At 67.1% G+C, this 114,124-nt stretch carries 95 protein-coding genes and 1 tRNA gene (1 of these 96 cut by a window edge); 60 read left to right on the top strand and 36 right to left on the bottom strand.

Annotated features, from left to right (window positions below; translation table 11 throughout):
• Positions 1-871, top strand: partial view of an ABC transporter permease gene (locus ACN0RJ_RS12130; protein ID WP_417720135.1) — the 3' portion only. It extends 68 nt beyond the left edge of the window; the window shows 871 of its 939 coding nt (coding positions 69-939); its start codon lies beyond the left edge, outside the window; its stop codon occupies positions 869-871.
• Positions 868-1,806 (top strand): SMP-30/gluconolactonase/LRE family protein, encoded by a 939-nt coding sequence (locus ACN0RJ_RS12125; RefSeq protein WP_417724425.1) that lies wholly within the window; start codon positions 868-870, stop codon positions 1,804-1,806. The genes ACN0RJ_RS12130 and ACN0RJ_RS12125 overlap by 4 nt, the downstream gene beginning before the upstream one ends.
• 9 nt (positions 1,807-1,815) lie before the next feature.
• Here ACN0RJ_RS12125 and ACN0RJ_RS12120 read toward each other — a convergent pair whose 3' ends face one another.
• Positions 1,816-5,145: an EAL domain-containing protein gene (locus ACN0RJ_RS12120; protein WP_417724424.1), complete on the bottom strand. Its 3,330-nt coding sequence runs from the start codon at positions 5,143-5,145 to the stop codon at positions 1,816-1,818.
• A 218-nt stretch (positions 5,146-5,363) separates the two neighbouring features.
• Between ACN0RJ_RS12120 and nagA the strand changes: the two genes are divergently transcribed.
• Positions 5,364-6,524 carry an N-acetylglucosamine-6-phosphate deacetylase gene (gene nagA / locus ACN0RJ_RS12115; protein WP_417720132.1) on the top strand — a complete coding sequence of 387 codons (1,161 nt, stop codon included), beginning with the start codon at positions 5,364-5,366 and terminating at the stop codon, positions 6,522-6,524.
• A gap of 3 nt (positions 6,525-6,527) precedes the next feature.
• Here nagA and ACN0RJ_RS12110 read toward each other — a convergent pair whose 3' ends face one another.
• Positions 6,528-7,136, bottom strand: a complete 609-nt coding sequence (locus ACN0RJ_RS12110; RefSeq protein WP_417720131.1) for a TetR/AcrR family transcriptional regulator — start codon at positions 7,134-7,136, stop codon at positions 6,528-6,530.
• 203 nt (positions 7,137-7,339) lie between these two features.
• On the opposite strand from ACN0RJ_RS12110, the gene ACN0RJ_RS12105 reads away from it, so the two are divergent.
• The 6 genes from ACN0RJ_RS12105 (at position 7,340) to ACN0RJ_RS12080 (ending at position 17,353) form a co-directional block, all read left to right on the top strand.
• Positions 7,340-8,500 carry an efflux RND transporter periplasmic adaptor subunit gene (locus tag ACN0RJ_RS12105; RefSeq protein ID WP_417724423.1) on the top strand — a complete coding sequence of 387 codons (1,161 nt, stop codon included), beginning with the start codon at positions 7,340-7,342 and terminating at the stop codon, positions 8,498-8,500.
• Between the two features lie 20 nt (positions 8,501-8,520).
• Entirely contained in the window at positions 8,521-11,667 is a 3,147-nt protein-coding gene (locus ACN0RJ_RS12100) for an efflux RND transporter permease subunit (protein ID WP_417724422.1), read from the top strand.
• Between the two features lie 158 nt (positions 11,668-11,825).
• A complete protein-coding gene (locus ACN0RJ_RS12095) occupies positions 11,826-12,695 on the top strand; it encodes an MBL fold metallo-hydrolase (RefSeq protein WP_417724421.1) in 870 nt (289 codons plus the stop codon).
• Between the two features lie 113 nt (positions 12,696-12,808).
• Positions 12,809-13,414: a malonic semialdehyde reductase gene (locus ACN0RJ_RS12090; RefSeq protein WP_417724420.1), complete on the top strand. Its 606-nt coding sequence runs from the start codon at positions 12,809-12,811 to the stop codon at positions 13,412-13,414.
• A gap of 106 nt (positions 13,415-13,520) precedes the next feature.
• Positions 13,521-15,917, top strand: a complete 2,397-nt coding sequence (pheT, locus tag ACN0RJ_RS12085) for a phenylalanine--tRNA ligase subunit beta (protein WP_417724419.1) — start codon at positions 13,521-13,523, stop codon at positions 15,915-15,917.
• Positions 15,917-17,353, top strand: coding sequence for a hypothetical protein (locus ACN0RJ_RS12080; RefSeq protein ID WP_417724418.1), 1,437 nt, complete (start codon positions 15,917-15,919; stop codon positions 17,351-17,353). The genes pheT and ACN0RJ_RS12080 overlap by 1 nt, the downstream gene beginning before the upstream one ends.
• Before the next feature lie 114 nt (positions 17,354-17,467).
• Here the strand turns inward: ACN0RJ_RS12080 and ACN0RJ_RS12075 are convergent, their stop codons facing one another.
• Positions 17,468-19,156, bottom strand: a complete 1,689-nt coding sequence (locus ACN0RJ_RS12075) for an acyl-CoA dehydrogenase family protein (RefSeq protein WP_417720124.1) — start codon at positions 19,154-19,156, stop codon at positions 17,468-17,470.
• A gap of 145 nt (positions 19,157-19,301) precedes the next feature.
• Between ACN0RJ_RS12075 and ACN0RJ_RS12070 the strand changes: the two genes are divergently transcribed.
• The 7 genes from ACN0RJ_RS12070 to ACN0RJ_RS12040 all read left to right on the top strand — a co-directional run bounded on the left by ACN0RJ_RS12070 (position 19,302) and on the right by ACN0RJ_RS12040 (position 27,391).
• Positions 19,302-20,072, top strand: a complete 771-nt coding sequence (locus ACN0RJ_RS12070) for a sulfite exporter TauE/SafE family protein (protein ID WP_417724417.1) — start codon at positions 19,302-19,304, stop codon at positions 20,070-20,072.
• Between the two features lie 67 nt (positions 20,073-20,139).
• Positions 20,140-22,176, top strand: a complete 2,037-nt coding sequence (locus ACN0RJ_RS12065; protein ID WP_417724416.1) for an FAD-dependent oxidoreductase — start codon at positions 20,140-20,142, stop codon at positions 22,174-22,176.
• Between the two features lie 254 nt (positions 22,177-22,430).
• Positions 22,431-23,216 carry a glycosyltransferase family 2 protein gene (locus tag ACN0RJ_RS12060; protein WP_417724415.1) on the top strand — a complete coding sequence of 262 codons (786 nt, stop codon included), beginning with the start codon at positions 22,431-22,433 and terminating at the stop codon, positions 23,214-23,216.
• Positions 23,213-24,382, top strand: coding sequence for a glycosyltransferase family 4 protein (locus tag ACN0RJ_RS12055; protein WP_417724414.1), 1,170 nt, complete (start codon positions 23,213-23,215; stop codon positions 24,380-24,382). Before ACN0RJ_RS12060 ends, ACN0RJ_RS12055 begins: the two co-directional genes overlap by 4 nt.
• Positions 24,379-25,368 (top strand): NAD-dependent epimerase/dehydratase family protein, encoded by a 990-nt coding sequence (locus tag ACN0RJ_RS12050; protein ID WP_417724413.1) that lies wholly within the window; start codon positions 24,379-24,381, stop codon positions 25,366-25,368. The genes ACN0RJ_RS12055 and ACN0RJ_RS12050 overlap by 4 nt, the downstream gene beginning before the upstream one ends.
• A gap of 4 nt (positions 25,369-25,372) precedes the next feature.
• Entirely contained in the window at positions 25,373-26,617 is a 1,245-nt protein-coding gene (locus ACN0RJ_RS12045; RefSeq protein WP_417720119.1) for a glycosyltransferase family 4 protein, read from the top strand.
• 3 nt (positions 26,618-26,620) lie between these two features.
• The gene (locus ACN0RJ_RS12040; protein WP_417724412.1) at positions 26,621-27,391 is read left to right on the top strand and encodes a hypothetical protein; all 771 of its coding nucleotides are present in this window, start codon (positions 26,621-26,623) and stop codon (positions 27,389-27,391) included.
• Here the strand turns inward: ACN0RJ_RS12040 and ACN0RJ_RS12035 are convergent.
• The 4 genes from ACN0RJ_RS12035 to ACN0RJ_RS12020 all read right to left on the bottom strand — a co-directional run bounded on the left by ACN0RJ_RS12035 (position 27,373) and on the right by ACN0RJ_RS12020 (position 33,462).
• Positions 27,373-29,160 carry a DUF2194 domain-containing protein gene (locus tag ACN0RJ_RS12035; protein WP_417724411.1) on the bottom strand — a complete coding sequence of 596 codons (1,788 nt, stop codon included), beginning with the start codon at positions 29,158-29,160 and terminating at the stop codon, positions 27,373-27,375. The genes ACN0RJ_RS12040 and ACN0RJ_RS12035 overlap by 19 nt on opposite strands.
• A gap of 104 nt (positions 29,161-29,264) precedes the next feature.
• Positions 29,265-31,535 (bottom strand): hypothetical protein, encoded by a 2,271-nt coding sequence (locus ACN0RJ_RS12030; protein WP_417724410.1) that lies wholly within the window; start codon positions 31,533-31,535, stop codon positions 29,265-29,267.
• An 80-nt stretch (positions 31,536-31,615) separates the two neighbouring features.
• Complete coding sequence (locus ACN0RJ_RS12025; protein WP_417720115.1) at positions 31,616-32,875, bottom strand: D-amino acid dehydrogenase; 1,260 nt, start codon at positions 32,873-32,875, stop codon at positions 31,616-31,618.
• 110 nt (positions 32,876-32,985) lie between these two features.
• A complete protein-coding gene (locus ACN0RJ_RS12020; protein WP_417724409.1) occupies positions 32,986-33,462 on the bottom strand; it encodes an Lrp/AsnC family transcriptional regulator in 477 nt (158 codons plus the stop codon).
• Positions 33,463-33,585: 123 nt separating this feature from the next.
• On the opposite strand from ACN0RJ_RS12020, the gene rocF reads away from it, so the two are divergent.
• Positions 33,586-34,515 (top strand): arginase, encoded by a 930-nt coding sequence (rocF, locus tag ACN0RJ_RS12015; protein ID WP_417724408.1) that lies wholly within the window; start codon positions 33,586-33,588, stop codon positions 34,513-34,515.
• 11 nt (positions 34,516-34,526) lie between these two features.
• Positions 34,527-35,597 (top strand): ornithine cyclodeaminase, encoded by a 1,071-nt coding sequence (locus tag ACN0RJ_RS12010; RefSeq protein ID WP_417724407.1) that lies wholly within the window; start codon positions 34,527-34,529, stop codon positions 35,595-35,597.
• Positions 35,598-35,615: 18 nt separating this feature from the next.
• Here ACN0RJ_RS12010 and ACN0RJ_RS12005 read toward each other — a convergent pair whose 3' ends face one another.
• From ACN0RJ_RS12005 to ACN0RJ_RS11980, 6 genes are all read right to left on the bottom strand, one after another.
• Positions 35,616-36,302, bottom strand: a complete 687-nt coding sequence (locus tag ACN0RJ_RS12005; RefSeq protein WP_417724406.1) for an ABC transporter ATP-binding protein — start codon at positions 36,300-36,302, stop codon at positions 35,616-35,618.
• Positions 36,299-37,048, bottom strand: coding sequence for an ABC transporter ATP-binding protein (locus ACN0RJ_RS12000; RefSeq protein ID WP_417724405.1), 750 nt, complete (start codon positions 37,046-37,048; stop codon positions 36,299-36,301). Before ACN0RJ_RS12000 ends, ACN0RJ_RS12005 begins: the two co-directional genes overlap by 4 nt.
• Positions 37,041-38,024, bottom strand: a complete 984-nt coding sequence (locus ACN0RJ_RS11995; RefSeq protein WP_417724404.1) for a branched-chain amino acid ABC transporter permease — start codon at positions 38,022-38,024, stop codon at positions 37,041-37,043. Before ACN0RJ_RS11995 ends, ACN0RJ_RS12000 begins: the two co-directional genes overlap by 8 nt.
• Positions 38,021-38,941 (bottom strand): branched-chain amino acid ABC transporter permease, encoded by a 921-nt coding sequence (locus tag ACN0RJ_RS11990; RefSeq protein ID WP_417720108.1) that lies wholly within the window; start codon positions 38,939-38,941, stop codon positions 38,021-38,023. The genes ACN0RJ_RS11995 and ACN0RJ_RS11990 overlap by 4 nt, the downstream gene beginning before the upstream one ends.
• 52 nt (positions 38,942-38,993) lie before the next feature.
• Complete coding sequence (locus tag ACN0RJ_RS11985; RefSeq protein WP_417724403.1) at positions 38,994-40,127, bottom strand: ABC transporter substrate-binding protein; 1,134 nt, start codon at positions 40,125-40,127, stop codon at positions 38,994-38,996.
• A gap of 238 nt (positions 40,128-40,365) precedes the next feature.
• Positions 40,366-40,572: a cold-shock protein gene (locus ACN0RJ_RS11980; RefSeq protein WP_417720270.1), complete on the bottom strand. Its 207-nt coding sequence runs from the start codon at positions 40,570-40,572 to the stop codon at positions 40,366-40,368.
• Positions 40,573-40,987: 415 nt separating this feature from the next.
• On the opposite strand from ACN0RJ_RS11980, the gene ACN0RJ_RS11975 reads away from it, so the two are divergent.
• On the top strand, positions 40,988-41,794 hold the full coding sequence (locus tag ACN0RJ_RS11975) for a transglutaminase-like domain-containing protein (RefSeq protein WP_417724402.1): 807 nt from the start codon (positions 40,988-40,990) through the stop codon (positions 41,792-41,794).
• Positions 41,795-41,856: 62 nt separating this feature from the next.
• A complete protein-coding gene (locus tag ACN0RJ_RS11970) occupies positions 41,857-42,054 on the top strand; it encodes a hypothetical protein (protein WP_417720105.1) in 198 nt (65 codons plus the stop codon).
• A gap of 82 nt (positions 42,055-42,136) precedes the next feature.
• On the opposite strand, the gene ACN0RJ_RS11965 is transcribed toward ACN0RJ_RS11970, so the two are convergent.
• Entirely contained in the window at positions 42,137-44,599 is a 2,463-nt protein-coding gene (locus tag ACN0RJ_RS11965; protein ID WP_417724401.1) for a calcium-binding protein, read from the bottom strand.
• Between the two features lie 371 nt (positions 44,600-44,970).
• Between ACN0RJ_RS11965 and ACN0RJ_RS11960 the strand changes: the two genes are divergently transcribed.
• Positions 44,971-46,449 (top strand): alpha/beta fold hydrolase, encoded by a 1,479-nt coding sequence (locus tag ACN0RJ_RS11960; RefSeq protein WP_417724400.1) that lies wholly within the window; start codon positions 44,971-44,973, stop codon positions 46,447-46,449.
• A 13-nt stretch (positions 46,450-46,462) separates the two neighbouring features.
• On the opposite strand, the gene ACN0RJ_RS11955 is transcribed toward ACN0RJ_RS11960, so the two are convergent.
• Positions 46,463-47,074 (bottom strand): TetR/AcrR family transcriptional regulator, encoded by a 612-nt coding sequence (locus tag ACN0RJ_RS11955; RefSeq protein ID WP_417720102.1) that lies wholly within the window; start codon positions 47,072-47,074, stop codon positions 46,463-46,465.
• A gap of 106 nt (positions 47,075-47,180) precedes the next feature.
• Between ACN0RJ_RS11955 and ACN0RJ_RS11950 the strand changes: the two genes are divergently transcribed.
• The 3 genes from ACN0RJ_RS11950 (at position 47,181) to ACN0RJ_RS11940 (ending at position 49,212) form a co-directional block, all read left to right on the top strand.
• Positions 47,181-47,858 carry a PspA/IM30 family protein gene (locus tag ACN0RJ_RS11950; protein WP_417724399.1) on the top strand — a complete coding sequence of 226 codons (678 nt, stop codon included), beginning with the start codon at positions 47,181-47,183 and terminating at the stop codon, positions 47,856-47,858.
• A 43-nt stretch (positions 47,859-47,901) separates the two neighbouring features.
• Positions 47,902-48,174: a YiaA/YiaB family inner membrane protein gene (locus ACN0RJ_RS11945; protein ID WP_417720100.1), complete on the top strand. Its 273-nt coding sequence runs from the start codon at positions 47,902-47,904 to the stop codon at positions 48,172-48,174.
• Between the two features lie 63 nt (positions 48,175-48,237).
• A complete protein-coding gene (locus ACN0RJ_RS11940; RefSeq protein ID WP_417724398.1) occupies positions 48,238-49,212 on the top strand; it encodes a DUF4105 domain-containing protein in 975 nt (324 codons plus the stop codon).
• 3 nt (positions 49,213-49,215) lie between these two features.
• Here ACN0RJ_RS11940 and ACN0RJ_RS11935 read toward each other — a convergent pair whose 3' ends face one another.
• Both ACN0RJ_RS11935 and ACN0RJ_RS11930 read right to left on the bottom strand, forming a co-directional pair.
• Entirely contained in the window at positions 49,216-50,052 is an 837-nt protein-coding gene (locus ACN0RJ_RS11935) for a GNAT family N-acetyltransferase (protein ID WP_417724397.1), read from the bottom strand.
• Positions 50,049-50,735 carry a GntR family transcriptional regulator gene (locus ACN0RJ_RS11930; protein ID WP_417720097.1) on the bottom strand — a complete coding sequence of 229 codons (687 nt, stop codon included), beginning with the start codon at positions 50,733-50,735 and terminating at the stop codon, positions 50,049-50,051. Before ACN0RJ_RS11930 ends, ACN0RJ_RS11935 begins: the two co-directional genes overlap by 4 nt.
• A gap of 239 nt (positions 50,736-50,974) precedes the next feature.
• On the opposite strand from ACN0RJ_RS11930, the gene ACN0RJ_RS11925 reads away from it, so the two are divergent.
• From ACN0RJ_RS11925 to ACN0RJ_RS11900, 6 genes are all read left to right on the top strand, one after another.
• Positions 50,975-51,949: an ABC transporter ATP-binding protein gene (locus tag ACN0RJ_RS11925; RefSeq protein WP_417720096.1), complete on the top strand. Its 975-nt coding sequence runs from the start codon at positions 50,975-50,977 to the stop codon at positions 51,947-51,949.
• A gap of 53 nt (positions 51,950-52,002) precedes the next feature.
• Positions 52,003-53,268, top strand: a complete 1,266-nt coding sequence (locus ACN0RJ_RS11920; protein ID WP_417720095.1) for an ABC transporter substrate-binding protein — start codon at positions 52,003-52,005, stop codon at positions 53,266-53,268.
• 121 nt (positions 53,269-53,389) lie between these two features.
• Complete coding sequence (locus tag ACN0RJ_RS11915) at positions 53,390-54,244, top strand: ABC transporter permease (RefSeq protein WP_417720094.1); 855 nt, start codon at positions 53,390-53,392, stop codon at positions 54,242-54,244.
• Between the two features lie 72 nt (positions 54,245-54,316).
• Positions 54,317-55,153, top strand: a complete 837-nt coding sequence (locus tag ACN0RJ_RS11910) for an ABC transporter permease (protein WP_417724396.1) — start codon at positions 54,317-54,319, stop codon at positions 55,151-55,153.
• Positions 55,150-55,812 (top strand): aspartate/glutamate racemase family protein, encoded by a 663-nt coding sequence (locus tag ACN0RJ_RS11905; RefSeq protein WP_417724395.1) that lies wholly within the window; start codon positions 55,150-55,152, stop codon positions 55,810-55,812. Before ACN0RJ_RS11910 ends, ACN0RJ_RS11905 begins: the two co-directional genes overlap by 4 nt.
• The gene (locus ACN0RJ_RS11900; RefSeq protein WP_417724394.1) at positions 55,809-56,696 is read left to right on the top strand and encodes a polysaccharide deacetylase family protein; all 888 of its coding nucleotides are present in this window, start codon (positions 55,809-55,811) and stop codon (positions 56,694-56,696) included. The genes ACN0RJ_RS11905 and ACN0RJ_RS11900 overlap by 4 nt, the downstream gene beginning before the upstream one ends.
• 67 nt (positions 56,697-56,763) lie before the next feature.
• Here ACN0RJ_RS11900 and ACN0RJ_RS11895 read toward each other — a convergent pair whose 3' ends face one another.
• The 5 genes from ACN0RJ_RS11895 to ACN0RJ_RS11875 form a co-directional block, all read right to left on the bottom strand.
• Complete coding sequence (locus ACN0RJ_RS11895) at positions 56,764-58,143, bottom strand: aspartate aminotransferase family protein (protein WP_417724393.1); 1,380 nt, start codon at positions 58,141-58,143, stop codon at positions 56,764-56,766.
• A gap of 213 nt (positions 58,144-58,356) precedes the next feature.
• The gene (locus ACN0RJ_RS11890) at positions 58,357-59,439 is read right to left on the bottom strand and encodes a 2Fe-2S iron-sulfur cluster-binding protein (protein ID WP_417720089.1); all 1,083 of its coding nucleotides are present in this window, start codon (positions 59,437-59,439) and stop codon (positions 58,357-58,359) included.
• The gene (locus ACN0RJ_RS11885) at positions 59,436-60,671 is read right to left on the bottom strand and encodes an aromatic ring-hydroxylating oxygenase subunit alpha (protein ID WP_417724392.1); all 1,236 of its coding nucleotides are present in this window, start codon (positions 60,669-60,671) and stop codon (positions 59,436-59,438) included. The genes ACN0RJ_RS11890 and ACN0RJ_RS11885 overlap by 4 nt, the downstream gene beginning before the upstream one ends.
• Positions 60,672-60,822: 151 nt before the next feature.
• Positions 60,823-61,707 (bottom strand): LysR family transcriptional regulator, encoded by an 885-nt coding sequence (locus ACN0RJ_RS11880; protein ID WP_417720087.1) that lies wholly within the window; start codon positions 61,705-61,707, stop codon positions 60,823-60,825.
• Positions 61,708-61,940: 233 nt separating this feature from the next.
• Positions 61,941-62,318: an AtzH-like domain-containing protein gene (locus ACN0RJ_RS11875; protein WP_417720086.1), complete on the bottom strand. Its 378-nt coding sequence runs from the start codon at positions 62,316-62,318 to the stop codon at positions 61,941-61,943.
• A gap of 62 nt (positions 62,319-62,380) precedes the next feature.
• Here ACN0RJ_RS11875 and ACN0RJ_RS11870 point away from each other — a divergent pair, with 62 nt between their 5' ends.
• The 9 genes from ACN0RJ_RS11870 to ACN0RJ_RS11830 all read left to right on the top strand — a co-directional run bounded on the left by ACN0RJ_RS11870 (position 62,381) and on the right by ACN0RJ_RS11830 (position 72,092).
• Positions 62,381-63,067, top strand: a complete 687-nt coding sequence (locus ACN0RJ_RS11870; protein WP_417724391.1) for a cysteine hydrolase family protein — start codon at positions 62,381-62,383, stop codon at positions 63,065-63,067.
• 38 nt (positions 63,068-63,105) lie between these two features.
• The gene (locus ACN0RJ_RS11865) at positions 63,106-64,680 is read left to right on the top strand and encodes a hypothetical protein (RefSeq protein ID WP_417724390.1); all 1,575 of its coding nucleotides are present in this window, start codon (positions 63,106-63,108) and stop codon (positions 64,678-64,680) included.
• Positions 64,681-64,683: 3 nt separating this feature from the next.
• Positions 64,684-64,881, top strand: coding sequence for a DUF4089 domain-containing protein (locus ACN0RJ_RS11860; RefSeq protein ID WP_417724389.1), 198 nt, complete (start codon positions 64,684-64,686; stop codon positions 64,879-64,881).
• Positions 64,871-66,328: an AtzE family amidohydrolase gene (locus ACN0RJ_RS11855; protein WP_417724388.1), complete on the top strand. Its 1,458-nt coding sequence runs from the start codon at positions 64,871-64,873 to the stop codon at positions 66,326-66,328. Before ACN0RJ_RS11860 ends, ACN0RJ_RS11855 begins: the two co-directional genes overlap by 11 nt.
• A gap of 90 nt (positions 66,329-66,418) precedes the next feature.
• A complete protein-coding gene (locus ACN0RJ_RS11850) occupies positions 66,419-67,372 on the top strand; it encodes a helix-turn-helix domain-containing protein (RefSeq protein ID WP_417724387.1) in 954 nt (317 codons plus the stop codon).
• Between the two features lie 133 nt (positions 67,373-67,505).
• The gene (gene adh, locus ACN0RJ_RS11845; protein ID WP_417720080.1) at positions 67,506-69,026 is read left to right on the top strand and encodes an aldehyde dehydrogenase; all 1,521 of its coding nucleotides are present in this window, start codon (positions 67,506-67,508) and stop codon (positions 69,024-69,026) included.
• Between the two features lie 270 nt (positions 69,027-69,296).
• Positions 69,297-70,250: a glycosyltransferase family 2 protein gene (locus tag ACN0RJ_RS11840; RefSeq protein ID WP_417720079.1), complete on the top strand. Its 954-nt coding sequence runs from the start codon at positions 69,297-69,299 to the stop codon at positions 70,248-70,250.
• Positions 70,251-70,252: 2 nt separating this feature from the next.
• On the top strand, positions 70,253-70,660 hold the full coding sequence (locus ACN0RJ_RS11835) for a GtrA family protein (protein WP_417724386.1): 408 nt from the start codon (positions 70,253-70,255) through the stop codon (positions 70,658-70,660).
• Between the two features lie 4 nt (positions 70,661-70,664).
• A complete protein-coding gene (locus ACN0RJ_RS11830; RefSeq protein ID WP_417724385.1) occupies positions 70,665-72,092 on the top strand; it encodes a hypothetical protein in 1,428 nt (475 codons plus the stop codon).
• Between the two features lie 24 nt (positions 72,093-72,116).
• Here ACN0RJ_RS11830 and ACN0RJ_RS11825 read toward each other — a convergent pair whose 3' ends face one another.
• Positions 72,117-72,884: a DeoR/GlpR family DNA-binding transcription regulator gene (locus tag ACN0RJ_RS11825; protein ID WP_417720076.1), complete on the bottom strand. Its 768-nt coding sequence runs from the start codon at positions 72,882-72,884 to the stop codon at positions 72,117-72,119.
• Between the two features lie 304 nt (positions 72,885-73,188).
• Here ACN0RJ_RS11825 and glpD point away from each other — a divergent pair, with 304 nt between their 5' ends.
• The 9 genes from glpD (at position 73,189) to glpK (ending at position 82,838) form a co-directional block, all read left to right on the top strand.
• Positions 73,189-74,805, top strand: coding sequence for a glycerol-3-phosphate dehydrogenase (gene glpD, locus ACN0RJ_RS11820; RefSeq protein ID WP_417724384.1), 1,617 nt, complete (start codon positions 73,189-73,191; stop codon positions 74,803-74,805).
• Complete coding sequence (locus ACN0RJ_RS11815; protein WP_417720074.1) at positions 74,802-75,890, top strand: ABC transporter ATP-binding protein; 1,089 nt, start codon at positions 74,802-74,804, stop codon at positions 75,888-75,890. The genes glpD and ACN0RJ_RS11815 overlap by 4 nt, the downstream gene beginning before the upstream one ends.
• Positions 75,891-75,901: 11 nt before the next feature.
• Entirely contained in the window at positions 75,902-76,978 is a 1,077-nt protein-coding gene (locus ACN0RJ_RS11810) for an ABC transporter ATP-binding protein (protein WP_417720073.1), read from the top strand.
• A gap of 100 nt (positions 76,979-77,078) precedes the next feature.
• Positions 77,079-77,948: a carbohydrate ABC transporter permease gene (locus tag ACN0RJ_RS11805; RefSeq protein WP_417720072.1), complete on the top strand. Its 870-nt coding sequence runs from the start codon at positions 77,079-77,081 to the stop codon at positions 77,946-77,948.
• 3 nt (positions 77,949-77,951) lie between these two features.
• Positions 77,952-78,812: a carbohydrate ABC transporter permease gene (locus ACN0RJ_RS11800; protein ID WP_417724383.1), complete on the top strand. Its 861-nt coding sequence runs from the start codon at positions 77,952-77,954 to the stop codon at positions 78,810-78,812.
• 3 nt (positions 78,813-78,815) lie between these two features.
• A complete protein-coding gene (locus ACN0RJ_RS11795; protein WP_417720070.1) occupies positions 78,816-79,166 on the top strand; it encodes a hypothetical protein in 351 nt (116 codons plus the stop codon).
• A gap of 12 nt (positions 79,167-79,178) precedes the next feature.
• Positions 79,179-79,451, top strand: a complete 273-nt coding sequence (locus ACN0RJ_RS11790; protein WP_417720069.1) for a DUF2160 domain-containing protein — start codon at positions 79,179-79,181, stop codon at positions 79,449-79,451.
• 73 nt (positions 79,452-79,524) lie between these two features.
• A complete protein-coding gene (locus tag ACN0RJ_RS11785; RefSeq protein ID WP_417724382.1) occupies positions 79,525-81,243 on the top strand; it encodes an ABC transporter substrate-binding protein in 1,719 nt (572 codons plus the stop codon).
• A 110-nt stretch (positions 81,244-81,353) separates the two neighbouring features.
• On the top strand, positions 81,354-82,838 hold the full coding sequence (gene glpK / locus ACN0RJ_RS11780; protein ID WP_417724381.1) for a glycerol kinase GlpK: 1,485 nt from the start codon (positions 81,354-81,356) through the stop codon (positions 82,836-82,838).
• Between the two features lie 70 nt (positions 82,839-82,908).
• Here glpK and ACN0RJ_RS11775 read toward each other — a convergent pair whose 3' ends face one another.
• From ACN0RJ_RS11775 to ACN0RJ_RS11765, 3 genes are read right to left on the bottom strand one after another with little or no spacing between them, the layout of a single operon-like run.
• Positions 82,909-85,170: a xanthine dehydrogenase family protein molybdopterin-binding subunit gene (locus tag ACN0RJ_RS11775; protein WP_417724380.1), complete on the bottom strand. Its 2,262-nt coding sequence runs from the start codon at positions 85,168-85,170 to the stop codon at positions 82,909-82,911.
• A complete protein-coding gene (locus tag ACN0RJ_RS11770) occupies positions 85,163-86,218 on the bottom strand; it encodes an FAD binding domain-containing protein (protein WP_417724379.1) in 1,056 nt (351 codons plus the stop codon). Before ACN0RJ_RS11770 ends, ACN0RJ_RS11775 begins: the two co-directional genes overlap by 8 nt.
• Positions 86,215-86,712, bottom strand: a complete 498-nt coding sequence (locus tag ACN0RJ_RS11765; protein WP_417724378.1) for a (2Fe-2S)-binding protein — start codon at positions 86,710-86,712, stop codon at positions 86,215-86,217. The genes ACN0RJ_RS11770 and ACN0RJ_RS11765 overlap by 4 nt, the downstream gene beginning before the upstream one ends.
• A gap of 197 nt (positions 86,713-86,909) precedes the next feature.
• Here ACN0RJ_RS11765 and ACN0RJ_RS11760 point away from each other — a divergent pair, with 197 nt between their 5' ends.
• The 3 genes from ACN0RJ_RS11760 (at position 86,910) to ACN0RJ_RS11750 (ending at position 89,083) form a co-directional block, all read left to right on the top strand.
• Positions 86,910-87,485, top strand: coding sequence for a TetR/AcrR family transcriptional regulator (locus ACN0RJ_RS11760; protein ID WP_417724377.1), 576 nt, complete (start codon positions 86,910-86,912; stop codon positions 87,483-87,485).
• A 274-nt stretch (positions 87,486-87,759) separates the two neighbouring features.
• Complete coding sequence (locus tag ACN0RJ_RS11755; RefSeq protein ID WP_417720062.1) at positions 87,760-88,218, top strand: hypothetical protein; 459 nt, start codon at positions 87,760-87,762, stop codon at positions 88,216-88,218.
• 55 nt (positions 88,219-88,273) lie between these two features.
• Complete coding sequence (locus ACN0RJ_RS11750) at positions 88,274-89,083, top strand: helix-turn-helix transcriptional regulator (RefSeq protein WP_417720061.1); 810 nt, start codon at positions 88,274-88,276, stop codon at positions 89,081-89,083.
• A 441-nt stretch (positions 89,084-89,524) separates the two neighbouring features.
• On the opposite strand, the gene rimO is transcribed toward ACN0RJ_RS11750, so the two are convergent.
• Positions 89,525-90,883: a 30S ribosomal protein S12 methylthiotransferase RimO gene (gene rimO, locus ACN0RJ_RS11745; RefSeq protein ID WP_417720060.1), complete on the bottom strand. Its 1,359-nt coding sequence runs from the start codon at positions 90,881-90,883 to the stop codon at positions 89,525-89,527.
• Positions 90,884-91,234: 351 nt separating this feature from the next.
• Between rimO and ACN0RJ_RS11740 the strand changes: the two genes are divergently transcribed.
• Together ACN0RJ_RS11740 and ACN0RJ_RS11735 are read left to right on the top strand one after the other, a co-directional pair.
• Entirely contained in the window at positions 91,235-91,552 is a 318-nt protein-coding gene (locus ACN0RJ_RS11740) for a hypothetical protein (protein ID WP_417724376.1), read from the top strand.
• A 69-nt stretch (positions 91,553-91,621) separates the two neighbouring features.
• Positions 91,622-92,191, top strand: a complete 570-nt coding sequence (locus ACN0RJ_RS11735) for a hypothetical protein (protein WP_417720058.1) — start codon at positions 91,622-91,624, stop codon at positions 92,189-92,191.
• Positions 92,192-92,271: 80 nt separating this feature from the next.
• Here the strand turns inward: ACN0RJ_RS11735 and ACN0RJ_RS11730 are convergent, their stop codons facing one another.
• The 5 genes from ACN0RJ_RS11730 to dapF form a co-directional block, all read right to left on the bottom strand.
• A complete protein-coding gene (locus tag ACN0RJ_RS11730) occupies positions 92,272-92,874 on the bottom strand; it encodes a GcrA family cell cycle regulator (protein WP_417724375.1) in 603 nt (200 codons plus the stop codon).
• A gap of 207 nt (positions 92,875-93,081) precedes the next feature.
• Entirely contained in the window at positions 93,082-94,029 is a 948-nt protein-coding gene (locus ACN0RJ_RS11725; RefSeq protein WP_417724374.1) for a DMT family transporter, read from the bottom strand.
• 163 nt (positions 94,030-94,192) lie between these two features.
• Positions 94,193-94,888, bottom strand: coding sequence for a CDP-alcohol phosphatidyltransferase family protein (locus ACN0RJ_RS11720; RefSeq protein WP_417720055.1), 696 nt, complete (start codon positions 94,886-94,888; stop codon positions 94,193-94,195).
• 38 nt (positions 94,889-94,926) lie between these two features.
• Complete coding sequence (gene mtaB / locus ACN0RJ_RS11715) at positions 94,927-96,180, bottom strand: tRNA (N(6)-L-threonylcarbamoyladenosine(37)-C(2))-methylthiotransferase MtaB (protein ID WP_417724373.1); 1,254 nt, start codon at positions 96,178-96,180, stop codon at positions 94,927-94,929.
• A complete protein-coding gene (gene dapF / locus ACN0RJ_RS11710; RefSeq protein WP_417724372.1) occupies positions 96,177-96,980 on the bottom strand; it encodes a diaminopimelate epimerase in 804 nt (267 codons plus the stop codon). Before dapF ends, mtaB begins: the two co-directional genes overlap by 4 nt.
• A 161-nt stretch (positions 96,981-97,141) precedes the next feature.
• Between dapF and ACN0RJ_RS11705 the strand changes: the two genes are divergently transcribed.
• From ACN0RJ_RS11705 to ACN0RJ_RS11690, 4 genes are all read left to right on the top strand, one after another.
• A tRNA-Lys gene (locus ACN0RJ_RS11705) sits at positions 97,142-97,217 on the top strand.
• Positions 97,218-97,517: 300 nt separating this feature from the next.
• On the top strand, positions 97,518-98,441 hold the full coding sequence (locus ACN0RJ_RS11700; protein ID WP_417724371.1) for a hypothetical protein: 924 nt from the start codon (positions 97,518-97,520) through the stop codon (positions 98,439-98,441).
• Between the two features lie 96 nt (positions 98,442-98,537).
• Positions 98,538-98,918: a hypothetical protein gene (locus ACN0RJ_RS11695; protein WP_417724370.1), complete on the top strand. Its 381-nt coding sequence runs from the start codon at positions 98,538-98,540 to the stop codon at positions 98,916-98,918.
• Between the two features lie 53 nt (positions 98,919-98,971).
• Positions 98,972-100,969 (top strand): hypothetical protein, encoded by a 1,998-nt coding sequence (locus ACN0RJ_RS11690; protein WP_417724369.1) that lies wholly within the window; start codon positions 98,972-98,974, stop codon positions 100,967-100,969.
• On the opposite strand, the gene ACN0RJ_RS11685 is transcribed toward ACN0RJ_RS11690, so the two are convergent.
• The 4 genes from ACN0RJ_RS11685 to ACN0RJ_RS11670 all read right to left on the bottom strand — a co-directional run bounded on the left by ACN0RJ_RS11685 (position 100,966) and on the right by ACN0RJ_RS11670 (position 106,554).
• Positions 100,966-102,276 (bottom strand): hypothetical protein, encoded by a 1,311-nt coding sequence (locus ACN0RJ_RS11685; RefSeq protein WP_417724368.1) that lies wholly within the window; start codon positions 102,274-102,276, stop codon positions 100,966-100,968. The two genes, ACN0RJ_RS11690 and ACN0RJ_RS11685, sit on opposite strands and share 4 nt — an antisense overlap.
• Positions 102,277-102,323: 47 nt before the next feature.
• A complete protein-coding gene (locus ACN0RJ_RS11680; RefSeq protein ID WP_417724367.1) occupies positions 102,324-103,049 on the bottom strand; it encodes a recombinase family protein in 726 nt (241 codons plus the stop codon).
• A 704-nt stretch (positions 103,050-103,753) separates the two neighbouring features.
• A complete protein-coding gene (locus tag ACN0RJ_RS11675; protein WP_417724366.1) occupies positions 103,754-104,971 on the bottom strand; it encodes a tyrosine-type recombinase/integrase in 1,218 nt (405 codons plus the stop codon).
• 347 nt (positions 104,972-105,318) lie between these two features.
• The gene (locus tag ACN0RJ_RS11670; RefSeq protein WP_417724365.1) at positions 105,319-106,554 is read right to left on the bottom strand and encodes a diaminopropionate ammonia-lyase; all 1,236 of its coding nucleotides are present in this window, start codon (positions 106,552-106,554) and stop codon (positions 105,319-105,321) included.
• Between the two features lie 439 nt (positions 106,555-106,993).
• Between ACN0RJ_RS11670 and ACN0RJ_RS11665 the strand changes: the two genes are divergently transcribed.
• From ACN0RJ_RS11665 to ACN0RJ_RS11655, 3 genes are all read left to right on the top strand, one after another.
• On the top strand, positions 106,994-108,538 hold the full coding sequence (locus ACN0RJ_RS11665; protein WP_417724364.1) for a calcium-binding protein: 1,545 nt from the start codon (positions 106,994-106,996) through the stop codon (positions 108,536-108,538).
• 163 nt (positions 108,539-108,701) lie between these two features.
• The gene (locus ACN0RJ_RS11660; RefSeq protein WP_417724363.1) at positions 108,702-110,885 is read left to right on the top strand and encodes a calcium-binding protein; all 2,184 of its coding nucleotides are present in this window, start codon (positions 108,702-108,704) and stop codon (positions 110,883-110,885) included.
• Positions 110,886-110,987: 102 nt separating this feature from the next.
• Positions 110,988-113,546 carry an ELWxxDGT repeat protein gene (locus ACN0RJ_RS11655; RefSeq protein WP_417724362.1) on the top strand — a complete coding sequence of 853 codons (2,559 nt, stop codon included), beginning with the start codon at positions 110,988-110,990 and terminating at the stop codon, positions 113,544-113,546.
• Positions 113,547-114,124 lie beyond the last annotated feature (578 nt).

Raw genomic sequence — 114,124 nt, 5'->3', positions numbered from 1 at the left:
AATCGCCCTGACCGAGGGGCGCGGCGCGGGAGAGCTGGCCTATGCCGCGCTCAGCTTCGGGGCCTTCGCGGCCATCGTGGGGCTGGGGCAGATGCTGGTCATCACGCTCGGTCCCGGCAATGTCGACCTGTCGATCCCCGCGACCATGACGCTGTCCGGGACGCTGGCGCTCAAGGCGATGTCCTCGGACCCCGGCACGGCCTTCCTCGGCCTCGGGATCGCGGTGCTGGTGGGGCTCGGCACCGGGCTCGCGAATTTCGCGCTGATCTTCCTGCTGCGCCTGCCGCCGATCATCGCCACGCTGGCCGCGTCGCTGCTCTACCAGTCGCTGGCGATCTGGTCGAACCGGGGCCTGCGCATCAAGCCGCCCGAGGGTCTGGCCGATTTCGCCACCGGGCGCAGCCTCGGCATTCCCAACGTGGCGCTGGTCGGGCTGGTCCTGTCGGTCGTGGTCTGGGTGCTGCTCGAACGCTCGGTCTGGGGGCGGTGGCTGCTCGCCTCGGGGCAGAACCTGCGCGCCGCGCGGCTTGCCGGCGTTCCGGTCGAGCGGGTGCGCGCCACCACCTACGTCGCCGTCACGGTCTTCGCGGCCATCGCGGGCTACCTGCTGTCCAGCTTTTCCGGCGGCGCGGCGCTGAACATGGGGGCGGAATACCTGCTCATGTCCATCGCGGTCGTGGTCATCGGCGGCACCTCCATCGCCGGGGGCATGTCGAACGTGCCGGGCGTCTGGGGCGCCTCGCTGTTCATGTTCCTCGTCGTCTCCATGCTCAACTCGTACGGCGCCGGCGCCGGCGTGCGCATGGTTCTGACCGGACTCATCATCATCGGCATCGTCATTGCCGCCAGCACGAGAAGGGCACAGAGATGATCAAGACCCCGCCCCATATCGAAATCCGCGACCCCCGGTTCGCCGACCTGGTCCACCCGATGAGCCAGCTCGAAACCCTCGCCTCCGGCTTCACCTGGACCGAGGGGCCGGTCTGGTTCGGGGACCAGGGCTGCCTGCTGTTTTCCGACATTCCGTCCGAACGCATCCTGCGCTGGTCCGAGGCCGAGGGCCTTTCGGTCTATCGCGCCGGAAGCGGATTCAACAACGGCAACACCCGCGACCGCCAGGGGCGGCTGGTGGGCTGCCGCCACGGCTTCCGCGACGTGGTGCGCACGGAATACGACGGGACGCTCAGCGTTCTGGCCGCCGACTATCAGGGCAAGCGGCTGAATTCCCCGAACGACGTGGTGGTCGCTGCCGATGGCGCCGTGTGGTTCACCGATCCGACCTACGGCATCCTGTCGAGCTTCGAGGGCAATCAGGCCGAGCCGGAACAGACCGCGCACCACGTCTTCCGCATTCCCCCCGAAGGCGGCGATCCGGTGCCGGTCGTGTCGGACTTCGTGCAGCCGAACGGGTTGTGCTTTTCGCCCGACGAATCGCTGCTTTACGTGGCCGAGAGCGGGTCGTCCCATGACACCTCCGTTGCGCCCGTGATCCGTGTTTTCGAGGTGTCCGGCGCCACCCTGACCGATGCCGGGGTCTTTGCGACGATCGACACCGGCCTGCCCGACGGCATCCGCTGCGACGAGACCGGCAACCTCTGGTCCTCGGCGGCGGACGGCGTGCACTGCTTCGATCCCGCCGGAACGCTGCTGGGCAAGATTCTCGTCCCCGAGACGGTCTCCAACATCGCCTTCGGAGGCGCGGACGGGCTGCGGCTGTTCATCACCGCCACCACCTCCGTCCACCGGATCTTCGTGAACGTGAAGGGTGCCGAGCCCTGGACGCGCGCCCGGCGGCGCCCGATGTGAGCGCGACCGTCACGCGGAATCCCTGAGCCGGGCGGTGGCATGGTCGAACAGCGCCTCGCTGCCGAGCGCACGGGCAAAGAGATAGCCCTGAAGCACGTCGCACCCGAGATCGCGCAGGATGTCGGCCTGTTCGCGCGTCTCGACCCCCTCGGCCACGGTGCCGATGCCCAGCGTCTCGGCGATCTCGACGATGGCGCGCACCAGCTTGTGCGCCCGGGCGTCCCGCGCCACCGGGGCGACGATGCGCCGGTCGATCTTGAGCGCGGTCGGGTTGATCTCCATCAGCGAGATGATCGAGGCGTGGCCCGAGCCGAAATCGTCGATCTCGATCTCGATCCCGGCCTCGCGGATCATGTCGAGATGGAAGCGGAAGGCATCGCTCTCCTCCTCGACCAGGATGGATTCGAGCAGTTCGAAGGTCACCTTGGTCTCTCCGACCGCCATCGACCGCGCCAGCGAGACGACGTCGGGATCGTGCATCCGTCCGGAGCTGACGTTGAAGCTGATCTTGGGGATGATCAGCCCGGCCTCGCGCCACCGCGCCATGGCGCCGCGCGCCTTCTCCATCATGATGCGGTCGATCTCGGGCACGATGCGCATCTGCTCGGCCACCTGCATGAAGCTGTCGGGCGAGAGCACGCCGCGCTCCGGGTGGTGCCAGCGCAGCAGCGTTTCGATCCCGGTCAGGGCGCCGGTTCGGGACGACACCTGCGGCTGGAAATAGGGCTCGAACTCGTCGCGCTCCAGCGCATCGTGCAATTCCTGGCCGATGCGGCGGTCGCTCAGGATGCTCTGGTGCAGGTCGGTGGTGAAGAACTCCAGCCGGTTGCGGCCGCTTTCCTTGGCCCGGTAGAGCGCGGCATCGGCAAAGACCTGAAGCTCCGCGCCGACCTCGGTGATGTCCTCGGTATGGGCGATGCCGAAGCTGGCACCGAAGCGGCAGGGCCGCCCCTCGTGGAGCACGGGCTCTTCGAGGCGGCGCTGGATGCGCTCGACGATCTCGCGGGCGTTTTCCGCGGTCATGGTCGGGCCGAGCAGGATCGAGAATTCGTCGCCCCCGATCCGCGCCGCGAAATCTCCCGACCGGATGGAGCCGCGCAGCACCCGCGCGACCTGTTTCAGCACCTCGTCCCCGGCGCCGTGACCGAGCGTATCGTTCACGTATTTGAAATGATCGAGGTCCATGCGGATCAGCCCGCAGGGCAGCGAGGCCTTGCCCAGCCGCGCGTCCTCCAGCCGCTGCGCCATCATCTCGTCGTAGTAGCGGCGGTTCGGCAGCCCGGTGAGCCCGTCGTGCTGGGCCTGCCGCGCCTTCTCGATCCGCATCGTTTCCGCGACGTGATGGGCCCTGCGCAGCTCTTCCTCGCGGATCTCGTCGACGGTGACGTCGTGGATGACACCGGTCAGCACCACGGCGCCCTCGCGTTCGCGATGGGCGATGGCGACGCAGGACAGCCAGAGCATTCCCCGCTCCGGGTGCAGGTAACGATACCGCAGCGACAGGTTCCCCGGCCGGGCAAAGGCCTGCCGCAACCCCTGTTCGACCTGCGGCATGTCGTCGGGCACCACGCGCGCGAACAGGCAGTTGCGCTCGCTGTCGAGCCCCGCCCGCGTGCAGCCCAGCAGCTCGACAAGCTGATCGCTCGCGTAGTGGAAGGTCATCGAGCCATCGTCCCGCACTTCGACCTCGTAGAGGCCGACCGGGGCGATGTTGGCGATGGAGCTCAGCCGCTCGTGCGCGATCCTGACTTCGCGCGCGGCGCTGCCGGCGCGCTGTTCGGCGCGTTCCTGCACGGTGATATCCACGAGATTTGCGAACCAGACGATCGAGCCGTCCTCGCGCGCGTAGGGCAGGGCGTTGCACAGCAGGGTGCGCACCCCCCTTGCGGCAGAGCGGATGCGGACCTTGGCCGAAAACCGGCTGTTCAGGGCGCGCGCCATCTCCTCCTTCCGGCGGAGCGAGACGACATCCTCCGGGTGCATCGCGCGGAACACCGCCCGACCGTCGGCGGCGATCTCCTCTCCGGGGACGCCCAGCATCTTCGGCAGCTTGGCGCTGAAGAACGAGATGTGAAGCCGGCCACCCTCGTCCACGACGTATTCGAACATGGCACCCGGCGCGTTGTTGGCCAGGGTGTTCAACCGCTCGCCGGCGCGGCGGGCCATCTCCGCGGCCTCGGACAGGCGGCTTTCGTTTTCCTTCAGCGAATCGATGCAGGTAAAGGTCCCGGCCAGCAGAAACGGCAGCCCTCGTGCGGAGCGGTCGATCTTGCGCGCGATGGTGCGATACCAGTGGTGGCTGCCCTCCGCGTGGCGCAGCCGCAGGTCGATGTCATAGACCTCCGACGCGCCGGAGAGCATCCGGTCGAGCGCGCGGGTGAACCGCGGGATGTCGTCGCGATGCACCAGCGCCCGCCACCCGGCCCGGTCCGGCAGGAAGCTGCCCGGTTCGTGACCGAGCAGGCGATACCCCTCGTCATGCATCCAGTACTCGCCCCGATCCGGGCAGACCGACCAGGCGCCCATCTGCCCGCAGACCACGGCGGTCGCCAGAAGCTCCTCCCCCGCGATGGCATCGTTGCGCGCGGTTTCGGCGCGGCGCAGCGCCTCGGCCAGATGCGCTTCGGCGGCCTTGCGGGCGGTGATGTCGGTGCAGGTGCCGCAGACCATGAAGGGCAGACCCCGGTCGTCCCGCTCCACCCGCCGGGCCCGTGCGTTCATCCAGAGCCAGCTTCCGTCCGCCTTGCGAACCCGGAAATCGAGGTCGGCGTCTGCGATCTCGTCGTCGAACAGCGCCCGCAGCAGGTCGCGCGCGGTCTCCCGGTCCTCCGGGTGGACCAGCTTCGCCAGCACCGCCTCGGGCAGGACCGCCCGGCGGGGTTCGTGGCCCAGCATCCCGAGGCACTGGCCGGACAGGTGAAGCCGCCGCCTGCGCCGGTCGAGATACCATTGCCCCGTCGACGCGGTGGAGCTGGCGATTTCGAACATCGCCCGGTCGAGCGCGGCCGGATCCGGCGTCGCGGCCTCCAGCATGATACGTTCGCCGCCGTCGGGGCCGATCCCCGAGGTGAGCGTGCAGGCCAGGGGAACCACGGAGCCGTCGGCGTGGCGGAACTGTCCCGCGACCCGGAGCGGCCCGCCGGCCTGCCGCACCGAACGCCAGAGCCCGCGGGTCCGGCGCGCGCCGCCGTTCAGAAGATCCTTCACATGCGCCCCGCGGGGCCATCCCTCCGGCCGGCCCATCGCCTGCCGCGCGGCGGCGTTCGCGGCCAGGATGCGCCCGGTCGGGTCGGTCAGCCAGACCGGGCCCGGCAGCCCCTCCGCATGGTCTTCGCTCAACACCGGACTGGCATTCATGACGTCACCGCTCGCTCCGCCCCCTCGTTGCGCAGTCATCGCGGGCAAAGGCTAATCTTTCCCTGACATATGCCGGTTGGATCGAATGCGAGACGTTTTGCGCACCGCGCGGGGGCGAGTTGTCCCCGGCGGCGCGGCATGGGACAACGGATCGACACGGGCGCGGATGCCGGAGCAGGGCGACAAGGCGGGAGAGCACCATGAGCAATGCGTGGATCGTCGAGACGGACCTGCTGTTCGACGGCAGCGGACGGGCGCCCGAGCGCGACCGCGCGGTGCTGGTGCGTGACGGGCGCATCGCCGGGGTCGGCGCCACCGATGCCGGGGCCGCGATCCCCCGGCTGCGCTGTCCGGTGCTGGCCCCGGGGTTCCTCGACATCCAGATCAACGGCGCGGCAGATGCGCAGTTCAACGACGATCCCTCGGTCGAGACCCTGCGCCGGATGGCGCGGGGCGCGGCGCAGGGCGGCAGCGCGTGGATCCTGCCGACCTTCATCACCGCGCCGGGCCGCGCCTACGCAGAGGCGCTGGACGCGGTCGCCGCGGCGCTCGGGGCGGGGGTTCCGGGGATCGCGGGGCTGCATCTCGAGGGGCCGTTCCTCAGCCCGCGCCGCGCCGGCATCCACCCGCCCGAGGCGATCCGCCGTCCCGATGCCACGGATCTCGCCCGGCTCGAAGCGCCCGGCGGCGGTGCCCGGCTTGTCACCCTCGCGCCCGAGGAGGTCGGCCCGGACGCGGTGGCGCGCCTTTCGGCGGCGGGCTGGACGGTCTTTGCCGGGCATTCCGAGGCCACGGCCGAGGATCTGGTCCCGGCGGTCGCCGCGGGGCTGAGCGGGGCGACGCACCTGTTCAACGCCATGTCCCAGATGACCCCGCGCGCGCCGGGGCTGGTGGGCGCGGTGCTCGGCGGGCTGGTGCCCCATGCCGGGCTGATCGCGGACGGCCACCACGTGCATCCGCTGTCCCTCGCGGCGGCGCTGAAAGCTGTCGGGGCGGACCGTCTCTGCCTCGTCACCGATGCCATGCTGACGCTGGCGGGCACCCGGACGGGGTTTCGCATCGGCGCGCGCGAGGTGCGGCTCGACGGCGGGCGGCTGGTCGGTGAGGACGGCACCCTGGGCGGCGCGCACCTGGCCATGGACGAGGCGGTGCGCAACATGATCGCGCTTGCCGGGGCGACGCCGCAGGAAGCGATCCGCATGGCCTCGGCCACACCGGCGGCGGCGGTCGGCCTCGGGGACGAGATCGGGACGATCCGGCCCGGGCAAAGGGCCGGGCTGACCCTGATGGATGCCGGTCTGCGGGTGCTGGGGACGATGTCCGACGGCGCCTTCCCGTGGCGCGACGCCGCCCTCGGCTGAAATTCAGTCCCCGCGGGGACGCACACCGTTCAGAAAGATCGCGATCGCCCGGTCGCGCCGGGCCGCGCGTTCGGCGGGCAGGCGCAGCATCCGGTCCGGGTCGAGCAGGCAGGCGATGGTGTTGCCCATCACCATGTCGAGCAGCAGTTCCGCCGCTCCGGGGATGTCCTCGGGAGAAAGCGCGATGTCGCCCGCGGCCGCCGCCGCCGTCAGTTCCCGGCACAGCAGGTCGACCACCTGCCCGGGGCCGTTCTTGCCCAGGCTGCAGGCCAGTTGCGGATAGCTGCGCGCCTCTGCGATCACCGCGCGCAGCATTTCCAGCGGCGCCTGCGGGTTCTCCATCGAGGGGTTCAGCGTCAGCAGGATGCGCAGCCGGTCCTCGAGCGAGGCGTCGCGTTCGTCGGGGCGCAGCGGGCGGAACAGCGACTTGCCCATCTGCTGGAGGCAGGCGCCGAGCAATTCCTCGCGGCTGCCGTAGAGCGCGTAGAGCGTGCGCTTGGACATGGAGGCGCGCTGGGCGATGGCGGCCATGGTCACTTCGTCCGGGCGGGTGTCGGACATCAGGCCGATGGCGGCCTCCAGCACCAGCGACTCGCGTTCGGCCGGGTCCATCTGGACCGGGCGCCCGCGCCGCCTTGCCCGACTCTCCTCCGTGTTTGCCGGGTCTTTCGGCATTCCGTCCCCCTCGCGATGGTCACGATCAAAAAGATTCTGCACGTGCAGCATATCCGAACTTTACAAAACCCGCCAGTTTCCTTATCGCGGTTTCTGATCGATCCGCCGCCCGGCGGGCGCGCTTATGCCGGAGCCTTCTGATGCCGTCCATTTTCAAAGCCCTTCCCTCCATTGCCGTTCTGCTGACCGTTTTCGGCGCGGTCCTGCCCGCGACCGCGCAGCAACCGGGCGGCGAACGCCCGCCGATGCCCGTCACCGTGGTGACGGTCGAGGCCTCGGACGTGACGCTGACCTCGGCGCTGCCCGGGCGCGTGACCGCATCCGGGATCGCAGAGGTGCGCCCGCAGGTCAGCGGCATCGTCACCGAGCGGCTGTTCGAGGAAGGCAAGCCCGTGGCGCAGGGCGATCCGCTCTACCACATCGACCCGGCCACCTACGAGGCCGCCAAGGCCGCCGCAGAAGCCGGGCTGGCGCAGGCGCAGGCGCAGCTTCGCGCCACCCAGCGCGAGGAAGAGCGGCAGGCGGAACTGCGCCAGCGCAACGTGACCAGCCAGCAGAACCTCGACGATGCGATCTCGGCCCGCGACGTGGCCGAAGCCTCGGTCAAGGTGGCCGAAGCGCAGGTGCTCGCCGCCGAGATCGACCTCGACCGCGCGACGGTCCGGGCGCCGATCTCGGGCACCGTGGGTCTCAGCCAGACCACGCAGGGGGCGCTGGTGACGGCGGGACAGGCCGGGGCGCTGACGGTGATCCGCAAGCTCGACCCGGTCTATGTCGACGTGACGCAATCCGCCGCCGAGATCCTGCAATGGCGCCGCTCCGGCCAGGAACTGGCGGAAGAGGCCGGCGCCACCGTGTCGCTGCGCCTTGCCGACGGCGGCGGCTACGATCACACCGGCCGGCTGGCCGCCGCGGAACCGCATGTGAACGAGCAGACCGGCGTCATCGTGCTGCGCCTGGAATTCCCGAACCCCGACAAGTTCCTGCTGCCCGGCATGTACGTGCAGGTCGAGATGCCGCAGGGCGTCGTCAAGGGCGCGATCCTCGTCCCGCAGGAAGGCGTCACCCGCGACCGCCGCGGCCGTCCCGTCGCCATGGTCGTGACCGCCGGGAACACCGTCGAATCCCGCGATCTGACGGTACAGCGCGACCAGGGCTCCGACTGGGTGGTGACCGAAGGTCTCGCCGCCGGGGACAAGGTCATCGTCGAGGGGCTGCAGAAGGTGTCGCCCGGCATGGTGGTGGCGCCCGAAGAGCGCGCCGACCCGACGGCGGCGACCGCTTCCGCCTCCGGCAACTGAACGCATTCCAGGAGTCCGTCATGGCCCGCTTTTTCATCGACCGGCCCGTCTTTGCCTGGGTGATCTCGATCCTCATCATGGGGGTCGGCCTGTTGTCGATCTTCACCCTGCCCATCGCGCAGTATCCCCAGATCGCGCCGCCCTCGGTGCGGATCAGCGCGCAATATCCCGGCGCCTCGGCGGAAACCGTCGCCAATACCGTGACCCAGATCATCGAACAGCAGATGACCGGGCTCGACGGGATGCGCTACCTGTCGTCCTCCTCGACCTCGGCGGGGACGGCCACCATCACGCTGACCTTCGAGGCCGGGACCGACCCCGACGTCGCGCAGGTGCAGGCGCAGAACAAGCTGGCGCAGGCCACGCCGCTGCTGCCCGAAGTGGTGCAGCGCCTCGGCGTGCGGGTGCAGAAGGCGTCGTCGTCGTTCTTCATGGTGATCGCGATGATCTCCGAGGACGGGCGGCTCGACCAGGCGGACCTGTCCGACTACCTGAACTCCAACCTCGTCGACGAATTCAGCCGGATCGAGGGCGTGGGCGGCGCGCAGGTCTTCGGCGCGCAATACGCCATGCGCATCTGGCTCGACCCGTCCAAGCTGGCGGCCTTCGAAATGACGCCCTCGGACGTGGTGAACGCCGTGTCCGCGCAGAACGCGCAGATCTCGGCCGGGGCCTTCGGGACGCTGCCCGCGCCGGAGGGCCAGCAGCTCAACGCGACGATCACGGCGCAGTCGCTGCTCTCCACCCCCGAGGATTTCCGCAACATCGTGCTGCGCTCGGAGACCGACGGCGGCCTGGTGCTGCTGAAGGATGTCGCGCGGGTCGAGATCGGGGCCGAGAACTATTCCACCATCGCGAGCTACAACGGCCAGCCCGCGTCGGGCATGGCGCTGAACCTCGCCACCGGGGCGAACGCGCTGGACACCGCCGAGCGGGTCAAGCAGCGGCTCGAGGAATATTCGGCCTTCTTCCCGGACGGGGTGAGCTACGTCATCCCCTACGACACCACGCCTTTCATCGCCATCTCCATCGAGGAGGTACAGAAGACCCTGTTCGAGGCGATCGGGCTGGTCTTCCTCGTGATGCTGCTGTTCCTGCAGAACATCCGCGCCACGCTGATCCCGACGCTGGCCGTGCCGGTCGTGCTTCTGGGCACCTTCGGCATCCTCGCGCTGGCCGGGTTCACCATCAACACGCTGACCATGCTGGCAATGGTGCTGGCGATCGGTCTGCTGGTGGACGATGCCATCGTGGTCGTCGAAAACGTCGAACGCATCATGGAGGAAGAGGGCCTGTCCCCGCGCGAGGCAACGCGCAAATCCATGGACCAGATCACCGGCGCCCTCATCGGCATCGCGCTGGTGCTGTCGGCGGTGTTCGTGCCGATGGCCTTCTTCGGCGGCTCCACCGGGGTGATCTACCGGCAGTTTTCCATCACCATCGTGTCGGCCATGGGCCTGTCGGTGCTGGTGGCGCTGACGCTGACGCCCGCGCTCTGCGCGACGATCCTCAAGTCGAAGGACGCCCACCACACCAAGCGCGGCCCGGCGGGCTGGTTCAACACCGGCTTCGACAAGCTCACCGGCGGCTACGCCGGGACCGTGGGCTACCTGATCCGCCGCCCGTTCCGGGTGATGATCTTCTACGTCGCGCTCGGCTACGGCATGATCTGGCTGTTCGACAACACGCCCACCGGCTTCCTGCCGGCCGAGGATCAGGGAATCATGATCACCCTCATCCAGGGCCCGACCGGCGCCACCGCCGAGCGGACCGAGAATGTCGTGCGCCAGGTCGAGACCTATTTCGACGGCGCGGAATCCGAGAACGTCGAGGCCCTGTTCGGCGTGGTCGGCTTTTCCTTCGCGGGGCAGGGGCAGAACATGGGTCTCGCCTTCGTCCGCATGAAGGACTGGGAGGAACGTCCGAGCCCGGCGCAATCCGTGCAGGCCGTGGCGGGCCGCGCCTTCCCGGCGTTCATGGGCATCCGCGACGCGATGGTCTTTCCCATCGTGCCGCCGTCGGTGATCGAACTGGGCAACGTCTCGGGCTTCGACTTCTACCTGCAATCGCAGGGCGGGCAGACGCACGAGCAACTGCTCGAAGCGCGCAACCAGCTTCTTGGCATGGCGGCGCAAAGCCCGCTGATCGCCTCGGCCCGGCCTTCGGGGCTGGAGGACGCGGCGCAGTTCAACCTCGACATCGACTGGCGCGCCGCTGGCGCCGTGGGCGTGACCCCGGCCAATGTGGGCACCACGCTCAACATCGCCTGGGCCGGCAGCTACGTGAACGATTTCAACGACAACGGCCGGATCAAGCGGGTCTACGTGCAGGGCGAGCCGGACAGCCGGGCGACCCCGTCCGATCTGCAGAAATGGCGGGTGCGGAATGCGAACGGCGATCTCGTTCCCTTCGCCAACTTCACCTCGGAAAGCTGGGTCTACGGGCCGCAGGGCCTGAACCGCTACAACGGCGTGCCCTCGATGCAGATCCAGGGCTCTCCCGCGCCGGGCGTCACCACGGGCGAGGCGATGGCCGAGATCGAGCGCCTCGTGCAGCAGCTTCCCCCCGGTTACAGCGCCGCCTGGACCGGCCTGTCGCTGGAGGAGCGCGAATCCGGCGGCTCCGCCCCGTTGCTCTACGCGCTGTCGCTGGCGGCGATCTTCCTCTGCCTCGCGGCGCTCTACGAAAGCTGGGCGATCCCGTTCTCGGTCATGCTGGCCATGCCGATCGGGGTGTTGGGGACGATGGGGGCCGCGTGGTATTTCGGCTTCGAGAACGGCGTCTTCTTCCAGGTCGGCCTGCTGACGGTGATCGGCCTGACCGGCAAGAACGCAATCCTCATCGTGGAATTCGCCCGCGAGCGGTTCGAGGCGGGGGAGGATCTGTATTCCGCCGTCAAGGAGGCCGCCAAGCAGCGTTTTCGTCCGATCATCATGACGTCGCTGGCGTTCTCGCTCGGTGTGGTGCCGCTGGTGCTGTCCTCGGGCGCGGGGGCAGGCGGGCGGACGGCGGTCGGCTCGGCGGTGCTGGGCGGAACCATCACCGGCACCGTGCTGGGCGTGGTCTTCGTGCCGCTGTTCTTCGTGATCGTGCAGCTTCTGTTCAGCCGCAAGCGGGTGAAGGCACAGCGCGGCGCCAGGGCGCCCGAGGCGGTTCCGGCGGAATAATCGGCAAACCTTCGCAGGATGCACAGGGCCGCGCCCCCGATCCGGGGCGCGGCCTTTTGCTGTTCGGGGCGAGTCATATATCGTATCTTGAATGCCTCGCGCCGTGCCACACATCTGCGCAGAGCACAGAGGACAACCCGAAGGGGGGAGAGCGCACCATGCAGACGCCGGTCGTCACACCGTTCCGCGACGAGGCCACGGGCAGCTGGCAATACGTCTTCCACGATCCCGGCACGATGATCGGCGCCATCGTCGACCCGGTGCTGGATTTCGACCCCGGGGCCGCCGCGACCGGCACGCGCAATGCCAAGGCGATCCTGCACCACGTCAGGGAGACCGGGATCGAGATCGCCTGGATTCTCGACACCCATCCCCATGCCGATCACTTCTCGGCCGCGGTCTGGTTGCAGGACAGGCTCGGCGGCAAGCGCGCCATCGGCGAGCGGGTGACCGGGGTGCAGGCGCTGTGGAAGACGCTCTACCACCTGCCCGACCTGCCCGGCGACGGGTCGCAATGGGACCGCCTGTTCGCCGACGGCGATACTTTCGAGGTGGGCGGCATCCCGGTCCGGGTGATCTTTTCCCCCGGTCACACGCTGGCCTCGGTCACCTATGTCGCCGGGGATGCGGCCTTTGTTCACGACACGCTGATGATGCCCGACAGCGGCACCGCGCGGGCGGATTTTCCCGGCGGTTCGTCCTTCGATCTCTACGACACCCTGCAACGGCTGCTGTCGCTGCCCGAGGACACCCGCCTGTTCGTCGGCCACGACTATGCCCCGAACGGGCGCGAACCGGCCTGCTGCGCCACCGTGGCCGAGCATCGCGCCGGCAACATTCACCTGCGCGACGCCCCCGACAGGGAGGCGTTCTGCCGCCTGCGCGACGCGCGCGATGCCACGCTGGCGCTGCCGGACCGGATGCTTGCCGCCCTGCAGGTCAACATCCGGGGCGGCCGGCTTCCCGATCCGGAAGCGGACGGACAGCGCTACCTGAAGATCCCGCTCGACCGCTTCGCGCCGCGATAGGTCTTCGCGCGGTCCCGCACAGCGCCTGTGCAACCCCTGCAATTGAGCCGCGCCGCCAAGTGGTTAGGTGGAGTGCAGGGGAGGCCGCAGCGCAATCAGAAAAGGGATCTGCCATGAAGGACCATACCGACCACGCCGCGCTGGACGCGCAGGCACTCGACACGCTGTTCCAGGAAGCGCGCACCCACAACGCCTGGGCCGACCGCCCGGTGCCGGATGCGCTGCTCGGCGAACTCTACGACCTGACCAAGATGGCGCCGACCGCCGTCAACGCCAGCCCCGCGCGCTTCATCTTCGTCCGCTCGACCGAGGGCAAGGAAAAGCTCAAGCCCGCGCTGTCGGAAAACAACGTGGAAAAGACCATGACCGCGCCGGTGACGGTGATCGTGGCCCATGACATGGAGTTTCACGAAAAGCTGCCCGATCTGTTCCCGCACGTGGACGCCCGGTCCTGGTTCGCGGGCAACGACGCGATGATCGCCGACACCGCGTTCCGCAACAGCTCGCTGCAGGGGGCCTACCTGATCCTCGCCGCGCGGGCGCTCGGGCTCGACGCCGGGCCGATGTCGGGCTTCGATCCGGCCGCGGTCAAGGCCGCGTTCTTTGCCGACAAGCCGTGGCAAGCCAACTTCCTCATCAATCTGGGCTACGGCGACGAGAAGGGTCTCTTCCCGCGTCTGCCGCGCCTGTCCTTCGAGGACGCAACCGTTCTGGCCTGACCGGAGCCGCGCGCGGCAGAGAAGGGGGCGCAGGCCCCTTTCCCCGCCGCGCGCATTCCGTTAAGGGGTTCGGCGCACAAGCTACACAGATTGCGGGCGCCGACCGATGAAATTCACGCTTTCCTGGCTGAAGGATCACCTTGAAACCACGGCTTCGGTCGACGAGATCGCCGAGGCCCTGACCGATCTGGGGCTGGAGGTCGAAGGGGTCGAGAATCCCGCCGACCGGCTGGGCGCCTTTACCATCGGCAAGGTTCTCAAGGCCGAAAAGCATCCCGACGCGGACAAGCTGCGCGTCTGCTCGGTTCAGACCGACGAGGGGACGCTGCAGATCATCTGCGGGGCGCCCAATGCCCGCGAAGGCATCACCGTCGTCGTCGCCAAGCCCGGCACCTACGTGCCTGGTATCGATACCACCATCCAGGTCGGCAAGATCCGCGGCATCGAAAGCCACGGCATGATGTGCTCCGAACGCGAGATGGAGATGTCGGACGAGCACGACGGCATCATCGAACTGCCCTCGGGCGAGGTCGGCGAAAGGTTCACCGACTGGCTGGCGGCGAACCGCCCCGCCGTGGTCGACCCGGTGATCGAGATCGCCATCACCCCCAACCGTCCCGACGCGCTGGGCGTTCACGGCATCGCCCGCGACCTTGCCGCGCGCGGTCTGGGCACGCTGAAGCCGCTGGCGGAGGTCACGGTGCCGGGCAGCTTCCCGTCGCCGGTGTCGGTCAGCATCGACGAGGACACGCTGGACGTCTGCCCGGTGTTCTACGGCCGCTACATCCGCGGCGTGAAGAACGGCCCGTCGCCGGCATGGCTTCAGACGCGCCTGAAGGCGGTCGGCCTGCGCCCGATCTCGTTCCTCGTGGACGTGACCAACTTCTTCACCTTCGACCGCAATCGCCCGCTGCACGTCTTCGACGCCGACAAGGTGACGGGCAACCTGCGCGTGCACCGCGCCATCGGCGGCGAGACGCTGGAGGCGCTGGACGAACGCACCTACACGCTGGAACCGGGCATGGTCGCCATTTCCGATGACGCGGCGGTCGAGAGCCTCGGCGGCATCATGGGCGGCGAGCCCTCCGGCGTGTCCGGGGAGACGGTGAACGTCTTTCTCGAAGCGGCGTATTTCGACACGGTGCGCACCGCCTACACGGGCCGCGCTCTCAAGATCAATTCCGATGCCCGCTACCGTTTCGAACGCGGCATCGACCCGGCCTCGGTCGCGCCGGGGATCGAGGCGGCGACGCGGATGATCCTCGACATCGCGGGGGGCGAGGCCTCGGACCTGGTGATCGCGGGGGCCATCCCCGACGTGTCTCGGGCCTATCGGCTCGACACCGACCGCGTGGTGTCGCTGGTCGGGATGGAGATTCCCGCCGAAACGCAGCGCGCGACGCTGACCGCGCTGGGCTTCACGCTGGACGGCGACATGGCCAATGTGCCGTCCTGGCGCCCGGATGTGCTGGGCGAGGCGGATCTGGTCGAAGAGGTCGCGCGCGTCGCCTCGCTCACCAAGCTGCAGGGGCAGCCGATGAAGCGCCCGCAGGCGGGCGTGCCGACGGTGATCCTGTCGCCGATGCAGAAGCGCGAGCAGGTGGCCCGGCGCACGACGGCGGCGCTCGGCTACAACGAATGCGTGACCTACAGCTTTGTCGACAAGCTCGCGGCGGAGCTGTTCGGCGACGGCGACGATGCCACGATGCTGGCCAACCCGATCAGTGCCGATCTCAGCCACATGCGCCCCTCGCTTCTGCCGGGGCTGCTGCGGGCGGCGGCGCGCAACCAGGCGCGCGGCTTCGGCGATCTGGCCCTGTTCGAGGTCGGCGCGGCCTTCCACGGCGGCGAGCCGGAGGAACAGAGCTTGCAGGTCTCGGGCCTGCTGGTCGGGCGTACCGGACCCAAGGACGTGCACGGCGCGTCGCGCCCGGTCGATCTCTACGACGTCAAGGCCGATGCCGAAGCGGTGCTGGCGGCGATGGGCGCCCCGGCGCGGATGCAGGTGATGCGCGGCGCCGAAGGCTGGTGGCACCCCGGGCGTCACGGCAAGCTCTGCCTCGGTCCCAAGAAGGTCATGGGCGTCTTCGGCGAATTGCACCCCAAGGTGCTGAAGGCGCTCGACGTCAAGGGACCGGCGGTCGCCTTCACGCTCTATCCGGCGGAAATCCCGCTGCCGCGCAGGACCGGCGCGTCGCGCGGGGCGGTCAGGCTGGCCGATCTTCAGGCGGTCGAACGGGATTTCGCCTTTGTGGTCGATGCCGACGTACAGGCGCTGGACCTGGTCAACGCGGCGGCCGGTGCCGACAAGGCGCTGATCGAAGAGGTCCGGGTCTTTGACGAGTTCATCGGCGGCTCGCTTGGCGAGGGCAAGAAATCCCTCGCCATCACGGTCAGGCTGCAGCCGACCGAGGCAACGCTCAAGGAAAAGGACATCGAGGCCGTGGCGGCGAAGATCGTCGAGAAGGTCTCCAAAGCCACCGGCGGCACGTTGCGCGGCTGATGCGGGGTGCGGCCCCCCTCCTTGCGGCGCTTCTGCTCGCCGAAGCGGCGACGGGTGCCGTCGCGCGCGCCGAGGAGGGCTGTTCCTACCCGATCGCCGTCGACGGGGCGCTGACCCTGCCGTTCGGCACGCTGCGCACCGTGGCCCCGGCCAAGGGGCCGGAGGTGTTCTTTTTCGAGACCTACGGACGCCCTCTGGTGATCCGGGGGCACCGCCTCGAACGCTGGAGCGGCGACGCCTGGCCGAGCCTGCCGCAATGGCGGCCGGTGGTGAACACGCCGTCGGGGCGGCATTTCCTGGTCACCGGCACCGGCGGCAGGACCACGGTGCTGACGCGGGATGCCGAGACGGGGCGCTACGCGACGCTGCTGACGACTCCGCTGAGCGATGTCTGGGTCGACGAGGCGACGGGCCGCATCTTTGCCCGCGACGGTGCCGACCTGCTGGAGTGGACCGACGGCAGTTGGGGGCCCTCGGCGCTGATGAACCCGGGCGGCGACGGCGTCGCCTCCTTCGATCCGGCCTTCGGGCGGGTGCGTTTCCTGCCCGCGCTCAAGGCCTGGATGACGATGGAGGGCGACCGCCTCTGGCTGCGCCACGAACAGGCCGCCGACTGGGAAAAGGTCGGCACCGTCCAGACCTGGCGCAGCCGCGTGCGCACGACCGCGCCGAAGCTGTTCGAGGACAAGTCGAGCAACCTCGCAGTTCTGGTGATCGACGTGGGGATGCTGGTGTTCGACGTCTCCGGCCCCCGGCCCGAATTCCTGTACCAGCACATGATCCGGCAGGGCGCGGTGGCGCAGGCGGGCAAGGGGCGCGTGGTGGTCGAACTGCTGTCGCCGCGCCAGGATGCCGGCTGGTTCGAGACCGCCTCGCCGCTGCGCATGGTGACGCGCGACGGCGCCTGGCCGGTTCCCGGCGCGGTTCTGCCCGACCCGCCCTCGAAACCCGGCAGCGAGGTGCCGCGCGCGGCGACCTACCGGCTGCAAACGCTGGGCGACAGCGTGCTGATCGGCGGCAACGGCATTCTCCACCTGTTCGACGGCGCGACCCTGCTCGACATGCCGGGGCTGCATGCGCTGTTTCCCGACAAGCCGCCGGCGGTGACCGCGACGGCGCAGGGCACCTTCCTGACCGGCGGCGCAGGAGTCTGGCTCTGGACCGGGGGCGATGCCGCCGAGGCGGTCGCCGCCGAGGACGGCACCCGCCCGGACAGCCTGATCGAAGGCGATTCCAGCCTGGCCTTTTCCCGCGCCTCCGAGACCGGCACCCGGCTCTGGATCTCGCGCGACGGGCGCCGGCTGGACGAGGTGCCGCTGCCGCCGGAGACCGGGGCGCTGTCCCTGGTGGCCCTGCCGGGAACGGGCGATTTCTATGCCGATTCCGACACCGGGCGCCGGATCGTCGGGCTTTGCGACAGCCCGCGGCAACCCTGACACGGGCCAAGGGGCCCGGATTTCTTCCGTGCAAAATGCAGAACGCGGCCCCCGGTGACCGGGCGCCGCGTCCGGGCCGCGAGGCCCGATGTTCCGACGAAATCGCGCCTCGGGTCAGCCGAGGAGACGGCGGGCGATGACCTGCGCCTGGATTTCGGCCGCGCCTTCGAAAATGTTCAGGATCCGCGCGTCGCAGAGGATGCGGCTGACGCTGTATTCCAGCGCAAAGCCGTTGCCGCCGTGGATCTGCAGGGCGTTGTCCGCATTCGCCCAGGCCACCCGGGCGCCCAGCAGCTTGGCCATCCCGGCCTCGAGATCGCAGCGGATGCCCTCGTCCTTCTCGCGGGCCGAGAAGTAGGTGAGCTGGCGCGCGATCATCAGTTCGACGGCCATCATCGCCAGCTTGCCCGAGACGCGCGGGAAGGCGATCAGCGCCTTGCCGAACTGCTTGCGGTCCAGCGCGTAGCGCATGCCCACGTCCAGCGCCGCCTGAGCCACGCCGATGGCGCGGGCGGCGGTCTGGATCCGGGCGCTCTCGAAGGTCTCCATGAGCTGCTTGAAGCCCTTGCCCTCCTCGCCGCCCAGCAGGTTTTCGCCCTTCACCTTGAAGCCGTCGAAGCCGAGCTCGTATTCCTTCATGCCGCGATAGCCGAGCACCTCGATCTCGCCGCCGGTCATGCCCTCGGTGGGGAAGGGGTCGGCATCGGTGCCCGGCGTCTTCTCGGCCAGGAACATCGACAGGCCCTTGTAGTTGTCCGTCGACGGATCGGTCCGCGCCAGCAGGGTCATCACATGGGTCCGCGCGGCGTGGGTGATCCAGGTCTTGTTGCCGGTCACGGTGTAATCGCCGTCCTCGCCCTTGACCGCGCGGGTGCGCAGCGAGCCGAGGTCGGAGCCGGTGTTGGGCTCGGTGAACACCGCCGTCGGAAGCACTTCGCCGGAAGCGATCAGGGGCAGCCACTTTTCCTTCTGCTCGTCGGTGCCGCCGGCGAGGATCAGTTCCGCCGCGATCTCGGAGCGGGTGCCGAGGCTGCCGACCCCGATGTAGCCGCGCGAGAGTTCCTCGGAGACGACGCACATCGAGGCTTTCGACAGGCCGAATCCGCCGAGGTTTTCCGGAATGGTCAGCCCGAAGACGCCCATCTCGGCCAGTTCCTCGATGATCTCCATCGGGATCAGCTCGTCCTTGAGGTGCCATTCGTGGGCGAAGGGTTCGACCTTGTCGACGGCAAAGCGGCGGAACTGCTCGCGGATCATCTCTAGCTCTTCATCGAGCCCGGTCTTGCCGACGGTGATCTCGGCCGACCGCTCGACCATCAGCTCGACCAGCCGGGTCCGCGCGCCCTGGGAATTGCCGCGCGCCATCAGGGTCGTCACCGCATCGGTGCAGAGCGCCATCACCGCGTCGGCGCCGAGACCCATGTCCTTGAGCCGGACGATCTCGCCCTGGTTCATCTGGATGCCGCCGATGATCTGGCTGAGGTATTCCCCGAAGGCGATCTGGTGCAACAGCGACTCGACCTCGCCGAAGCTGCCTTCTTCGGTCAGCTTCTCGGCCCAGCCCTGCATCTGCCGCAGCGATTCGACATAGGTCGCCAGCCAGGCGAGGCCGTGGCAGGCGAACTGGTTCGCCTCGATCAGGCGGCCCGAGATCCGGCCCTCTTCGCTGACCGTCGCGCGCACGGACTCGCGCGCCTGCTCGAAGACGCCTTCGACCGGGGCCAGCGCCGCGCGGCTCAGCGCCAGCAGATCGTCCAGCAGAATTCCCTGATCCAACGTCACATCCTGTCCGTCATGGGCCATGAATCACTTCCTTTCCTGAGTAGGGCGGGGATAGCTACTTTGCAGGTGCAGCGCAACAAAAATACCTGTGACGTCATCCTTAGGTACGATTGTTGCGCGAAAATTTTGCCGATGCGCCCGTTGGCACGCATGGTAAGAGGCAGGCATGGACACCCTTCTTTCCCTCATGTCACCGGGCACGCTGGCCCTTGCCATCAGCATCGCAGCCCTCGCGGGGCTGATAAAGGGCATGGTGGGTTTTGCCATGCCGATGATCATGATTTCCGGGCTGGGGTCGTTTCTTTCACCGGAACTGGCGCTGGCCGGGCTGATTCTGCCCACTCTGGTGAGCAATGCCATGCAGGCGCTGCGGCAGGGCCCGAAGGCGGCGGCCGAGTCGGTGCGGCGATTCCGCGTCTTTCTCGGGGTCGGGCTGGTGTTCCTGCTGATCTCGTCGCAACTGGTGTCGGTGCTGCCGGTGCCGGTGCTGCTGGCGCTGATCGGCGGGCCGGTGGCGCTGTTCTGCCTGATGCAGCTCGCGGGGTGGCGGGCGCATCTGCCGAACGGTCCGGCCACCTGGATCGAAGCGCTGGTCGGTACGGTCTGCGGCTTCATCGGCGGGCTGTCGGGGGTCTGGGGGCCGCCCTTCGTCGCCTACCTCACCGCCATCGACACCGAAAAGCGCGACCAGATGCGGGTGCAGGGCGTGGCCTACGGGCTCGGCGCGCTGGCGCTGGTCGGCGCGCATGTCGTGTCGGGCGTGCTGAACGCGCGGACGGTGTGGTTTTCGCTGGCCATGCTGGTGCCCGCCGTGGCGGCGATGTGGGTCGGCACCAGGATCCAGGACCGAATCGATCAGGCGCTGTTCCGCAAGATGACCCTCGCGGTGCTTCTGGTCGCCGCGCTCAACCTCCTGCGGCGCGCCTTCTTCACCTGATCGCCCCTCTGGACAGCGGCGCCGCGACACGCGAACGTGGCCCGCACACCGCATGTCCCGAGGCCCCATGTCCAGCGACCCGATCCTCCAGCCCTACCGGCTCAAGCACCTCACGCTGCGCAACCGGGTGTTCATCTCGTCCCACGAACCGGCCTACACCGAAGACGGGATGCCCAAGGACCGATACCGCGCCTATCACGTCGAACGGGCGCGGGCGGGCGTGGCGCTGACCATGACGGCCGGTTCGGCCTCGGTGTCGCGCGACAGCCCGCCGGCCTTCGGCAACATCCTCGCCTGGAAGGACGAGGTGGTGCCGTGGATGAAGGCGCTGGCGGATGAATGCCACGACCACGGCGCGGCGGTGATGATCCAGCTCACCCACCTGGGGCGGCGCACGCGCTGGGATCAGGGCGACTGGCTGCCCTCGCTGTCCTCGACCGGCGACCGCGAACCCGCCCACCGCGCCTTTCCCAAGCTGATCGAGGATTGGGACATCGCCCGCATCGTCTCCGACTATGCCGACGCGGCGGAGCGGATGAAGGCGGCGGGTCTCGACGGGATCGAGCTGGAGGCCTACGGCCACCTCATGGACCAGTTCTGGTCGCCGCTCACCAACACGCTGGACGGGCCCTACAACGGTCCGCTCGACAACCGCCTGCGCTTTGCCTTCGAGGTGTTGAAGGCGATCCGCGACCGGGTCGGGCCCGGGTTCATCGTCGGCATCCGCATGGTGGCCGACGAATGCGCCGAGGGCGGCATCACCCGCGACGAGGGGGTGGAGATCGCGCGGCGCATGAAGGCAAGCGGGCTGGTCGATTTCCTCAACATCATCCGCGGGCGGATCGACACCGACGCGGCGCTGACCGATGTCATTCCGGTGCAGGGGATGCGGTCGGCGCCGCATCTGGATTTCGCGGGAGAGCTGCGCGCGGCCACCGATTTCCCGGTGCTGCACGCGTCGCGGATTCCCGACGTGGCGACGGCGCGCCATGCCATCGCGGCGGGCAAGCTGGATCTGGTGGGGATGACGCGCGCCCATATCGCCGATCCGCACCTGATGGCCAAGGTGCTGCGCGGAGAGGAGGACCGCATCCGCCCCTGCGTCGGCGCCAACTACTGTCTCGACCGGATCTATCAGGGCGGCGCGGCGCTGTGCCTGCACAACCCCTCGACCGGGCGGGAACTGGACCTGCCGCACGCGGTCGACAGGGCGGATGCGCCGCTGTCGGTCAGCGTCGTGGGCGCGGGCCCCGGCGGGCTCGAGGCGGCGCGGGTCTGCGCGGAACGCGGCCACCGCGTGACCCTGCACGAGGCGGCGGGCCACGCGGGCGGGCAGATCCGCCTGCTGGCGCAGCTTCCCCGCCGACGCGAGATGCTGTCGGTCGTGGAATGGCGGGTCGCGGAATGCGAACGGCTGGGCGTGACCTTCCGTTACAACAGCTTTGCCGACGAGGAGACCGTGGCCGCGGAGTCCCCGGACGTGGTCATCGTCGCCACCGGCGGGCTGCCCCGGACCGAGGGGCTGTTCGAGGGCGACGACCTGGTCGTCTCGGCCTGGGACATCCTGTCCGGCGATGCGCAGCCGGGACGGAACGTGCTGGTGCAGGACGGCGCGGGCGACCATGCCGGGCTGATGGCCGCCGAACGGATCGCCGCCACCGGCGCCTCGGTCGAGATCGTCACCGCCGAACGCACGCTCGCCCCCGAGGTCATGGGCATGACCCTGACCCCCTACATGCGCGAATTGCAGAAGGGCGACGTGACCTTCACCCCGACCTGGAAGTTGATCGGCGCGACACGCGCGGGCAACGGGCTCGACGCGGTGCTGGGCAGCGACTACGGCGCGATGACCCGGCACCGGAAGGTGGATCAGATCGTCGTCAATCACGGCACGCTGCCGCTGGACGATCTGTACTTCGGACTGAAACCGCTGTCCTCGAACCTGGGCGAGGTCGATTACGAGGCGCTGATCGCGGGCGCCCCGCAGCGCGTGGAGGCCAATCCCGAAGGCCGGTTCCGGCTGTTCCGCATCGGGGATGCCGTCGCCTCGCGCAATATCCATGCGGCGATTCACGATGCCTTCCGCCTCTGCCGGGTGATCTAGGCCGGGCGGCGCGCCGGGCGAATCGCGCGGCGGGCGCGCGGCGGCGCGCGGGCGAATCGGCCGCGGAGGGTGGCGTCGGAGGGGTGCAAACACGGCAATCCCCGCCGCCCCGGCCCGTGAAAGGGTTACCGCAGCGTTAATGTCTTGGCGATGGCGCCGGGGATGCGGCATAGTCCGGGGAAGTTCATCCCCGGGACCGGGGAGCCCATGCATTTCACGACGTGATTACGGCCGCGACAGGGGACGTCCGACCTTTGACCAACGGATCTGAAATCTGCACCATCATTCCGTGCCACGGCAACCCGGAGGGCTTGCGCCGCGCGGTGGCGTCCGTCCGGTTCCAGGAGATCCCTTCCGACCTCGTCATCGTCGACGACGCGTCAGATCCCCGCGACGGCGCGGCCATCGCGGCCATCGGGCGCGAGCATGGCGCGACGGTGCTGCGGCTGCCGGAGCGGCGCGGTCCCGCGGGTGCCCGCAACACGGGGCTGATCCGGGGCCGGGGGCGCTATGTCGCCTTTCTCGATGCGGACGACCTCTGGCTTCCGGGCAAGCTCGGGCTGCAACTGGCGGAAATGAAGCGCCGCGATCTCGACTTTTCCTACATGCGCTATGCCAATGTCCGGCAGGAGCGCATCCGGCCGATGCCCGCTCCGCCCAGCCTGACCCGCGAGGGGCTGCTGCGCAACACCGCCATCGGGTGTTCGACCGTCATGCTGCGCCGGGACCTGCTGGCCGGTCGCCGGTTCCTCGACGCCCCCTGCGAGGATTTCGCCTTCTGGGTGCGGTTGCTCGACGGGCGCGGCGCGGCGGAACTGATCGGCGAGGAGGTCATGGTCCTGCGCACCAGCGGCGGCCGCTCGCGCAACCGGCTGGGTGCGGCGTGGCGCTACTGGCGCACGGTGCGGGACACGCTGGAGATCCCGCTGCTCCCCGCCACGGGATATTTCGCCAGCTACGCGCTGGGGGCCGCGCGCAAGCACTGGCTGACCGCCGCCGCGGACCCGGTGCCGCTCCGGGAACGGGTGCCCGAGCTATGACCGAACGGCTGCGCATCGCGATGCTCTACGACGTGCCCGACTGGACGTTTCACAGCGTGGCGCGCAACGTGGCGCGGGTCTGCGAGGGCTGCGACGTCGCGCTGTTCGGGCGCTCCGACTGGTTTGCCCGGCGCGAGGTGGTGCGGCGGATCACCGAGACGGCGGATGTCATCGTGTTCCTCTGGCGGTTCGACCTGCTGGCCTTTTTCGACTGCCTCGATGCGCGGGGATGGGCGCGGATGAGCGCGCCGGAGCGGCCCGCGCTGGTCACGGTGGTCTACGATCACCTCTACGGCGACCGGGCGGCGCTGGAGGCGGTGGGCGATCCCTTCGTCCTGTCCGACCTCGTCTGCACCTGCTCGCCCCGTCTTTCGCGCGCCTACGACGGCTCGCCCGACCTTCCCGCCATCCACGCCACCCTGCCCGACGGGGTGGACCTGTCGCTGTTCACGCCGGGCCCGGCGCGGGTTCCGGGCGGGGCCCTGCAGGTCGGCTGGGTCGGGAACAGCCGCTGGGGCAGCACCATGGCCGAGGATCTCAAGGGCCGGAACACGGTCTTCGAGCCGGCGATGCGGATGCTGCAGGCGGCGGGCCATGCGGTCGGGGCGCGGGTGGCGGATGCGGCGGAGACGCGCGTGCCCTTCGCGGAGATGCCGGAGTTCTACCGGTCGCTCGACGTGCTGGTCTGCACCTCGGCCATCGAGGGCACGCCCAACCCGGTGCTCGAGGCGATGGCCTGCGGCATTCCGGTGATCTCGACCGATGTCGGCATCGTGCCCGAGGTCTTCGGCCCGCTGCAATCCGGTTTCATCCTGGAACAGCGCAGCCCCGCCGCGCTGGCCGGGGCGCTGCGGCGGTTGCTGCGGACGCCGGAGATTCTCGAGGATCTGCGGCAGGAGAACCTCGCCCGGCGCGCGGCGCTGGACTGGTCGGCGCGCGCGCCGCTCTGGGACGGGGTCTTTCATGCGGCCCTCGCGGCGCGCCGGACGGGCAGCGCGGGCGCGGCCATCGCCGCCCACCGATCAAGGGCGCGGTCGCGCATCGAACGGGTGCGGCGGCTGGTTGCCACCAACGGCTGGGCCTATGCGGCCTACGAAACGATGCTCCGGCGCTGTCCGGGGGCGGTACGACGGATGAAGCGGCTGCTGGCGGGGGGGATGCCATGACCGGACACTGGGTTGTGACGGGAGGCGCCGGGTTCATCGGCAGCCACCTCGTGGAGCACCTGTTGGCGCGCGGCGACCGGGTCACCGTGTTCGACAATTTCGCCACCGGCGCGGTCGGCAACCTTGCCGCCTGCGCCGGTGATCCGCGGCTGGCCATCCGCACCGGGGACGTGGCGACGGGGGAGGGGCTGGCCGACACCGTGGCCGGGGCCTCGGGCGTCTTTCACTGTGCCGCCGTCGCCGGGGTGCAGGAGTGCATCGCGGACTGGTTCGGCGCCCATGCCACCAATGTCACCGGCGCCATCCGGACCTTTGACGCCGCCGTGCGGGCGGGGCGGGTGCCGGTGGTCTATGCCTCTTCCGCCGCCGTCTACGGCGACCGCAGCGGCGAGCCCTGCCGCGAGGACATGCCGGTGCGCCCGATGTCGCCCTACGGCGCCGACAAGCTGGCCTGCGAACACCAGGCGCGCGCCTTTCGCGAGATCCACGGCCTGCCCACCGCCGGGCTGCGGCTGTTCAACGTCTACGGGCCGCGCCAGGCCGCGACCTCGTCCTACTCGGGGGTGCTGTCGCAATTCGTGCGCAACTGGCGCAGCGGGCAGGCGAACGTGATCTTCGGCGACGGTGGACAGACCCGCGATTTCGTTCAGGTCGGCGACGTGGTGGGCGCCATGGTCGCGGCGATGGAGCGGCTGCTGGTGCAGTCCGACTGCCTTGTTTCCAACGTCTGCACGGGGCGCCCGGTCTCCGTTCTCGACCTCGTCGCGACGATCGGGCGGATCACCGGCGGCCGTCCCCGCGCGCCCGAGTTCCGCCCCGCCCGCAGCGGCGAGATCCGCCATTCGCTCGGCGACACCCGGCAGATGGTGGCGCTGCTCGGACGGCGGCGGATCACGCCGCTGGAGGAGGGGCTGCGGACCTACCTCTGTTCGCTCGATCCCGACCGGCCGGGCGTCGACGGTCCGATGGTCCGCGCGGCGGAATGACCACATGAGCCGTCCCCGCGTCCTGCTTTGCCCCGACACGCCGAACTGGGCCTTCGACAACATCGCCGACCAGATCATCCGGCACCACGGCGACCGCTACGAATTCGAGCGCTACTACATGGCGGGGTCCTCGGGGTATCCGCATGTCTTTCTGAACCAGGTGTTCAACATCATGGCGCCGTTCGACATCGTGCATTTCTTCTGGCGCGAGGATGTTCAGCATCTGCTGAACCCCGAAACGCTGTACCGCGCCGCGACCGAATTCCGCATTGCGCCCGACACCCTGTTCGACCGGCTGAGCCGCCCGGTCATCACCTCGTCGGTCTATGACCACCTGTTTCTGGAACCCGAACACTACCCCTGGCGGGAGCGGGCCTTCTGGTATCTCGACGGCTACTCGGTCTCGTCCGGGGTGCTCGACGACATCTATCGGGGGATCGAGATGTTCCCCGATCCCGTCGCGGTGATCCCCGACGGAGTCGACCTCGACCGCTTCCGGCCTGCCCGGCTCGAACGGCTGGCCGAAACCGGGCGTCCGCTGCGCGTCGGCTGGGTGGGCAACTCGGCCTGGGGCAACGATCCGCGGCGCGATGCCAAGGGGCTGCACAGCATCCTCGATCCGGCGATCGAGCGTCTGCAGAACCACGGCCATGCCATCGAACGGCACTACGCGGATTCCACCGTCCGGCGCCGCAGCCGCGACGAGATGGTGACCTATTACGGCGAGATCGACGTGCTGGTCTGTTCCTCGGAGATCGAGGGCACGCCCAACCCGGTGCTCGAGGCGATGGCCTCGGGCGTGCCGGTGGTCTCGACCCGCGTCGGGATCGTGCCGGATGTGCTGGGGCCGCTGCAATCGGCCTTCATCCTGCCCCGGCGCGGGGTTGCAGAGATGACCGAGGCGCTGCGCCGCCTGCTCGACGAGCGCACGCTGCTGCCGCGCCTGTCGGACGAGAACCTGGAGCGCATCCGGGACTGGAGCTGGGCCGAGACCACCCGCGGCTGGCCGGCCTTCTGGGAGGCCGCGACCGCCCGCCACGACGCCGGCCAGCGCGCCCCGCTGAAACGCCACCTGCTGCGCGAACGCTATGCCGCCTGGTATGCCGACAACGTACGCTACAAGGATGCCTGGACCCATGCCTCCGGCCCCGCCAAGCAGGTGCGCGGGCTGCATCAGATGGCGGTCGACTGGATCTACCGGACGCCGCGCCGCGCCGCGATCGTCAACCGGTTGCGGGGCAGGGGCTGACCCGTGGCGGCGCCGGTCTTCTTCGTTCTGCTGATGCCCTGGGGGCGGGTCGGAAGCAGCCTCGTCACCTCGGCGCTGTGGTCCGCGCCCGGCGTCAGGATCGAGAACGAGCCGACCACCGCGATCCGCACCCGCGGCGCTGCCGAGGGCGCGACCCCGGCCGAGATCGGCGCCCGCCAGCGCGCCCATCTCGACGCCTTTCTCGGCGGGCAGGAGGAGGGCTGCGTCGCGGCGGGTCTGAAGCTTTCGCACCGGTCCCTGGTCGCGCCGCGCGACTACCTCGCGCAGCTTTCCGGTGCCGGGTTCCGGGGGGTGCTGATGCTGCGCCGCAACGTGCTGAAATGCGCCGTGTCGCAGATGCGGGCGCTGACCCGGACGGCCGCGGCGGGCGGGGAGGGCCCCTGGCAAAGCCCCTGGGCCGTCCGCACGGTGGAGCCGAAGCCCGGCCCGACCGTGATCGACCCTGACGAAGCGATCCGCCTGGCCGGGGTGTTCCGGCGCAGCCACGACCGGATGCTGCGCGACGTCGCCGCCCTGCCGGGAGGCGGTGCGGGCTGGAGCCGGGTCGAATACGAGGATCTGTGCGCCGACCCCGAGGGCACGACGCGCGCGATCTTCGACCGGCTCGAAATTCCCGCCCCAAAGGACATCGCGCTGAAGCACCGCAAGGCCACCTCGGACCGGCTGGAGGAGGATATCCTGAACTACGATGCCTTTGCCGGGGCGGTGCGCGCGGCGGGACTGGAGCGTTACCTTCAGGACGCCCGTCGCTGACCCGAGACGGCCGCGCGCAGCCGCTGTCCGGCGCGCGCCAGCCGGGTCGTGTCGCTCAGCCTGAGGATCGCGGTCGGCGCGGTCATGCGCAGCAGGTAGGTGCTCTGCCCCGGGGCATGCGCTTCGTGCAGGCAGTCGCACCCGTCGCGCCCGTCGACGCGCCGCCAGGGCGCATGGTTGAGCCGCAGGCGGAACTGGCCGCCCTCCGGCCCCGAGACGTGCAGGCCGTCGCCCCGCAGGGTGATCTCCCAGTCGGCTTGCAGATGCGCGGCGATGCGCGCCGCCGCTTCGGAGGTGGTGCACCAGGACAGCCAGGGAAAGCGCTGGCGCACCCCGGCGCAGAGATCGCGGAACCCGTCGAACAGGCCGCGCCGCCCGCCCTCGCTGCGCCAGGGCCGACCCTCGGGGTTGCGGTGCGGATCGGGGCGGGTGTTCGGCGGCGGGATGTCGACCACGTCGTCGGGATGCACGAAATGAGTCCAGGCCCCCATCATCGCAAGCTGGGCGAGGGCGTCGAACAGCTTGTCCGCCGCATAGCCGGCGGTCACGCGGGGCAGGCAGTACAGCTCCGGACACCAGGGCTCCGGACCGAATTCGCGATGCCCGCCGGTGCGCTCCTCTCCGAAATGGCTGCCGCTGAGCGTGGTGATCTCCGGGAAGACGTCGCGCAGGACGGCAAGTCCGGTGGCATCGTAGCAATTGTCCGGCGGCACGTAGGAGCGCGGCATCGCCCCGCAGCCGAACCGGTCCCAGCCCGCGCGCGCCAGCCGCAGCGAGGCGCGCATGGTCGCGGCATCCGGCCACTTGGCCAGTTGCAGCGAGAAATGGGTGAACCCGTGCAGGCCGAGTTCGGCCGGAGGCCGCTCGCGGATCGCGTCGAACAGTTCCGGATGCAGGCCGTAACGCTCCGGATCGGCGGCGGCGGCGTCCATCTCGGACGGTTTCACATAGGCGAACCCGACATAGGCGCTGTATTTCAGACCGAAGGCGCGGGCGAGCTCCTGCATGTCGGGATACCAGACCCCGGCGTAGAACCGGGCGGCGCTCAGCCCCGGATGCGCGGCCCGCACGGAGTCGGGGAGGCGGTCGTCCACCGGCGCGGGGAAATCGTCGATCTGCACCACCCCGGCATTGGCGCAGGGCACCACGCTGACGGGCTGGAGGCATTCGAGCGTCTGGACGATCAGGCCGCGCGCGATGCGCTCACCGAGGAAGATGCTGTTCCAGCAGGCCGTCCGGCCCCGCCCGACCCGGCGCGTCCAGGCAACCGGCCGCCCGGCAAAGGTCGAGGCCAGGATGTCCGCGTCGGCGGCGGGTGTCACGTCATGGCCGGAATGGCCGATCATCGCCTCCGGCGGGACGGTGACGCCCTCGAACGCGGGCAGGGCATTGCCGGGAAACCGCAGGCCGCCGCTCGGGTGCGGCGGGACCGCGCCGGGGCCGCCGCCGGGCACCATCCCGAGCAAGGGGTCGAGGTCGCCGGACCAGCAACGATAGAGCGTGCCGAACCCGCCCCCCGCCATGACGTGATCCGTCAGGGCGCGCACCGGGTCGGGCGCGAGCCTGTCCAGCCGCTCTGTCGCGCCGAGCACGGCGGAATAGGGCGCAAGCGCCGGAAAGGGGGCGGGGCCCGCGAGGTCGAACAGGTCGTGGGCGATGCGGGCATGGCGAAACGCCGTGCGGGCGTTGCCGGCCACCAGCGGGGCCGGATCTTCGGTGCTGTCGATCAGCAGCAGCACGCGCTGGGTCTGTCCTTCGGGCCGGTCCATGCGTTGCTCTCCGCGCGGACGGGGCGGCGCCCCGGTTCAGCGCGAGGGTAGGGAGCCGGGGCGCGCGAGTCCACCATGGAGCCGTCCCGCGCCGGTTCGGGGGCCTAGCGGGGCCGCACGGCGGGGGTGCCGTCGAACAGGTGCCAGGGATCGCGCGGCGCGCCGCCGCTTGCCACAAGCACACGCGCGTTGGTGCTGTCGAAGACCGCGCGCCCGGCGGCCTTGCCGCGGGTGTTCACGGCGTGACGCGCATCGCCGAGCGCATCGGCCGCGACCGGGGCAAAGCCGATGCCGCCCGCCGCCTGCACCGGGCCGTCAACCTCGACCCCGCCGCCGATGCGCAGGGCGGGCCCCTCGGGCCCGGTGACGCTGCGCAACACGTCCCAGAGCGCGCCGTCGCGTTCCTCGCGCAGGACGAGGCCGTTCTCGCGCGCGGCGTCGAGGAACAGTCGGAGGCTGCGCTCCGCTTCGCTGAGCCTCAGCGCGGCCTCGGTGCCCTTCGCGCCGTGGATGTGGACGGGATCCTCGGCATGGGCGCCGCGCGCGCCCTGGGTGCCCGGACCGGCGGCCAGCGCGGGCAGGGGCATGTAATCGACATCCTGCCCGTTGGCGCGGGTATAGTACCGGATATGCGGCGCGCGCAGGGCCCAGTTGCCCTCGAACCAGCCGCGCCCGATCCCGGCGAACAGCGCCGGTCGGGGCAGGAAGCCCATGAAGGGCGCATGGTCGACCACGCCCGCCGTGGCTTCGGAGACGATGCCGTACCGCCATTCCAGCCAGCGCAGCCCGCCCGCCGGGTGTGCTGCGTGGCGGTTCTGGTCGACCTGGGGCGACATGATCCAGGTCATCGCCTTGTCCTGCCCGCGGGTCGGATTGGGTTCGCAGAGCAGGTCCAGCACCACCTCGCGGCAATCGTGGATGAACCCGGCCACGGTGCCGGGGCTTTGCACGCGGCCCTGTATGTCGGCCTCGGCACAGCGCCAGCCGCTGATCTCGAAGCCGCCGATGGCGCCGTTGCGGATCGGATCGTCCAGCGCGCGGGTGTCGTTGACGGCATGGCCGCTGGGGATCAGCAGCCCGCCGATCTGGCAATCGCGCAGCACGATGTGGCTGTTCGCCCCGCCCGAGATCGCGGGCACCACCGCGTCATGCTCTCCCGGATCGAAACCAGACAGACCGCCGAGCCGCAGCCGCACCCCGCCCGCGACGCTCACCCGGCGCACCCGGTCGTAGCCGAAGCTCTTTCCCGCCGTCGTGCCGGTCCCGCGCGAGGTCAGGCGGAACAGCGCGTGTCCGGGGTCGGTGGTGAAGGGGTGATCGTCGGCCCATGGCAGATCGACACTGTCCGCCGTCCAGTCGAGGATCACGAACTTGTCCGGCCCCCGCAGCCCGAAGCTGCGCAGCCCCTGGAAATTGCACCGCTCCAGCGTCGTCTCGTAGGGGGCGGTATAGTCGGCATAGTCGTTGTCCGCGTCGACCGCGGCGTTGAGATAGCCGTAGCGCCGGAAATGCCCCAGCGTCTGCATGTCGATCAGCGTGGTGTTGCGCGCGCCGATCTGCAGGATGCCGATATCGAAACGCCCGAAGAGCCGCGCATTGCGCTTGTCGTTGTACCCGTCGAGCCCCTGCGGGCCGCCGCTGTCGGCCACCACGCGGAACCTTTCGAGGCAGGTGCCGCTCAGCCCTTCGATGAGGATGCCGACGGTCAGCGCGGCGGGCGTCGCCTCGCCCTCGGTGGCATCGGCGTTCATCAGCGACACGAGTTCCCACGAGGCTTCGGCCAGCCCGTCGCGCGGCTTTATCGTGCGGGCGGCGCCGCAGGCCTTCATGGACGAGATGCCATGCAGGCGGATCGGCGTGAAGACTTCCCCCGTGAGGACGATCTGGCTGGCGGCGGGGGTCTGGATCTTGTTGTCGTAATAGGCGGGCATGTGACGCAGCGCGCTGACTCCCTGGCCGCGGACGCACAACCCGCTGAAATTCACCCGGTCGGCGATGAACACGGATCCGGCGGGCAGGTGCAGGGCCTGCCCCCGGTCGCGGCAGTAATCGGCCGCCCGGTTCAGCGCGGCGGCGTTGCGGGCGGCGGCGGCGCGGGTGTCGACCTCGACCCCCCAGTGCTCGGCGCTGACCTCGCCGAAGGGCAGGAGGCCGGGCAGGTCGGGAATGGCGGTGGCTCCGGGCCTGCCGAGGTAGGAGACGCGTCCATCGGTGAGGATCTCACCGTCCCTGGGTGCGGCGGCCCCCAGCCCCTCGCGCAGGGCGCTGCGGGTGGCAAAGGATGCGGCGGCCGGGGCCCCGGCGGTATCGGCCCGCACCGCGATCGCGGGGGCCGCCAGCGACAGCCCCAGAAACAACCGCCTGCTCGTGCTCATGGTCTTCTCCCTGCCTGACGCGGAAATCCTGACCGAAGCTCCGGCGGCGGGCAAGGCGTGTCGCGCGGCGGCGGCGGCCGTCAGCTTGCGTAGCGCGCCGCCGTCAGCCCGTCGAACGAGATTTCCGGCGTCCTGCCGAGCACGAGATCGGCCACCGCGCGCCCCGATCCGCAGGCCATGGTCCAGCCGAGCGTGCCGTGCCCGGTGTTGAGGAACAGGTTGCCGTAACGCGACGGCCCCAGAACGGGCGTGCCGTCCGGGGTCATCGGGCGCAGGCCGGTCCAGCCCTCGGCCTTGCCGATGTCGCCGCCCTTGGGGAACAGGTCGCCGATCACGTGTCGCACGGTGTCGGTGGCATGGGGGCCGAGGCGGTTGGAATAGCCCGCGATCTCGGCCGTCCCGGCGACGCGGATGCGATCCCCGAGCCGGGTGATCGCGACCTTGTGGGTTTCGTCCATGATGGTGGATTGCGGCGCGAAGGCATCGTCGGTGACGGGCAGGGTGACCGAATAGCCCTTGACCGGGTAGACCGGCAGCCGCACCCCGATGGGGTTCAGCACGGCGGGCCCGTAGCTTCCCAGCGCGCAGACATAGACATCGCCGGTGATGCGCCCGGCGATTTCGGTATCGACCCCGGCCACCCTGTCATTCTCGACGGCGATCCCCCGGATGGTCTGGCCATACTGGAAATCGACGCCCATCTCGGCGCATTTCGCGGCCAGCGCGATGGTGAACATCCGGCAATCGCCGGTGCGGTCGGCGGTCAGCCTCAGGCCGCCGACGAACTTGTTGCGCACCTCGGCCAGGGCGGGTTCGACGGCGATGCAGGCGTCGCGGCCCAGCACCTCGTAGGGGGAATCGTATTCGGCAAGGATCTCCTGATCGGCCTGCGATCCCTTCATCTGCTTGGCGGTGCGGAACAACTGCAAGGTGCCCTGTTCCCGCCCGTCGTATTCGATCCCGGTCTCGGCAATCAGTTCCGGCATCACGTCGCGCGAGTAGTTCGAGATCCGTACCATCCGACCCTTGTTGGTCCGGTAGCTGTCCTCGTTGCAATTGCGGATCATCTGGAGACCCCAGGACCACATCGTCGGGCTGATGAGCGGCCAGATGAACAGCGGACGGCGTTTCATGAAGAGCCATTTCAGCGCCTTCATCGGCACCCCCGGCGCCGCCCAGGGCGAGGTCATGCCGTAGCTGAGTTCCCCGGCATTGGCATAGCTGGTCTCGAGTCCCGGCCCGGCCTGCCGGTCGAGCACGGTGACCTCGGCCCCGCCACGCGCCAGGTAATAGGCGGTTGTGACACCGATCACGCCGGCCCCCATCACGACGGCTTTCATGGGCTGGCACCCCCTGGCTGTTGCTCCCGCCTCCAGCCTGCGTCGGGCATGGGCGCAAAGCAAGCCCGCCGCCGCCCCGGCCGTCGGGCGGGGAGTGCGGTGCCCGGCGTTTACGCGCCGCCGCGCTGCGCGCAGTCGCCGGTCGCGGGGGAGCGCGCCACCTCGGTCGCACGGCGCGAGGTCAGCATGAGGTTGGTTTCAGAATTCACCACGTGGTCGAAGCGCCGGATCTGTCCCAGCACCTGGTCCAGCGCCTCGAGCGTGCCGGTGCCCAGTTCGAGGATCAGATCCCAGGCGCCGTTGGTGGTGTGGATCTCGCGCACCGCGGGAAGGCCGCTCAGCCGCCGGATCACGCGCTCGGTCCAGGGGCCGTCGACCCGCAGGAACATCAGCCCGCGCACCGGGCTGGTGGCGGTGTCGTCGCGAAGCACCGCACTGTAGCCGAGGATGATCCCGTCGCGCTGCAGCCGTTCCATCCGGGTGCGCACCGTCGTGCGCGACAGGCCGAGCGCGGCGGACAGTTCGGAGAGGCTGGCGCGGGCGTTGTGGCGCAGCGCCGCGATGAGTTTCTGATCCGTGTCGTCCATTTTGCCACCAAATGCGTCCATTTCGGAAGTCTATCGCCCAATTCGGGCAAAATATACCCTTCTGGCAGTCCGGAACAGATGTCACTTTCAGGGCAGGCTCACACTTTGCTTCAAGGACCCTCCATGACCGACAAACCCATTCTCCTGCTCGGGGCCCCCGTCGATTGCGGCAAGCGCAGCCGCGGCTGCCTCATGGGGCCGGATGCCTATCGCGTCGCGGGGCTGGTCAGGCAGCTCGAGGATCTCGGGCGCGAGGTGCGCGATCGGGGAAATCTCGTGCCCGCGCCGCTGCGCGCCTGCGACGACCGGGACGGGCGGCTCTACGCCATGGCAGAAACCGTCGCCTGGACCGAGACGCTGATCGCCGCCGGTCAGGAAGCCGCGCGCGACGGCTTTCCGATCTTCCTCGGCGGGGATCACGCGATGGCGATGGGCTCGGTCGCCTCGATGGCCGCCCATGCCGGGGCGGAGGGGCGGCCGCTCTTCGTGCTCTGGCTCGACGCGCATTCCGATTTCCACACGCTCGACACCACGGATTCGGGCAATCTGCACGGCACGCCCATGGCCTATGTCACCGGGCGCGAGGGCTTCGAGGGGTTTCCCGCACTTGCCGCCACCGTCGATCCCGCGCATGTCTGCATGATCGGGCTGCGCTCGGTCGATCCGGCGGAGAAGCGGGCACTGCAGGAGAGCCCGGTGCGGGCCATCGACATGCGCCAGATCGACGAGTCGGGCATCGCGCGCCCCCTGCGCGAGTTCCTGGAGGCGGTCGAGGCGGCGGACGGGATGCTGCACGTGAGCCTCGACGTGGATTTCCTCGACCCCGCCATCGCGCCCGCCGTGGGCACCACCGTGCCCGGCGGCGCGACCTTCCGCGAGGCGCATCTGGTGATGGAGATGCTGCACGACAGCGGGCTCGTCACCTCGCTCGACCTGGTCGAGCTGAACCCCTTCCTTGACGAGCGGGGCCGCACCGCCTCGCTCATGGTCGATCTGACCGCCTCGATGTTCGGACGGCGCGTCTTCGACCGTCCCACCACCCGCAACCACTAAGGAGCGCCCGAATGCTGGCCCCCGCCCCGTCCCGCCTGGCCTATGTGCCCTTCGTCAGCGTCGAGAACATGATGAAGCTCGTTCACCGCATCGGCATTGCCGAGATGCTGACCGGACTTGCCGAATACATCGAACAGGATTTCCGCCGTTGGGAATTGTTCGACAAGACCCCGCGCGTCGCGTCGCATTCCCGCGAGGGCGTGATCGAGCTCATGCCGACTTCGGACGGCGAGGATTACGGGTTCAAATACGTCAACGGCCATCCCAAGAACACCCGCGAGGGGCTGCAGACCGTGACCGCCTTCGGCCTGCTCGCCAGCGTGAACACCGGCTACCCGGTGCTGTTGACCGAGATGACGCTGCTCACCGCGCTGCGCACGGCGGCGACCTCGGCGATGGTCGCGCGGCACCTTGCGCCCGAGGGGGCGCGGACCATGGCGATGATCGGCAACGGCGCGCAGTCGGAATTCCAGGCGCTGGCGTTCCGGGCGATCTGCGGGATCACCGCGGTGCGGCTCTACGACACCGACCCGGCGGCGACGGCCAAGGCGATGCGCAACCTAGCCGGCAGCGGGCTGACCCTGACCGCCTGCAGGACCGCGGAGGAGGCCATCCTCGGGGCGGAGATCATCACCACCTGCACGGCGGACAAGCAGAATGCCACGATCCTGACCGACAACATGCTGGGTGCGGGCGTGCACATCAACGCCATCGGCGGCGACTGTCCCGGCAAGACGGAACTGCATCCCGACATCCTGAGCCGGGCGGATGTCTTCGTGGAATATCCCGAACAGACCCGCATCGAAGGCGAAATCCAGCAGATGCCCGCCGATTTCCCGGTGACCGAGATGTGGCAGGTCATCACCGGCGCCGCGCCGGGGCGGCGGGATGCGGCGCAGGTCACGCTGTTCGACGGCGTCGGCTTTGCGGTCGAGGATTTCTCGGCCCTGCGCTACCTGCGCGACCACCTGCACGCCACGGGGCTGTTCCAGGATCTCGACATGATCGCCGACCCGGACGATCCGCGCGATCTTTTCGGGATGCTGATGCGCGCGGGACCGGAGGGCGCGCACGCCGCCTGACGCGGAGTGGGAGGGGGTTCAGACGCCGATGAACCGCTCGCTGACGGCATCGGTGAGGGCGTCCGTCGCGCCGCTCCACACCGCGCGCCCGCGTTCGAGGATCACCACCCGATCCGCGAAACGGCGCAGTTCCTTCAGGGATTTGTCGATCACGAGGATCGACAGGCCGCCGTCCGCGCGCAGGCGTTGCAGGGCGTCCCAGATCTCCTGCCGGATGATCGGGGCAAGCCCCTCGGTCGCTTCGTCGAGGATCAGCAGACGGGGATTGGTCATCAGCGCCCGGCCGATCGCCAGCATCTGCTGTTCCCCGCCCGACAGCGAGGCGGCCCGTTGCCCGTGGCGCTCGCCGAGCCGGGGAAACAGCGCCGCGATACCGGGCAGGGTCCAGGTGCCGGGACGCGCGGCGGCGAGCAGGTTCTCGGTCACGGTGAGGTCGGCAAAGCAGCGTCTCCCCTCCGGCACCAGGCCGATCCCCAGACGGGCGACGCGGTGGCTCGGCAGGCGCGACAGGTCGTGGCCGTCGAAGGTCAGGCCGCCCCGTGCGGGCATCATGCGGCAGATGGTCTTGACCGTGGTGCTCTTGCCCATGCCGTTGCGGCCCATCAGCGCCACGACCTCGCCTTCGGCGACGGTCAGGTCGACGCCGAACAGGGCCTGGCTGGCGCCGTAATGCGCCGTGACGCCGGTGAGGGACAGCAGGCTCATGCGTCGTCACCGAGATAGGCCGCGCGCACTTCGGGGTTGGCGCGGATGTCGGCGACGCTGCCGGTGGCGGCGATGCGGCCCTCGACCAGCACGCTGATCCGGTCGGCAAGGGCAAAGACCGCGTCCATGTCGTGTTCGACCAAAAGGATCGGCGCCTCGGCGCGCAGCCCGTCCAGCAGCCGGGTCATGCGCAGAGAGCCTTCGGCGCCGAGCCCGGCCATCGGTTCGTCCATGACGAAGGCCCGGGGGGCGAGGGTCAGGGCGACGGCCACTTCCAGCTCGCGCCGCTGGCCATGGCTCAGCTCCGAGGTCCGGGCGGTAGCGAGGTCGCCGAGGCCCACACGCTCCAGCGCGGCTTCGGCGCGGGCGCGCAGCGCCACGTCGCCGAGCGCGGAGGCCAGGAAGCGCCAGGGCGAGCCCGCCGCGCCGAGGGCGCCGAGCAGGGCGTTCTGCAGCACGCTGTCCTCCATGGCCAGCGCCGAGATCTGGAAGGTGCGCGCCAGCCCCGCCCGTGCCCGCGCGGCGGTGCCGAGGCGGGTCACGTCGCGCCCGTTCAGGCGGATGCTGCCGGCGTCGGGCGGGATGGTGCCGCAGATCTGGCCGATCAGCGTGGACTTTCCGGCCCCGTTCGGCCCGATCAGGGCGTGGATCTCGCCCGGCCGCAGGTCGAGCGTGATGCCGTCGCTCACGGTGAGCGCGCCGAAGCGCTTGGTCAGCGCGCGGGTTTCCAGCACCGGGTCAGTCATGCACCGCTCCGCGCCCGCAGAGCAGCCCGATCAGCCCGCCCCGCGCGAACAGCACGACGAGCAGCAGCAGCACCCCGAGGAAGACGTGCCAGTAGTCGCTGATCCCGCCCAGCAGGTGTTCGAGCATGACGAAGACCACCGCCCCCAGCACCGGGCCGAACAGCCGTCCCGCACCGCCGATGATGATGAAGACCATGATCTCGCCCGAGGTCTGCCAGGACAGCATGGTCGGGCTGACGAAGCGGTTGAGATCTGCGAACAGCGCCCCCGCCAGCCCGGTCAGCGCACCGGAGAGCACGAAGGCCGCGAGCTTCAGACGGGTCGGGTCAAGCCCCACCGCCGCGACCCGTCCCGGCACCTGACGCGCCGCCCCCAGCGCCAGCCCGAAGGGCGCGCGGGCGATGCGCGCGACCAGCAGCAGGGCAAGGCAGAGCACGCCGAGGCAGAGGCCGTAGAACTGGATCGGCACCAGCGTGTTCAGCCCCGGAAACCCGTTGCGCACATAGATCGACAGCCCGTCCTCTCCGCCGTAGGCGGGCCAGGAGATGGCGAAGAAATAGAACATCTGCCCGAAGGCGAGGGTGATCATGATGAAATAGACGCCGCTGGTGCGCAGCGACAGCAGGCCGATCACCAGCGCCGCAAGGCCCGAGGCGACCAGCGCGACCAGCCAGATCACCGGCATGGACCTGGTTCCCTCGATCACCAGCGGCCAGTCCATCAGGGTCTCGTAGGCCTGCGCATGGCTGGCGAGGATGCCCATGGCATAGCCGCCGATGCCGAAAAAGGCCGCGTGACCGAGGCTTACCATCCCGCCCAGACCCAGCGCGACGTTCAGCCCCACGGCGGCCAGCGCGAGCACCACGGCGCGGGTCGCCAGCGTGACGGTATAGGGTTCGCCCGAGAGATGCGCCCAGAGCGGCACCGCCACCAGCAGTACGAGAAGTACGGCGTTCAGGTAGGGTTCGCGGATCATGCGGCGCGGCCGAACAGCCCGGTGGGCCGCCAGATCAGGATCGCCCCCATCAGGATGTAGATCGCCATAGAGGCCAGCGACGACCCGACCGAGGTCGCCGTCGCAGGGTCCGTCACCAGCTTGAACAGTTCGGGCAGGAACACTCCGCCCAGCGTGTCGGTCAGCCCCACCAGGAGCGCCCCGATCAGCGCCCCCTTGATCGAGCCGATGCCGCCGATCACGATGACCACGAAGGCGAGGATCAGCACCGGCTCTCCCATGCCGACCTGCACCGACTGGATCGCGCCCACCAGCGCGCCCGCCAACCCGGCCAGCCCCGCGCCGAGCGCGAAGACCAGCGTGTAGAGCCGCGATATGTCGATCCCCAGCGCGGCCACCATCTCGCGGTCATTCTCGCCGGCGCGGATGCGCATGCCGAGCCGGGTCCGGGAGATCAGCAGCCCCAGCCCGCCCGCGATTCCCAGCCCGGCGAGGATCAGCACCAGCCGGTAGAGCGGATAGCGGATGCCGCCCGGCAGGGTGACGGGGCCGGAGAGCGCCGCCGGGATGTCGAGGTAGAGCGGAAAGGAGCCGAACAGCCAGCGCGTGCCTTCGGACAGGATCAGGATGAGCGCGAAGGTCGCGAGCACCTGGTCGAGGTGGTCCTTGTCATAGAGCCGCCGGATCACCACCAGCTCGATCAGCGCGCCGGCGAGCGCGGCGGCCACCAGCGCCGCCACCAGCGCCAGCCCGAAGGAGCCCGTCGCCCCGGCCACCGCCGCCGCGGCAAAGGCCCCGACCATGTAGAGCGAGCCATGCGCGAGGTTGATGAGGCCCATGACCCCGAAGATCAGCGTCAGCCCCGCCGCCATGAGAAACAGCATGACGCCGGATTGCAGGCCGTTCAGCACCTGCTCTGCGATCAGGATGGGGGACATCGTTAGGCCTTGTCGTCGGACGGGCCCGGTGCATCACCGGGCCCGGGCCGGATCACATCTTGCACTCGTCCACATAGGCGTTGGAGCGATCCTCCATCGCCGTGGCGACCAGCTTGTTGGTGTAGACGTCACCTTCCTTGATGACCTCGCGGACGTAGATGTCCTGGATCGGATGGTGGTTGGCGGCGAACGAGAACTCGCCCCGCACGCTGTCGAAATCGGCCGCCATCAGCGCGGCGCGGAAGGCATCCGCATCCGTGGGTTCCGCCTTGTCCAGCGCCGAGAGCATGAGGTTGGCGGTGTCGAAGCCCTGCGCCGCATAGAGCGACGGCAGGCGGTCGTATTTTGCAAGGTAGCTTTCGACGAAGGCCGCGTTGGCGGGGGAGTCGAGATCCTTGGACCATTGCGAGGTGTTCTTCACCCCGAGCGCGGCATCGCCCACCGCCTGCAGGATGTTCTGGTCGAAGGAGAAGGCCGGGCCGATGAGAGGCAGGTCGACGCCGCTGTCGGCATATTGCTTGAGGAAGGAAATCCCCATGCCGCCGGGCAGGAAGAAGAACACGCTGTCCGCGCCCGCCGCGCGGATCTGCGCGATTTCGGCGGCATAGTCGGTCTGGCCGAGCTCGGTATAGAGCTCGCCCGCCAGCGCGCCCTTGTAGAACCGCTTGAAGCCGTTGAGGCTGTCCTTGCCCGCCGGGTAGTTTGGGGCGAGGATGTAGGTGTTCTTGTAGCCCGCCGACGTGGCGTAGGCACCGGCCGCCTCGTGCAGGTTGTCGTTCTGGTAGGACACCGAAAAGTAGTTCTGGTTGCAGCCCTTGCCGGCAAGCTGCGCGGGCGCGGCATTGGTCGACAGGTAGAACTTGCCCTGCGCGACGGCCGAGGGCACCACCGCCATGGCGAGGTTGGACCACACGATGCCGGTCAGGATGTCGACTTTTTCGGACTGGATCATCTTGTCGGCGATCTGCACCGCCACATCGGGTTTCTGCTGATCGTCCTCGATCACCACCTCGACATCGTCCCGCCCGGCCTGTTCGATCGCCAGCATGAACCCGTCGCGCGTGTCGATGCCGAGGCTTGCGCCCCCGCCCGACAGGGTGGTGATCATGCCGACCTTCACGTCGGCCAGCGCGGCTCCGGCCAGCGTGGTCAGCGCGGCGGACAGCAGCAAGGATTTCATCGTCATCTTCGGCTCCCTGTTGGTCGCGGACTCTGGGGCCCGCTTGGTGCGCCGGGTGCGGATCGGGCGGCCCGACACGCGCCGGCGCGGCATGGTGCATCCTGCGTTCAGGATATCGCGAGCATCATGCACAGACCGGAAGGGCGCGCAATGCTCCGGCGGGGAGGGGAAAAACAAAACAGGGCGCCGAGGCGCCCTGTTGTATACGACTGCACCAGGCAATCATCGCCGAGATCGGAAGACCTCAGGCGAGTGCGAGGTTCGCAGCGGATTCGCGACCGTCGCGACCGGCTTCGATGTCGAAGGTCACGGCCTGGCCATCGGCCAGAGTGGTCAGACCTGCGCGCTCGACGGCAGAGATGTGCACGAACACGTCGCGCTTGCCGCCTTCGGGCTCAATGAAGCCGAAACCCTTGGTTGCGTTGAACCATTTCACTTTGCCATTCGCCATGGGAATGTTCCTGTAGATAGACTGTCGCCCACGACATGCGGCGACCCGGCAGCTCAACGTCGAATGCTGGCCGGTAAGGAACAGGATCACGAGATTCAGGATGCAGCCCCCTGATGCGCGAAATGCGCGCATTTTGCAAGGAGTTTCTTGCCGCGCGTGTCGGCCGGGGTGTCCGAAGGGCGGTCGCGGGGCCGTGGCCGCCGGGCCGGGACGCGGCGCAAAACGATGGATTTCCGTGCCTTTTTCGCCCCGGGACGCCCCGTAGCCCCCGATCTTCACGATTTGCGGGACGCGCGGGTTGACTGCACGACCGACTGCACCACTTCCATGAAAGGCGGCCGACCAGACAGCTCCGAGGATATGGTCCATCGCGCCGCGCGACGCGCAAATCCCACCACGCACAGGAGCTGCCTCGATGAGAATCAAACTTGGGTGCCGGATCGGCTATACCCTGGCCGCGCCGACGCCGATGGTTGCGCTGCTGAATGTCCATTACTCGCGCTTTGCCGATCTCGAGGGGCCGGACCACCTGCACACCTCGCCCGGCGTGCCGGTGACGAGCTACCGCGACATGTTCGGCAACTGGTGCGCCCGCTGCATCGCCCCGGCCGGAGAGTTCGAGATCAGCACGAATTGCATCATCCGGGACAGCGGCGAACCCGACCCCTACGTCCCCGATGCCATGCAGCACGCCGTCGAAGACCTGCCCTCCGAGACGCTGACCTGCCTGCTCGGCAGCCGCTACTGCGACACCGACCTCCTGTCGGAAACCGCCTGGAACCTGTTCGAGAACACGCCGCCGGGCTGGGAACGGGTGCAGGCGATCTGCGACTACGTCCACAACACGGTGCAATTCGGTTACGAACATGCCCGCAACACCCGCACCGCGTCCCAGACCCTGACCGAACGGGTGGGCGTGTGCCGGGATTTCACCCATCTCGCCATCACGTTCTGCCGCTGCATGAACATCCCGGCCCGCTACTGCACCGGCTATCTCGGGGACATCGGCATTCCGCTGCCCCATGCGCCGGGCGATTTCGCCGCCTGGATGGAGGTCTATCTCGGCGGGGCGTGGTGGACCTTCGACCCGCGCAACAACCAGCGCCGGATCGGGCGGGTACTGATCGCGCAGGGCCGCGATGCCGCCGACGTTCCGCTGACAAACACCTTCGGGCGCGCCGACCTGACCCGTTTCGAGGTCTGGACCGACGAGATCGCCTGAGCGGTGCCACCCGCCGGGCGCCCGGCGGGGGACCGCGACCACCCGAGAGGAGGAGAGACCAGATGAGCAAGAAAAAAGACCCATCCGCTCCGGACCGTTTCGGCATTGCCGCCAGAAAGACCCACGAGGCGGCGATGGCGATCATCGACGACGAAACCGAGGCGCGGCGCGAAAAGACCCGGCGCCTGCGCGCCGCGCGGCTCGAGCGCGAGACCGGCGTGGCCCCGGCCCGCAAGAAGGCGCGGACCTCCGTCCCCTGAGCCGTCTCACGGCACCGGAAAACGCCCCGCGGAGCGATCCGCGGGGCGTTGTCGTGCTTGGCGGGGGGTGCAACCCGCGCCGTCAGAACCCGAAGAGCGATTCGGGCAGGTGGAAGCCCAGCTCGTCGAAGATGAAATCGTCGCCGGTCAGCCCGGTCACGCCCTCGACCACGACGACGCCGCTGCCGCCGACGGTGGAGAGGTTGAGGATGGTGTCCCCGCCGACCTCGACCAGCGCGGGCGACAGGTCGGTGAAGCTGGTGATGCCGAGCTGCGCGAGGTTGATGAGATCCTCTCCGACCGTGAAATCGGCAATCTGGTCGGTATCGCTCTGCAGGCCGAAGACAAAGACGTCGGACCCCGCTCCGCCGATCAGGGTGTCGTTGCCGGCATCGCCGAAGAGGAAGTCCGCCCCGTTGCCGCCTTCGATCGTGTCGGCGCCGGTGCCGCCGCGCAGCTGGTCGTCGTCGTCGCCGCCGAGCAGGCTGTCGTTGCCGTCGCCGCCGATGATGGTGTCGTCGGCCTTGTTCCCGACCAGGGTGTCGTTGCCGATGCCGCCGTCGATGCTGTCGCGGCCGTCGCCGCCGATGGCGCTGTCGTTCCCGGCCTCGCCGATCAGGGTGTCGTTGCCGAGGTTGCCGCGCAGCGTGTCGTTGCCCGCGCCGCCGACGAGGCTGTCGGTGTTGCCGCCCCCGGTGAGCTGGTCCGCGCCGTCGCCGCCGATCAGCGTGTCGGCGCCGTTTTCACCGCGCAGCGTGTCGTTGCCCGCGCCGCCGTACATCAGGTCGCTGAAATCGCCGCCGAGCATGAGGTCGTTGCCGCCGTCGCCGAACAGCACGTCCGCCCCGAGCCCGCCGTCGATGACATCGTCGTCTGCGCCGCCCTCGATGGTGTCGGCATCGCCGCCGCCCGAGAGCGAATCGCTGCCGTCGCCTCCGAAGAGATGATCCGGGCCCTTGCCGCCGTCGATGGTGTCGTCGCCGTCGATGCCATGGATGGAATCGCCGGCGTTGCTGCCGGTGACGACATCGTCCGAGGTCGTGCCGATCAGGGTTTCGAAGCCGGAAAGTTCCATCCGCAGTCCGGAAGCGGCGGTGGCGAGGCCGGTGGCCATGTCGATGGTCCAGCTGTCGGACGGCATGGCCGACCAGTCGATGGTGTCCAGACCGCTGTCGCCGAAGAACCGCGACCCGCTGGCGGCGGCCAGCACCAGGAGCGTGTCGTTGCCGGCATCGCCATGATAGTCGACGCGGTCGCGCGTGGCGTGGATCGTGTCGTCGCCGTCATGGGCATGCAGAAGCCGGACGAGGCCGACCGGCGCGATGTCGTCGCCGTTGGCAGTGCCGATGATGGTGGGATCGACGTAGACGCCGGGATCGTTCGGCGTGTCGCGGGGATCGTAGATCACGGTGGTGAGCAGGCCCGAGTTGTTCTCGTAGACCACCAGCAGCCGGCCGTCCTCGAGCCCCACCGCGTCGATCGAGCGGGCCTCGTTCACCTGCTCGGCCACGACGAACTTGTCGCCGATGTTGACGCCGTCGGCGCCCACGCGCTGCCCGAACAGGATGCCGCCGTTGCCTGAATCCGCGTCGGAGTAGAAGATCACCTGCTCGCCACCCTGCAACGCGGCCGAGACCGAGTTGACGTTGCGGTCGCCGCCGCCGGTGCCGCCGATGCCGCGAATCACACCCACGGTCGCGCCGGTATCGTCGAGGATGAACTGGAACAGGTCGACGTCGTTGTCGCCCTTGGGCTTTCTGGTAAAGGAGATGCCGACGTTGCCGTTCTCGAGCACCCGGATCGCCACGTCGAATTCGTCGTCGCCGCCGGTGGCAAAGGTCCGGGTCAGGACTGACGTGCCGTCCTGTTCGACGAGCTCATAGGCGAGGCGCCCGTTGCTGCCGCGCCCGGGCTGAAAGGCGGTCGCAAAGACGATCTGGCCGTTGTCCTGCACTTCCATCTCGACGTCGAGGTTGTCGCCGCGCGTGTTGTTTGCCAGCACGCTATGGGCGTCCGACACGGTGCCGCTGTCATCCACGGTTCGGAACAGGATGGGGAAGGTGCCGTTGGTGGCGGACATCCGGTATCCCACGACATAACCGCCATCGGGCAGTTCCTCGACCTCGGTGCCGTGAAAGCTGTCGCCGTTGGTTGCGGCTTCTTCCACGGTGAGGGTGGTGGCGGTATCGGGTCCGGCGGAGGAGGTGGTCCATTCCGTTGCCACGACCGCGCGGTCGGCGGCGGTGCCCCCGGTGGGCTGGACGACATAGGAGATGACGAAGCCGTCCTCGCCGAGCGGCGCGACACCGGGAAGCATCGCGTCGTTGCCCGCGCCCGCTTCGGAAAGCACGGTTTCGCCGCCGATCGGGTTGCCGAGGGGGTCGTAGAGCTGACCGCGGATGTCGGTCGTTCCGTCGGCCTGAAGGCTGGCGTAGACGACGATGAGATTGCCGTTGGCCAGTTGCGTGACCGTCACGCCGTCGGTGGTGATGGACGAGGCGCCGACGTCGATCGGAGCGGTCCAAAGTTCGGGAATCTGGGGCATAATGCGTCCTTGTACGGTGTCGTATGGTGTCAAAAATCGGCTGCGCTTCAGCGACCGGCTGGGGTGGCTGACCAAAAATGCTGGCTGGTTCCGCCGGGTGTGGTCGCATCGTCCCCGTCCAGCGTTGTCGCGAGCGTTGTAACGAGCGTTGTAAGCGGGCCGTGAAGCGTTGAAATTTGCCGCGAACTGTCCGAAGACTGCGCCTGCGTACCCGGGCGCGGGGCTTGTCGCATCCGGAGTCGGCGGAATGCCCGAAAAACATGCAGAACACGAATCCGAATCGACTCTTCGTTCGGAGGTTGCGTGACGCCGGACCTGTCGCGCGCGCAGGATCGTAGAGAACTGAGCAGGAAAACGGGGACCATGTGCCCATGAGCATAGACATTTCGCTTCTCGGAGAGCTGCGGGTCTTTCGCGGCGGGGAAGAGGTCGCCCTTCCGGCGTCGCGAAAGGCGCGCGCGCTTCTGGCCTTTCTGGTGGCGACGGACCGGCCGCACCGGCGGGAACGGCTGTGCGAGCTGCTCTGGGATCTGCCGGACGACCCCAAGGCCGCTCTGCGCTGGTCGCTCAGCAAGCTGCGCAAGGTGGTGGACGATCCCGACCGCCCGCGCATCATCGCGGACCGCGAGCGCGTCGCCTTCCGGACCGAGGGCATCGGGGTCGACCTGCGCACCGTCTACGACCGCCTGCAACCGGGCGCCGACGCCCTGAGCGTGGAGGATCTGGAGGAGCTGGCCCGGCAACTGGCGCCGGTGCTGCTGGACGGACTTGACGGGGCGGGGGACGATGGTTTCGCCTCCTGGCTGATGGCCGAGCGCGAGGATGCGCTGGCGGCGCGGGTCAAGGTGCTCCGTGCGCTTGCCGGGCGGGCGGACGTGGACCCGTCCTCGGCGCGCAAGTGGCGGCGCCTGCTGCAGGAGGCCGACCCGCTGGCGACGCTTCCGGACCAGCCCGACCCGGAACCCGCGGCGGCCGTCTCGGCGCCGGTTGCCGCCAATGCGCTGCGGGCGCAGCGGATCGGCTTCTGCAAGGTGCGCGACGGAACCAACATCGCCTATGCGACCATCGGATCCGGCCGGCCGCTGCTGAAGGCGGCGAACTGGCTCAACCACCTGGAATTCGACTGGGCCAGCCCGATCTGGGGCGGCAGCTTTGCCGAACTGGCCCGGGACCGGACCTTCGTGCGCTACGACGAACGCGGCTGCGGACTGTCGGACTGGGATGTCGACGACCTGGGCTTCGACGCATTTGTCGAGGATCTCGAAGTCGTGGCGGATTCGCTGGGACTCGACCGGTTTCCGCTGCTGGGAATCTCGCAGGGGGCGGCGGTGTCGATCGAATATGCCGTGCGCCATCCCGAGCGGGTGAGCGGCCTTATCCTGATCGGCGGCTATGCGGCGGGCTGGCGTCATCTGTGCAGCCCCGAGGAACAGGCCCGCCGCGAAGCGGTGCTGACCCTGACCGAACTCGGCTGGGGCACCGACAACCCCGCCTACAGGCACATCTTTTCGCAGACCTTCATGCCCGACGCCCCGCCCGAGGGACTGGCCTGGTTCGACGATTTCCAGCGCCGCACCACCTCGCCCCGCAATGCCGCGCGCTTCCAGAACGCCTTCGGGCTGATCGACGTGCGGGACCGGCTGGGGCAGGTGCGCGCCCCGACGCTGGTGCTGCATTCCAAGCTCGACCAGCGTATTCCGCTGGAGCTGGGGCGCGACATGGCCATGGGCATTCCCGGCGCGGAATTCGTGCCGCTGGACAGCCGCAACCACATCCTCGTCAACCAGGAACCGGCTTGGACGGTGTGCTTTGCCACCATCGGCCGCTTCCTGGCCGAGCACGGGATCTAGCCGCGACCCGGTCTCAGGGCCGCGCGGCCGCCGATCCCCGCGCCAGGGTCTCGACCAGCGCCGCGACCTCCTCGCGCAGCGCCTCGGCGGGGACGCCCACGAACCGGCCCTGCAGGGCAAGGTGGACGACGCCGTGCACCGCGGCAAAGATGGTGCGGGCACGCAGCGCCAGCGCCTCGGCCCCGAGATCCGGGCGCAGGCGGGAGAGCGGCGGGACGATGACCTCGATCAGCACCGCGTGGTCGCGCTTGTGCCAGTCCGGAATCCCGCGCCCCTCGGGGAGACGGTGTTCGAACAGCGTCTGCCACAGCCGCCGGTTTTCCGTCGCAAAGGTTATGTAGGCCGAAGCCAGAGCCTGCATGGCGGTTTCGGGATCCTCCGCCTCGTCGGGGAGGGTTGCCCTCAGCGCCGCGCCCAGACGGGTCAGCGTGCGGGCATTCACATGCAGCACCAGCATGTCCAGATCCTCTACCGCATTGTAGAGCGCGCCGAGCGCACAGCCGGCCCGCGCGGTCACGTCGCGCGCCTTGAGCCCGCCAAGTCCCTTTTCGGTCAGTTCGACCTCTGCCGCCGCGATGAGCCGCTCCCTCAGGGCTGCGCGACGCTCGTCCTGCTTGTTTCCCATTCGTCATCCGATCGTTTCCTGAACGTTGTTCAAAAATATCTTGAACAACGTTCACGCCTCTGGCATACAGGCTTCATGAACAACGTTCATACGAAAGGAGCGCACGATGTTCAAGATGGTCACCACCCTGATGCGGGGCCGCAGCCACGACGCGGTCGAGGCCTTTGCCGACGCCAACGCCCTGTCGATCCTGCGTCAGCAGCTGCGCGACGCGGCGGACGGGCTTGAGAAGGCCAAGCGCGCGGTTGCGGTCGTCATGGCCTACGCGGCCCGCGAACGGCAGACCGCGGCGCGGATCGCCGGGCAGATCGGCGATCTCGAAACCCGCGCGATGGACGCGATCCGGCAGGGGCGGGACGATCTCGCCACAGAGGCCGCCGCGGCGATTGCCGAACTCGAAGCCGAACAGGCCGCCGTCGCCAGGGCCATCGCCCATTACGACACCGAGATCCGCGGCCTGCGCGAGCAGGTCGGCCTTGCCGGGCAGCGGCTGCGGGCGCTTCAGCGCGGCAAGCAGATCGCCGATGCCTGCGACCGCACCCAGAAGCTGCGCGGGACCATGCCCCGGGGTTTTCCGGCCAGCCTGCGCGAGGCGGAGGAGACGCTGGAGCGGCTCCGGTCCCGCCAGGAGCACGCCGAGGAGGTCGAGATCGCGCTGAGCGACCTTTCCGTCGACACCAGCGCCGGGGCGACAGCGGCCCGGATGGCCGCCGCCGGGTGCGGCGCCCCGCTTCGCCCGGACGCGGCGCAGGTTCTCGACCGCCTGCGCGCGCAGGCCCACTGACCACGATCCCCCTTCCATCCACCATATTCCGAGGAACACGAAAATGTCCGACTACAAGCCCAAGGTCTCGAACGCCTGGAACCTCTTCACCTACTTCAATTTCTCCGTTGCCGCGCTGATGATGGCCGGTGGCATCTGGTCGCTCGAAGCGAGCTTTTCGGCCAAGGGCTACTACGCGATGGCCACGCTGATGCTGGTCTATTCCACCGCCTCGATCACCAAGGCGCTGCGCGACAAGGAGGAATCCGACCGCATCTACAATAAGCTCGAAGACGCGCGCACCGAACGGATGCTGGCGCAAGCTTCGGCCGAGTGACAGATTTGACCCGCCGGGCGGAGCCTGCGTTCCGCCCGGCCGAGCTTTGACAGGATCGACTCCATGCCCCGTATCGCCCGCATCCTCGCCCACCTGATCTTCGGCCTGGTGGTTCTTTCCGGCACGGCCTGGAGCGCCACCGCGCTCTGGCTGCACCTTTCCGGCGCACCGCGCCTCCTGGCCCTGGCCGCGCTCGGCGCCGCGGCGCTTGCGGCGCTGGTGCTGCGCGCGCGGTCGCGCCGGGCGGGGTGGGGCGCGCTGCTGGTCGCGGCGCTGGCGGTAGGCGGCTGGTATCAGACCATCACGCCGCAGCAGTCCCGGACCTGGGACAGGGACGTGGCGCGGGGCGTCACCGCGCGGGTCGAGGGCGATATCGTGACGCTGGGCAATGTCCGGGATTTCGACTGGACCTCGCCCACCGAGGCGACCGAACGCTGGATCGAGCGGCGCCACGACCTCGACCGGCTCGAAACCGTGGACATGCTGACCTCGGTCTGGGACAGCCCCGACATCGCGCACCTGCTGGTGAGCTTCGGCTTTGCGGACGGGGAACACGTGGTCTTTTCCGTCGAGATCCGCCGCGAGGCCGGTGAACGCTTCAACGAGATCGGCGGTTTCTTCCGTCAGTTCGAACTGGTGCTGATCGGCGCGACGGAGCGCGATATCGTCCGCCTGCGCACCGACCACAGGCAGGAGGATGTCCGGATGTACCCGGTCCTTCTCACCCCCGAGCAGCGGCGCGCGATGTTTCTTTCGTACGTGGGGCTCGCGCAGCGGCTGGAGGCGGAACCCGCCTTCTACAACACCCTGACCGCGAACTGCACGACCGTGGTCTACCAGCTTGCGAAGACGCTGAAATCCGACCTGCCGCTGGACTGGCGGCTGGTGATGTCGGGCCACCTGCCGGAATATCTCGACAGTCTCGGGGTGCTGGGCGGCGACGGCCCGCTGGTCGACCGGATCGCGGCGGCCGGGATCGGCGAGCGTGCCCGCGCGGCGGCAGGGCGGGAGTATTCCGACGCGATCCGGGGGCGTTGAGCGCTAGCCGAGTTCCATCGTGGCGATGGCCTGGAGACGGGCCGTCGCCTTGGGCGGTGCGCCGCGATACATCCGGGCGGTCGCGAAGGTCTCGACAAAGCCCAGCCCCCCGAGCCGGTCCGAGAGCGCGGTATTGGCCGAGGGCAGATCGACGATGACCGGCGCTTCGGGCATGGCCGCCACCGCCGCGCGGATCAGCACCAGCGCCGCCTCCGCATCCGGCGCGACGATGGGGCCCAGCTTGACCCCGTCGCGGCAGCGCCGGGCGGTGACAAAGCCGGTCGGACCCGTCGCGTCATGCAGGACGAGGGTGCGCCGGTGTTCGGTCCGTTCGAGCCAGGCAGAGAGGAAGGCGGGCCGTTCGAAGCCGTTGGCTGCGGTGTCCAACGCCTCGATCCGCTCCTGATCGTCGGGCCGGAAGGGCCTGACGTCGGCGGCCTCGGCGGCCTCGGGCCGGCCTTCGAACCGGCGGGTGGCGCCGAGCCGCGCGAAGCCGGATTTCGCATAGTTGCCTTCCTGCGCCGCGACCCCGTCCAGCCCCACGGTGCGCGTCCCGGCGTGTTCCAGCGCCCGGGTCCAGAGCGCGAAGCCGATGCCGCGGCCGCGGTGATCCGGGTGGCAGATGTAGAGCCCGAGAAAGGCGAGCCGGTCGCAATGGTTCACCACCGAAATGGCGGCCACGGGCGCGCCCGCGATCTCGGCCACGAAGACCCCGTCGGGATCGGCGGCGTGAAAGGCCGGGGCATCGTCCAGCCCGGGATTCCAGCCTTCGGCCGCCGCCCAGTCGAGGATGCGGCAAAGGTCGTCGGGCCGCGCGATCCGGAAGTCCGCCGGGGTCATTTGCCGAGCGCCTCGCGCAGGGAATTGGGCGCGGCGTTGTGGTTGCGCAGGTCGAGAGAGGTCAGCAGGTCGAGCAGGTGGCTTTTCATCAGGTCCTCGGCAAGCGGCCCGTCGCGGTTGGCGAAGGCGGTCATGATGGCGTGGTGCGCATGGCTTTCGCACATCGCGGCCCGGCGTTGCCAGTAGAGCGCGATGATGAGCGAGGAGCGCGACACGAGTTCCGAGACGAAGGCCTCGATCGTCGCCTGATCGGCCATGCGGGCGATCTCGATGTGGAACAGGCCGGAGAGGTACAGCGCCCGGCCGTTTTCGCCCGCGTCAAGGGCCGCATGTTCCGCGTCGATATGGGCCCGCAGGGTGGCGAGATGGTCGTCGGTCATCCGCTCTGCCGCCGACCGGGCGGTGCGCGGTTCGAGAAGGGCGCGCGCCTCGAACACCTCGCGGGCCTCGCGGACCGAGGGCTGCGCCACATAGGCGCCCCGGTTGCGGCGATGTTCGACCAGCCGCCGGTGGCCGAGGCCCTGCAGCGCGGCGCGCACCGTGGTGCGGCTGATGCCGTAGACCTCGCCGATCTCGTCCTCGCCCAGCTTGGTGCCGGGCGGCAGGCGATGCTCGAGTATCGCACGCTCCAGGTCGGCGGCGACGGAATCGGCGCTTCCGGGGATCACATGCACCTCGTTCATCACGCACCTCCTGTTGCGCCCGACTGTGCGTGACCCTCGCCGGACAGGCAAGCCGCAGCGCGAATCGAGGATTGAGAACTATGTTGTATACAATCTTGTTTCGGAAAATGTGCACATACACCCTGCATCTGCGTAAACAATGGGCATTTGTCGTTTTCGCGCTGCCGCCGCGTGGAAATCCTCTGCCGGACTCCGCCGCGCCGGGACAGGGTTGGGGAAACGCTGACCATGGGGGCAGGATGCGGACGGGATACGATCTGGAACTGGTGCATCTGACGAAGCGCTACGGCGAAACGGTGGCGGTGCGCGATCTCAACCACGTGTTCTCGCCGGGCAGCTATGTCTGCCTGCTGGGCCCGTCGGGCTGCGGCAAATCCTCGACCCTGCGGATGATCGCCGGTCACGAGAGTGTCAGCGACGGCGCGATCCTGCTGGATGGGGCCGACGTGTCGCACCTGTCGCCGGCGCAGCGCGGTACCGCCATGATGTTCCAGAGCTATGCGCTGTTCCCGCACCTTTCGGTGCGCGACAACGTCGCCTTTTCGCTGCGGATGAAGGGGGTCGACAAGGACAAGCGTCACGCCCGCGCCGACGAGCTGCTGGAACTCGTGCAGATGACCGCGCTGGCGGATCGCCTGCCGACGCAGCTTTCGGGCGGTCAGCAGCAGCGCGTGGCGCTGGCCCGCGCGCTGATCACCCAGCCCAAGGTGCTGCTGCTGGACGAACCGCTTTCGGCGCTGGACCCGTTCCTGCGCATCCAGATGCGGGCGGAACTGAAGAAGCTGCAGCGCGAACTGGGCATCACCTTCATCCACGTCACGCACGGTCAGGACGAGGCGCTGGCCCTCGCGGACGAGGTGGTGGTGATGAACAACGCGGTGATCGAACAGGCCGGCCCCCCGCGCGAGGTCTGGGGCGCGCCGCGCACCGAGTTCGTCGCCCGTTTCATGGGCGGGCACAATGTCATCAGCCTGGACGGCGGCAAGGTCGCGCTGCGCGCCGACGACGTGCGCCTCGGCGCGGCGGGGCTGCCCGCGACGGTGACCGCCGTCGAATACCAGGGCGCGACCGTGGCGCTCCAGACCCGCACCGAGGGCGGGGAGGAGGTGCTCGCCATCCTGCCCGAAGACCAGTTCTTTACCGCACCGAAATCCCCGGGCGACGCGGTGACGCTTGCCTGGGACGAGGGGCGGCTGCACCGCCTCCAAGCCTGAAGACGGGCCTGAAAACGGGTCCGGAACAACACTGCAACAAGGGAAGAAAACCTATGTCCAAGATGAGATACAGCCGCCGCTCCATGCTGAAGGGTGGCGCGGCCATCGCCGCGGCCAGCGCGTTCCCCGCCCCGATGGTCTGGGCGCAGGACATCAAGAACGTGACCCTGCGCCAGTTCGGCACCGGGGTGTCGAACCTCAACGACGTGGCGACCAAGGTGAAGGAAGACCTCGGTTTCACGCTGGAGATGACCGCGCTCGATTCCGACAGCGTGACGCAGCGCGCCGCCACCCAGCCCGACAGTTTCGACATCGCCGACATCGAATACTGGATCTGCAAGAAGGTCTGGCCGACGGGCAACCTGCAGGCGATGGATGTCAGCAAGATCAAGAACTACGACAAGATCGTCGGCATCTTCAAATCCGGCAAGCTGACGCCGGACTCGGTGATCGCGCAGGGCACCGCGCCGCATACCGTCGGTTTCATCCCCGAGCCGGGCGCCACGACCTTCGCGACCGAAGAGACCAACTGGATGACCCTCATCCCGACGATCTACAATGCCGACACGCTGGGCATCCGCCCCGATCTCATCGGCCGCCCCATCGACACCTGGGCCGAGCTGCTGAACCCCGAGTTCAAGGGCAAGGCCAGCATCCTCGACATCTCGTCGATCGGCATCATGGACATGGCCATGGTCTGCGAGGCCATGGGCGAGATCCAGTACGGCGACAAGGGCAACATGACCAAGGAGGAGATCGACAAGACCATGGCGATCTTCACCGAGGCCAAGAAGGCCGGCCAGTTCCGCGCCTTCTGGAAGACCTTCGACGAGTCGGTGAACCTGATGGCCTCCGGCGAGGTGGTGATCCAGTCGATGTGGTCGCCCGCGATCACCGCGGTGAAATCCCGCGGCATCGACTGCGTCTACCAGCCGCTGAAGGAAGGCTACCGGTCGTGGGGCGGCGGCATCGGCCTGTCGTCCTCGCTGTCGGGGCTCGAACTGGATGCGGCCTATGAATACATCAACTGGTATCTCTCCGGCTGGGTCGGCGGCTACCTGATGCGTCAGGGCTATTACTCGGCGGTTCCGGAGACCTCGAAGGACTTCATGACCGAGAACGAGTGGGGCTACTGGTTCGAGGGCAAGGAGGCGACCGACGTCATCACCTCGCCCACCGGCGACCAGCTTGCCGGCGCGGGCGATCTGCGCGACGGCGGTTCCTTCGAGGAACGCATGGGCGCCGTGGCCTGCTGGAACGCCGTCATGGACGAGAACCAGTACATGGTCCGCAAGTGGAACGAGTTCATCGCGGCGTGACGCGACCCGAGGGGGATCGGAGGGCTGCCGCCCCCCGACCCCCCCGCCCGGAGGGGCTGTCGGCCCCTCCGGACCTCCCCGAGGATATTTTCCGAACCGAAGAAGGAGCGGGCGCCGCGCCATGCTGAACAATCGCACTCTGCTCGGATGGCTTCAGGCCGCGCCCCTGACCCTGGTCATGATCGGCTTTCTGCTGGCGCCGATCGTGATGATCGTGATCGTCAGCTTCTGGGGGGCGACGGAATTTTCCATCTACCCGGCATTCCAGTTCGACAACTACGCCTTTCTGTTCGGCTCGGAGGTGACCTACCGGGTGTTCCTGGCGACCTTCAAATATGCCTTCGTCACCTGGGTCTTCACCCTCGCCATCGGGTTCACGGTGGCGTATTTCCTGGCCTTCCACATTCGCAGCCAGTCGATCCAGATCGCGCTGTTCCTGGTCTGCACGATCCCGTTCTGGACCTCGAACATCATCCGGATGATCTCCTGGATTCCGTTCCTCGGGCGCAACGGCATCGCCAACAAGACGCTGATCGACTGGGGGGTGATCGACCAGCCGCTGGAGTGGCTGCTCTATTCCGATTTCTCGGTGCTGCTGGCCTTCGTGCACCTCTACACGCTGTTCATGGTGGTGCCGATCTTCAACACCATGATGCGCATCGACAAATCGCTGCTGGAGGCGGCACGGGACAACGGGGCGAGCGGCTTTCAGACCCTTCTGCACGTGATCCTGCCGCTGACCAAGCCCGGCATCATGATCGGCACGATCTTCGTGGTGACGCTGGTGATGGGGGATTTCATCACCGTGCGCTTCATGTCCGGCTCCCAGCGCGCCAACGTGGGGCGGCTGATCTCGAACGACATCGCGCTGCTGCAGTACCCCTCGGCGGCCGCGACGGCGGTGGTGCTGCTGCTGACCGTGCTCATCATGATCGCCATCCTGTTGCGCTTCGTGAACATCCGGAAGGAGCTCTAGGCGATGTCCGGACGCTCTGCCCCTGCCTGCCGCCTTACCCCCTTTCCCGAACCCGATCGGACGTGACCTGACATGGAACGACGCCCCCGCAGCTTCTACGTGCTCTCGGCCTTCTTCATCCTGTTCGTGCTGTTCCTCTACGGTCCGACCATCACCATCGGCATCCTCAGCTTCCAGGGACCGCAGGGCGGGCTGACCTTTCCGATGAACGGGGTGTCGACCTACTGGTTCGCGGACCTGTTCCGCCAGCAGGCGGTGGGCGACATCTGGGGCGCCTTCGGGCGCAGCTTCCTGCTGGGGCTGATGGTCATGGCGACGACGGTGGTGGTGTCGGTCATGGCGGGCCTTGCCTTTCGCAAGCGCTTTGCCGGATCGGCGGTGCTGTTCTACGTCGCCATCACCTCGCTGGTGATTCCGTCGATCCTGATCTCGCTCGGGGTGGGGCTGATCTTCAACCAGCTCGGACTCAAGGTGCATTGGGCGACCTCCGGCTTCGGTTCCCAGCTGACCTGGACGCTGCCCTTCGGCCTGCTCATCATGTTTGCGGTCTTCAACCGCTTCGACAAGAGCTACGAGGAGGCCGCCCGCGACCAGGGGGCGACCGCCTGGCAGACCATCCGCCACGTCGTGCTGCCGATCATCGCGCCGTCGCTGATCGGGGTCGCGCTGTTCGGCTTCACACTGTCCTACGACGAGTTCGCCCGCACCCTGCTGACCGCCGGCAGCTACAATACCCTGCCGCTTGAGGTCTTCGGGATGACGACCAACGTCACCTCGCCGGTGATCTACGCGCTGGGCACGCTGACGACGCTGTTTTCCTTTCTCATCATCGGGGTCTTTCTGTTCGCGGTCTGGCTCATGGGCAAGCGCCGGGCGCGGCTCGGGTCGGATGCCGGGAAGGGTGTATGACGCGGATCGTCTACATCAACCCCAATGCGACGCAGGCCATGACCGACGACATCGTCGCGACCGCCCGTGCCGTGCTGCCGGGGGCCGAGGTCGTCGGGCTGACCAACAGCGCCGGACCGCCCGCCATCGAGGGGCCGGAGGACGGCGACGCGGCCATTCCCGGCGTGCTGGCGCTGGTGCGCGGAGCGGCGGCGGGGGCGGATGCCATCGTGATCGCCTGTTTCGACGACACCGGCCTCGACGAGGCGCGCGCTGCGGCCTCCTGTCCGGTGCTGGGGATCGGGCAGGCCGCCTATGTCATGACGGCGCTGCTGGGGCTGCGGTTCTCTGTCGTGACCTCGGTCGATGTCGCGGTGCCGGTGATCCAGGGCAATATCGAGCGTTCGGGCTTTGCCGGGCTCTGCGCTTCGGTCCGGGCGAGCGGGCTGGCGGTGCTCGACATCGAGGCGGGGAGCGAGGCGGTCCGCGCGCGGCTGGCGTCCGAGATCGCACTGGCGCGCGACGGGGACGGTGCGGCGGCGGTGGTGCTGGGCTGTGCCGGGATGACCGGATTGCGCGACGACCTCGCGGCGCGCACCGGCGTGGTGCTGATCGACGGGGTCGTCGCCTCGGCCCGGCTGTCGGTCGCGGCGGCGGGTCTTGCCGGGGGCGGGGCGTGACCCTTCCGGGGCACGGGCGCTACGACTACGTGCCGATCACCGCGCGCCGGTCCTTCTGCTGGCCGGGCGGGCGGCGGCTGGCGGTCTATCTCGGCGTGAACCTCGAACATTTCGCCTTCAGCGGCGGACTGGGCGCGGAGCTGGCCCCCGGCGGGCCGCAACCGGATGTGCTGAACTACGCCTGGCGGGATTACGGCAACCGGGTCGGGGCCTGGCGGATGATCGGGCTGCTGGATCAGCTCGCTCTGCCCGCGACGGTGCTGGCGAACTCGGCCATGTACGGCTACGCGTCCGATCTCATGGCCGCCCATCGCGCGCGGGGGGACGAGATCGCGGGCCACGGGCGGAGCAATGCCGAACGCCAGGGCGGCATGCCCGAAGCGGCCGAGCGCGCGCTGATCGCCGAGGCCACGGCCACCATCGCCGCCGCCGAAGGGCGTGCGCCCGAGGGCTGGCTCAGCCCGTGGATCTCGGAAAGCCGGGTGACGCCGGACCTGCTGGCCGAGGCCGGGTATCGCTACACGCTCAACTGGTGCATGGACGACCAGCCGGTGTGGATGCGCACGCGCGCGGGGCGGATCCTGTCGATCCCCTATCCGCAGGAGGTGAACGACATTCCCGCCATCGTCGCGCGCAAGGACGGGGCGCAGGCCTTTGCCGACATGATCACGGAGAATTTCGACGAGATGCTGGAGCAATCCGCGGGGCAGTCGCTGGTCATGGGCATCGCGCTGCATCCCTATATCGTCGGCCAGCCCTACCGGCTGCGCGCCCTGCGCGGGGCGCTGGCGCATATCGCGGCACGGCGCGAGGAGGTCTGGATCACCCGCGCGGGCGACATCAGCCGCCATTGCCACGACGAGATCGCGGACAGCCTGGCCTAGTCCTGCGGCATGAACGGGGCCCGGCCATCGCCGTGCCGGGCCCCGGTGCCGATCCGCCGGAGCGTGGTCAGAGCAGGCCTTCTGCCCTGGCCCAGTCCAGCGCGCGGTCCAGTGCCCGGCCGATGCGGGCATGGATTTCCGCGATGTCGTCCTCGGTCACGATCAGCGGCGGGCAGAAGGCGACGGTCTCGTAGACCGCGCGCACGATCAGCCCCTCTTCGGCGGCCAGCGCCACGACCTTCTGTGCCATCTGACCCGGCGCGCCGATGGGCTCCTTGGTGTCCTTGTTGCCCATTTCGAGCCCGGCAATCAGGCCGACCCCGCGCACCTCGCCCACCAGCGGATGATCGGCAAGCTTGCGCAGGCCGCCCTGGAACAGCGGTTCCAGCCGGGCGGCGTTGCCCATCAGGTCCTTCTCTTCGATGATCTTGAGGTTTTCGAGGCCCACGGCACAGGCGACCGGGTGACCCGATCCGGTGAAGCCGTGGCCGAAGGTACCGAGCTTGGCGGTATTGTCGGCGATGGCGTTGTAGACCTTGTCGTTCACCACGATCGCCGCCAGCGGCATGTAGGACGAGGTGAGCTGTTTCGAGGTCACGAGGATATCCGGCGTGAAGCCGTATTTCTGGCAGCCCCAGGGTGCGCCGGTACGGCCGAAGCCGTTGATGACCTCGTCCGAGATCAGCAGGATGTCGTGTTTGCGGCAGATCGCCTCGACCCCCGGCCAGTAGCCTTCGGGCGGTGTCATCACGCCGCCGGCGCCCATCACCGGCTCTCCGATGAAGCCCGCGATGGTTTCGGGGCCTTCGGACAGGATGGTGTCCTCGAGCTCCTTCAGCAGGCGGGCGGTGAAGTCGGTCTCGGATTCGCCCTCCTCGGCCCAGCGCCAGTGGTGCGGGCAGGTCAGGTGGGTGACGGGGATCGCCGGAAGGTCGAAATCGCGGTGGTTGCCCGCGAGGCCGGTGAGCGAGCCCGACGCGATGGTGATGCCGTGATATCCCTTGGTCCGGGCGAGGAATTTCTTCTTCTCCGGGCGGCCGAGACCGTTGTTCAGGAACCAGGCCATCTTGACGACGGTGTCGTTGGCTTCGGACCCGGAATTGGTGAAGAACACGCGGTTCAGACCCTCGGGCGCCATCTCGGCCAGCTTCTCGGCCAGGCGGATCGAGGGTTCGTGCGCCTTGTGCGCGAAGCTGTGGTAATAGGGCAGCTTCTTGAGCTGCTCATAGGCGGCATCGGCGAGCCGGGTTTCGGAAAAGCCGACGGCGACCGACCAGAGGCCGGCGAGCCCTTCGATGTATTCCTTGCCTTCGATGTCGTAGACGCGGGCGCCGTCGCCATGCGTCATGATCATCGGACCCTTTTCCTCATGCAGGCGCATGTTGGTGTAGGGATGCATCGAATGCGCGATGTCGGAGGCGTGCAGGGAATTCGGGCGCTCGTTCATGGGAACTCCGTTGGCTGTGGCCACCCCGGCGGGGCGGCGAATCTCGGATCGGGCCGCAGGGGCCGTGTGTCGACACACTAGGACCAGATCGCCGGCGAGGTCACGGGGGGAATTTGATCAAATGTGCGCTGCGGTGCCGCTTTTCCGCCGCGCCGATGCCCGGACGGGCAGGCGGCGGGCCCCGTCGGGGTGCCCGCCGCCCGTCGCGCTGCCTCAGGCTTCGACCTCGACCTTGCCGATGGGGCGCGAGCAGCAGGCGAGGATGTAGCCATCCTCGATATCGTCGTCGGTGATGCCGCCGTTGTGCACCATGTGAACCTGCCCCGAGACCTTCTTGATCCGGCAGGTGCCGCAGACGCCGAAGGTGCAGCCGGACGGAATGTTCAGCCCGGCGGCGCGGGCAGTGGCAAGAATGGTGTCGGTTTCGGCGCAGGTCTTCGTGACCCCGGAATCGGCAAAGACGACCTCGGCGCTGGTGTCCTCGTCCGGGATGACGTCGCCTTCGGTGGGCACCTTGGCTTCCTCGGCCAGCGAGGGGTGGAAGCTTTCCTGGTGGTAATGCGTCATGTCGAAGCCGAGCCCGGCCAGGGCCTCGCGCACCGCCTGCATGAAGGGTTCGGGACCGCAGCAGAACACCTCGCGTTCGAGGTAGTCCGGCGCCATGAGGCCCAGCATGAGCTGGTTGAAGGTGCCCTGGTAGCCGGTCCAGGGGCTGAAGCGGTCGGTCCCCTCGACCACGAACTTGAGGTCGATCTCGGGAAAGCGGCTTGCCATGTGTTCGAGCCGCTGGCGGAAGATGATGTCCGACGGGCGGCGGGCGCAGTTGACGAAGACCACGTCGGCGGGGCGCCCGAGGTCGAACATCCAGGTGGTCATGGACATCATCGGCGTGATGCCCGACCCGGCCGAGATGAACAGGTACTTGTCCGCCGGGTGCCGGTGGCTGGAAAAGATCCCTGCCGGGGCGGTGGACTTGATCTTCATCCCCGGCTTGAGGTGGTCGAGCATCCAGCGCGTGCCCCGGCTGCCCGGTTGCGCCTTGACCGTCACCGAAATCGACATCGGCCGCGAGGGCGAGGAGGAGATGGTGAAGGTCCGGTAAAGGGTCTCCCCCTCCACCGGCAGTTCCAGGGTCAGGAACTGCCCGGGCACGAAGGAGAACAGCGCCCCGGTCGGAGACTGGAAGCAGAAGCTGGCCACGTTCGGCGCCTCGGGCGTGACCGTGACGCATTCCAGCATCTCGGTCCCGTCCCAGACATGCACCGGCTGCGAGATGGTCGGCTGCGGAACCCTCATTCCGCCGCCACCCGCAGCGTGTCGATCCGGGCCGACAGGGTGTTGCAATACCAGTCGACGAACTGCAGCACGCCGTCCTCGTGGGTCGGGGAATAGGGCCCCGGTTCGTAGGCGGGCGACAGGATGCCCTGCTGGTTGTCCTCGACCACGCGGCGGTCCTCGTCATTGGTGGCGGCCCAGACCTCGGTCAGGCGCTGGAGATCGTAATCCACGCCCTCGACCGCGTCCCTGTGCACCAGCCAGGAGGTCTGGACCTCGGTTTCCATCGGGCTGATCGGGGTGACGCGGAAGGTGATGGAGTGATCCGACAGGAAGTGGTTCCAGGTCGAGGGGTAGTGGAATTTCATGAGCGACCCGGCGTCGAGGAAGGGCACCCGGCCGAGGCGCTTGGTCACGGCGATCTTGCCGTTCATCGTGTAGCTTTCCACCCCGTCGAGCAGCGGCATCCGGGCGAGCCGGTACTGGCCGTCGTCCGAGAGGCGGAACCGCGACGGCGCGCCGGCGCCTTCGAGGCGGGCAAAGTGGGTTTCCACCTTTTCCGGGAAGGTCCCGTCGGGCGACACGCCGCTGATGGTGGGATCTTCGGGATAGGTGCGGCACAGCGACGGGTGGTTGCCCGCGCAGTGGTAGCACTCGCGGTTGTTTTCCCAGACCAGCTTCCAGTTGCCCTTTTCGACGATGGTCGACTGGAAGGCGATCTTGGCCTCGCCGAGGTCGTGCGGCGCGAGATAGGGCGCGGCGAGCGCGGCGAAGGCGTCGAAATCGGGCGCCTGATCGGCCAGGCAGATGTAGACGAGGCCGGACAGCTCGCGGCAGTGCACCGGCTTCAGCCCGTGATCCTTGGGCTCGAATCCCGGTCCCATGTCGCGCGCCCAGAGCAGGCGGCCGTCCAGTTCGTAGGTCCACTGGTGATAGGGGCAGACCAGCTTGGCCACCTTGCCCGACGCGCCCTTGCACAGGATCGAGCCGCGGTGGCGGCAGGTGTTGTGGAAGGCGCGGATCACGCCGTCGCTGCCGCGCACGATGGTGATCGAATAGGCCCCGATGCGCTGGGTGACGTAATTGCCGGTCTTGGGCAGCGCACAGACCGGCGTCGCAAACAGCCAGTCGGTGTAGAAGAACCGCTCCATGTCCATCGCGAAGATGTCCGGATCGACATAGAAGGGCTGGGGAAGGGAATGACCCGACTTGCGGCGTGTCAGCAGGTCTCGGGCTTTGGTCGCGGTATCCATGACCGGTCTCCATTGGTCGGGCGCGCGGCCCCGGAAAGATGTCTCTCAATCTACCTGTCCACGTGCGATTCCGAGGGCTGATTGCGACACCGCAGATTGCGAAAAAGACCTGCGCTGCACTTGCACGGTCGCGCCTCGGGGACGGCACCGTTCAGGACAGGGCGGCGGCGATTCTCTGGGCGAATTTCGCCGTGGCGACGGGCAGGGTCCGGCCCCGCATCTGGCCCACCAGCAGCAGCCCCGGATCGACGTCGCCACTGGCCAGCGGGCGCACCACGAGGCGCGGGTCCTCGGTCGGCAGGCCGATGGGAATCTGGAAGCTCAGCACCTTTTCGTGCAGCACGTACTGGCGCATCAACTCGAAGCTGTCGGCCTCCAGCACCGGGTCGAGCCGGTAGCCGCGACGCCTTGTCGCCAGTTCCATCAGGTGCCGCACGCCGTATTCCTGCGACGGCACGACATGGGGCATGGCAAGGCAATCGCGCAGCCGCAGCACGTCGCGCCCGGCCAGCGGGTGATCCGCGGCCATCACCACGGAAACCGGCTGTTCCACCGCCTTGATGACCTCGAAATCCACCAGGTAGACCGGCTCGAACACGATGGCGAGGTCGGTGGCGAAGGTCGACAGATCGTGCTCGGCCTCGGCGCGGTCGCGGATGCGGATGGAAAAGGTCACGCCCGGATGCTCGGCCCGGTAGCGCGCCACCTCGCGCGGGAGGAAGACCGGGTTCAGCGCCTGGGAGCAGGCGATGGTCACGTGTCCGCGCCGTTCCCCGGTCAGGTCCGCCACCTGGCCGCGCACCCGTTCCAGGTCGCCGATCTGGGCCTGGATGTGCTGCATCAGCAACTCTCCCGCCGGGTTGAGCCGCACGCCGCGGGGCAGCCGTTCGAAGATCTGCACGCCGAAATCCGCCTCGAAGGCCTGGATCTGACGATTCAGGGCGGAACTCGTCAGGTTCATGTCCTCGGCCGCGCGCCGGATCGAGCCGGCCCGCGCCACGTCGCGGATCATCTGGAAGGTACGCAGGTGACGCATGACAGGCCCATTCCCAGAGTGCTGCATTTCATGCAGCGGTCTGGTGAAATGATAGCAGTAGAAAGCATCACTGAACAGGCGCAGGCTGATTCCGACACGCCCCCCGCCCGATGAAGGCCGGGGCGCACCGGGACAGGAGCCGCGATGCCTGACGATCTGCCCTCAATCTTTCGCGACCGGCCCCGCGCCCGTCGCTCGGGGCCGCGCCGGCCCGGGGCAAGGCCGTGACGGGGTCAGCCCTGAAGGCTCACATGTGCCGAGACGATGCGCCAGCCTTCCGGGCGGCGCATCCACACCTGGCTCTGGGCGCCTTTCCGGCCCGACCCCTTGCGGCGGTATTCGCAGGTCGCAACCCCCGCGTCCGGCCCGAGCGCGAGAATGCGCACCTCGTGAAGGTCGCGCTCGATATCGGTCACGTCGCGGCCGCGCCGGAAGGCGGTGATGCGGTCGTGACCGTAGAGCCCGCCGTCCGGACCCAGCCGCACAGCGCGCCGGTCTTCCCAGAAGAACGCGGCAAGTCTTTCCACGTCGTTGCCGTGCAGGGCTGCTTCGTAAGCGTCGAACTGTGCCCTGATCTCGGCCTCGACGGCCCCGGAATCGAATTCTGTCACGGCATCTTCCTTTGTTCGGGCCAAGGCCCCGTTTCCGACTCATGCAGAAAGGAACGCGAGAAATGACACAAACGCAACTTGCCGCGGAACCGGGGCCCCTGTCCTTCGCCCCCGCCCGGACCGCGCTGATCGTCATCGACATGCAGCGCGACTTTCTGGAGCCGGGCGGTTTCGGCGAGACCTTGGGCAACGACGTGTCGCTGCTGCAGGCCGCCGTCGGCCCCTGCAGGATCGCGCTGGGCGCGGCGCGGGCGGCGGGGATGCTGGTGATCCACACCCGAGAGGGCCACCGCCCCGACCTGTCCGACGCGCCCCCCGCCAAGATCCTGCGTGGCGCGCCGTCGCGGCGGATCGGCGATCCCGGCCCCATGGGGCGCATCCTGATCCGGGGTGAGCCGGGACACGACATCGTCGCCGGTCTCTACCCGGAGGCCGGGGAGGTGGTGCTCGACAAGCCCGGCAAGGGCGCGTTCCACCAGACCGACCTGGCGCAGATCCTGCAGAACTACGCCATCGACACGCTGATGGTCTGCGGCGTGACGACCGAGGTCTGCGTGCACACCACCATCCGCGAGGGCAACGACCGCGGCTACCGCTGCGTGGCGATCGGCGATGCCTGCGCCTCCTATTTCCCCGAATTTCACCGCGTCGGCCTCGAGATGATCAAGGCGCAGGGCGGGATCTTCGGCTGGGTCAGCGACGCGAACAGCTTTGCCGAGGCCCTTACCGCCGCCGAACAGGCGGCCTGACACCCCGGGGCACAGGCCCGACCGACAGGAGAACGAGAATGGACAAGACAGTGAAGCTCTGGACGCCGGGTGACTGGAACGCCCTGTTCGGTTTGGGGACCAACGTGCTGGTGAACCTGCTGGTGATGACCGGCCTGCTGAAATACGTGGTCGGCCTCCCGGACGAGCTGACCTTCGGGCGCATCCTGCCCGCGGTCGGCCTGATGCTGTTCCTCGGCAACATGTATTACGCCTGGATGGGCGTGAAGCTGGCCCGCAGGGAGGGCCGCTCGGATGTCTGCGCCTTGCCCTCCGGGCCATCGGTGCCGCACATGTTCATCGTGGTCTTCGTGATCATGCTTCCGATCCTCGGACAGACCGGAGACCCGGTGAAGGCCTGGGAGGCGGGCCTCGCCTGGGTGTTCCTGCAGGGCTTCATCCTGATCGGCGGGTCCTTCGTGGCACCCTTCATCCGGCGGATCACGCCGCGCGGCGCGCTGCTCGGCACGCTGGCGGGGGTGTCGCTGGCCTTCATCGCCATGCGCCCGGCGACCGAGATCTTCATGACCTCGATCATCGGCCTGACCTGCCTCGCCATCATCCTTGTGAGCTGGTTCGGCGGCCTGCGCTACCCGCGCGGCATCCCGGCGGGGCTGGTGGCCATCGTCACCGGCATGGTCATCGCCTGGGGGGCATCGGCCCTCGGCATGCCGGAAATCGGCGGGATGAGCGGCGCGGCCCTGATGCAGAGCTTTGCGCAGTTCGGCTTCTCCTTCCCGATCCCGGCGATGGATCACGTCTTTTCCGGGTTCGAATTCCTCGGCTTCATCCTCGTCACCGCCATTCCCTTCGGCGTCTACGACCTGGTCGAGGCGATGGACAACGTCGAGAGCGCGGAGGCGGCGGGCGATGTCTATTCCACGACCGAGGCGATCTCGGCCGAGGGGGCGATTTCGCTGATCGGCACGCTGCTCGGCTCGCCCTTTGCCAATGCGGTCTACATCGGCCATCCCGGCTGGAAGGCGATGGGCGGGCGGATCGGCTATTCCGCCGCCACCGGGCTGTTCGTGCTGGCCCTGGCCTGGTTCGGCGTGCTCGCGGTCTTCCTGAACCTGGTGCCGGTGGTCGCGATCTCTCCGATCCTGCTCTATATCGGGATGCTGATCGGCGCGCAGGCCTTCCAGACAACCCCGATGAAGCACGCCCCGGCCATCGTCCTCGGCCTCGTGCCGCACCTGGCCGCCTGGGCCAAGACGCTGATCGACGGCGCGCTGGGCGCGGCGGGGGTCGTGGTGGATGATGCGCTGATCGCGGGCATGAAGCAGAGCGGCGTGCTCTACGAAGGCCTCGGCATCCTCGGCAGCGGGGCGATCCTGACCGGGCTGGTTCTGGCGGCCATCGGCATCTTCATCATCGAACGCAAGTACGACTGGGCCGCGGGGTTTGCCGGGGCGGGGGCGGTGCTGACCTTCTTCGGCTTCATGCACGGGCCGGAGGTCGGGTTCGGCGTTACGCCGGGCGTGGCGCTGGCCTATGCGCTGGTGTCCGGGTTCCTCGTGACCTGCGCCCGGTCGGGCTGGGCCGGGATCCCCGAGGCGATGACGGCCGAAACCGCCGCCCAGCCCGCCGAGTGAGCGATGGATCTCGCGCGATACATGGAGGCGGCGTCGGAGATCATGGACCTGCCCGTCGCGGCGGAGTGGCGCCCCGGCACGCTCCGCTTCCTGGGATTGGCGGCCGAGATGGCCGCCACCCTCGACCGGGTTCCGCTGGACGATGCGGAACTGGTCATGGCCCCGGTGTTCAGCCCGGAAGGGGGCAACGATGACGGATGACACGCCCGGCCGCTGGGCCACCGCGTCCGGGATCGCGGGGGCCGTCGGCTGGGGCCGGATCAGCGCCACCGCCGTGGCCGAGGACTGCCTCGCCCGCATCGCTGCCCTGAACCCCGAGGTCAACGCCTTCACCGCCGTCACCGCGCGCCGCGCGCTGGCCGAGGCGCTGTCGGTCGATGCCGCCATCGCAGGGGGCCGGCCGCCCGGTCCGCTGGCCGGAGTGCCCTTCGCCGTCAAGAACCTGTTCGACGTGGAGGGGCTGGCGACCCTCGCCGGATCGAAGATCAACCGGGACCGGCCCCCCGCCCGCCGCGACGCGCTGCTGATCCGGCGGCTGCGCGCCGCCGGGGCGGTGCTGGTCGGGACGCTGGGCATGGGGGAATATGCCTACGATTTCACCGGCGAGAACGCCCATGACGGTGCCTGCCGCAATCCGCACGACCTCTCCAGGATGACCGGGGGCAGTTCCTCGGGCTGCGGTGCGGCGACGGCGGCGGGGCTGGCGCCGATCTCGCTCGGGTCGGACACCAACGGGTCGCTGCGGGTGCCGGCCTCGCTCTGCGGGGTGTTCAGCCTCAAGCCGACCTACGGGCGGCTGCCGCGCACCGGCACCTTCTCCTTTGTCGACAGTCTCGACCATCTCGGGCCCTTCGCCCGCAGCGCGCGCGACCTCGCGCTGGCCCATGACGCGATGCAGGGGCCGGACGACGGCGACCACGCCTGTTCCCGGCGCCCGCCGGACCCGGTGCTTTCCGGGCTGGACGCGCTTCCGGGCGACATGACCGTCGGCCTGCCCGGCGGCTGGTTCGCCCGCAATCTCGGCGAGGCCGCGCAGGAGGCGATCGAGATGGTCTCCGAGGCGCTGACCTCGCTCGGCGTCGCGCAGGTGCCCGTCGACCTCGACGCCGCCGAAGCGGGGAGGGCGGCGGCCTACCTCGTCACCAATTCCGAAAGCGCGGCCTTTCACCTCGACCGGCTGCGCGCCCGTGCTGCCGAGTTCGATCCCGACACCCGCGACCGGTTCCTGGCCGGGGCGCTGTTGCCCGCGGCCTGGGTGGCGCGGGCGCAGCGGGTGCGCGCCTGGTGGCTTGCCCGCGCGCTCGAGGTCTTTGCCGGGGTCGACGCCCTCGTCGTCCCGGCCACGCCGGTGAGCGCGCCGTTGCGGGGCGAGACACGGCTCGCCCTCGGGGGCAGGGTGCTGCCGCTGCGCCCCAACCTCGGGTTGCTGGCGCAACCGTTCTCCTGCATCGGGCTGCCGGTGGTCACGGTGCCGGTGTTCCTGCCCGGCGAACTTCCCGTCGGCGTGCAGGTCGTCACCCCGCCGTGGTGCGAAGGCCGGGCCCTCGCCATCGCGCGGGCGCTGGAGCGTACCGGCCTCGCCCGCGCCCACCCGCCGGCGCTTCCGATCCCGGAGGCGCCGCTGCGACGCAGCGCGACCGCCCTGTAAATTGGTCGTAGAGGCGGCGAAGTTTCCCCCATCGGCTGCGCAAAGGCGCTAGGCTCCGCGCCAGTCAGACCGATCGGGGGAGGAGCCGCCATGCAATCCGTCCAGCACATCGACCGCGTGATGCGGGCCGTCAGTTCCCGCTCCGAGGCGGCGCGCTCGCTGCTGGCGGCCTCCTGGTGCCGTTCGGTCGAGCGGCACGGGCTCGATCCGGCGGACACCAGCGCCCCGCAGCGCGTCGGCGCCGCGATCCTGCGCGACCGGCGCGACCGCCACGACCAGTTCCTGCGCGTGGCTGCACCCAAGCTGGACCAGCTCTTCGGGCTGGTGGGGACCACGGGCTGCGGCGTGCTGCTGACCGACGCCAACGGCGTGGTGCTGGACCGGCGCTGCTCCGATCCGGATGCGCCGATCTTCGACCACTGGGGGCTGACCGTCGGGGCGGACTGGTCCGAGGCGCGCGAGGGCACCAACGGCATCGGCACCTGCCTTGCCGAGACCCGCCAGATCACCATCCACCGGGACGAACACTTCCTGGCCCGCAACATCGGCATGAGCTGCATGGACGCGCCGATCTTCGGCGAGGACGGCCGCGTGGTCGCCGCGCTCGACGTGTCCTCGGCCCGGGCGGACCAGACGGCGGGCTACAACCGGCTGATCGGCGCCATGGTCGCCCAGACCGCCCGCGCCATCGAGTCCGACTTCTTCCGCGCGCGCTTTCCCCGCGCCCGGATCGTCGTCGCCGATGCCGACGACGCCGAGGCGACGGCGCTGCTGGCGCTGGATTCCGACGACCTGGTGATCGGCGCCACCCGCGCCGCCCGCCGCGCCTTCGGGCTCGAGGCACGCGGGACCCTGAAGCCGCGCCCGGCGTCGGACCTGTTCGGCCGCGAGGATGGCGCGGGCGGCTTCGACGCGGCGGAACGGGCGGCAATGAAACGCGCGCTGGCGCGGGCCGACGGGAATGTCTCGGAAGCCGCACGCGCTTTGGGTATCGGCCGCGCGACGCTCTACCGCCGGATGAAACGGCTGGGACTCGAGCATTGAGCGGCGAAGTGTCTCGGAATTGAGACAGGTCGCGCAGGGCGTCCGTCCCGCCCCGGCTGACCGAATCGCCGCGTGCTGCCTTGATGGCTCCTGACCCCGGGTGGAGGACCCGGTTCATTCAGGAGGACCACACATGAACGTCATGACCGAAACCGAAGGCAAGTTCACCTCGCCGTTCCGCAACCGCTACGACAACTTCATCGGCGGCAAGTTCACCGCGCCGGTGAAGGGCCGCTACTTCGACAACGTCACGCCGATCAGCGGCGCGGTGGTCTGCGAAGTCGCCCGCTCGGACGCGGCGGATGTCGAACTGGCGCTGGATGCCGCGCATGCCGCCAAGGGCGCCTGGGGCAAGACCAGCGCCGCCGAACGCTCCAACATCCTGCTGAAGATCGCCGACCGGATCGAGGAGAACCTCGAACTGATCGCCACCGCCGAGACCTGGGACAACGGCAAGCCGATCCGCGAGACCACCGCCGCCGACATCCCGCTGTCGGTCGACCACTTCCGCTACTTCGCGGGCGTGCTGCGGGGGCAGGAAGGTTCCATGTCCGAGATCGACAACGACACCGTCGCCTATCATTACCATGAGCCGCTGGGCGTGGTCGGCCAGATCATCCCGTGGAACTTCTCGATCCTGATGGCGGCGTGGAAGCTGGCACCCGCCCTCGCCGCCGGCAACTGCATCGTGCTGAAGCCGGCCGAGCAGACCCCCGCCGCGATCATGGTCTTCATGGAGTGCATCGCCGATCTGCTGCCCGCCGGCGTGCTGAACATCGTCAACGGCTACGGTGCCGAGGTCGGCGCAGCCCTGGCCCGCAGCCCGCGCATCGCCAAGATCGCCTTCACCGGCTCCACCGCGACCGGCAAGATGATCATGCAGTACGCGACCGAGAACCTGATTCCGGTGACGCTCGAACTGGGTGGCAAGTCGCCCAACATCTTCTTCTCGGACGTGATGGCAAAGGACGACGCCTTCCTCGACAAGGCGATCGAGGGCTTCGTGCTGTTTGCCTTCAACCAGGGCGAGGTCTGCACCTGCCCGAGCCGCGCGCTGATCCAGGAAGACATCTACGAGGAATTCATCGCCCGGGCCATCGAACGGGTGAAGGCCATCAAGCAGGGCGACCCGCGCCTGATGGAAACCATGGTCGGCGCGCAGGCCAGCAAGCAGCAACACGACAAGATCCTGTCCTACCTGACCATCGGCGTCGAGGAGGGTGCGCAGGTTCTCGCGGGCGGTGCGGCGGCCGAATTCGGCGGCGATCTGGCCGGCGGCTACTATGTCCAGCCGACGATCCTCAAGGGTCACAACAAGATGCGCGTCTTCCAGGAGGAAATCTTCGGCCCGGTCGTGTCGGTGACCACCTTCAAGGACGAGGAAGAGGCCCTCGCCATCGCCAACGACACCATGTACGGCCTCGGCGCCGGTGTCTGGTCGCGCGACATGAACACCTGTTACCGCTTCGGCCGCGAGATCGAGGCGGGCCGGGTCTGGGTCAACAACTACCACGCCTACCCGGCGCACGCGGCCTTCGGCGGCTACAAGCAGTCGGGCATCGGGCGCGAGAACCACAAGATGATGCTCGACCATTACCAGCAGACCAAGAACATGCTGGTCAGCTACAACCCGAACAAGCTCGGCTTCTTCTGAGCTGTCGCACACCGGACGGGGAAAGGGCGCGGACGCAGGTTCGCGCCCTTTTCCGTTCGACGCCTCCGCTCCCGACCCCTAGGAGCGGCACGGGGGCCATTCTGCGGCCCGGGATGGCGCGGCGTCGGTTCGGGCTTCGGAAACAATCCGGTGCGGGGATTTCGTCAAATCCGATCCATATACACAGAATATTACCCAACCCTCGCCCCAATTGTGTCCGATTGGGCGGACAGTCTGCCCCCGAGAACCCAAATCAGAAGGTGGGCCGAAATGTATTTGTCCGTGGTTGTTCCCTGCTTCAACGAAGAAGCGTCGATCCCCGCACTCGTCTCCCGCCTCGACGCCGCCATCGCGCCCTGGCGCGAACAGGCGCAGATCATCCTGGTCGACGACGGATCTTCGGACGGCACCTGGGCCGCGATCGAGGAGGCCCGCGCGCTCTGCCCGCAACTCGTCGGCCTGCGCCTTTCGGCCAACCGCGGCCACCAGGTCGCGCTGACGGCGGGGCTTCAGGCCGCGCGGGGCGAGCGGATCTTCATGCTCGACGCCGATTTGCAGGACCCGCCCGAACTGCTGCCGGACATGATGTACATGATGGATCGCGGTCACGACGTGGTCTACGGCCGCCGCGCCGAACGGCAGGGCGAGACCATGTTCAAGAAACTTACCGCCCATGTCTTCTACCGCGCGCTCAACTGGATGTCGGATGTGCCGATCCCCAAGGACACCGGCGATTTCCGGCTGGTGAACCGCCGCGCGCTGGACGCCGTGCTGGCGATGCCCGAGAAATCGCGCTTCGTGCGGGGGATGTTCGCCTGGGTCGGGTTCAGCCAGGTCGGTCTCGAATACAACCGCGCCGCCCGCGCGCAGGGCGAGACGAAATACCCGCTGCGCGCCATGCTGCGCCTCGCGCTCGACGCGATGACCGGCTTTTCCACCCGGCCGCTGCGGCTTGCCACGCGGCTGAGCTTTGCCAGCCTCGGGATCTCGGCGCTGATGGCGGTCTACGTGTTCCGCTCGCTCATCCTGTACCAGACCGCGCCCGGCTGGGCCTCGGTCACGCTCGCGGTGAGCTTCTTCTCCGGCGTGCAGCTTCTGACGCTGGGCATCCTCGGGGAATACATCGGCCGTCTCTACATGGAATCCAAGCAGCGCCCGCTCTATTTCGTCTCGGAAGAGACCCACGTGGGCTCGCCCGTGAAACTGCATCATCAGCGGGCCTGACCATGACCGACCGGGGCAAACGGCTTCTGCGTTTCGGCGTGGTGGGCATCGCCAATACCGTCACCTATGTCGGCGGCTACCTTCTGCTGCGCACCCTCGGCCTCGAGGAGATCGTGGCGAACTGTCTGGCCTTCGCCGCGGCCGTGGCGCTGCAATACGTGGCGCACAGCCGCTACACCTTCGGCGCCCGGGTCAAGGACCCCGCGCAATTCGCGCGGTTCCTGACCACGATCGGGGCGGGGCTTGCCGTTTCCACGATGATCACCGCGCACCTCGCCGGCATCTTCGGGCTGTCGGACTGGATGGCCGCGCTGATCGTGACCATCGTGCTGCCCGTCCAGAATTACATCCTGCTGAGCCTGTGGGTCTACAACGACCCGGATACCGGCACCCATCCAGAACGGATCTGACGACATGAGCCTCGCCGCCACCAATCCGCCCGCCACCGCCGGGAGCGCCGCACATTCCGAAACACGCAAGCTCTGGCGGGTCTTTCTGCTGGCGCTGGTTGCCGTGATGGTGTTTTCGGCGGGCAACCTGCTCGACCCGATGGTGCGCTACGACGATTTCCCCGCCCTGCTGGCCGAACCCGAAGGCTTCTGGTTCAAGACCCTGGCCGAGGGCCGATGGCTCAACTACGTCTGGCACCTCCGCGGCGTGGTGACGCCGGCCTGGCTCAACTTCGCGGTCTACCAGGCGCTCTGGGCGCTGCTGGCGGCAAGCCTTGCGGTCGCGGTGCTGCCGGGGCGCGGGCGGATGTGGTTCGCGGGGCTGCTGGCGCTGACCATCCTCGTTGCCCCGCCGGCGCTGTTCATTGCCATGTGGTTCAACACCCTGCTGCCGGGGCTGGCGGTCATCGCCATCTACGCGGCGCTGTCGGCGGGCCTCTCGCAGCGCACCCTGCGCCTGCTCCTGCCGGTCTTCACCGTGGCCGCCTTCATGGCCTACACCACCTACCCGCTGGTGCTGCTGGCCGTGTGCCTCGCGCGGACGGAAAAGCGGTCGCTGCGGGATCTGGCCGGGCTGATCGCTCTGTTCGTCGGCTCCATCGTGCTGGCGATGCTGGCGACCTACGCGCTGAACTGGGTCTATCACGGCGTCTTCGGGGTCGAACTCGACATCTCGCGCAAGCCCACGCCGGCGCACGATCTTGCCGGGCTGATCGCCAATGTCGAACACCTCGGGACGACCTTCGGCGGCTTCCTCGAACGCTCGGCCTTCAAGTTCACGCCGCTGGTCTATTTCCACCTTGCGCTGTTCGCCTTCTCGACCGTGGTGCTGGCGCGCCGCGCCCCGATGGAGGCGCTGTACTACCACGCGGGGCTGTGGCTGGGCATGGGACTGGTCGTGGCGCAGGTGCTCAAGCTGGGAATCTTCGTGCCCAGCCGCGCCTTCCAGTTCGCCTGGATCTACTATGCGATCATCATCGTGCGCAGCACCGAGATCCTGAGCCTCAAGCCGGGGATGGCCGGGCGCATGGCGCGCAACGCCGTGCTGCTCATCACCTGCAGCTACCTGCTTCAGGCGACCATCCAGTACACGATCTTCCGCAACTGGCAGGCCGAAACCCGCGCGGTCGCGGCGGATCTGCGCGGACTGCCTGGGCCGGTCTACGTGGTGGGCGACGTGATGAATCACCCCTCCGCGGACGAGGCCGGCATCCAGCAGCACATCGCCATCGACGGGCGGCTGCGGCAACTGACCGGGCAGGGGGCCATCGTCTGCGCCGACACCCCCGCCGCCTGCGCCGGGCTGCCGGACTTCCCGGCCTCGGACAACCCGAAGATGCGGGTCGAGCGGATCGACGGCGCGAGCGTCGTGGTCATCCCGCCCCAGAGGTGACGCGGCAGCGGCGGCAGGCCCGGCTCAGGGCGCCCGCGCCACCAGCACCTCGGTATGCCACGCTTCGCAGCGCTGCCGCAGATCGGCGGGCAGCGGGCGGTCGGTGAAGAAGGTCTCGATCGCGGCGAGGGAGGCGATGCGCGCCGGGGCGCTGCGGCTGAACTTCGAGTGATCCGCGACGAGAAAGGTCCGCCGGGACTGGTGCAGGATCGCCTGGCTGACCCCGACCTCCTGGATGTCGAAATCCAGCATGTCGCCGTCGCGATCCAGCGCCGAACACCCGATCACCGCGAGGTCGAACTTGAACTGGCGGATGGTGTCGGCGGCAAGGTTGCCGATCAGCCCGCCGTCGCTGCGCCGCAGGTGGCCGCCGGTCACGATCACCTCGCAGTCCGGGTTGGCCACCAGGATGTTCGCCACGTTCATGTTGTTCGTGACCACCAGCAGGTTCTGGTGGTGCAGCAATTCCCGCGCAACCGCTTCCGTGCTGGTCCCGATGTTCAGGAACAGCGAAATGTTGTTCGGAACCTGCGCCGCGCATTTGCGCGCGATCGCCGCCTTGGCGCCGGTGTTGAGCGACCGTCGCTCCTCATAGCCGATATTGGTCGTCCCCGAGGGCAGCACCGCGCCGCCGTGCACCCGTTCGAGCCGCCCGGCCTCGGCCAGATCGCTGAGATCGCGGCGGATGGTCTGGTGGGTGACGCCGAAATGCTCGGCAAGTCCTTCGACCGTCACGCGGCCGTCGCGGCGCGCGATGTCGAGGATCTCGGTATGGCGGAAATTCTGGGACATGACCTCACGGCATTTTCGAGCCTTTTCGCATCTTTTTCGCTTTCGGGCAACCAGCCTCGCGTGTGGTCCCTGAAACGCGGGCGAGGCGGCGCCGCGGGCTGAAAACTGCGAATCTTCCGAGCAAAGTGGCGCGATATTCGGCAGGAATGGCGATGGAGTGGCCGCCTGGCTCGCGCGAGGTTGCAGGTGGATAGGTGTCAAGATTCTGATTTATAGTGATAAAGATTAAAACGAAAGAAAACGAACACAAATGTGTTTCCTTTGTGCGCAGGTCGTGCCATGACTTCTGCATATTCACCGGTCTTTGGGGGGACTCGTGTCGGACCAGCCCGCATCACAGACAGTCGACCTGTTCATCATCGGCGGCGGCATCAACGGATGCGGCATTGCGCGGGATGCGGCGGGGCGCGGGCTGTCGGTGCGGCTGGCCGAGATGAACGATCTTGCCTCCGCCACCTCCTCGGCCTCGACCAAGCTGTTCCACGGCGGATTGCGCTATCTGGAATATTTCGAATTCCGGCTGGTGCGCGAGGCGCTGATCGAACGCGAGGTGCTGCTGCGCGCCATGCCGCACATCAGCTGGCCGATGCGGTTCGTGCTGCCCTATCACCGCGACATGCGGTTTGAATCCGAAACGCCGACCTCGCGCCTGCTGAGCCTCGCGATGCCCTGGATGAAGGGGCGGCGCCCGGCCTGGCTGATCCGGCTGGGGCTGTTCCTCTACGACAATCTGGGCGGGCGAAAGATCCTTCCGGGCACCGCGACCGTCGGGCTCGGGGGCACGCCGGAGGGCGCGCCGCTGCAGCCCCGGTTCGAAACTGCCTACGAATATTCCGATTGCTGGGTCGAGGATTCCCGCCTTGTCGCGCTCAATGCCCGCGACGCCGAGGCGCGCGGGGCCGAGATCCTGACCCGCACCAAGGTGCTGTCCGCCGAGCGTCAGGGCGACGGCTGGCTGGTCCGGACCGAGGATGCCGACGGCATCCGGCGCGATCATCACGCGCGGATGCTGGTCAATGCCGGCGGGCCCTGGGTCGGTGACATTCTGCGGACCAAGGTGCGCAGCAATTCCCGCGAAGGCGTGCGGCTCGTCCGGGGCAGCCATATCGTGACGCGCAAGCTCTACGATCACGACAAGTGCTACTTTTTCCAGGGCACCGACGGGCGGATCATCTTCGCCATCCCCTACGAGACCGATTTCACCCTGATCGGCACCACCGATGCCGAACACCGGGACCCCGCCGAGAAACCCGTCTGCACCCCGGAGGAGCGCGACTATCTGATTGCCTTCGCCAATCAGTATTTCGCAAAGTCAATAACCCGCGACGACATCGTCTGGACCTATTCCGGGGTCCGCCCGCTTTACGATGACGGCGCCACGAGCGCGACGGCGGCGACGCGGGACTACACGCTCAAGGTCGAGGAATCGGGCGGCGCTCCCGTGCTGAACGTCTTCGGCGGCAAGATCACCACCTACCGTCGCCTCGCGGAAAGCGCGCTGGAAAAGATCGCGCCGCATTTCCCCGGCACGCCCGGCGCCTGGACCGCCGGTGTGGCGCTGCCCGGCGGCGATTTCCCGGTGAACGGCGTCGCCCGGCTGATCGAGACCCTGCGCGACGACTTTCCGTTCCTCACGTCGTTCTGGGCCCGCCGCCTTGTCCGCGCCTACGGGACCGAGGCGCGGGACATCCTGGAAGCCGCCCGCTCCGCCGACGACCTGGGAGAGAGCTTCGGCGCGACGCTGACCGCCCGCGAGGTGGTCTGGCTGATGGAGCACGAATTCGCCCGCACCGCCGAGGACGTCGTGTGGCGGCGCAGCAAGCTCGGGCTGCGGATGAGCGGCGATGAGATAACACGGCTCGACGCCTTCATGCGCGCCCGCCGCGCCGAGGTGCCCGCCGACCTGAGGAGGACCGTATGACCCTGCAACTGGAGGGCGTGTCGAAACTGGTGGAGGGGCAGACCCATATCCACCCGACCGACCTGACGCTGGAAAACGGCACGATGAACGTGCTGCTGGGACCGACCCTGTCGGGCAAGACCTCGCTGATGCGGCTGATGGCGGGGCTCGACCAGCCGAGCACCGGGCGGATCCTGTGGCAGGGCGAGGACGTGACCGGCCGTCGCGTGCAGGATCGCAAGGTCGCGATGGTCTACCAGCAGTTCATCAACTACCCGTCGATGACGGTCTACGACAACATCGCCTCTCCGATGAAGCTGCTCGGGGTCGCGCGGGCCGAGATCGACCGCCGCGTGCGCGAGACGGCGGAGATGATGAAGCTGACGCCGATGCTGGACCGCAAGCCGCTGGAACTGTCCGGCGGGCAGCAGCAGCGTTGCGCGCTGGCGCGGGCGCTGGTCAAGAATGCGGGCCTCGTGCTGCTGGACGAACCCTTGGCGAACCTCGACTACAAGCTGCGCGAGGAGCTGCGGATGGAGATCCCGAAGATCTTCGAAGCCTCCGGCGCGATCTTCGTCTATGCCACCACCGAACCGGAAGAGGCGCTGCTGCTCGGCGGTCACACCGCGACGCTGTGGGAAGGCCGCGTGACCCAGTTCGGCCCCACGCCGAGGGTCTACCGCCAGCCGATCGACGCCACCACGGCGCGGGTGTTCAGCGATCCGCCGATGAACTTCCTGCCGGTGGCCAAGACTGGGAACCGCCTGATGTTCGGCGAGGGCCAGTCCGCCCCCGCCGCCGGGAAGTTCGCGGATCTGGCCGACGGGCGCTACATCGCGGGATTCCGGCCCAACCACCTCGAGATCCGCAAGCATGCCGAGGATGCCCTGGGCTTCGGCACCCGTCTCGGGGTGACCGAGCTTACCGGCTCCGAGACCTTCGTGCATCTCGACCACCACGGCGAACGCTGGGTCGGGCTGATCCACGGGGTGCATCACCTCGAGATCGGTTCCGACCTGACCGTCTGGCTCGACCCGCGCCACATCTACGTGTTCGGCGAAGACGGCGGGCTGGTTGCGCCCGCCGCCTATGCGCTGGCTGCCTGAGGAGAGACGAGATGGCCAAGATCACCCTCGACAACCTCGCCCACAGCTACCTCGCCCATCCCCGGCACGAGGACGATTTCGCGCTGAAGGAGCTCAACCACGATTGGGACGACGGCGCGGCCTATGCGCTGCTCGGCGCCTCGGGCTGCGGGAAATCCACCCTGCTCAACATCATCTCGGGGCTGTTGCAGCCGTCGCAGGGGCGCATCCTGTTCGACGGCCGGGACGTGACCCACGCGCCGACCGCGGAACGCAACATCGCGCAGGTGTTCCAGTTCCCGGTGGTCTACGACACCATGACGGTGCGCGACAACCTGGCCTTTCCGCTGCGCAACCGGGGCCGGGACGAGGCCTATGTTGCCGAACGGGTGCAGGAAATCGCCCGGATGATCGGCATGGAGGACATGCTGAACCGCAAGGCGCGCGGCCTGACGGCGGATGCCAAGCAGAAGATCTCGCTCGGCCGGGGGATGGTGCGCAAGGACGTGAACGCGCTGCTCTTCGACGAGCCGCTGACGGTGATCGACCCGCACATGAAATGGGAATTGCGCACCCAGCTCAAGCGCCTGCACCACGACTTCGGCCATACGATGATCTATGTCACCCATGACCAGACCGAGGCGCTGACCTTTGCCGACAAGGTGGTGGTGATGTACGACGGCCGGGTCGTGCAGATCGGCACGCCCGAGGATCTGTTCGAGACCCCCGAACACACCTTCGTCGGCTATTTCATCGGCTCGCCCGGCATGAACGTGATCCCGGCGCGCGTCGAGGGCCGGCAGGCGCATGTCAACGGCGCGTCGATCGACCTCGGCCACGGCTACGGCCCGCTCCGCGGCAAGGTCGAGATCGGCATTCGCCCGGAATACACCCGTCTCAGCCGGACGGAGGGGCTGCCGGTCAACATCCGCCGGATCGAGGACGTGGGCCGCCACAAGATCATCCGGGCCGATTTCTTCGGCACCGATCTCAACATCATCGCGGACGAGGACGAGGAGGTGAGCGCCGACATGAACCGCGTCCGCTTCGACCCGGCGCATGTGAACGTCTACGCCGACGACTGGCGCGTGAAGGGAGACGCGGCCTGATACCCGGGGCCCGCCGAAAGGCCGGGCCGCGACAGGACCGCGCAGAGGAATATCGAACGGCCCCGCGAGAGGGCCGGGTCGCCCGGGGAGGGGCGGAACCATGGAGAAGACGATCAATCAGAAGGCCTGGTTCCTGGTGCTTCCGGTGCTGGTGCTGGTGGCCTTTTCGGCGGTGATCCCGCTGATGACGGTGGTCAACTACTCGATCCAGGACACCTTCGGGAACAACCAGTTCTTCTGGGCGGGCCTCGAATGGTTCGACGAGATGCTGCATTCCGACCGGATGTGGGCGGCGCTCTGGCGTCAGCTTGCCTTTTCGGCGATCATCCTCGCGATCGAGGTGCCGCTGGGCGTCTTCGTCGCGCTCAACATGCCCAAGGGCGGGGTCTGGTCCTCGGTCTGCCTGGTGCTGATGTCGCTGCCGCTGCTGATCCCGTGGAACGTGGTCGGCACGATCTGGCAGATCTTCGGGCGCGTCGACATCGGCCTGCTGGGCTACACGCTCGACAAGCTGGGGGTGTCCTACAACTACACGCAGGACACGCTGGCGGCCTGGATCACCATCATCGTGATGGATGTCTGGCACTGGACATCGCTGGTGGCGCTGCTGGCCTTCGCCGGGCTGAAGTCCATCCCCGACGCCTATTATCAGGCGGCCAAGATCGACCAGGCGAGCCGCTGGAAGGTCTTCCGCTACATCGAGCTGCCCAAGATGATGGGCGTGCTGATGATCGCGATCCTGCTGCGCTTCATGGACAGTTTCATGATCTACACCGAACCCTTCGTCGTCACCGGAGGCGGGCCGGGCAATGCCACCACGCTGCTCTCCATCGACCTCGTGAAGATGGCGCTGGGGCAGTTCGACCTCGGCCCGGCGGCGGCGTTCTCGCTGATGTACTTCCTGGTGATCCTGCTGATCTCGTGGGTGTTCTACACCGTGATGACCACTCTCGACAAAAAGGGAATGTGAGACATGACAACCGCTCCTGACACTCCCGGAACCCTTGCCGCCGGCGGCCGGCGCAGCCGGGTCAGGGTCAACGGGTCGGCCATCGTGATGGCGCTCTACCTGCTGTTCCTGCTGCTGCCGATCTACTGGCTGCTGAACATGAGCCTGAAGACCAACACCGAGATCCTGAACAGCTTCACCCTCTGGCCCGCCGATCTGACGCTGGCCAACTACCGCACGATCCTCACCGATCCGGCGTGGTACATGGGCTACGTCAATTCTCTGATCTACGTGGTGATGAACACGGTGATCTCGCTCGCCGTGGCGCTGCCGGCCGCCTATGCCTTTTCGCGCTACAGCTTCATGGGCGACAAGCACCTGTTCTTCTGGCTGCTGACCAACCGCATGGCGCCGCCCGCCGTCTTCGCGCTGCCGTTCTTCCAGCTCTACAGCTCGGTCGGGCTGTTCGACACGCACATCGCCGTGGCGCTGGCGCATTGCCTGTTCAACGTGCCGCTCGCGGTCTGGATCCTCGAAGGCTTCATGCGCGGCGTCCCGAAGGAGATCGACGAGACCGCCTATATCGACGGCTACAGCTTCGGCGGCTTCTTCATCAGGATCTTCACCCCGCTCATCGCCTCCGGCATCGGGGTCGCCGCCTTCTTCTGCTTCATGTTCTCCTGGGTCGAGCTTCTGCTCTCGCGCACCCTGACCACGGTTGACGCAAAGCCCATCGCGGCGATCATGACCCGGACGCAAGGGGCGTCAGGCATCGACTGGGGGGTGCTCGCGGCGGCAGGAATCCTGACCATCGTGCCGGGGGCGCTCGTGATCTGGTTCGTGCGCAATTACATCGCCAAGGGCTTTGCCCTGGGAAGGGTATGATTGATGTCGACACACAAGAAACAAACCGCCATCCGCCTGTTCTCCGCACTGGCGTGCCTGGGCTGGATGGCCACGGCGGGCACCGGCCCGGCAACCGCTCAGGCCGCGGAGCCCTGGGAAAGCGGCTGCCTGGTCAGGGGGCTCGATCCCAACGGCGACGGCTTCCTGTCGGTGCGCACCGGCCCGAGCTCCAAGTACAAGGAGATCGCCCGCGTCCGGAACGGCGACGCGCTGTTCTTCGACAACCGCCAGTGCAAGGGCAAGTGGTGCCTTGCCGACGGCGCCTCGGTCTCGAAACGCAACGTGAAGCTAAAGGGCTGGTTCTACACCGCCTGGTGCGAATTCTACCCGTAAAGGAAATCCGACATGGCATGGATGGCATGGACCTGGCCGACGGCGATCTTCTTCCTGGTCATCGCGTCGCTTCTCGTCACCTTCACGGTGTTGGCGATCAAGTTCCCCGAAACGCCGCGGACCGGCGTTCTCAGGATCGAAACCACGCGCGGGGACCGGCTGTTCATCACGCTGCTCGGCAGCGCGTTCATAAATCTGGCCTGGCTCGGCCTGGTGGGGGACCACCAGCCCTGGGCGCTGGCCGTCTGTCTTGTCTATGCCGCGGCGGTGTTCCGCTGGGTCTAGCCAATCTCGGAGCGGCGGGGACAGGAGGCCCCGCCGCACCGCGCTCGAAGGTTCAAATAAGGGAGGAAACCAAATGAACCTCAGACTGAAATCCACCGTGGCGATGGGCATGGCCCTGGCCCTGACCGGACCGGCCTATGCCGGGATGGACGAGGCCAAGCAGTTCCTGGACGCCGAGATCGGGGACCTGTCGTCGCTGTCCCGCGCCGACCAGGAAGCCGAGATGCAGTGGTTCATCGACGCCGCGGCGCCGATGGCCGGCATGGACATCAAGGTGGTGTCCGAAACCATCACCACCCACGAATACGAATCCCAGGTGCTGGCACCCGCCTTCACCGCGATCACCGGGATTAAGGTCACCCATGACCTGATCGGCGAAGGCGACGTGGTCGAAAAGCTCCAGACGCAGATGCAGTCGGGCGAAAACATCTATGACGCCTACATCAACGACAGCGACCTGATCGGCACCCACTGGCGCTACCAGCAGGCCCGCAACCTGACCGACTGGATGGCAGGCGAAGGCGCGGACGTGACGAACCCCGGGCTCGACCTCGACGATTTCATCGGGACGCAGTTCACCACCGCGCCCGACGGCAAGCTCTACCAGCTTCCGGATCAGCAGTTCGCCAACCTCTACTGGTTCCGCTACGACTGGTTCAACGACGAGCAGAACAAGGCCGATTTCAAGGAGAAATACGGCTACGATCTGGGCGTTCCGGTCAACTGGTCGGCCTATGAGGACATCGCCGAGTTCTTCACCGGCCGCGATCTGTCGCGCCTCGGGGTGACCGGCGAGGTCTATGGCAACATGGACTACGGCAAGAAGGACCCGAGCCTCGGCTGGCGCTACACAGATGCCTGGCTGTCGATGGCCGGTCTCGGATCCAAGGGCGAGCCCAACGGCCTGCCGGTCGACGAATGGGGCATCCGGGTGAACGAGAATTCGCAGCCCGTCGGCTCCTGCGTCGCGCGCGGCGGCGAAACCAACGGTCCCGCCGCGGTCTACGCGGTGGAAAAGGCCATCGAGTGGCTGCAGAAGTATTCGCCCCCCGCGGCCGCCGGCATGACCTTCTCCGAGGCCGGTCCGATCCCCGCGCAGGGCAACGTCGCGCAGCAGATGTTCTGGTACACGGCCTTCACCGCCGACACGGTCAAGGAAGGCCTGCCGGTGATGAACGAGGACGGCACGCCCAAGTGGCGCATGGCTCCCTCGCCGCATGGCGTCTACTGGGAGGAAGGCACCAAGATCGGCTATCAGGACGTGGGTTCCTGGACGCTGATGAAATCCACCCCCGTGGACCGCGCCAAGGCCGCCTGGCTCTACGCGCAGTTCGTCACCTCCAAGACCGTGGACGTGAAGAAATCCCACGTGGGCCTGACCTTCATCCGCGAGAGCACCATCCAGGACCAGAGCTTCACCGACCGCGCCGACAAGCTTGGCGGCCTGGTGGAATTCTACCGTTCGCCCGCGCGGGTCGCGTGGTCCCCGACCGGCACCAACGTCCCCGACTATCCCAAGCTCGCGCAGCTTTGGTGGCAGAACATCGGTGACGCCATGTCGGGCGCCAAGACCGCCCAGGAGGCACTGGACGCGCTCTGCGCCGACCAGGAAAAGGTCATGGAACGTCTGGAGCGCGCCGGAATCCAGGGCGACATCGGTCCGAAGATGAACGAACCGAAGGACCCGGCCGAATGGCTCGCGATGGAAGGCTCGCCCAAGGCGAAGCTGGAGAACGAGGACGAAGAGCCCAAGACCGTCTCCTATGACGAGCTCATCAAGTCCTGGCAGTAAGCCCGTGACATGAGATCTGGCCGGGGCCGCGTCAGGCCCCGGCCGCTTTGATTTGAGGCCCCGGCGATATGTCTCTAGGCTCGGGTCGTGACAGCAGGAAAGGGCAGAGCATGGGCTATATCCTGGCCATAGATCAGGGCACCACGTCGAGCCGCGCCATCGTCTTCGATGCGGATCTCAGGATCGCCGCCTCCGCGCAGGAGGAGTTTCCCCAGCATTATCCGGCCTCGGGCTGGGTCGAACACGACGCCGCCGATCTCTGGACGACCACGGCCGCCACCTGCCGCGCCGCGGTGGAAAGGGCCGGCATCCGCGCCTCGGAAATTGCCGCCATCGGCATCACCAACCAGCGCGAAACCACGGTGATCTGGGACCGCGAGACCGGGAAACCCATCCACAATGCCATCGTCTGGCAGGACCGCCGCACGTCGGAGCTCTGCCAGCGTCTCAAGGCCGACGGTCACGAGGCCATGGCGACCGAAATCACCGGCCTGTTGCTCGATCCCTATTTCTCGGGGACCAAGGCGGGCTGGATCCTCGACAAGGTCGAGGGCGCGCGGGCGCGGGCCGAGCGCGGCGAACTGGCCTTCGGGACGGTCGACAGCTGGCTGATCTGGAACCTCACCGGCGGCGAGGTCCACGTGACCGACGCCACCAATGCCGCCCGCACCATGCTCTATGACATCCGCAAGGGACGCTGGTCGCCGGAGATGTGCGACCTCCTGCGCGTGCCGATCAAGATGCTGCCCGAGGTGCTCGATTGTGCTGCCGATTTCGGCATGGCCCGCGCCGACCTCTTCGGCCGCGAGATCCCTATTCTGGGCGTCGCGGGCGACCAGCAGGCGGCGACGCTGGGGCAGGCCTGCTTCCGCCCGGGGATGCTGAAATCCACCTACGGCACCGGCTGCTTTGCCCTGCTCAACACCGGGACGGACCCGGTGGTGTCCGGGAACCGGCTGCTGACGACCGTGGCCTATCAGCTCGACGGAGAGGTCACCTATGCGCTCGAAGGGTCGATCTTCGTCGCGGGCGCGGTCGTGCAATGGCTGCGCGACGGTCTGGGCCTGATCCGCTCGGCCGGGGAAACGCAGGGGCTGGCCGAGCGGGCCGACGCCGGGCAGGATCTGGTGCTGGTGCCGGCCTTCACCGGGCTCGGCGCACCCTATTGGAACGCCGATTGCCGGGGTGCGGTGTTCGGGCTCACGCGCAACTCCGGCCCGGCGGAATTCGCCCGCGCGGCGCTGGAGAGCGTCGGTTTCCAGACCCGCGATCTGCTGGAGGCGATGCATGCCGACTGGCCGGGCGCGGACGAGACCGCCCTGCGCGTCGACGGCGGCATGAGCGCGAGCGACTGGGCGATGCAGTTCCTGTCGGACATCATCGGCGCGCCGGTGGACCGGCCCGAAGTGCTGGAGACGACCGCCATGGGCGCGGCCTGGCTCGCCGGGCAACGGGCCGGGCTCTATCCCGACCGCGAGGGCTTTGCGAAGGGCTGGGCGCTGGAACGCCGGTTCGATCCGGCCCGCCACGACGACTGGCGCGCGGAACGCTACGGCGCGTGGAAGCGCGCAGTCGAGGCGGCGCAGGGGTTCTGAAGGCCCTGCGACCGGGGCGCGGCAACGACATGCGGAGCGGGCCGGAGCATTGCCCCGGCCCGCCGCGCCGTCAGCCCATGGCGGCGAGAACATCCTCGATCCGGATCGGGTACTGCGTCGCGCGATAGCCCGTCGCGTGCCAGACCGCGTTGGCGATGGCCCCGGCGGTCCCGGTGATGCCGATTTCGCCCACGCCCTTGATCCCGAGCGGGTTGATGAGGGTGTCTTCCTCCGGGATCAGCAGGGCCTCGACCGAGGGAACGTCGGCATTCACCGGCACGTGGTATTCCCCGAGATCGGCATTCATGATGCGCCCCGTCCTCGGGTCGGTCACGGCGCCTTCGAGCAGGGCAAAGGACTGGCCCCAAATCATGCCGCCGCGATACTGGCTCTGCACCATGCGCGGGTTGATGATCCGCCCCGCCGCAAAGGCCCCGACCAGCCGCGTGACACGCATCTGACACAGGTCCGGGTCCACCTTGACCTCGGCGAAGACCGCGCCGTGGGCCTGCATCGCGTGGCTTTCGCCCACTGAGGGATCGCGCCCGCCCTTGCCGGAGCCTTCGACACCGTCCCGGCGGGCGCGGGCAAGGATGTCGACATAGCTCTCGCTGCGGCTTTCGTCGGCGGCGCTGTAGAGGCGTCCGCCCCGCGCCACCACCCCGGTATTGCCGGTGCCGAACAGCGGCGAGTCCGGATCGGCGGCGGCCAGTTCGGCGAGCTTTTTCACCGCATCGGTGCCCGCCCCCTCGATCGCCATGCCGGCGGTCGCCGTATGCCCGGAGCCGCCCGCGACCCCGGCATCCGGCAGATCGGAGGCCCCGCCGCGCAGCTCCACCTGGCTCACGTCGAGCCCGAGCGCATCCGCCGCGATCTGGGCCAGCGCGGTCCAGGCGCCCTGGCCCATGTCGATGAGGCTGGTTTCCACCAGCCCGGTGCCGTCGGCGCGCAGGGTGGCGCGGGCCTCGGCGGCGAACATCGGGCAGGGAAAGATCGCCGTGCCCATGCCCCAGCCGACCAGAAGCCCGTCCTCGTCACGCATCCGGCCCGGCGCCAGCGGCCTTTCGGACCAGCCGAAGGCGCGGACCCCCTCGGCATAGCATTCGCGCAGCGCCTTGGAGGTGTATGGCTTGCCGCCGAGCGGATCGGTTTCGGCGTAGTTGGCAAGCCGGAAGTCGAGCGGGTCCATGCCGCAGGCCTCGGCCGCGACATCCACCGCGATTTCCAGCGCGGCGGAGCCGGAGGCTTCGCCCGGTGCGCGCATCGGACCCGGCGTGCCGATGTCGTTGCGCGCGCCCTCGTGCGAGGTGCGGATCGCCCCCGCCGCATAGGTCATGAGCGAGGCGCCCGCCGCACCTTCGAGGAACTCGTCGAAGCTGCTGGTGGCCGACACCGAATGATGGGTCAGCGCCGTGAGCGCGCCGTGTTCATCCATTCCCAGCCGGATCGTCTGCCGCGTCGCGCCGCGATGGCCGACCGGGCCGAACATCTGGCTCCGGCGGTGCGACAGCTTGACCGGCCGCCCGAGCGTCCGCGCGGCAAGGGTGGTCAGGATGTAGGAGCCCGTGCCGATGGCCTTCGACCCGAAGCCGCCGCCGACGAAGGGGGTCCGGATCAGCACGTCCGATACCGGGATGCCGAACCAGGCGGCAAAGGCCTCGGCGGTCATGTGCGGGGCCTGCGTCGGAGTGTGCAGGATCACCTTGTCGCCCTGCCATTCGGCGACGATGGCGTGGGGTTCCATCGCGTTGTGGTACTGCGAGGGCGTCTCGCTGGTGTGCTCGACCACCCGCGCGGCGGCGGCAAAGCCCGCCTCCACATCACCGCGTCCGACCCCGGCAGGAGAGCCCATGCCGACGGTCTCGGTGGCGTAGCGACCGGCGTCGAGCCCGATCCGGGGCGTTTCCGCAGCGTATTGCGGCGCCAGAAGGGCCGCGCCCTCGGTCGCCGCTTCGAGCGTTTCCGCCACGACCAGCGCGATCGGCTGGCCTGCATAGCGCACGGTGTCGTCCTGCAGCACCTCGGTCAGGAAGGAAAAGCGGTTGGGCTTTTCGGTCGGGTCCAGCGCCAGCGGCGGGCGGTTCGCCGGGGTCATCACGTGGATCACGCCGGGATGGGTCATCGCGGCGGCCACGTCCAGATGCGTGACCCGGCCCCGCGCGATGGTGGCGGGGGCAAAGACCGCATGGGCGAGGCCTGCCGGGGTGTTGTCGGCTGCATAGGGCGCGGTGCCCGTCACCTTGAGAAAGCCGTCGCGCCGGGTCATCGGCTGGCCCGAATTCGACCCCATGCGGGCGGTTTCGACTGCGGGCAGGGCTGTGCTGTCAGACATGTGCGGTTCCTCCTTGCGAGGCAAAGGCAGAGGCGGGCAGGGCGGGCAGATGTTCGGGCGTTCCCGCGGCGGCACGGGCCAGCGCGCGGACCAGGACACGCCTTGCCAGCGTGATCTTGAAATCGTTGTCCCCGATCGGGGCGGCCATCGCCAGGGCGGCTTCGGCGGCCTCGGCAAAGGTGTCGGCCTCGGGTGCGGCGCCGGTCAGGACGGCTTCGGCGCCGCGGGCCCGCCAGGGTTTCGCGGCGACCCCGCCGAGCGCGAGGCGCGCTTCGACGATCCGGCCGTTCTCGATCCGGAGCGCGGCGGCGGCCGAGACCAGAGCGAAGGCGTAGGAGGTCCGGTCGCGCAGCTTCACGTAGCGGGCGTTTGCGGCAAAGGCCGCCGAGGCGCCGGGCAGGCGAAGGGCGGTGACGATCTCGCCCGGAGCCAGCGCCGTGACGACCTGCGGCGTGTCGCCCGGCAGCAGGTGCACCTCTTCCAGCGGCAGTTCACGCCGTCCGGAGGGGCCGAGCACCTCGACCACGGCATCGAGCGCGACGAGCGGCACGCAGAAATCCGACGGATGCGTCGCGATGCATTGATCGGAGGCGCCGAGGACCGCCATCATCCGTGTCTCGCCGCCGAGCGCGGCGCAGCCGGTGCCGGGCGCCCGGCGGTTGCAGGGGCTTTCGGGGTCGGCGAAATACGGGCACCGCGTGTGCTGCATGAGGTTGCCGCCCACCGTCGCCGCATTGCGCAACTGCGCCGAGGCGCCGGACAGCAGCGCCTCTGCCACCGCCGGAAAGCGCGCGCGGATGCGCGGATCGGCCGAGACATCGGCATTGCGCACCAGCGCACCGATGCGCAGGCCGCCGTCGGGCGTGTCCTCGATGGCGGAAAGGCCGGGAATGCGCGTGAGGTCCACGATCCGCGAGGGGCGCATCGCGCCGACCTTCATCAGGTCGAGCAGGTTGGTTCCCGCACCGAGATAGGCCGCACCGGGCCCGGCGCCGGCCTCTGCTGCCTCGTCCAGCGTGGCGGGGCGGATGTAGTCGAACAGGTTCATGCGCCGGCCCTTTCTTCGGTTTCGCTCATGCGGCGGGCGGCGGTGCGGACCGCCTCGGTGATGCCCTGGTAGGCGCCGCAGCGGCAGAGGTTGCCGCTCATGCCTTCGCGGATGCGTTCGGGGTCGTCCCCGGCCCGGCCTTCGGCAATCAGGCCGACGGCGCTCATGATCTGGCCGGGGGTGCAGTAGCCGCACTGCATCCCGTCGCAGGCGATGAAGGCCTCCTGCACCGGATGCAGCGCGTCGCCCTGCGCGAGCCCCTCGATGGTGGTCACGTCCGACCCGTCGAGGCCCAGCGCGAGCGACAGGCAGGCATTCACCCGCCGCCCGTCGACCAGCACCGTGCAGGCGCCGCACTGGCCGCGATCGCAGCCTTTCTTGGTTCCGGTCAGCGCGAGGCGTTCGCGCAGAAGGTCAAGCAGAGTGACCCGCGGGTCCTCCAGCGCCAGATCGTGGCGCGTTCCGTTCACGGTAAGGCTGATGGCATACGACATCGGCGTCTCCATTGGCTCGGGGTTCAGGATGGGGGTCGACGCGACGGCATCGCCATGCGACGATTCCGGGGGACGATCTGGGAAGGGTCTGGAAAAGCGGCTCACGCGGCTTTGATGGGTGTTCCTCGGACGAGGTGATAGGGTCCTTATACGGAGGATGCCTCCGTTTATCAAGGCCGGATTTCATGGGAGGGAACATGGGGCAGCCGGAGGCCGGGACAAGCCGGAAACCGCGGGCGGATTCGCTGCGCAACAGGGCGCGCCTGCTGGCAGCGGCCAAGGAGGTCTTCGGCGAGGGCGGCAGCGGGGCCAGCCTCGAGGAGGTCGCGCGCGTGGCCGGGGTCGGGATCGGTACGCTTTACCGCCACTTTCCGACCCGTGACGCCCTGTTCGAGGCGGTCTACCGCCACGAGATCGACCAGCTTCACGACCGCTCCCTGACCCTTGTGGACGAGGCGGACCCGGTCGAGGCGCTGCGCCTCTGGCTTCGCGACGGCATTGCCGTGATCGCGACCAAGAAGGGAATGCTGGCCACGCTCGCCCTCGCGGCGGATGGCAGGCAGGATCTGTATGCCTATTCGTCGGACCGCATGAACGCCTCGGCCTCGGCCCTGCTGGAGCGGGCGGCGGCGGCCGGTGCGATCCGCGAGGACATCACCTCCGAAGACCTCCTGCGCGCCATGATCGGCATGTGCCACAACCCCGACCGGGCGGGTTGGCGCACCTCGGCGCTGCGGCTGGCGGATGTCTTCGTGGACGGGTTGCGGCGCTGATCGGGGGGCGTGGCGGTCGGAAGGACTGAGGCGCGGCAGCATCCGGAAGGGGTTCGTCCCCCCGGGGGCCCGGACCCTGCCGCGCGGATCGCGCGCCCGAAATCGGGCGCATCGGTTCGCGATCGTCCTGCCGGTCCGTTGCCCAACTGCCCGAAAGCGGACAAATGGCCTGTCCGAACCGTGGCTTGAGCTATGACATTTGGCGAAAAGCGGGATAATGGGAAAGGATTACAACGGTTCCCCGTCCTTTCGGGCCGACCAGGATGAGGCGTTCATGTCGAATGTTGCGAGATATCTGAAGAAGCATACCGAGGCATTGGTGAAGGATGTCGGCATCGAAGCCGCCTGCCAGCTCACCGGGAAATCCAAGGCCACGCTCGGCAGATACTATTCCGACCATGACGAACATGCCGAACGGTTCATGCCCATCGACGCGGTCGCCGCGCTGGAAGAGGCCTCGGGCTACCCGCATGTGACCTCCGCCCTGGCCGAGCTGAAGGGGATCGCGCTTCATTTCGACTCCGACCAGCGCAACACACGCGGCAGCGGCGGGGTCAATTCCGACGTGGTGATGCTCAGTCAGCGGTTTGCAATGCTCATGGCCGAATACCACCAGTCGATTCAGGACGGGGTGATTTCGGCCAACGAGGCGCGGCGCCTGCTGCGCGAGACACTCGCCATTCAGAAGGTGCTGATCGACATGAAATTGCATCTGGAGGATGAAACTGCCTGATCCGTCCCAACCTCCCCGGACGTTGCTCCCGGCAGAGCGGCATGTCCCCGACCTGTTGCAACGCTTTCTGCCGCGGCTCGAGGCCACCACCACCTCGCGCGAGGTGTGGCAACTGATCGTGGCGCTGGGGCGCGAGCTGCACCTGCCCTGCATAGATTTCATTTCGGCCAGCTCCTACCGGGATTGGAAACGGACGCTGTTCATCCGCACTTCCTACGATTCCTCCTTTCTGCACGATTACAATGCCGACCCCGAAGTCGGGCGCTGGTCCTATTTCCGCAGTCACGCGATGGACAGGCTTACCCCGATTGCCGTCGGTCTGGAGTTTCTCGACGAATACCGCCCCATTCCCGAAGCCCGCATCGAAGTGTTGCGCGAGGCGGCGCGGCGCGGAATGCGGGCGGGGTTCTCGATTCCCCTGAGGGTCCACGCCCCGCCGCAATCCGCGCTCATCACCTTTACCGGCGATCATTCGCGCCGGGAGATGCAGGCGATCATCCACGCCCACGGCTGGACCCTGACAACCGCGGCGCTGATGGGGCACCAGCGATACCTCATGCATTTCGCGCAGGAATTCCCCGAGAGAAACCACGTCACGGGCAAGCAACTCGAACTGATGGAAATGATCGGGGCGGGTCTTCAGGACAAGCAGATCGCGGCGGAACTGGGGGTTTCGGTCTCGGCCGTACGGCAACGGCTGAACGCGCTGATGCAGAACACCGGGATATCCTCGCGGGCGGAAATGGCGGCGCTGGCAATGTCCATCGGCGTCCTTCCCGACCCCCTCGGCCGGCCCGGCGCAGAGGCGATCCAGACCGTGATCGAGATGGACGAAGGCGGCGCGGTGGTACGGATGCCGGCCTAGCGCCTTGCGCGCCCCCGATTACCCTCTGCACATAAAAAGAAATGCCTCCGGGCAAGCGGAGGCATTTCTGTAGTTCTGAATATATTTATCAAACGCCTTATGCCCCCGAAGAGGTAAATCAGGACGCACAAGGGAATAACGGTGTTTTCCGGTGGCCTTCTGGCCTTATCCCCCCGTGCGGCCGGCGCATTTGGTACCTGCGTGAGCTGGTCCATCCCTGCTGGCCCGACCGAACAAGTAAAAGTTACCATATGGTAAACTTTTTGTCTGTCCCCGGAATGAGTTTGTGTCAGGTGACCTGAGTGAATATTCCGCAAATTCACGGGCGAACCTGTCATTTTCGACAGGGTACGCACGGGATCGCGGAGGGAATTTTACCGGGCGGTCAAGAAAGCGGCCGGGTTTGATTCGTGGTTCGGAGCGGGCTGACGCGGGATGGCGTCAGGGGACAAGCCGGCCCCAGAGGTCGTATTCCCCGGCCTCGTCCACCTCGACCGTCACGATGTCACCGGGGCTCAGGGCCTCGTGCCCGGCGTCGATGAACAGGTTGCCGTCAATCTCGGGCGCATCGGCCTTGGTGCGGCAGGTGGCGGCATCCTCTTCGACCAGGTCGACGATCACCTCCATCCGCGTGCCGACCTTTGCGGCCAGCTTCGCCTCGGAAATCTCCTGCGCCTTTTCCATGAAGCGGTCCCAGCGTTCCTGCTTCACCTCGGGCGCGACGTGATCCGGCAGCGCGTTGGAGCGCGCGCCCTTCACGTCCTCGTACTGGAAGCAGCCGACCCGGTCGAGCTGCGCCTCGTCCAGCCAGTCGAGCAGGGTCCGGAACTCTTCCTCGGTCTCGCCGGGATATCCGACGATGAAGGTCGACCGCAGCACGATGTCCGGACAGTCGGCTCGCCATGCGGCGATCTCGTCCAGGGTGCGCGCGGCAGCGGCGGGCCGTGCCATGCGCCGCAGCACGTCGGTGTGGGCATGCTGGAAGGGGATGTCGAGATAGGGGAGCACCTTGCCCTCGGCCATCAGCGGGATCAGTTCGCGCACATGGGGGTAGGGGTAGACGTAGTGCAGGCGCACCCAGGCGCCGAGCTCTCCCAGGTCGCGGGCCAGGGGAACGATGGGAAACTTGTCGTCCCGGTCCTTCCAGTCGGTCCCGTAGGCAGAGGTGTCCTGACTGATGACCAGCAGTTCCCTGACCCCGGCCTCGACCAGCTTCTCGGCCTCGCGCAGCACGGCGCGCGCGGGGCGCGAGGCGAGCTTGCCGCGCATGTCGGGAATGATGCAGAACTTGCAGGCGTGATTGCAGCCCTCGGAGATCTTCAGATAGCTGTAATGGCGCGGCGTCAGGCTGACCCCGCTTGCCGGCAGAAGGTCCACGAACGGATCGGGAGAGGGCGGCACCGCGCCGTGGACGGCATCCAGCACCTGTTCGTATTGATGCGGCCCCGTCACCGCCAGCACCCGGGGATGCACGCCGGTGATGTAGTCGGGCTCTGCCCCCAGGCAGCCGGTCACGATGACGCGCCCGTTCTCGGTCAGCGCCTCGCCGATCGCCTCCAGCGATTCCGCCTTGGCGCTGTCGAGAAAGCCGCAGGTGTTCACGATCACCGCATCCGCACCGGCATAATCGGCGGAGATGCCGTACCCCTCGGCCCGCAACCGGGTGAGGATGCGCTCGCTGTCGACCAGCGCCTTGGGGCAGCCGAGCGAGACCATGCCGATGGTCGGCTGGCCGTCACGGCGGGATTCGGAAATGCGGGCGCGCGCCAGATCGGGGCGCAGATCGGGGGGATTCTGCATGGGCGCGATATACGGCGTTGTCGGGAACGGGGGAAGGGGGAGAGTCGTGTCGCCGCGATGTCACACAATTGCGGCACGGGCCGGAGTCCGGCGCCTGCGGTGCGGGTGCGCGCACATCTTTCTGGCCAGAGTGCAACATCTCGGATAAAAAAGGAAAAAGCCTCGGTGACGAAAGGTCACCAAGGCGTGTCCTGATAAAATACAAGGCGTGACCACTCACGGACAATCGCCAAGGTGACGCTATCACGGAGCAGTGGTGACGCCAAGAAGTTATCATTTTGATAATTTGCGGCGTGACCGGAAATCCACGGCGCGTTTCCGCGGGAACGGCAAAGACGAAAGTAGACGGCGATGGACAAACTCAGGTCGATCTTCGAACTCCGGGAGATGCTGCGGGAGCTTGAGACCGATGTCGGTCTCTCGGATCTGAGCCGGATCGAGAGGGATGTCCTGCTGGCCGCGCACAGTCTCAGCGACCGGCCCGGCGATGTAGTGAGCACCGAACAGATCCGCAGCCACAGCCTGTTGCAGCCGGTCGCGCAGGCAACGCTCTACCGGGCGATTCGCACCTTGCTGGGGGCCGGGCTGCTGGAGCGCGCCGCCATGACGCGCGCGCGGGCCTACGTGGTGCGCAGCGACCTGGTCGGGCAGCAATTCCCGGAAAGCTAGTGCAGGCCCGCGTTCGACGAAAGGACGCCGGCGGCGCCGCACACCAACAATGACGAGTACGATGTAACCATGCTCAAGACCGTTTCGGTGGTCGTTGTCGCCTATATCCTGGCGCACGGCCTGACTGCCCTGCTTGTCACTCCGATCCAGTCCCGGTTCCTGCCGGAGATCACCGCCTTTGCCAGTCTGGTGTACCTGCCGCACGGGGTCAGGGTGCTGACGACATGGCTGCTCGGGCGGGTGGCGGTGGTTCCGATCTACCTCGGGGCGTTCCTGTCCGAGGCGATCTTCACCCCCGGCGGCTTCGGCACGGCCACGCAGCCGGTGATCCTGGTGTCGATCCTCGTGGGCGCGTCATCGTCGCTGGTGGCCTTCGAGGGGATGAAGCTTGCCGGGGTCAACCTCTATGCCGGACAATCCCGCCGCATCCACTGGAGCTGGCTGCTGTTCGTCGGGGTGCTGGCGTCGCTCATCAACTCGGTCGGGCAGGTCATCGTGTTCTCGGCGGCGGTGCATCCCGAACACTACCTTGCCGTTCTGAGCATCTGTGCTGTCGGAGACCTGATCGGCTTGGTCATCACCACGCTGATCCTGATGCTGCTGTTCCGCTGGATGCGGCAGAGCCCCGGCCGGGGCTGAGCCGGGCCGCGCAAGGAAAACCGCCCGGCCCTTGCGGGCGGGCGGTTCATGGTCCGGAGATGGCGCGCGGGCCGACGGGGTCAGCGGCGCCGGTCGCGGCGGGCCGACATCGGCTGGAAGGCCACGCCCACATGTGCCTCGCAATAGGGTTTGCCCTGCTGGACGGGGAGACCGCAGAACCAGAAATCCTCGGTCGCGGGGTCGCCCACCGGCCATTTGCAGGTGCGCTCGGTCAGCTCCATCAGGGTGATCTTCTTGGCCTTCTTCTCGATCTCGCTGACCTTGGCCAGCGCCTCGGGGCTGATCTCGTTGGCAGAGGGCTGCGGCGGCAGCGGCTGGCCGGCCGGGATGATCTGCTTGCGGGCGGGCAGGGTCGCTGGCCGGGTTTCGGCCGCGGCTTCGGGCTCGTCCTCGGGCGTGTCGTCGATCTCGGCGGCGACGGCGGGCTTGACCGGCGGGCGCACCGGCTTTTCCTTTTCCTTGACCGGCTTCGCGTCCTTCACGGGCGCGGCCGGGGTCGGTCCGGTGCCGGGACCGGTACGGTTGGACAGGCCGAGACGGTGCACCTTGCCGATCACGGCATTGCGGGTCACGCCGCCGAGCTCCTTGGCGATCTGACTGGCCGACTGGCCCTCGCTCCACATCTTCTTCAGCAGCTCGACGCGCTCATCGGTCCAGGACATGGTGGTGGTTCCTTAGCGAAAAAGCGGCCCGCGTTCCGGACCGCCTGGAAATTCCTTGGGTGGCCCTATTGTAGTCATCGCGTCCCGAGATACAAGGCGCGGTCACGGAAACCACCGGCGATCCCCGACAATCCGAAGGCCGATTCCGGCAGGCTCGGCACGGGACCGCCGGACCCGGCGCGCGCGGGCGGGACGCCGCCGGGCGCGCTACCGTGATTCGCGGCTGTCGCGCTGAGGCGGCACGGCGCCGGGTAGCGGCGCGGCGGCGCTCTCCCGGCCGCGTCCGAGGCGGGCCTGCCGCCAGGCCAGCAGGCCGGCTCCGGCCACGATGACGACGGCCCCGAGGACCGAGATGCCGTCGGGAACCACGCGGAAGACCGCGAAATCGTAGAGGCTGGCAAAGACCAGCGTCACGTACCAGAAGGGCGACACGAAGCTGGCGTCGGCGCGGGCGATGGCGTGGATGAAGCAGATCTGGGCCGACACCATGAGGCCGCCGACTCCGGCGAGGGCCGCCCATTGCGCCGGGGTCGGCATCTGCCAGACCAGCGCCGCGGCGGCACTGGAAATGCCCATGCCGATCAAGTTGTTGACGAGCAGGATCTGGAGTGGTCCCTCGCGCCCCGAGAGCCGCTTGAGCACGATGAGTTCGCTGCCGAGGAAGAGCGCCGCGCCGAGGGCGAGCAGGGCGGCGGGCTGGAAGGCTTCGGGGGTGGGGCGCAGCAGGATCAGCGCGCCGGCCACCGCGATCAGCGCGGCGGCGATCCGCACCCGGCCCACGGTCTCGCCCAGCAGCGGGATGGCGAGCAGCATGGCGACGACCGGGTTCAGAAAGCTGATCGCGGTGGCGTCGGAGAGCGGAATGAAGGCCGCCGCCGCGAACATGAAGCTGACGCCGCCCCAGCCGAAGAACACCCGCAGCACGTGCATCGGCCAGGCCGGGGCGGTGAAACGGGGACGCAGGACGGCGGCCCCGATCAGCAGCGCGGCGAAGGCGAAGACGAATCGGCCCTGGCTGACCTGCAGCGGGTTCAGCGCGGGACCGAGCGTTCCGGTTCCCAGCATCTTGGCCAGCAGGGTGGTGCCCGCCACGAAGGCGGAGGCGAGGACGGTCAGTCCGGCGGCAAGCAGGGGGGCGGGAGCGATCGGGCGCATGCCCCCGGCTTTGCGCCGTTGCCCCGCGCTTGGCAAGACCCGTCAGGCGGAGCGGCGCAGGCGCCGCGCCGGTTGCGTCGCCTGCGGGCCGGGCCCGCAGTCTCCACGGCCGTGGCTGTCGTGACGCCCCTGCCGCGGGGCCTTCCCCCGGAAAGGCGTCGGATCAGGCGGTGCGCCGTGGCACGACCTGTTGCGCGATCCCGGCGAAGAGCAGGTAGAAAGAGGTCAGGACCAGCCCCCAGTGTGCCCAGCTTTCGGGATGGAAATCGACCCAGGCCGCCCAGCCCGCGAAAAAGGTCCAGGCCAGCGCCACCGGCAGCGAGAGGGTGCGCCAGCGCTCGGTCCGAACGGGGTGGATGAACTTCAGCGGCAGGAACATCGCCACCGCCAGCGCCGCGACCAGGGCGAGGATCACCCAGAAGCTGGGTTTCAGCGCGAAGAGCACGAGCACCAGCATGTTCCAGCATCCGGGAAAGCCGTGGAAGGAATTGTCCTCGGTCTTCATCCGGCTATCGGCGAAATAGAGCGACGAGGCGAAGGTGATCACGATGATCGCGACCCATCCCGTCCAGCCCGGAAGCAGGTCGGACCGGAACAGCGCGAAGGCCGGGATGAAGACATAGGTCAGGTAGTCGATGATGAGATCCAGCAGCACCCCGTCGAAGCGCGGTGCATGGGTCTTGACGTCGTAGCGCCGCGCCAGCGGACCGTCGAGCCCGTCCACCGCGAAGGCGACGACCAGCCAGAGGAACATGATCGACCAGTTTTCCTGCGCCGCCGCCAGCAGGGCGAGCATGGCAAAGACCGCGCCGGTGGCGGTGAAGAGATGCACGAGAAGGGCGCTGCGGTGCGGTGTCATCCGGACGTCATGCACCAAACGCCGCCGGGATGGAAGTCTCAGGCGGTGAGGCGCGCGCCGCTGTGGCCGGTGATCGTGGCCGTCACGATGGCGCCTTCCTGCTGCGGGCTTGCCAGCGACACCTCGGCGAACTGCTCGGTCCGGCCCATGTCCGGGGCCTCCATCAGGATGCGGTGCGTGCGGCCGTGCTGCTGGCCGAGATGACGCTCGACCCGGGCATCGCCCGCGGCCCGCAGGCGCGCGGCGCGTGCCTTGATCGCGCGTCCGTCGACCTGCGGCATCCGGGCCGCCGGGGTGCCGGGGCGCGGCGAATAGGGGAAGACGTGCAGCCAGGTGAGGTCGCATTCCTCGACCAGCTTCAGGGAGTTCTCGAAATGCGCCTCGGTCTCGGTCGGGAAGCCCGCGATGATGTCGGCGCCGAAGGTCATGCCGGGGCGGAGCCTGCGCGCCTCCTCGGTGAAGCGAATCGCATCGTCGCGCAGGTGGCGGCGTTTCATGCGCTTCAGGATCAGGTCGTCGCCGTGCTGGAGGCTGAGATGCAGGTGCGGCATCAGGCGCTGCTCGGTCGCGATGGCCAGCATCAGGTTCTCGTCCACCTCGATGCTGTCGATCGACGAGATCCGCAGGCGCGGCAGATCGGGGACGAGGCGCAGGATGCGCATCACCAGGTCGCCGAGCCGGGGCGTGCCGGGCAGGTCCGCGCCCCAGGAGGTCAGGTCGACCCCGGTCAGCACCACCTCGTTGAAGCCGCCCTGCACCAGCCGCTTGATCTGGTCGACCACCACCCCGGCGGGAACGGAGCGGGAATTGCCGCGCCCGAAGGGGATGATGCAGAAGGTGCAGCGGTGATCGCAGCCGTTCTGGACCTGGACATAGGCCCGGCTTCGCGTGCCGAATCCGTCGATCAGGTGCCCGGCGGTTTCCGTGACCGACATGATGTCGTTGACCTGCACGCGCTCGGTCTCGCCGATGAAATCCGGGTTGAGCCCGCGCCAGGTGTCCGGCGACATCTTCTCGGTGTTGCCGATCACATGGTCGACCTCGGACATGGCGGCAAAGCTGTCGGGGTCGATCTGCGCCGCACAGCCGGTGACGATCAGCCGGGCCTCGGGATTTTCGCGGCGCAGGCGGCGGATCTCCTGGCGGGCCTTGCGGACGGCCTCGGCGGTCACGGCGCAGGTGTTGATGACCACGGCATCGCCCATCCCCGCCTGCTCGGCCAGGGCCTTCATCGCCTCGGTCTCGTAGGCGTTGAGCCGGCACCCCATGGTGGTGAAGCGCGGCGGGGTCATTCCGCCGCCTCCAGCCAGTTGGTCGAGAACATGCCGTCGAAGACATGCGCCGTCGGCCCGGTCATCCGCACGCCGTCCTCGCGCCAGTCGATGTCGAGCGTGCCGCCGTCGAGGTCGATCCGCACCCGCCGCCCGGTGAGGCCGCGACGCGCGGCGGCCACCGCGGTGGCGCAGGAGGACGAGCCGGAGGCCAGGGTGATCCCCACGCCGCGCTCCCAGACCCGCATCCGCAGGTGGTCCGGCCCGATCAGGCTGGCCACCTGCACGTTGGTGCGTTCGGGAAACAGCGGGTGGTGTTCGTGACGGGGGCCGAAGGCGGCCAGATCGACCGCCTCGGCATCGGACACGAAGAAGGTGCAATGGGGATTCCCCATGCCGGTCGCGACCGGGTTGCCGTCTATCGGCAGGCTCAGGGTGTCCATGGCCCCGGCCAGCGGAATCTCCTGCCAGGCGGTCTGCGGCGCGCCCATGTTGACCGAGGTCAGCCCGTTGCCCGCGTCCCGCGCCTCGAGCAGGCCGCGTTCGGTCAGCAGGCTTACGGCGTCGCGGCCGGTATCCTCCATCAGGAAACGGGCGATGCAGCGCGTGGCATTGCCGCAGGCGCCGGCGGTCGAGCCGTCGGCATTGAAAAAGGTCAGCCGGACATCGGCGCGGCTGTCCGGTTCGATCAGCGCAAGCTGGTCGAAGCCCACGCCGCGGTGCCGGTCGGCAATGGCCATCGCCAGCCCCGGCGTGACGGCGATGGAGCGCGCACGCCCGTCCAGCACGACAAAGTCGTTGCCGAGCCCGTGCATTTTCATGAAGGGCAAAGGGGTGCGGGGCGCTGCGTTCATGCGGCGGCATATACGCCTGTTGCGGGGGGCTTTCCAGTGCCGCGCGGGCTTTGCCCGAAGGTCATTCATCAAAAGCGGTTTTTTGGGGTTGACCCTGATGGCCGCTCTTTCTAGATAGCCCGCCTAGTGGGCCGTTAGCTCAGTTGGTAGAGCAACTGACTTTTAATCAGTGGGTCGCAGGTTCGAATCCTGCACGGCTCACCACTGTTTTCAAGGGCTTAGCCGGAAACGGCTGAGCCCTTTGTAATTCCAGGACGTGTATAGGACGTAGTTGGAGCGCACGTGGTTTGTGTTGCGCCGTTCATTCAGGTTTACGTCCGTACCCGAGGCGACCTACCCTGTGGCGAAGATCGCGCGACGTCCTAACGCAACCGTTGTGACTTCAAGTGATTTCATGCAGCGGCATACAACCTATGCATTGTGCGCAACGAAAGCTTCTGTAAGACTGAAGTCATTCGACATTTTCTTGTCGGTCGAGCGTAGTTGCAACCCAATAGGTCAATATTGTCCAACCAAACCTACCCTAGAGCTTGGGACGGCACTGAGTGGCAGAGATTTGCTCTGCGTCTGGTCTCGCTCAAGCATGGTTTTGCAAATGTCCAGACCGTCCCGGATACGGTGGATGGAGATGCTGGCCTAGAGTTCTTCACAACTGATGGCTGCCTCTATCAATGCTACGCACCCAAAGAAGTAGTAGATGTCGGCAAAGCCGCAAGCGGAATGAAACAGAAAGTCACCTCTGACATTCAAAAACTCCGCAAATATGAGCCGAAGATTCTTGGCATAGTTGGCCCACTTAAGTTTGATAGATGGATATTGCTATGCCCCTTTTTCGAAGATAAGGACGTTTTGCGCCACATTCAAAAGAAAATATCAGGCGAAAATATCGAAAAGCTAGGTTATTGCAATTCCCCATTTATCGGACTCGGCAAGTCAATTGAAGACTTCTCAGACGAGTACGATCTTCTGAGGGCTAAAGGGAAGGGCTTGCCGTTAAAGCTAAAAGTTGCCTCCGAAGGGGATATTGGCGGATTACCCCAAGGGAGCGATCTATTTGAACGTGTAATGGAAAAGCTTAAGAGGGGGTATCCCGGGGTCGCGGACGCCGCTCTGGAAGCGAAGGCAAAGGCTTGGATACTGTCGAGTATCACAAAGCAAAATGTGACGGAGGACCTGCAAAGGGATTATCCAGACCAATGGGAGACTTGGTTCACCACTATTTCAATGGAAGAGCAACGACTGTCTTTGATCGGTGATCAAAATGGAACGGCAAATGAGTTTTTGAATAGTGAATTGAAGGGTTTGCAGGAGAAGCTAAAAGAAGCGCTTCCGGATTTGTCCCCTGCGTTTCGAAGTGCTCTCGCCCAAGGGCAATTGGGCACTTGGTTGCTTGATTGCCCGTTGGACTTTTTGGAACATCAGCCCTAAATGGTAGATGAAGCTGCAACGCTGAGGTTCCAAAGACGCCCGAAGGCAGTGTCAGGTGATATGAGAATTGCTTGGCGCCTATCAGTAACACTTCTGATGTTGTACTATTCGCGGGGGAAGAAGGCATCGCTGGCGAAGCTTCATATGCTGAATGATGCAATGCGGGTAAGCAGTTCAAAGGAACACTTGGCAAGGCTTCTCGCCTCCGATCAAGGGTTTTACTCGTGGTCGATAAGGGTTGAGCCAGCTTTTGCCCGTACTTTGGACTTTTTAGTTTCTGAAGGGTTTGCCCAGTGGGGAGTTGCGAACGACCGTACCACGGCCAAGTTGACCGAGGCGGGTATTTTGGCCGCAAAGACGCTTTCAGAAAGTCAGGAGGTATTACAAGAGGAAAAGAACTACTTGAAAGTGGCCGCTAAAGGATTGTCGGAACAACTCGTGATTAGCGTTTTGTCAGCATCTAAGGTGCGTGTATGATACAAGTAAGAACTATTCGGCTACGCTCCTACACGAAGGAAAAAACATTCGGTGTGGATGCGGACTTCCGCGGTGGCCTAAATGTGGTCTGGGCCGATAATTCCTCGGGAAAATCAACGCTTATGCAGTCGTTGTTGTACGCGTTGGGATTTGAGCGGTCGCTTGGCGCTTCCTTGGATGTGCCGCTTCCTTTCGCGATGCGGGAAGAAATTCGTGAGAAAGTTCACGATGAACTGCTTCCGGTTCTTCAGTCTTTCGTTGCAGTAACGTTTGATGATGATCGAGGTGGGCTATTCTCCATCAAACGGGAGGTGGTCGGCGATACAGACCGCAGACTGGTTCAAACGTGGAGCGGTAACCTTGATGCTGAATACGAAGGCAAAGACCGACAAGATTTTTTTCTGCACGATCCGGGGGCGGCACAAAATGCGTCAGGTTTCCACGTATTTCTTGCCAAGAAGTTAGGATGGAGCATCCCGCAGGTCTCTAGGTTTGATGGATCAGAGGCTCCACTCTACATGGAGGCAATGTTCCCATTGTTCTTTGTCGAACAGAAACGTGGATGGTCGATTACGCAAGGCCCGTTTCCAACGCTGTTCAGAATTCAAGACCTAAACAGGCGGGTAATGGAATTTGTTCTTGATCTAGACGTAGGTAAGACGCGCCGCCAACTCGCCGAGTTGCGTAGAACAAGGAGCAAAATTGAAAATGATTGGAAAGAACTCCGTAGAGAACTCCTTCGGGACGGACCTTCTACGATCAAAGTAGAAGGTGTTCCATTATTGCCTACTCCTGAGTTCGCAGAAGATGGCATCTTGGGCGTGCGGGTGTTCCATAATGGTGAGTGGCAATCTATCGAGAACGCTGAGAAGTTGATTGAGGCCGAAATTCAAGAAATTGAAACGAAGGAACTTGCTCCGGTATCGGAGGCCTCCGAGGCATTGCAGGTTCAACTCGAGGAGTTAGAGGTTGCGCTGGGCGATAAGCTGGCTGAGCTATCTATTGCTAACAACGACTATAAGATTGCCATATCTGAACGAAATGCATTGAGCGAAAGAATTTTTGCCCTGAGGGAAGATTTGGTTCAAAATCAAGACTCTCTTAAGTTGAAGAAATTTGGATCGGTTCTTGGAGAGAGTGTTGCATTCGAGACCTGCCCAACGTGCCATCAAGGTCTGGAACACGAACTCCTCCCGGACGCAAGTACGAGCGCTATGGGTCTTGAAGAGAATATTGTCTTCATAAAATCTCAGATGAAGCTTTATGAAGCTTTGCTAGCCAATGCCGAGTTGGATTTAAGAGGTGCGGTCACTCTTATGAAATCATTGCGCGAAGAGATTGAAAATATTCGCGCCAGCATCCGCGCTGTTAAGTCAGATTTGGTCCGGCCCGGTGCCACCCTGTCACGAGCTGACCTAGAACGCGCGGTTCAACTTGGTGGAAAACTTGCATCGTGGAAACAGCAACAGGAGAGCATTTCTGAAGACTTAGACCAATTCAAAGAACTCGCGTCGCTTTGGGTTGAGGTTAGAGGGCAATTGGCTGAGTTGGGAGCTGCGGAGCTTTCGGGTCGAGACAGGAGGAAGCACTTGGCTCTTCAGAGCACTACGCAATCTCTACTCAAAGAGTTCAATTTCACAACATTCGAACCTCAGGAGATAACGATTTCGGACACTGATTTTCGTCCTCAGGTGCTGCGCCGCGCCGAAGACGGTGAACTGGTGGAGCGCGAAATTGGCTTTGAAGTTTCAGCTAGTGACGGTATCCGTTTGAAGTGGGCCTATTACTTATCGATACTCATCGTATGTCGCGACTTTGGGGGTAATCATATAGGTTTTCTTGTTTTCGATGAGCCGGGCCAGCAGCAAATGAAGGAAGTCGATTTGTCTTCAATGCTCCAATGGGTGGCTAAGAACATTTTCAACAAGATGCAGGTCAATATTTCCACGTCTGAGAACCGCGACCGGGTGCGTTCTGCTTTGATCGGCACCCCCTCGACATTGCGAGAATTTGAAGGATACGTCTTAAGACCTGTCGCTGCTGGTGATTAGTTTTGTTCGCCGGAGGCAACTGAGGAGTGATGCCTAAGAAGCTGGCGAAGCTGGTCCAATGGAGCGCGATATTCGGCTGTTACGACACAAATTCGGCTGCGGCGCCTCACAGGTTCCAAGACTCCCGCATCCTTCAGTCTGTCAACTGTGTCGCGCACCGGATCGTTGTTCAAAGGGGCAATCCGACCGAAGGCGACCAATGCCGATAAGATAATTTCCGCAAGGTGATGATCTGGGCTTGCCCGCTGTATCTCCGACATCAGAAGCAAGGCTGTTGCAGTAGTTGGGGCAGGCGGCCCTTGATTTAGCGTCGGCAGAACTTCGTTTAATTTCAGCGTGGCGTATGCACGAAGGTCGCCAAGCTTCCGTGCAATCGATTGAAAGCTATTGCCGCCGCGGGGGCCAGAGACCTTTTCAATGGCAGAGCTTTCCAAAAGTATTTCGAAGCGCACTCGTCTGTCTGTCTTGGCGTAAACTCTTAGCCACGCCCCTTTGGCGAGCATAACTTTTACGTTTGGGCTTTGCCCGTAGATTTCAGCAGAGCCCTCGGATGTGTCCCGACTACCGACATAGCACCGCTCCGATAGGCCGAGCGCAGGGCGAATGACGTTCCAGACGTATGAAATAGGGCTGGTGTGATCGAACTCCCAGTAAAATTCGATTTCTCTAATGGCGTAGTAGCGCTCCCGAAGAGGCTGACGCTGACCATCCAACGGAAGTTGAGTGATAGCGCGATGCAGCGTTCGTGACGTGGCGCGAAGATAATTTGCGAAATGGTACTCAAGGGGGTAACCCTTGGCATATCCGTATCGCTTTAGGCCTCCTATAACGATATTGGTTGACGGAACCAAAGGCCGCTCGTCCGCATACCATGCTGGGTCCGGATCGATTGCCATCACATATTCACTTGCGATCTTCGGTCGGTTCAGGCGCGTAACCCTTTTCAGACCTTGCGCCTGAACCCATCTGGTCAAGTTTAGGGTGCAGGCGAAGCAGAACTGTAGCTCTGCGCCTTGCAGCGTTTCATATCGGCGAAAACGCCCCGATTTTTCGAGGTGCCCAGAAATCAAAGGAGTTCGACCAGAAATCTTGTCGTCGTCTCTGGACGTAGCAAAGCTCGCATCGATCTTGCCGCGTGAACTTTGAGCCTGTATCGAACGAAACAGCGGTAGTGTTTCTCCGTTGACATCGAATACTTCGGCGTCTCGAAGCCGATGAACCTGGTTGGTCACCTCCCTGTCGGAGCCGAACAAGCCCCAGTCTCCGATAGTTATTTCAATGCGATCAACGAAGCAGTCTTCCGCCATGACCTGAAAGGGTTCTTGTAGCGTACGTACGAAATCTGATCGTTCTGTTATGTGCTCTGACATGGGGGGGTGTTGGGGTTCCCCTTGGAAAGGGACTCGATGCGTTTGATGAGACGTTGAACGGTTGTGGCGTGCCACCTTGCACCAGAATAGGCTGGAACCTTGTCCAAATTGAGCCGTTCGGCGACTTTTCTCACAGAAAGCCCCATTCGCCTCAGTTCATCGATATTGGGAGCCATAGCTATCGCGAAGGCGTCGGCGTGCGCTTTGTGCCTTCCGGCAAGTGCTTGCCCCGTTGCTCCCAATTTGACGCCGCGGGCGCGAGCGGCAGCAAGTGCGCTCTTCGTTCGCTCACTGATACGCCGCCCTTCTTCCTCGGCCATCGCAGCGTACACGTGCAGCATGAATCGATCTGCGTTCGGCATGTCGGCGGCATGGAACTTCACTCCGCTTTCGAGAAGGCCCGAGACGAAGTGTACGTTTCTGGCAAGTCTATCGAGCTTGGCGATGACGAGGACTGCATCATTCTTCCGGCAAAATTGGATAGCCGCGGCAAGCTCGGCACGATTTGTCCGTTTGCCGCTTTCGACCTCGACAAACTCGGCAAGGATTTTGGAGTTATTGCTTTCAGCGTATCTTTGCACGAATTTTCGCTGGGCTTCTAAGCCTAACCCGCTTTGACCTTGGCGTTGGGTGGATACCCGGATGTAGGAAACGAGGTTTGCAGATTTATGCATTTGTGCACCTGTGAACGTTGGTTCGCTTGTGTACATCTGGTCACCTCGCAGGTAGGATTTTAGGTTGTCAATCAAATAAATCGGGTGTTCGCAGCTATCTGTCCAAATAGCCGCGGTTTCCGCCGACCGCGCCAGTAGACAGATTCTCTTTTTGCAATCGATTGCAACATTTAGTGGTCACTTCCGGAGTGTAGAGATGATTTTTTTTGATTTACTATTATTTTCAGTGATTTATGCGCAATCTGTTATACGATCCGTTATACTTGTGGTGTCTATATACAGTACATGACTGTGGCGGGGGACCTGCTGGTTTGGAAGCCTGTAAATGTGTTATGTCGTTCCCCTTGCCTTTCCACAAATTTTTCCAGAATTGGTGGTGAGGGGGGGCGCCCTTCTAGTCCTTTCGAAAGAATGGTTCCGGTCACCACTCCCTGTGGGGTAAGTTCTGCAGCACTTCCAGAAGGGATTTTTTGTAAAAGACGCGCCTCCCTCGTTTTATGTACTCCGGGGGCTTTCTCAGGCTCCGACGGTTCTGAAGGGTACTTATGGATACGTTTAACATTTGCGCGGCGATTACTTCGTCGACAAATCCGTCAGGTGTCTCGATCCCTTGTCGAGCGCCGCGCTTGATCGGCGGGGGCGAAATATCCTCCTCGTGCTGGGCATAGATGTTTATCTTTCTGATGCGTCGTTTTCGGAGGGCGTCGCTGATCTTTCTTCGTCCCGTGTCGGCTTGATGTTTAATTTTCATCCGTGATGCCCTCTCCTCGGCCTCTGGACAGAAGACCCGAACGATTAGCTCCGACGTCTTGAAGTGCCTTGGTGGCAACAGCGGACCGCCCGTGCACGTACCGCATGGTGGATTGCAGGGATTTGTGACCGGCTACCAGCGCTGCGCTCTGTAGGTCCGCTGACGACGTTACCTCCGAAACAACTGTATGGCGAATGTCGTGCAGCCGAACGCCCTCAAGTCCTGCTAACTTCTGGATAGCTGCCCAGCTTCGTTTGGGGTCCTTCAGCGGTTGATCGATGGTTCTGCCGGGGAACACGTACTCTGAGCTTGATAAAGCTTTGATGTCTAACAGGAATCGCCGCATGTCATCAGTCAGGTCGCCTTTCTGTGGATCGGTCTTGGTCTTACGATAGTAGATTATTCCTCGCTCAAAATCGATGTCTGTCCATTTGAGTTGAAGGACCTCCGACCGCCTACGACCGGTCAGAAACAGAAAGGAAATCGCGTCGTACGACGGGGTATTCTCCGGGTGAGCCTTACGAAGTTCGCGAATAGCTTGGATGACACGACCCTGTTCCGAAGGATTCAGGATTCGCTCGCGCGGAAGCTCCTTGAAGCTTTTGACGTGCTGAGCGGGGTTCAGCTGAACCTGCGCGTGGTTGTTTTCGATGGCATGGTTAAAGATTTTGCGGGCCAATGCGAGAACGCGGTTCGCTTGGTGATGCGTACCGCTCATCTTTCGCTTGATAGCCTCCATGTCCTCCCGAGTGATATTGGCCATGGGGAAGCCACCAATGTCCGGGTAGAGGTAGCGCCGAAGCAGTCGGCGATATTCTTGTTGAGTGCTGTCCGCCAAATGCAGATCGACGTGCTCGACGAGAAACTGCTCAGAGTACTCGGCGAACGTCATCCCACGCCTTCGCGCGGTTCTTGTATCGGCGGGGTCCTCTCCGAGCGCCACCTTCGCAAGATGTTCCTTGCCCTTCAGTCGAGCGCCAGAGGCTGTCAGTGCAGGGTAGTTCCCTAGTTTGATCTTCTTCTCTCTGCCGTCTTCGTTCCGATAGCGAAGTACAAAGCTTTTGTTGCCCGCCGGAGTGACCTTTAGTTGCAGGCCGCGAACTTCGCTGTCGCGGATGTAATAGTCGCGCTCTTCAGGCTTAAGGCTGGAAATTAGCCCCTGAGAGAGCCGCTGCGGGCTCGTTGTGCGTGGCGTTGCGCTGGGCATGTTGTACCGTGCTAGGACGCGAATAGGACGCGCGTAGATGGGAAATGGCGGGGATTGAACGAAGTCTGTTCGGTAAGTTGATGTCGTAAACGGTAGTTGTGTCAATGATTTGTTGTGCGTCCGGGAACTGGCGGGATGTGAGGTGAATAAAACTTTTAATCAGTGGGTCGCAGGTTCGAATCCTGCACGGCTCACCACTGATCCGAGACAAGACAGCGGAATCGCTGAGTTTTCCGGATCGCACGACTTTTCCTTCTTCCGACGACCAGCCGCAGATGCCGCCCTGCGCCGGGCAGGGGCAGGAATGTTGCGCGCTTGGCGGCGGACCGCCCCGCGCGGGAGTGCGTTCAGCCGGTGGCGCGGCGCAGTTCCTCGCCGGCGAGGCCGGTCAGGGCGGCGTAGACCTCCGGGTCGGTGTCGCTCTCGGTGCCGAAGACCAGCACGCGCGACGAGTCGTCGAGCTTCAGAAGCTGCCGAGCCTCGCGATCCTCCGAAACGGCCATCAGCCCGGCCAGCCCCGCAACGGCGGATTCGCCGGCGACGAGGGGCGGGTCTCCGGCCTCGGGGCGGGCAAGGCGGATCATCTCGCGGACCGCCGCGGCATCGGTCAGGGCCATCGCGGCATCGGCATGATCGCGCAGGATCTCCCAGGCGAGGGCCGACACCTCACCGCAGGCGAGCCCGGCCATCAGCGTGTCGAGATCGCCCGTCACCGCAACCGGCGCATCGGCCCGGAACGAGTCGCGCCAGCAGGCGGCGCGGTCCGGATCGCAGAGCACGATGCGCGGGCGCCCGGCGCCCCAGCGGCGCTTGGCCCGTGCCGTCACCGCCGCCGCCATGCCGCCGACTCCGGTCTGCAGGAAGATGTGCGTGGGGGGCGCGGACATGGCGCCGAACGCCTCGTCCGCCATGACCTCGTAGCCCTGCATCACGTCGCGGGGGATGGCCATGTAGCCGGGATAGGAGGTGTCGGACACGACGAACCAGCCCTCCCGTTCGGCGGTCTGCCGGGCAACGCGCACGCTGTCGTCATAATTGCCCGGCGTGCGGCGAATCCGTGCGCCATAGGCGGCGATGGCCTCCTCGCGGCCCTTCGATACGGTGGCATGCAGGAAGATCACGCAGCGGGCGCCGAAGGACTGCGCGCCCCAGGCGACGGAGCGCCCGTGGTTGCCGTCCGTCGCGCAGCAGACCGTGATCTCGGCCGCCTGGCGCAGCGAACAGGAGGTGACCTCCGTCATCGAGACGGGCCGGCCGAGCCGCCGGGTCAGTTCGGTCCGCAGCAGCCGCGCCACCGCATAGGCCCCGCCGAGCGCCTTGAAGCTGCCGAGCCTAAAGCGGCTGCCTTCGTCCTTGTAGAGAACCTCGGCAACGCCGGCCTGCCGGGCGCGCGTGGGCAGGCTGTGCAACGGGGTCGGCTCGTACCCGGCCCAGCCGGAGATGGTCGCGCGGGCCTCGGCCAGCGCCGTGTCGTTCAGGATCGAATCCTGCTCCGGCGTCCAGGGCAGGGCCGGGTCCGCGTGACGGTTCGGGCAGAGCGTGAAGGCCGCGTCGGTGCCGGTGTTGCGGATCAGTTCGGACATGGGTCGCCTCGGCAATTTCTGGTTGTACCCGTCCTGCCAGCGCGGCTTCCGGGAAGGCAACCCCTCCGAGGCCGGAAAGTGCTTCGAACTTGCGGCGTCGGGCGACCCGGGCGCCGTCCGGGAGCGCGGTGCCGGACCGGGTCGGCCATGTTGACGTTTGGTCAATATGGGCGCAGACTCCGGTCCTCCGCGGCGCGCGACGGTGATGGCGCCCGCCGCACGGCCGTTCCCGGTCGACGGTCGGGGCGGGGGCCGCCGGGCGAACGGGGTTCCCCGGATGCACAAGTTGCGGCACTCTGCGCGCGGGCCGGGTGGCGAACGTTGCGGCAAGGGTCTGTTTTCAAGGGGCGGGGTTCCGTGCATCCGATGTCCGGAGGCCCGCATTTCAAGGCAATGCAACCCGCAGGGATCGGCGGGAAAAGTGATCAGGGGGAAGACCATGGCATTCGAATTCGGTGGTATCAGCGTCGGACTTTCGCTGGAGGGCATCTCGGTCGATGCCTTCGACGAACCCGACAACGTCACGGCGGCCGCGGACGGGATGTCGATCTCGTTCGAGACGACCCTGGACGGCATCGGCTACAGCCTCACCGCGCACGGCTCCGGCCTCGGCGCGACGCTCACGGCGGGGGTGGGCTACAGCTACACCGGCAGCGTCACGGACTGGAGCATCAGCTACACCGTCGGAGGCGCGTTCGCCGGCTCCCTGCAATTGCCCTACCTCACCAGTCTCCAGGACCTGTCCGACGCGGCGGGGCTGGGCACGCCGCTGACCGGAAACGAGCCGCCCGACAACCCGGGGTTCCGCATCGCGCCCTCCTTCGGGCTGCCCGGCGACGTCACGATCAACACCCACCCGGAGTTCTTTGCGCTGATCCTGCCCGACAACCTGTTCGGGCTGGTCTATACCGGCTCCTCCAGCGGCGAGACGATCAACACCTACACGACCGACGACAACGTCGCGGCCATGGGCGGCGACGACACCATCCGCCTGTCGCCGGGCACCGATCTGATCGACGGCGGCGAGGGCAGCGATACGGCGGACGGGCGGACGGCAACGGCCGCGCTGACCTTCGACGGCGGCACCGGGATGGGCAGCTACGGCGGCAACAGCTTCACGCTCTCGGCGGTCGAGGCGCTGATCGGCAGCACCCTCGCCGACACCCTGCGGGCGGGTGGCGACGTCACCATTCTGTTCGGGGCGGCGGGCAACGATTCCCTCACCGGATCGACCGGCAACGACCTGCTCAGCGGCGGCTCGGGCGATGACCAGATCAACGCCGCGGCGGGCAACGATACGCTTGCCGGGGACGGCGGGGCCAATGCGCTGAATGGCGGGCCGGGGCGCGACTGGGTGGATTATTCCGACACCACGGGGCGCGTGCTGCTCGACTTCGCGTCGGATGTGAGCGGTGCGGGATACGCGCGCTTCTACCAGACCGGGGCGTCGCAGGGCGACACCTACAACGGCCTCGAAAATGCCGTCGGCGGCGATTTCGCGGACAACCTGCGCGGGAACGATGCCGACAACCACTTCATGGGCGGCGGGGTCTCGGACCGGCTCTACGGCCGGCGCGGAAACGACACGCTCGACGGCGGGGCGGGGGCGGATGCGCTCTACGGCAACCTCGGCGCGGACGTGCTGACCGGGGGCTCCGATCTCGGGCGGCGGGACCGCTTCATCTACTTCCAGGCCGAGGAAAGCCGCGCCGGCGCGGGCAACCGCGACATCATCACCGATTTCCGCCCCGGCGAGGACAGGATCGAGATCGGCCGCATCGACGCCGACATCACGCAGGGCAACAAGCAGGAGTTCATCTTCATCGGCAGCGTCGACTTTTCCGGCACGGCGGGGGAGCTCGGCTATCGTCACGAAGGCGGCAATACCATCGTGCAGGCGGATCGCGACGGCGACGGGGTGGCCGACTTCGAAATCGAGCTCACCGGCATGATGGACGTGATCGCCGACGACTTCCTGCTCTGAGCGGCGGAGTCTCGCGGCTTTGCCCGGGCCGGTGGATGTGTTACCCTTTCCCTGGGGGAAGCATCCGCCGGGTGCTCCCCCCAGTCGGTCGGAATTGTCCCGGCCCTGCATGAAGAGACCCGGGATTTTCCGGGCTTCAATCCATTTTTGGTCGGAATTTGTGATGCCCAGCATAGACACCTACACCGCGAACGTGCGGCTTCTCGCCGGGGACGCGGACACGGCGATAGACGTGTACGAATACCTCGCCCTCGCGTCCGAAACCGCGGAGCGCACGCTCTCGGTCCCCGGGGAAATCGAAGACTACCTGCGCGGACGCGCCGATGCGGTGGACCTGCCCGATGCGCTCGTCCGGGTGCTGGGCGCGCTGCCCTACGGCATCGGTTTTGCCATCCAGCAGCTCAACCGCGTCTCCAACACGGTCGGCAATTCCATCGACCGGCAGGCCGACGTGTTCGAGGCCCTGGCCCTGACCTGGGACCCGGCCCATGACGCCGCGGATGCGCTCAACATCTTCCTCGAACAGCTCGCACCGGCGGCGATCCTCATCGAGACCGCCATCGACAACCGGATCGAGGAGGCCGAGCGTCTCGAAGCCTTCATGGCCGGGCAGTCCGTCCCGGCCGACACCGAACTCGGCCGCCGGATGGATGCCTATGCCGGCCCTGCCGGCGATTGGCAGGAAACCCGCGACGCGCTGCTGGCGCCGCTGCGCGCCATCGGCGATGCGATCAACGAGGCGATTTCCGCCATCGACGCGGTGCTGCCCGACCTGCCGTCGATCCGCGAGGTGATGAACCGTGCGCTGACGGTGTTCACCAGCGCCGCGAACATCGCGGACGACATCTACGATGCGCTCGACATCGACATCCACATCTGGCCCCTGCCGACCTGGAACCTGATCGACGCCATCGAGGCGATTTCCGATTTCGTCGGCGTGGTGCAGGACACGATCGAGGATATCGTCCTCGGGATCCTCTCCGGTCTCGGCTTCAACCTGAACATCTTCGGCGGAGTCGCCGATGCGATGATGGAGATACTCGACCCGCTGTTTTCCGTCTTCGCGACCATCGGCGACGCGGTGTCCTCGATGATCTCCGCCGTGGTCGACGCGGTGGTCGATGCCGCCGACTGGATGGAGCAGGTCCTGCTGGATCTCGGCGCGGCGGTCGGTCTCGAAACGCTCTTCGCCCATGACATCGCGATCGAGGATCTCGACGGCGCGCAGGCCATCGGCACCCCCGGCGAGGACGGCATCTTCGGCAATATCGGCAACGACAGCCTCTATGGCGCGGCGGGTGACGATTTCCTGTTCGGCGCCGCGGGCGACGACCGCCTCGTCGGGCAGACCGGCAGCGACGAGATGTTCGCGGGCGAGGGGCGCGACACCATCTTCGGCGGACCGGGGCACGATTTTGCCGACGGCGGACCGGGGATCGACACCGCGATCCTGCTCTCCTCCCGCGAGGAGATCCAGGTGACCGAGGACGGCAACTGGCTGCTGCTGTCCTCGCCCGAGGGGCAGGACCGCTACGGCCGGGTCGAGGTCTTCATCCTGGGAGGCGAAACCTACACCGCCGCCGAACTGCGCGCGACCGCCGATGCCCGCATCGTCCGCGGCGGCGACGGCAACGACAATCTCACCGGGACGCCGGGGGACGACGCCTTTTTCGGCGGTGCGGGCAACGATACCATGAACGGCGGCGCGGGCGGGGATGCCTATGACGGCGGACCGGGCCGCGACGTGGTGACCTTCGTCGATGCCGCGCGCTCGGTCCGCGTGGATCTGCAGAACGACCGGTTCCTCTACGGCGACGCGGTGGGCGACACCTACCGCAACATCGAGGTCTTCGTGACCGGCAACACCGTGGACCAGCTGCGCGGCGATGCGTCGGGCAACGTCTTCTACACCGGCGGCCTCAGCGATCGCCTCTACGGGCGCGCGGGCAATGACGTGATGTTCGGCCAGGACGGGGCGGATGCCTTCTTCGGCGGGCTCGGGGCCGATACGATGACCGGCGGCGGCGACGACCGGCGCGACCGCTTCATCTATTTCAACATGGTAGAAAGCGGGGTCGGCGCCGGGAATCGCGACGTCGTCACCGATTTCACCCCCGGCGAGGACCGGATCGAGATTTCCCGTTTCGATGCGGATCTGACGCGGGGCTTCCGGCAGGAATTCACCTTTGTCGGGGATGCACCGCTGACCGGGGCAGGGCAGCTCGGCTACCGTCACGAGGGCGGCAACACCATCGTGCAGGCCGACGTGACCGGTGACGCCGTGCCGGATTTCGAGATCCAGCTGACCGGTGTCATGGATCTCGAAGCGTCTGATTTCCTGCTGTGACACCCGGCAGGCGGGGCCCGGCCGGCGTCCGGCGGGCACGGTGGCCCTGACGACAAGACGGGCGGACCGCTCCCGGTCCGCCCCTGCGAACAGGAGGGGATGATGGCGCAGGTTCTGTTCTTTACGGCGGATGACGGCACGACCGGGGTCGAACCCTATGTCACCAACGCGGCGGGGACCGGAGCCAGCCGGCTCGCGGATATCAACCCGGGGGCCGAAAACTCCGTCACCGGGTCGCGGGGCGAAGCCGCCGCGCTGCCGGGCGGCGTCCTCTTTGCCGCCGACAACGGCACGCAGGGCGAGGAGATCTGGTTCACCGACGGCACCCCGGCGGGAACGCGGCTGCTCTCCGACCTGCTGCCGGGGGCGCTGACCTCGGACCCCTTCAACTTCTTTTCCGCCGGGGATCATGTCTATTTCGCCGCCGGGAACTTCGACATCGGGCTGGAGCTGTTCATCTCCGACGGCACGGCGGCGGGCACGCACCTGGTCTCCGACATCGCGCCCGGCGCCGCGGATTCCCGGCCCCGCGATTTCGTCCTCATGGGCGACGGGCGGGTGATCTTCAACGCCGACGACGGCGCGCACGGGACCGAACCCTGGGTGAGCAACGGCACGGCTGCGGGCACCTTCATGGTGCGCGACATCCGGCCCGGCAATGCCTTCTCGAACTCCGCCCCGGAATTCGGCGTCTGGAGCGAGGCGCTCGGCCTCGTCTTCTTCGACGCCAAGACCGACGACGAGGGTCGCGAGCTCTGGGCCTCGGACGGCACCGCCGCCGGAACCTACCTCGTCCGCGACGTCAACCCCGGCCCCTCGTCGCCCTTCATCAGCCACTACGCGGCGGCGGGCGACTACGTGGTCTTCGAGGCGGACGACGGCGCGACCGGGTCCGAGATCTGGGTGACCAACGGCACCAACGCGGGCACGCGGCTGCTGCGCAACATCAATGCGGGAGAGGAGGATTCCTTTCCCGCTGAATTCGCCACCTTCGGAACGCGGGTCCTGTTCCAGGCCGAAACCGATGCGCAGGGCGACGAATTGTGGATCACCGACGGCACCACCGCCGGCACCCGCATGGTCCGCGACATCAATCCCGGCCCGGCGGATTCGCGGCCGTCGTATTTCACCCCGGTCGGGGACGGCACCCGCATGGTGTTTTCCGCGACCGATGCCGCCAACGGTTCGGAACTCTGGATCACCGACGGCACCGCCGCCGGAACCCGGCTGCTGGCCGACGTCAACCCCGGCGCGGTCTCTTCCTCGCCGAGGGAGTTCATCGCGGTGGGCGATCTGGTCTATTTCGTCGCCTACGATCCCGCGCACGGGCGCGAGCTCTGGGTGACGGACGGCACCACCGCGGGCACGCACATGGTCGCGGATCTGACCCCCGGCGCGGGCTCGACTCCCTTCGGCAACTTCACCGTGCTGGAAACCGACACCGGCACCGGCGGCAACTCCGGCACCATCGAAGGCACCACAGGCGCCGACCTCATCGAACTGACGACCGAGGTCGAGGTGGTGAACCTCAGGGGCGGGGCCGACACCATCCAGGGCACCGCGGCGGAGTACGACGGCGTCACCCTGCGCGATTACGACCCCTACGATGCGGCGGCGGCGATGGTGCTGTTCGGCTTTCTCTACGAAGCCGACATCAGCAATCTCTTGATCCGGGTCGTCCTCGGGGCGGCCATCGTGTCGCTGGACACGGACGGCGACGGCGAGGCGGACTCCAGCTTCAGGCTCGAAGGCAATTTCGACGGCATCACCTTCAGCATCTTCACCGACGGGACGAACACCACGCTGCGGACGTCGGGCGATCCGAACGCCGGGGTCTATCATCCCGGAACCGACGACAACGACACGACGATCGGCAGCTCCGGCAACGACACGTTGCTGGGCGGGCCGGGCGAGGATTCGCTCTCCGGGCTCGGCGGCAACGACCATCTGTCCGGCGGGGCGGACGACGACACCCTGCTCGGCGGTGCCAATGCCGACACGCTGGACGGCGGCGCCGGGGGCGACCATCTCGACGGCGGAGCGGGGCGCGACGTGGCAAGCTACGAAAGCGCCACGCGCTCGGTCCGTGTCGACCTGCAGAACAGCCAGTTCATGTACGGGGACGCGGTGGGCGACACCTTCGTCAGCATCGAGGTCTTCCGGACCGGCAACACCGTCGACCAGCTTCGCGGCGACGATCAGGCGAACGAGTTTTACACCGGCGGCCTGTCGGACCGTCTCTACGGGCGGCGCGGTGACGACCTGCTCTTCGGCGAGGACGGCGCGGATGCCTTCTACGGCGGCCTCGGGGCCGACACCATGACCGGCGGCGAGCAGGCCGACCGCCGCGACCGCTACATCTATTTCGCCATCCAGGAATCCCGTCCGGGCGCGGGCAACCGCGACGTCATCACCGATTTCGTCGCCGGCGAGGACCGGATCGAGATCTCGCGCTTCGACGCCGACACCACTCAGGGCTTCAAGCAGCATTTCACCTTCGTGGGCGATGCGGGCCTTTCCGGCACGGCGGGCGAACTGACCTATGTCCACGCAGGCGGAAACACCATCGTCATGGCGGATACGAACGGAGACTCGCTTCCGGATTTCGAAATCGAGCTGACCGGACTCGTCACCCTGACCGTCGACGACTTCCTGTTGTGAGCCCTGTCGCGCCCGCCCGCCTTCCGGGGCGGGGCGCGGTGCCGACCATCCCTCGATGTGACCGATATCCGGGACGCAAGTCGTGGAAAGCCTGCCTTGACTTTTGCCGGTCGACGGGCATTTTTGATCGAACGGTAAAGGTTTCTCAGGGTACGGGATGAGCTGACTCTCTTTCGAAAAGACACAGGTGACGCATTGTCCTGTGCTCTTGCATTCCACGTTCCGGATCGTTCCGCCGCCCGGTTTCGGGCAGGCCCGGCCATCCGGCATGATCACATCAATTCAGCGACCCGGCGCATCTTGCCGGGGGGCATCCCGGCAGCCTCCGCGCAGGATATTTCATGCAGCTTTTCCCGGCCCATCCCTTGCCCGACCGCGCGCCCTCCGGCGGTGCGCCGTTCGGCGGCCGGGCCCCCGGGCTGACGGCATCGGGGCGCAGCCTGCACCCTCTCTCCTCGGGCCGCACCGGCCCCGGAGCTTCGGACGGACCCGGCGGCAATGACCCGGCGGCCCGACCCACCCCATCATCGAAAACGGCGTCCGGGGAGGGCGGCCATGCGGTCCGTCACGGACGGGCG

Source organism: Salipiger sp. (genome assembly GCF_048261495.1).
Classification (GTDB): Bacteria; Pseudomonadota; Alphaproteobacteria; order Rhodobacterales; family Rhodobacteraceae; genus Salipiger.
The sequence above is the reverse complement of the archived record's forward strand: the minus strand, read 5'-3'. Positions and strand labels throughout refer to the sequence as shown.

Excerpts from the sequence above, each read along its gene's own strand:
- ACN0RJ_RS11730 (WP_417724375.1), bottom strand. The coding sequence starts at position 92,874 with ATGTCCTGGACCGATGAGCGCGTCGAGCTGCTGAAGAAGATGTGGAGC.
- ACN0RJ_RS11795 (WP_417720070.1), top strand. The coding sequence starts at position 78,816 with ATGTCGACACACAAGAAACAAACCGCCATCCGCCTGTTCTCCGCACTG.
- ACN0RJ_RS11945 (WP_417720100.1), top strand. The coding sequence starts at position 47,902 with ATGTCCGACTACAAGCCCAAGGTCTCGAACGCCTGGAACCTCTTCACC.
- ACN0RJ_RS11975 (WP_417724402.1), top strand. The coding sequence starts at position 40,988 with ATGAGAATCAAACTTGGGTGCCGGATCGGCTATACCCTGGCCGCGCCG.
- ACN0RJ_RS11955 (WP_417720102.1), bottom strand. The coding sequence starts at position 47,074 with ATGGGAAACAAGCAGGACGAGCGTCGCGCAGCCCTGAGGGAGCGGCTC.
- ACN0RJ_RS11735 (WP_417720058.1), top strand. The coding sequence starts at position 91,622 with ATGCTCAAGACCGTTTCGGTGGTCGTTGTCGCCTATATCCTGGCGCAC.
- ACN0RJ_RS12080 (WP_417724418.1), top strand. The coding sequence starts at position 15,917 with ATGCGGGGTGCGGCCCCCCTCCTTGCGGCGCTTCTGCTCGCCGAAGCG.
- ACN0RJ_RS11825 (WP_417720076.1), bottom strand. The coding sequence starts at position 72,884 with ATGTCCCAGAATTTCCGCCATACCGAGATCCTCGACATCGCGCGCCGC.
- ACN0RJ_RS11970 (WP_417720105.1), top strand. The coding sequence starts at position 41,857 with ATGAGCAAGAAAAAAGACCCATCCGCTCCGGACCGTTTCGGCATTGCC.
- ACN0RJ_RS12100 (WP_417724422.1), top strand. The coding sequence starts at position 8,521 with ATGGCCCGCTTTTTCATCGACCGGCCCGTCTTTGCCTGGGTGATCTCG.
- ACN0RJ_RS12045 (WP_417720119.1), top strand. The coding sequence starts at position 25,373 with ATGAGCCGTCCCCGCGTCCTGCTTTGCCCCGACACGCCGAACTGGGCC.
- ACN0RJ_RS11990 (WP_417720108.1), bottom strand. The coding sequence starts at position 38,941 with ATGTCCCCCATCCTGATCGCAGAGCAGGTGCTGAACGGCCTGCAATCC.
- ACN0RJ_RS11765 (WP_417724378.1), bottom strand. The coding sequence starts at position 86,712 with ATGTCGTATGCCATCAGCCTTACCGTGAACGGAACGCGCCACGATCTG.
- ACN0RJ_RS11940 (WP_417724398.1), top strand. The coding sequence starts at position 48,238 with ATGCCCCGTATCGCCCGCATCCTCGCCCACCTGATCTTCGGCCTGGTG.
- ACN0RJ_RS11995 (WP_417724404.1), bottom strand. The coding sequence starts at position 38,024 with ATGATCCGCGAACCCTACCTGAACGCCGTACTTCTCGTACTGCTGGTG.
- ACN0RJ_RS11760 (WP_417724377.1), top strand. The coding sequence starts at position 86,910 with ATGGGGCAGCCGGAGGCCGGGACAAGCCGGAAACCGCGGGCGGATTCG.
- ACN0RJ_RS12035 (WP_417724411.1), bottom strand. The coding sequence starts at position 29,160 with ATGGACCGGCCCGAAGGACAGACCCAGCGCGTGCTGCTGCTGATCGAC.
- ACN0RJ_RS11965 (WP_417724401.1), bottom strand. The coding sequence starts at position 44,599 with ATGCCCCAGATTCCCGAACTTTGGACCGCTCCGATCGACGTCGGCGCC.
- ACN0RJ_RS11675 (WP_417724366.1), bottom strand. The coding sequence starts at position 104,971 with ATGCCCAGCGCAACGCCACGCACAACGAGCCCGCAGCGGCTCTCTCAG.
- ACN0RJ_RS12050 (WP_417724413.1), top strand. The coding sequence starts at position 24,379 with ATGACCGGACACTGGGTTGTGACGGGAGGCGCCGGGTTCATCGGCAGC.
- ACN0RJ_RS11720 (WP_417720055.1), bottom strand. The coding sequence starts at position 94,888 with ATGACACCGCACCGCAGCGCCCTTCTCGTGCATCTCTTCACCGCCACC.
- mtaB (WP_417724373.1), bottom strand. The coding sequence starts at position 96,180 with ATGACCCCGCCGCGCTTCACCACCATGGGGTGCCGGCTCAACGCCTAC.
- ACN0RJ_RS11810 (WP_417720073.1), top strand. The coding sequence starts at position 75,902 with ATGGCCAAGATCACCCTCGACAACCTCGCCCACAGCTACCTCGCCCAT.
- ACN0RJ_RS12105 (WP_417724423.1), top strand. The coding sequence starts at position 7,340 with ATGCCGTCCATTTTCAAAGCCCTTCCCTCCATTGCCGTTCTGCTGACC.
- ACN0RJ_RS12025 (WP_417720115.1), bottom strand. The coding sequence starts at position 32,875 with ATGAAAGCCGTCGTGATGGGGGCCGGCGTGATCGGTGTCACAACCGCC.
- ACN0RJ_RS11805 (WP_417720072.1), top strand. The coding sequence starts at position 77,079 with ATGGAGAAGACGATCAATCAGAAGGCCTGGTTCCTGGTGCTTCCGGTG.
- rocF (WP_417724408.1), top strand. The coding sequence starts at position 33,586 with ATGACCGACAAACCCATTCTCCTGCTCGGGGCCCCCGTCGATTGCGGC.
- ACN0RJ_RS11920 (WP_417720095.1), top strand. The coding sequence starts at position 52,003 with ATGTCCAAGATGAGATACAGCCGCCGCTCCATGCTGAAGGGTGGCGCG.
- ACN0RJ_RS11740 (WP_417724376.1), top strand. The coding sequence starts at position 91,235 with ATGGACAAACTCAGGTCGATCTTCGAACTCCGGGAGATGCTGCGGGAG.
- ACN0RJ_RS12075 (WP_417720124.1), bottom strand. The coding sequence starts at position 19,156 with ATGGCCCATGACGGACAGGATGTGACGTTGGATCAGGGAATTCTGCTG.
- ACN0RJ_RS11985 (WP_417724403.1), bottom strand. The coding sequence starts at position 40,127 with ATGACGATGAAATCCTTGCTGCTGTCCGCCGCGCTGACCACGCTGGCC.
- ACN0RJ_RS11790 (WP_417720069.1), top strand. The coding sequence starts at position 79,179 with ATGGCATGGATGGCATGGACCTGGCCGACGGCGATCTTCTTCCTGGTC.
- ACN0RJ_RS11660 (WP_417724363.1), top strand. The coding sequence starts at position 108,702 with ATGCCCAGCATAGACACCTACACCGCGAACGTGCGGCTTCTCGCCGGG.
- ACN0RJ_RS12020 (WP_417724409.1), bottom strand. The coding sequence starts at position 33,462 with ATGGACGACACGGATCAGAAACTCATCGCGGCGCTGCGCCACAACGCC.
- ACN0RJ_RS12000 (WP_417724405.1), bottom strand. The coding sequence starts at position 37,048 with ATGACTGACCCGGTGCTGGAAACCCGCGCGCTGACCAAGCGCTTCGGC.
- ACN0RJ_RS12125 (WP_417724425.1), top strand. The coding sequence starts at position 868 with ATGATCAAGACCCCGCCCCATATCGAAATCCGCGACCCCCGGTTCGCC.
- ACN0RJ_RS11980 (WP_417720270.1), bottom strand. The coding sequence starts at position 40,572 with ATGGCGAATGGCAAAGTGAAATGGTTCAACGCAACCAAGGGTTTCGGC.
- pheT (WP_417724419.1), top strand. The coding sequence starts at position 13,521 with ATGAAATTCACGCTTTCCTGGCTGAAGGATCACCTTGAAACCACGGCT.
- ACN0RJ_RS11800 (WP_417724383.1), top strand. The coding sequence starts at position 77,952 with ATGACAACCGCTCCTGACACTCCCGGAACCCTTGCCGCCGGCGGCCGG.
- ACN0RJ_RS11895 (WP_417724393.1), bottom strand. The coding sequence starts at position 58,143 with ATGAACGAGCGCCCGAATTCCCTGCACGCCTCCGACATCGCGCATTCG.
- ACN0RJ_RS11960 (WP_417724400.1), top strand. The coding sequence starts at position 44,971 with ATGAGCATAGACATTTCGCTTCTCGGAGAGCTGCGGGTCTTTCGCGGC.
- ACN0RJ_RS11880 (WP_417720087.1), bottom strand. The coding sequence starts at position 61,707 with ATGCGTCACCTGCGTACCTTCCAGATGATCCGCGACGTGGCGCGGGCC.
- ACN0RJ_RS11850 (WP_417724387.1), top strand. The coding sequence starts at position 66,419 with ATGCAATCCGTCCAGCACATCGACCGCGTGATGCGGGCCGTCAGTTCC.
- ACN0RJ_RS11840 (WP_417720079.1), top strand. The coding sequence starts at position 69,297 with ATGTATTTGTCCGTGGTTGTTCCCTGCTTCAACGAAGAAGCGTCGATC.
- ACN0RJ_RS11925 (WP_417720096.1), top strand. The coding sequence starts at position 50,975 with ATGCGGACGGGATACGATCTGGAACTGGTGCATCTGACGAAGCGCTAC.
- ACN0RJ_RS11905 (WP_417724395.1), top strand. The coding sequence starts at position 55,150 with ATGACGCGGATCGTCTACATCAACCCCAATGCGACGCAGGCCATGACC.
- ACN0RJ_RS11835 (WP_417724386.1), top strand. The coding sequence starts at position 70,253 with ATGACCGACCGGGGCAAACGGCTTCTGCGTTTCGGCGTGGTGGGCATC.
- nagA (WP_417720132.1), top strand. The coding sequence starts at position 5,364 with ATGAGCAATGCGTGGATCGTCGAGACGGACCTGCTGTTCGACGGCAGC.
- ACN0RJ_RS11665 (WP_417724364.1), top strand. The coding sequence starts at position 106,994 with ATGGCATTCGAATTCGGTGGTATCAGCGTCGGACTTTCGCTGGAGGGC.
- ACN0RJ_RS12110 (WP_417720131.1), bottom strand. The coding sequence starts at position 7,136 with ATGGACCCGGCCGAACGCGAGTCGCTGGTGCTGGAGGCCGCCATCGGC.
- adh (WP_417720080.1), top strand. The coding sequence starts at position 67,506 with ATGAACGTCATGACCGAAACCGAAGGCAAGTTCACCTCGCCGTTCCGC.
- ACN0RJ_RS11725 (WP_417724374.1), bottom strand. The coding sequence starts at position 94,029 with ATGCGCCCGATCGCTCCCGCCCCCCTGCTTGCCGCCGGACTGACCGTC.
- ACN0RJ_RS12030 (WP_417724410.1), bottom strand. The coding sequence starts at position 31,535 with ATGAGCACGAGCAGGCGGTTGTTTCTGGGGCTGTCGCTGGCGGCCCCC.
- ACN0RJ_RS11695 (WP_417724370.1), top strand. The coding sequence starts at position 98,538 with ATGTTGTACTATTCGCGGGGGAAGAAGGCATCGCTGGCGAAGCTTCAT.
- rimO (WP_417720060.1), bottom strand. The coding sequence starts at position 90,883 with ATGCAGAATCCCCCCGATCTGCGCCCCGATCTGGCGCGCGCCCGCATT.
- ACN0RJ_RS12005 (WP_417724406.1), bottom strand. The coding sequence starts at position 36,302 with ATGAGCCTGCTGTCCCTCACCGGCGTCACGGCGCATTACGGCGCCAGC.
- ACN0RJ_RS11670 (WP_417724365.1), bottom strand. The coding sequence starts at position 106,554 with ATGTCCGAACTGATCCGCAACACCGGCACCGACGCGGCCTTCACGCTC.
- ACN0RJ_RS11885 (WP_417724392.1), bottom strand. The coding sequence starts at position 60,671 with ATGGATACCGCGACCAAAGCCCGAGACCTGCTGACACGCCGCAAGTCG.
- ACN0RJ_RS11910 (WP_417724396.1), top strand. The coding sequence starts at position 54,317 with ATGGAACGACGCCCCCGCAGCTTCTACGTGCTCTCGGCCTTCTTCATC.
- dapF (WP_417724372.1), bottom strand. The coding sequence starts at position 96,980 with ATGAAAATGCACGGGCTCGGCAACGACTTTGTCGTGCTGGACGGGCGT.
- ACN0RJ_RS12065 (WP_417724416.1), top strand. The coding sequence starts at position 20,140 with ATGTCCAGCGACCCGATCCTCCAGCCCTACCGGCTCAAGCACCTCACG.
- ACN0RJ_RS11890 (WP_417720089.1), bottom strand. The coding sequence starts at position 59,439 with ATGAGGGTTCCGCAGCCGACCATCTCGCAGCCGGTGCATGTCTGGGAC.
- ACN0RJ_RS11855 (WP_417724388.1), top strand. The coding sequence starts at position 64,871 with ATGACGGATGACACGCCCGGCCGCTGGGCCACCGCGTCCGGGATCGCG.
- ACN0RJ_RS11950 (WP_417724399.1), top strand. The coding sequence starts at position 47,181 with ATGTTCAAGATGGTCACCACCCTGATGCGGGGCCGCAGCCACGACGCG.
- ACN0RJ_RS11870 (WP_417724391.1), top strand. The coding sequence starts at position 62,381 with ATGACACAAACGCAACTTGCCGCGGAACCGGGGCCCCTGTCCTTCGCC.
- ACN0RJ_RS11770 (WP_417724379.1), bottom strand. The coding sequence starts at position 86,218 with ATGAACCTGTTCGACTACATCCGCCCCGCCACGCTGGACGAGGCAGCA.
- ACN0RJ_RS11935 (WP_417724397.1), bottom strand. The coding sequence starts at position 50,052 with ATGACCCCGGCGGACTTCCGGATCGCGCGGCCCGACGACCTTTGCCGC.
- ACN0RJ_RS11755 (WP_417720062.1), top strand. The coding sequence starts at position 87,760 with ATGTCGAATGTTGCGAGATATCTGAAGAAGCATACCGAGGCATTGGTG.
- ACN0RJ_RS11860 (WP_417724389.1), top strand. The coding sequence starts at position 64,684 with ATGGATCTCGCGCGATACATGGAGGCGGCGTCGGAGATCATGGACCTG.
- ACN0RJ_RS11680 (WP_417724367.1), bottom strand. The coding sequence starts at position 103,049 with ATGTACACAAGCGAACCAACGTTCACAGGTGCACAAATGCATAAATCT.
- ACN0RJ_RS12070 (WP_417724417.1), top strand. The coding sequence starts at position 19,302 with ATGGACACCCTTCTTTCCCTCATGTCACCGGGCACGCTGGCCCTTGCC.
- ACN0RJ_RS12010 (WP_417724407.1), top strand. The coding sequence starts at position 34,527 with ATGCTGGCCCCCGCCCCGTCCCGCCTGGCCTATGTGCCCTTCGTCAGC.
- ACN0RJ_RS11785 (WP_417724382.1), top strand. The coding sequence starts at position 79,525 with ATGAACCTCAGACTGAAATCCACCGTGGCGATGGGCATGGCCCTGGCC.
- ACN0RJ_RS12055 (WP_417724414.1), top strand. The coding sequence starts at position 23,213 with ATGACCGAACGGCTGCGCATCGCGATGCTCTACGACGTGCCCGACTGG.
- ACN0RJ_RS11775 (WP_417724380.1), bottom strand. The coding sequence starts at position 85,170 with ATGTCTGACAGCACAGCCCTGCCCGCAGTCGAAACCGCCCGCATGGGG.
- ACN0RJ_RS11915 (WP_417720094.1), top strand. The coding sequence starts at position 53,390 with ATGCTGAACAATCGCACTCTGCTCGGATGGCTTCAGGCCGCGCCCCTG.
- ACN0RJ_RS11685 (WP_417724368.1), bottom strand. The coding sequence starts at position 102,276 with ATGGCGGAAGACTGCTTCGTTGATCGCATTGAAATAACTATCGGAGAC.
- ACN0RJ_RS11865 (WP_417724390.1), top strand. The coding sequence starts at position 63,106 with ATGGACAAGACAGTGAAGCTCTGGACGCCGGGTGACTGGAACGCCCTG.
- ACN0RJ_RS11655 (WP_417724362.1), top strand. The coding sequence starts at position 110,988 with ATGGCGCAGGTTCTGTTCTTTACGGCGGATGACGGCACGACCGGGGTC.
- ACN0RJ_RS11815 (WP_417720074.1), top strand. The coding sequence starts at position 74,802 with ATGACCCTGCAACTGGAGGGCGTGTCGAAACTGGTGGAGGGGCAGACC.
- ACN0RJ_RS12090 (WP_417724420.1), top strand. The coding sequence starts at position 12,809 with ATGAAGGACCATACCGACCACGCCGCGCTGGACGCGCAGGCACTCGAC.
- glpK (WP_417724381.1), top strand. The coding sequence starts at position 81,354 with ATGGGCTATATCCTGGCCATAGATCAGGGCACCACGTCGAGCCGCGCC.
- ACN0RJ_RS11930 (WP_417720097.1), bottom strand. The coding sequence starts at position 50,735 with ATGAACGAGGTGCATGTGATCCCCGGAAGCGCCGATTCCGTCGCCGCC.
- ACN0RJ_RS12095 (WP_417724421.1), top strand. The coding sequence starts at position 11,826 with ATGCAGACGCCGGTCGTCACACCGTTCCGCGACGAGGCCACGGGCAGC.
- ACN0RJ_RS11830 (WP_417724385.1), top strand. The coding sequence starts at position 70,665 with ATGAGCCTCGCCGCCACCAATCCGCCCGCCACCGCCGGGAGCGCCGCA.